The 113,722-nt window shown below is 64.6% G+C and carries 96 protein-coding genes, 2 tRNA genes, 2 rRNA genes, 9 pseudogenes and 1 riboswitch (2 of these 110 only partly in view); of the genes and pseudogenes, 57 read left to right on the forward strand and 52 right to left on the reverse strand.

Annotated elements, in window-relative coordinates; genetic code table 11:
- From LZ585_RS03955 to LZ585_RS03965, 3 genes are all read left to right on the forward strand, one after another.
- Window positions 1-2,205 (forward strand): 23S ribosomal RNA (locus LZ585_RS03955) (it extends 633 nt beyond the left edge of the window).
- Between the two features lie 129 nt (window positions 2,206-2,334).
- Window positions 2,335-2,449 (forward strand): 5S ribosomal RNA (gene rrf, locus LZ585_RS03960).
- Between the two features lie 61 nt (window positions 2,450-2,510).
- Window positions 2,511-2,587, forward strand: a tRNA-Met gene (locus LZ585_RS03965).
- 133 nt (window positions 2,588-2,720) lie between these two features.
- Here LZ585_RS03965 and LZ585_RS03970 read toward each other — a convergent pair.
- From LZ585_RS03970 to LZ585_RS03990, 6 genes and pseudogenes are all read right to left on the reverse strand, one after another.
- Window positions 2,721-3,037, reverse strand: a pseudogene (locus LZ585_RS03970) (IS30 family transposase); the annotation flags it as partial.
- A gap of 175 nt (window positions 3,038-3,212) precedes the next feature.
- Window positions 3,213-3,479, reverse strand: a pseudogene (locus LZ585_RS14985) (transposase); the annotation flags it as partial.
- Window positions 3,480-3,738: 259 nt separating this feature from the next.
- Window positions 3,739-4,377: pseudogene (locus LZ585_RS03975) on the reverse strand (integrase core domain-containing protein); the annotation flags it as partial.
- Entirely contained in the window at window positions 4,328-4,522 is a 195-nt protein-coding gene (locus tag LZ585_RS03980; RefSeq protein WP_234855144.1) for a hypothetical protein, read from the reverse strand. The gene LZ585_RS03980 and the pseudogene LZ585_RS03975, both read right to left, overlap by 50 nt.
- 180 nt (window positions 4,523-4,702) lie before the next feature.
- On the reverse strand, window positions 4,703-5,098 hold the full coding sequence (locus tag LZ585_RS03985) for a hypothetical protein (protein WP_234855145.1): 396 nt from the start codon (window positions 5,096-5,098) through the stop codon (window positions 4,703-4,705).
- A gap of 87 nt (window positions 5,099-5,185) precedes the next feature.
- Window positions 5,186-8,539 carry a M10 family metallopeptidase C-terminal domain-containing protein gene (locus LZ585_RS03990; RefSeq protein ID WP_234855146.1) on the reverse strand — a complete coding sequence of 1,118 codons (3,354 nt, stop codon included), beginning with the start codon at window positions 8,537-8,539 and terminating at the stop codon, window positions 5,186-5,188.
- 140 nt (window positions 8,540-8,679) lie between these two features.
- On the opposite strand from LZ585_RS03990, the gene LZ585_RS03995 reads away from it, so the two are divergent.
- The 7 genes from LZ585_RS03995 to LZ585_RS04025 all read left to right on the forward strand — a co-directional run bounded on the left by LZ585_RS03995 (window position 8,680) and on the right by LZ585_RS04025 (window position 15,565).
- A complete protein-coding gene (locus LZ585_RS03995) occupies window positions 8,680-8,931 on the forward strand; it encodes a hypothetical protein (RefSeq protein ID WP_234855147.1) in 252 nt (83 codons plus the stop codon).
- Window positions 8,928-10,124, forward strand: coding sequence for a M24 family metallopeptidase (locus tag LZ585_RS04000; RefSeq protein WP_234855148.1), 1,197 nt, complete (start codon window positions 8,928-8,930; stop codon window positions 10,122-10,124). The genes LZ585_RS03995 and LZ585_RS04000 overlap by 4 nt, the downstream gene beginning before the upstream one ends.
- A 174-nt stretch (window positions 10,125-10,298) precedes the next feature.
- Window positions 10,299-11,900 carry an ABC transporter substrate-binding protein gene (locus tag LZ585_RS04005; RefSeq protein WP_234855149.1) on the forward strand — a complete coding sequence of 534 codons (1,602 nt, stop codon included), beginning with the start codon at window positions 10,299-10,301 and terminating at the stop codon, window positions 11,898-11,900.
- Window positions 11,901-11,974: 74 nt separating this feature from the next.
- Window positions 11,975-12,982, forward strand: a complete 1,008-nt coding sequence (locus tag LZ585_RS04010; protein ID WP_234855150.1) for an ABC transporter permease subunit — start codon at window positions 11,975-11,977, stop codon at window positions 12,980-12,982.
- Window positions 12,979-13,878 (forward strand): ABC transporter permease subunit, encoded by a 900-nt coding sequence (locus LZ585_RS04015; protein WP_234855151.1) that lies wholly within the window; start codon window positions 12,979-12,981, stop codon window positions 13,876-13,878. Before LZ585_RS04010 ends, LZ585_RS04015 begins: the two co-directional genes overlap by 4 nt.
- Before the next feature lie 5 nt (window positions 13,879-13,883).
- Complete coding sequence (locus tag LZ585_RS04020) at window positions 13,884-14,723, forward strand: ABC transporter ATP-binding protein (RefSeq protein WP_234855152.1); 840 nt, start codon at window positions 13,884-13,886, stop codon at window positions 14,721-14,723.
- On the forward strand, window positions 14,720-15,565 hold the full coding sequence (locus LZ585_RS04025) for an ATP-binding cassette domain-containing protein (RefSeq protein WP_315857632.1): 846 nt from the start codon (window positions 14,720-14,722) through the stop codon (window positions 15,563-15,565). Before LZ585_RS04020 ends, LZ585_RS04025 begins: the two co-directional genes overlap by 4 nt.
- A gap of 129 nt (window positions 15,566-15,694) precedes the next feature.
- Here LZ585_RS04025 and LZ585_RS04030 read toward each other — a convergent pair whose 3' ends face one another.
- On the reverse strand, window positions 15,695-16,618 hold the full coding sequence (locus LZ585_RS04030) for a LysR family transcriptional regulator (protein WP_234855153.1): 924 nt from the start codon (window positions 16,616-16,618) through the stop codon (window positions 15,695-15,697).
- A gap of 150 nt (window positions 16,619-16,768) precedes the next feature.
- Between LZ585_RS04030 and LZ585_RS04035 the strand changes: the two genes are divergently transcribed.
- The 12 genes from LZ585_RS04035 (at window position 16,769) to LZ585_RS04090 (ending at window position 30,788) form a co-directional block, all read left to right on the forward strand.
- Complete coding sequence (locus LZ585_RS04035; protein WP_234855154.1) at window positions 16,769-20,158, forward strand: indolepyruvate ferredoxin oxidoreductase family protein; 3,390 nt, start codon at window positions 16,769-16,771, stop codon at window positions 20,156-20,158.
- A gap of 86 nt (window positions 20,159-20,244) precedes the next feature.
- Window positions 20,245-21,057 (forward strand): glutamate racemase, encoded by an 813-nt coding sequence (locus LZ585_RS04040; RefSeq protein ID WP_234855155.1) that lies wholly within the window; start codon window positions 20,245-20,247, stop codon window positions 21,055-21,057.
- 19 nt (window positions 21,058-21,076) lie between these two features.
- Window positions 21,077-21,526 (forward strand): cytochrome c maturation protein CcmE, encoded by a 450-nt coding sequence (ccmE, locus tag LZ585_RS04045; protein ID WP_234855752.1) that lies wholly within the window; start codon window positions 21,077-21,079, stop codon window positions 21,524-21,526.
- Between the two features lie 425 nt (window positions 21,527-21,951).
- Entirely contained in the window at window positions 21,952-24,132 is a 2,181-nt protein-coding gene (purL, locus tag LZ585_RS04050; protein WP_234855156.1) for a phosphoribosylformylglycinamidine synthase subunit PurL, read from the forward strand.
- Window positions 24,129-25,271 (forward strand): bifunctional 2-C-methyl-D-erythritol 4-phosphate cytidylyltransferase/2-C-methyl-D-erythritol 2,4-cyclodiphosphate synthase, encoded by a 1,143-nt coding sequence (locus LZ585_RS04055; protein ID WP_234855157.1) that lies wholly within the window; start codon window positions 24,129-24,131, stop codon window positions 25,269-25,271. Before purL ends, LZ585_RS04055 begins: the two co-directional genes overlap by 4 nt.
- A 4-nt stretch (window positions 25,272-25,275) precedes the next feature.
- A complete protein-coding gene (locus LZ585_RS04060; RefSeq protein WP_234855158.1) occupies window positions 25,276-25,773 on the forward strand; it encodes a phosphatidylglycerophosphatase A family protein in 498 nt (165 codons plus the stop codon).
- The gene (locus LZ585_RS04065; protein ID WP_234855159.1) at window positions 25,770-26,240 is read left to right on the forward strand and encodes a CinA family protein; all 471 of its coding nucleotides are present in this window, start codon (window positions 25,770-25,772) and stop codon (window positions 26,238-26,240) included. Before LZ585_RS04060 ends, LZ585_RS04065 begins: the two co-directional genes overlap by 4 nt.
- A gap of 75 nt (window positions 26,241-26,315) precedes the next feature.
- Window positions 26,316-26,927, forward strand: a complete 612-nt coding sequence (locus tag LZ585_RS04070; RefSeq protein ID WP_234855160.1) for a holin-associated N-acetylmuramidase — start codon at window positions 26,316-26,318, stop codon at window positions 26,925-26,927.
- Window positions 26,918-27,439, forward strand: coding sequence for a holin family protein (locus LZ585_RS04075; protein ID WP_234855161.1), 522 nt, complete (start codon window positions 26,918-26,920; stop codon window positions 27,437-27,439). Before LZ585_RS04070 ends, LZ585_RS04075 begins: the two co-directional genes overlap by 10 nt.
- 101 nt (window positions 27,440-27,540) lie before the next feature.
- A complete protein-coding gene (locus LZ585_RS04080; protein ID WP_234855162.1) occupies window positions 27,541-29,502 on the forward strand; it encodes a heme lyase CcmF/NrfE family subunit in 1,962 nt (653 codons plus the stop codon).
- Entirely contained in the window at window positions 29,499-29,954 is a 456-nt protein-coding gene (locus LZ585_RS04085; protein ID WP_234855163.1) for a cytochrome c-type biogenesis protein, read from the forward strand. Before LZ585_RS04080 ends, LZ585_RS04085 begins: the two co-directional genes overlap by 4 nt.
- Window positions 29,955-30,017: 63 nt before the next feature.
- On the forward strand, window positions 30,018-30,788 hold the full coding sequence (locus tag LZ585_RS04090) for an enoyl-CoA hydratase-related protein (RefSeq protein ID WP_234855164.1): 771 nt from the start codon (window positions 30,018-30,020) through the stop codon (window positions 30,786-30,788).
- On the opposite strand, the gene LZ585_RS04095 is transcribed toward LZ585_RS04090, so the two are convergent.
- The 3 genes from LZ585_RS04095 to LZ585_RS04105 all read right to left on the reverse strand — a co-directional run bounded on the left by LZ585_RS04095 (window position 30,789) and on the right by LZ585_RS04105 (window position 33,353).
- Window positions 30,789-31,523: an NUDIX hydrolase gene (locus LZ585_RS04095; RefSeq protein WP_390625095.1), complete on the reverse strand. Its 735-nt coding sequence runs from the start codon at window positions 31,521-31,523 to the stop codon at window positions 30,789-30,791. It lies immediately after the preceding gene.
- Entirely contained in the window at window positions 31,469-31,879 is a 411-nt protein-coding gene (locus LZ585_RS04100) for a DUF983 domain-containing protein (protein WP_234855166.1), read from the reverse strand. The genes LZ585_RS04095 and LZ585_RS04100 overlap by 55 nt, the downstream gene beginning before the upstream one ends.
- A gap of 88 nt (window positions 31,880-31,967) precedes the next feature.
- Entirely contained in the window at window positions 31,968-33,353 is a 1,386-nt protein-coding gene (locus LZ585_RS04105; RefSeq protein WP_234855167.1) for a diguanylate cyclase domain-containing protein, read from the reverse strand.
- Window positions 33,354-33,453: 100 nt separating this feature from the next.
- On the opposite strand from LZ585_RS04105, the gene LZ585_RS04110 reads away from it, so the two are divergent.
- From LZ585_RS04110 to hydA, 4 genes are all read left to right on the forward strand, one after another.
- Window positions 33,454-33,741 (forward strand): DUF3572 domain-containing protein, encoded by a 288-nt coding sequence (locus LZ585_RS04110; RefSeq protein ID WP_234855168.1) that lies wholly within the window; start codon window positions 33,454-33,456, stop codon window positions 33,739-33,741.
- A 52-nt stretch (window positions 33,742-33,793) separates the two neighbouring features.
- Entirely contained in the window at window positions 33,794-34,309 is a 516-nt protein-coding gene (locus LZ585_RS04115; RefSeq protein WP_234855169.1) for a heme NO-binding domain-containing protein, read from the forward strand.
- A complete protein-coding gene (locus LZ585_RS04120; protein ID WP_234855170.1) occupies window positions 34,306-35,316 on the forward strand; it encodes a GGDEF domain-containing protein in 1,011 nt (336 codons plus the stop codon). Before LZ585_RS04115 ends, LZ585_RS04120 begins: the two co-directional genes overlap by 4 nt.
- 205 nt (window positions 35,317-35,521) lie before the next feature.
- Complete coding sequence (hydA, locus tag LZ585_RS04125) at window positions 35,522-36,955, forward strand: dihydropyrimidinase (protein ID WP_234855171.1); 1,434 nt, start codon at window positions 35,522-35,524, stop codon at window positions 36,953-36,955.
- Window positions 36,956-36,958: 3 nt separating this feature from the next.
- Here the strand turns inward: hydA and LZ585_RS04130 are convergent, their stop codons facing one another.
- From LZ585_RS04130 to LZ585_RS04165, 8 genes are all read right to left on the reverse strand, one after another.
- The gene (locus tag LZ585_RS04130) at window positions 36,959-37,918 is read right to left on the reverse strand and encodes a CobW family GTP-binding protein (protein WP_234855172.1); all 960 of its coding nucleotides are present in this window, start codon (window positions 37,916-37,918) and stop codon (window positions 36,959-36,961) included.
- A complete protein-coding gene (locus LZ585_RS04135) occupies window positions 37,911-38,204 on the reverse strand; it encodes a hypothetical protein (protein WP_234855173.1) in 294 nt (97 codons plus the stop codon). Before LZ585_RS04135 ends, LZ585_RS04130 begins: the two co-directional genes overlap by 8 nt.
- 6 nt (window positions 38,205-38,210) lie before the next feature.
- Complete coding sequence (locus LZ585_RS04140) at window positions 38,211-39,113, reverse strand: polysaccharide deacetylase family protein (protein WP_234855174.1); 903 nt, start codon at window positions 39,111-39,113, stop codon at window positions 38,211-38,213.
- Entirely contained in the window at window positions 39,110-40,129 is a 1,020-nt protein-coding gene (locus tag LZ585_RS04145; RefSeq protein WP_234855175.1) for an asparaginase, read from the reverse strand. The genes LZ585_RS04140 and LZ585_RS04145 overlap by 4 nt, the downstream gene beginning before the upstream one ends.
- Complete coding sequence (locus LZ585_RS04150; protein WP_234855176.1) at window positions 40,130-41,245, reverse strand: ABC transporter ATP-binding protein; 1,116 nt, start codon at window positions 41,243-41,245, stop codon at window positions 40,130-40,132. It abuts the gene before it with no gap.
- On the reverse strand, window positions 41,242-42,081 hold the full coding sequence (locus LZ585_RS04155) for an ABC transporter permease (protein WP_234855177.1): 840 nt from the start codon (window positions 42,079-42,081) through the stop codon (window positions 41,242-41,244). The genes LZ585_RS04150 and LZ585_RS04155 overlap by 4 nt, the downstream gene beginning before the upstream one ends.
- A 9-nt stretch (window positions 42,082-42,090) precedes the next feature.
- Window positions 42,091-42,963: an ABC transporter permease gene (locus LZ585_RS04160; RefSeq protein WP_234855178.1), complete on the reverse strand. Its 873-nt coding sequence runs from the start codon at window positions 42,961-42,963 to the stop codon at window positions 42,091-42,093.
- Between the two features lie 63 nt (window positions 42,964-43,026).
- Window positions 43,027-44,325: an ABC transporter substrate-binding protein gene (locus tag LZ585_RS04165; protein WP_234855179.1), complete on the reverse strand. Its 1,299-nt coding sequence runs from the start codon at window positions 44,323-44,325 to the stop codon at window positions 43,027-43,029.
- Window positions 44,326-44,565: 240 nt separating this feature from the next.
- Here LZ585_RS04165 and LZ585_RS04170 point away from each other — a divergent pair, with 240 nt between their 5' ends.
- Together LZ585_RS04170 and LZ585_RS04175 are read left to right on the forward strand one after the other, a co-directional pair.
- Window positions 44,566-45,594: a GntR family transcriptional regulator gene (locus LZ585_RS04170; RefSeq protein WP_234855180.1), complete on the forward strand. Its 1,029-nt coding sequence runs from the start codon at window positions 44,566-44,568 to the stop codon at window positions 45,592-45,594.
- Complete coding sequence (locus LZ585_RS04175; protein ID WP_234855181.1) at window positions 45,587-46,744, forward strand: ABC transporter substrate-binding protein; 1,158 nt, start codon at window positions 45,587-45,589, stop codon at window positions 46,742-46,744. The genes LZ585_RS04170 and LZ585_RS04175 overlap by 8 nt, the downstream gene beginning before the upstream one ends.
- Before the next feature lie 50 nt (window positions 46,745-46,794).
- Here LZ585_RS04175 and LZ585_RS04180 read toward each other — a convergent pair whose 3' ends face one another.
- From LZ585_RS04180 to LZ585_RS04215, 8 genes are all read right to left on the reverse strand, one after another.
- A complete protein-coding gene (locus tag LZ585_RS04180; RefSeq protein ID WP_234855182.1) occupies window positions 46,795-47,523 on the reverse strand; it encodes an SDR family oxidoreductase in 729 nt (242 codons plus the stop codon).
- Window positions 47,524-47,585: 62 nt separating this feature from the next.
- Window positions 47,586-48,311 (reverse strand): SDR family oxidoreductase, encoded by a 726-nt coding sequence (locus LZ585_RS04185; protein WP_234855183.1) that lies wholly within the window; start codon window positions 48,309-48,311, stop codon window positions 47,586-47,588.
- An 8-nt stretch (window positions 48,312-48,319) separates the two neighbouring features.
- Window positions 48,320-50,011: an FGGY-family carbohydrate kinase gene (locus tag LZ585_RS04190; RefSeq protein ID WP_234855184.1), complete on the reverse strand. Its 1,692-nt coding sequence runs from the start codon at window positions 50,009-50,011 to the stop codon at window positions 48,320-48,322.
- Window positions 50,002-50,985: an ABC transporter permease gene (locus LZ585_RS04195; protein WP_234855185.1), complete on the reverse strand. Its 984-nt coding sequence runs from the start codon at window positions 50,983-50,985 to the stop codon at window positions 50,002-50,004. The genes LZ585_RS04190 and LZ585_RS04195 overlap by 10 nt, the downstream gene beginning before the upstream one ends.
- Window positions 50,975-52,477, reverse strand: a complete 1,503-nt coding sequence (locus LZ585_RS04200; protein ID WP_234855186.1) for a sugar ABC transporter ATP-binding protein — start codon at window positions 52,475-52,477, stop codon at window positions 50,975-50,977. The genes LZ585_RS04195 and LZ585_RS04200 overlap by 11 nt, the downstream gene beginning before the upstream one ends.
- Window positions 52,478-52,545: 68 nt before the next feature.
- On the reverse strand, window positions 52,546-53,460 hold the full coding sequence (locus LZ585_RS04205; protein WP_234855187.1) for an ABC transporter substrate-binding protein: 915 nt from the start codon (window positions 53,458-53,460) through the stop codon (window positions 52,546-52,548).
- A gap of 96 nt (window positions 53,461-53,556) precedes the next feature.
- Window positions 53,557-54,441 carry an AraC family transcriptional regulator gene (locus tag LZ585_RS04210; protein ID WP_234855188.1) on the reverse strand — a complete coding sequence of 295 codons (885 nt, stop codon included), beginning with the start codon at window positions 54,439-54,441 and terminating at the stop codon, window positions 53,557-53,559.
- 360 nt (window positions 54,442-54,801) lie between these two features.
- Entirely contained in the window at window positions 54,802-55,845 is a 1,044-nt protein-coding gene (locus LZ585_RS04215) for an NAD(P)-dependent alcohol dehydrogenase (protein ID WP_234855189.1), read from the reverse strand.
- Between the two features lie 273 nt (window positions 55,846-56,118).
- On the opposite strand from LZ585_RS04215, the gene LZ585_RS04220 reads away from it, so the two are divergent.
- Both LZ585_RS04220 and LZ585_RS04225 read left to right on the forward strand, forming a co-directional pair.
- A complete protein-coding gene (locus tag LZ585_RS04220; RefSeq protein ID WP_234855190.1) occupies window positions 56,119-56,823 on the forward strand; it encodes a cytochrome c oxidase assembly protein in 705 nt (234 codons plus the stop codon).
- Window positions 56,820-57,320, forward strand: coding sequence for a CopD family protein (locus tag LZ585_RS04225; RefSeq protein WP_234855191.1), 501 nt, complete (start codon window positions 56,820-56,822; stop codon window positions 57,318-57,320). The genes LZ585_RS04220 and LZ585_RS04225 overlap by 4 nt, the downstream gene beginning before the upstream one ends.
- On the opposite strand, the gene LZ585_RS04230 is transcribed toward LZ585_RS04225, so the two are convergent.
- Window positions 57,308-57,829 carry a DUF2231 domain-containing protein gene (locus LZ585_RS04230; protein ID WP_234855192.1) on the reverse strand — a complete coding sequence of 174 codons (522 nt, stop codon included), beginning with the start codon at window positions 57,827-57,829 and terminating at the stop codon, window positions 57,308-57,310. The genes LZ585_RS04225 and LZ585_RS04230 overlap by 13 nt on opposite strands.
- Window positions 57,830-57,886: 57 nt before the next feature.
- Here LZ585_RS04230 and LZ585_RS04235 point away from each other — a divergent pair, with 57 nt between their 5' ends.
- The 9 genes from LZ585_RS04235 (at window position 57,887) to LZ585_RS04275 (ending at window position 65,533) form a co-directional block, all read left to right on the forward strand.
- The gene (locus tag LZ585_RS04235; protein WP_234855193.1) at window positions 57,887-58,519 is read left to right on the forward strand and encodes a cytochrome c oxidase subunit II; all 633 of its coding nucleotides are present in this window, start codon (window positions 57,887-57,889) and stop codon (window positions 58,517-58,519) included.
- On the forward strand, window positions 58,516-61,023 hold the full coding sequence (gene ctaD / locus LZ585_RS04240; protein WP_234855194.1) for a cytochrome c oxidase subunit I: 2,508 nt from the start codon (window positions 58,516-58,518) through the stop codon (window positions 61,021-61,023). The genes LZ585_RS04235 and ctaD overlap by 4 nt, the downstream gene beginning before the upstream one ends.
- Entirely contained in the window at window positions 61,023-61,334 is a 312-nt protein-coding gene (locus LZ585_RS04245; protein WP_234855195.1) for a hypothetical protein, read from the forward strand. The genes ctaD and LZ585_RS04245 overlap by 1 nt, the downstream gene beginning before the upstream one ends.
- 46 nt (window positions 61,335-61,380) lie before the next feature.
- Window positions 61,381-62,322 carry a 2-hydroxyacid dehydrogenase gene (locus LZ585_RS04250; RefSeq protein ID WP_234855196.1) on the forward strand — a complete coding sequence of 314 codons (942 nt, stop codon included), beginning with the start codon at window positions 61,381-61,383 and terminating at the stop codon, window positions 62,320-62,322.
- Between the two features lie 182 nt (window positions 62,323-62,504).
- Entirely contained in the window at window positions 62,505-62,792 is a 288-nt protein-coding gene (gene gatC / locus LZ585_RS04255) for an Asp-tRNA(Asn)/Glu-tRNA(Gln) amidotransferase subunit GatC (protein WP_234855197.1), read from the forward strand.
- Window positions 62,789-64,270, forward strand: coding sequence for an Asp-tRNA(Asn)/Glu-tRNA(Gln) amidotransferase subunit GatA (gatA, locus tag LZ585_RS04260; protein ID WP_234855198.1), 1,482 nt, complete (start codon window positions 62,789-62,791; stop codon window positions 64,268-64,270). Before gatC ends, gatA begins: the two co-directional genes overlap by 4 nt.
- A gap of 28 nt (window positions 64,271-64,298) precedes the next feature.
- On the forward strand, window positions 64,299-64,661 hold the full coding sequence (locus tag LZ585_RS04265) for a hypothetical protein (RefSeq protein ID WP_234855199.1): 363 nt from the start codon (window positions 64,299-64,301) through the stop codon (window positions 64,659-64,661).
- Window positions 64,658-65,323, forward strand: a complete 666-nt coding sequence (locus tag LZ585_RS04270; protein ID WP_234855200.1) for an N-acetylmuramoyl-L-alanine amidase — start codon at window positions 64,658-64,660, stop codon at window positions 65,321-65,323. Before LZ585_RS04265 ends, LZ585_RS04270 begins: the two co-directional genes overlap by 4 nt.
- A gap of 135 nt (window positions 65,324-65,458) precedes the next feature.
- Window positions 65,459-65,533, forward strand: a tRNA-Glu gene (locus LZ585_RS04275).
- A gap of 150 nt (window positions 65,534-65,683) precedes the next feature.
- On the opposite strand, the pseudogene LZ585_RS14935 reads toward LZ585_RS04275, so the two are convergent.
- The 5 genes and pseudogenes from LZ585_RS14935 to istA (LZ585_RS04295) form a co-directional block, all read right to left on the reverse strand.
- A pseudogene (locus LZ585_RS14935) lies at window positions 65,684-66,160 on the reverse strand (tyrosine-type recombinase/integrase); the annotation flags it as partial.
- 160 nt (window positions 66,161-66,320) lie between these two features.
- Window positions 66,321-66,767: pseudogene (locus LZ585_RS04280) on the reverse strand (ATP-binding protein); the annotation flags it as partial.
- Between the two features lie 32 nt (window positions 66,768-66,799).
- Window positions 66,800-68,137 (reverse strand): IS110 family RNA-guided transposase, encoded by a 1,338-nt coding sequence (locus LZ585_RS04285; protein WP_234853177.1) that lies wholly within the window; start codon window positions 68,135-68,137, stop codon window positions 66,800-66,802.
- Window positions 68,138-68,446: 309 nt separating this feature from the next.
- Window positions 68,447-68,809: pseudogene (locus tag LZ585_RS04290) on the reverse strand (ATP-binding protein); the annotation flags it as partial.
- Window positions 68,799-70,331, reverse strand: coding sequence for an IS21 family transposase (gene istA / locus LZ585_RS04295; RefSeq protein ID WP_234855201.1), 1,533 nt, complete (start codon window positions 70,329-70,331; stop codon window positions 68,799-68,801). The gene istA (LZ585_RS04295) and the pseudogene LZ585_RS04290, both read right to left, overlap by 11 nt.
- Here istA (LZ585_RS04295) and LZ585_RS04300 point away from each other — a divergent pair.
- From LZ585_RS04300 to istB, 3 genes are all read left to right on the forward strand, one after another.
- A complete protein-coding gene (locus tag LZ585_RS04300) occupies window positions 70,330-72,390 on the forward strand; it encodes a type ISP restriction/modification enzyme (RefSeq protein ID WP_234855202.1) in 2,061 nt (686 codons plus the stop codon). The two genes, istA (LZ585_RS04295) and LZ585_RS04300, sit on opposite strands and share 2 nt — an antisense overlap.
- Window positions 72,391-72,487: 97 nt before the next feature.
- Window positions 72,488-73,984 (forward strand): IS21 family transposase, encoded by a 1,497-nt coding sequence (gene istA, locus LZ585_RS04305; protein ID WP_449301138.1) that lies wholly within the window; start codon window positions 72,488-72,490, stop codon window positions 73,982-73,984.
- A complete protein-coding gene (gene istB, locus LZ585_RS04310; RefSeq protein ID WP_234853208.1) occupies window positions 73,981-74,745 on the forward strand; it encodes an IS21-like element helper ATPase IstB in 765 nt (254 codons plus the stop codon). The genes istA (LZ585_RS04305) and istB overlap by 4 nt, the downstream gene beginning before the upstream one ends.
- A gap of 610 nt (window positions 74,746-75,355) precedes the next feature.
- Here the strand turns inward: istB and LZ585_RS04315 are convergent.
- A pseudogene (locus tag LZ585_RS04315) lies at window positions 75,356-76,599 on the reverse strand (IS3 family transposase); the annotation flags it as partial.
- A gap of 551 nt (window positions 76,600-77,150) precedes the next feature.
- The gene (locus LZ585_RS04320) at window positions 77,151-77,603 is read right to left on the reverse strand and encodes a hypothetical protein (protein ID WP_234855203.1); all 453 of its coding nucleotides are present in this window, start codon (window positions 77,601-77,603) and stop codon (window positions 77,151-77,153) included.
- A gap of 633 nt (window positions 77,604-78,236) precedes the next feature.
- Here LZ585_RS04320 and LZ585_RS04325 point away from each other — a divergent pair.
- A pseudogene (locus LZ585_RS04325) lies at window positions 78,237-79,362 on the forward strand (IS3 family transposase).
- A 3-nt stretch (window positions 79,363-79,365) separates the two neighbouring features.
- Here LZ585_RS04325 and LZ585_RS04330 read toward each other — a convergent pair.
- The 6 genes from LZ585_RS04330 to LZ585_RS04355 all read right to left on the reverse strand — a co-directional run bounded on the left by LZ585_RS04330 (window position 79,366) and on the right by LZ585_RS04355 (window position 87,162).
- The gene (locus LZ585_RS04330) at window positions 79,366-79,842 is read right to left on the reverse strand and encodes a hypothetical protein (RefSeq protein WP_234855204.1); all 477 of its coding nucleotides are present in this window, start codon (window positions 79,840-79,842) and stop codon (window positions 79,366-79,368) included.
- Window positions 79,843-79,911: 69 nt separating this feature from the next.
- Window positions 79,912-83,499 (reverse strand): vitamin B12-dependent ribonucleotide reductase, encoded by a 3,588-nt coding sequence (locus LZ585_RS04335; RefSeq protein WP_234855205.1) that lies wholly within the window; start codon window positions 83,497-83,499, stop codon window positions 79,912-79,914.
- A gap of 451 nt (window positions 83,500-83,950) precedes the next feature.
- Complete coding sequence (locus LZ585_RS04340) at window positions 83,951-84,487, reverse strand: 5-formyltetrahydrofolate cyclo-ligase (protein ID WP_234855753.1); 537 nt, start codon at window positions 84,485-84,487, stop codon at window positions 83,951-83,953.
- Between the two features lie 5 nt (window positions 84,488-84,492).
- A complete protein-coding gene (gene mgtE / locus LZ585_RS04345; protein ID WP_234855206.1) occupies window positions 84,493-85,884 on the reverse strand; it encodes a magnesium transporter in 1,392 nt (463 codons plus the stop codon).
- Window positions 85,881-86,669: an inositol monophosphatase family protein gene (locus tag LZ585_RS04350; RefSeq protein WP_234855207.1), complete on the reverse strand. Its 789-nt coding sequence runs from the start codon at window positions 86,667-86,669 to the stop codon at window positions 85,881-85,883. Before LZ585_RS04350 ends, mgtE begins: the two co-directional genes overlap by 4 nt.
- Before the next feature lie 133 nt (window positions 86,670-86,802).
- Window positions 86,803-87,162 (reverse strand): helix-turn-helix domain-containing protein, encoded by a 360-nt coding sequence (locus tag LZ585_RS04355; protein ID WP_234855208.1) that lies wholly within the window; start codon window positions 87,160-87,162, stop codon window positions 86,803-86,805.
- Between the two features lie 159 nt (window positions 87,163-87,321).
- Here LZ585_RS04355 and LZ585_RS04360 point away from each other — a divergent pair, with 159 nt between their 5' ends.
- From LZ585_RS04360 to LZ585_RS04370, 3 genes are all read left to right on the forward strand, one after another.
- On the forward strand, window positions 87,322-88,299 hold the full coding sequence (locus tag LZ585_RS04360; protein WP_234855209.1) for an NADPH:quinone oxidoreductase family protein: 978 nt from the start codon (window positions 87,322-87,324) through the stop codon (window positions 88,297-88,299).
- Between the two features lie 116 nt (window positions 88,300-88,415).
- Window positions 88,416-89,162, forward strand: a complete 747-nt coding sequence (locus LZ585_RS04365; RefSeq protein ID WP_234855210.1) for a Bax inhibitor-1/YccA family protein — start codon at window positions 88,416-88,418, stop codon at window positions 89,160-89,162.
- Between the two features lie 170 nt (window positions 89,163-89,332).
- Window positions 89,333-90,619, forward strand: coding sequence for a solute carrier family 23 protein (locus LZ585_RS04370; protein ID WP_234855211.1), 1,287 nt, complete (start codon window positions 89,333-89,335; stop codon window positions 90,617-90,619).
- A gap of 6 nt (window positions 90,620-90,625) precedes the next feature.
- Here LZ585_RS04370 and LZ585_RS04375 read toward each other — a convergent pair whose 3' ends face one another.
- Window positions 90,626-91,897 carry a hemolysin family protein gene (locus tag LZ585_RS04375; RefSeq protein ID WP_234855212.1) on the reverse strand — a complete coding sequence of 424 codons (1,272 nt, stop codon included), beginning with the start codon at window positions 91,895-91,897 and terminating at the stop codon, window positions 90,626-90,628.
- A 135-nt stretch (window positions 91,898-92,032) separates the two neighbouring features.
- Window positions 92,033-93,034, reverse strand: a complete 1,002-nt coding sequence (locus tag LZ585_RS04380; protein WP_234855213.1) for a TerC family protein — start codon at window positions 93,032-93,034, stop codon at window positions 92,033-92,035.
- A gap of 244 nt (window positions 93,035-93,278) precedes the next feature.
- Here LZ585_RS04380 and LZ585_RS04385 point away from each other — a divergent pair, with 244 nt between their 5' ends.
- Window positions 93,279-94,517, forward strand: coding sequence for an AGE family epimerase/isomerase (locus tag LZ585_RS04385; RefSeq protein WP_234855214.1), 1,239 nt, complete (start codon window positions 93,279-93,281; stop codon window positions 94,515-94,517).
- Between the two features lie 70 nt (window positions 94,518-94,587).
- Window positions 94,588-96,006, forward strand: a complete 1,419-nt coding sequence (locus LZ585_RS04390) for an alkaline phosphatase D family protein (protein ID WP_234855215.1) — start codon at window positions 94,588-94,590, stop codon at window positions 96,004-96,006.
- Here LZ585_RS04390 and LZ585_RS04395 read toward each other — a convergent pair.
- Both LZ585_RS04395 and LZ585_RS04400 read right to left on the reverse strand, forming a co-directional pair.
- Window positions 96,003-96,572: a retropepsin-like aspartic protease family protein gene (locus LZ585_RS04395; protein WP_234855216.1), complete on the reverse strand. Its 570-nt coding sequence runs from the start codon at window positions 96,570-96,572 to the stop codon at window positions 96,003-96,005. The genes LZ585_RS04390 and LZ585_RS04395 overlap by 4 nt on opposite strands.
- Window positions 96,569-97,189, reverse strand: coding sequence for a MarC family protein (locus LZ585_RS04400; RefSeq protein ID WP_234855217.1), 621 nt, complete (start codon window positions 97,187-97,189; stop codon window positions 96,569-96,571). The genes LZ585_RS04395 and LZ585_RS04400 overlap by 4 nt, the downstream gene beginning before the upstream one ends.
- A 203-nt stretch (window positions 97,190-97,392) precedes the next feature.
- On the opposite strand from LZ585_RS04400, the gene LZ585_RS04405 reads away from it, so the two are divergent.
- From LZ585_RS04405 to LZ585_RS04420, 4 genes are read left to right on the forward strand one after another with little or no spacing between them, the layout of a single operon-like run.
- The gene (locus tag LZ585_RS04405) at window positions 97,393-97,665 is read left to right on the forward strand and encodes a twin-arginine translocase TatA/TatE family subunit (RefSeq protein ID WP_234855218.1); all 273 of its coding nucleotides are present in this window, start codon (window positions 97,393-97,395) and stop codon (window positions 97,663-97,665) included.
- Between the two features lie 27 nt (window positions 97,666-97,692).
- Entirely contained in the window at window positions 97,693-98,178 is a 486-nt protein-coding gene (gene tatB / locus LZ585_RS04410) for a Sec-independent protein translocase protein TatB (RefSeq protein WP_234855219.1), read from the forward strand.
- Entirely contained in the window at window positions 98,179-99,027 is an 849-nt protein-coding gene (gene tatC / locus LZ585_RS04415) for a twin-arginine translocase subunit TatC (RefSeq protein WP_234855220.1), read from the forward strand.
- Window positions 99,027-99,866, forward strand: a complete 840-nt coding sequence (locus LZ585_RS04420; protein WP_390625096.1) for an ATP-binding protein — start codon at window positions 99,027-99,029, stop codon at window positions 99,864-99,866. Before tatC ends, LZ585_RS04420 begins: the two co-directional genes overlap by 1 nt.
- On the opposite strand, the gene LZ585_RS04425 is transcribed toward LZ585_RS04420, so the two are convergent.
- The 4 genes and pseudogenes from LZ585_RS04425 to LZ585_RS04440 form a co-directional block, all read right to left on the reverse strand.
- A complete protein-coding gene (locus LZ585_RS04425; protein ID WP_234855221.1) occupies window positions 99,863-101,527 on the reverse strand; it encodes a thiamine pyrophosphate-dependent enzyme in 1,665 nt (554 codons plus the stop codon). The genes LZ585_RS04420 and LZ585_RS04425 overlap by 4 nt on opposite strands.
- Window positions 101,528-101,551: 24 nt before the next feature.
- The gene (locus LZ585_RS04430) at window positions 101,552-102,907 is read right to left on the reverse strand and encodes a sensor histidine kinase (RefSeq protein WP_234855222.1); all 1,356 of its coding nucleotides are present in this window, start codon (window positions 102,905-102,907) and stop codon (window positions 101,552-101,554) included.
- 8 nt (window positions 102,908-102,915) lie between these two features.
- Window positions 102,916-103,569, reverse strand: a pseudogene (locus tag LZ585_RS04435) (response regulator transcription factor); the annotation flags it as partial.
- The gene (locus tag LZ585_RS04440) at window positions 103,569-103,880 is read right to left on the reverse strand and encodes a PepSY domain-containing protein (protein WP_234855223.1); all 312 of its coding nucleotides are present in this window, start codon (window positions 103,878-103,880) and stop codon (window positions 103,569-103,571) included. The gene LZ585_RS04440 and the pseudogene LZ585_RS04435, both read right to left, overlap by 1 nt.
- Before the next feature lie 140 nt (window positions 103,881-104,020).
- Here LZ585_RS04440 and LZ585_RS04445 point away from each other — a divergent pair, with 140 nt between their 5' ends.
- The 3 genes from LZ585_RS04445 (at window position 104,021) to LZ585_RS04455 (ending at window position 108,493) form a co-directional block, all read left to right on the forward strand.
- Window positions 104,021-104,683, forward strand: a complete 663-nt coding sequence (locus LZ585_RS04445; protein WP_234855224.1) for a calcium-binding protein — start codon at window positions 104,021-104,023, stop codon at window positions 104,681-104,683.
- Window positions 104,684-104,818: 135 nt separating this feature from the next.
- Entirely contained in the window at window positions 104,819-107,770 is a 2,952-nt protein-coding gene (locus LZ585_RS04450) for a hybrid sensor histidine kinase/response regulator (protein ID WP_234855225.1), read from the forward strand.
- Between the two features lie 40 nt (window positions 107,771-107,810).
- Window positions 107,811-107,944: riboswitch (FMN riboswitch) on the forward strand.
- 75 nt (window positions 107,945-108,019) lie between these two features.
- Window positions 108,020-108,493, forward strand: coding sequence for a 6,7-dimethyl-8-ribityllumazine synthase (locus LZ585_RS04455; protein ID WP_234855226.1), 474 nt, complete (start codon window positions 108,020-108,022; stop codon window positions 108,491-108,493).
- Between the two features lie 38 nt (window positions 108,494-108,531).
- Here LZ585_RS04455 and glmS read toward each other — a convergent pair whose 3' ends face one another.
- A complete protein-coding gene (gene glmS / locus LZ585_RS04460; protein WP_234855227.1) occupies window positions 108,532-110,349 on the reverse strand; it encodes a glutamine--fructose-6-phosphate transaminase (isomerizing) in 1,818 nt (605 codons plus the stop codon).
- Entirely contained in the window at window positions 110,349-111,692 is a 1,344-nt protein-coding gene (gene glmU / locus LZ585_RS04465) for a bifunctional UDP-N-acetylglucosamine diphosphorylase/glucosamine-1-phosphate N-acetyltransferase GlmU (protein ID WP_234855228.1), read from the reverse strand. Before glmU ends, glmS begins: the two co-directional genes overlap by 1 nt.
- Window positions 111,693-111,806: 114 nt before the next feature.
- Between glmU and LZ585_RS04470 the strand changes: the two genes are divergently transcribed.
- On the forward strand, window positions 111,807-112,481 hold the full coding sequence (locus LZ585_RS04470) for an HAD hydrolase-like protein (protein WP_234855229.1): 675 nt from the start codon (window positions 111,807-111,809) through the stop codon (window positions 112,479-112,481).
- A 174-nt stretch (window positions 112,482-112,655) separates the two neighbouring features.
- Here the strand turns inward: LZ585_RS04470 and bfr are convergent, their stop codons facing one another.
- A complete protein-coding gene (gene bfr, locus LZ585_RS04475; RefSeq protein ID WP_234855230.1) occupies window positions 112,656-113,141 on the reverse strand; it encodes a bacterioferritin in 486 nt (161 codons plus the stop codon).
- Window positions 113,089-113,382 carry a (2Fe-2S)-binding protein gene (locus LZ585_RS04480; RefSeq protein ID WP_234855755.1) on the reverse strand — a complete coding sequence of 98 codons (294 nt, stop codon included), beginning with the start codon at window positions 113,380-113,382 and terminating at the stop codon, window positions 113,089-113,091. Before LZ585_RS04480 ends, bfr begins: the two co-directional genes overlap by 53 nt.
- 119 nt (window positions 113,383-113,501) lie before the next feature.
- Here LZ585_RS04480 and queA point away from each other — a divergent pair, with 119 nt between their 5' ends.
- Window positions 113,502-113,722: the beginning of a tRNA preQ1(34) S-adenosylmethionine ribosyltransferase-isomerase QueA gene (gene queA, locus LZ585_RS04485; protein WP_234855231.1), read on the forward strand. It continues 826 nt past the right edge of the window; 221 of the gene's 1,047 nt are visible here — the first part of the coding sequence; it begins with the start codon at window positions 113,502-113,504; its stop codon lies off the right edge, out of view.

Consider the following 113,722-nt stretch of genomic DNA (forward strand, 5'->3'; position numbering starts at 1 on the left):
AAGCCGTTAGGTGTAGGCGCAGCGAAAGCGAGTCTTAAATGGGCGCATGAGTTAGATGGATCAGACCCGAAACCGAGTGATCTAGGCATGAGCAGGATGAAGGTTGGGTAACACCAACTGGAGGTCCGAACCCACACCTGTTGAAAAAGGTCGGGATGACTTGTGCCTAGGGGTGAAAGGCCAATCAAACTCGGAGATAGCTGGTTCTCCGCGAAAGCTATTTAGGTAGCGCCTCGGACGTATCCCTCGGGGGGTAGAGCACTGCATGGATGATGGGGGCCCACAGCCTTACTGAGTCTAAGCAAACTCCGAATACCCGAGAGGACTATCCGGGAGACACACGGCGGGTGCTAACGTCCGTCGTGGAGAGGGAAACAACCCTGACCAACAGCTAAGGCCCCCAATTCGTGGCTAAGTGGGAAAGCATGTGAGACTTCCAAAACAACCAGGAGGTTGGCTTAGAAGCAGCCATCCTTTAAAGATAGCGTAACAGCTCACTGGTCTAATCAAGAGGTCTTGCGGCGAAGATGTAACGGGGCTCAAGCCACGAGCCGAAGCTTTGGATGTGCATTTATGCACGTGGTAGCGGAGCGTTCTGTGATATAGGACGCTGCCTCTTCTGACCCTTCGGGGGCAGCGGAGGCAATGTTCTGACTGTGAAGCTGGGCCGTGAGGCATCCGGTGGAGTGATCAGAAGTGAGAATGTTGACATGAGTAGCGACAAACAGGGTGAGAGACCCTGTCGCCGAAAGTCCAAGGGTTCCTGCTTAAAGCTAATCTGAGCAGGGTAAGCCGGCCCCTAAGGCGAGGCCGAAAGGCGTAGTCGATGGGAACCAGGTTAATATTCCTGGGCCAGGAGATGGTGACGGATCCCGAGGGTAGTTCGATCTTAACGGATTGATCGGGCTGCTTAGGGGTTCCTGGAAATAGCCCTCCACAAGACCGTACCCTAAACCGACACAGGTGGACTGGTAGAGAATACCAAGGCGCTTGAGAGAACCACATTTAAGGAACTCGGCAAAATACCTCCGTAAGTTCGCGAGAAGGAGGCCCGATTGGTGCGCAAGCATCGGTCGGGGGCACAAACCAGGGGGTGGCGACTGTTTACTAAAAACACAGGGCTCTGCGAAGCCGCAAGGCGACGTATAGGGTCTGACGCCTGCCCGGTGCCGGAAGGTTAAAAGGAGATGTGCAAGCATTGAATTGAAGCCCCGGTAAACGGCGGCCGTAACTATAACGGTCCTAAGGTAGCGAAATTCCTTGTCGGGTAAGTTCCGACCTGCACGAATGGCGTAACGACTTCCCCGCTGTCTCAAATGTGGACTCAGCGAAATTGAATTGTCTGTGAAGATGCAGACTTCCCGCGGTTAGACGGAAAGACCCCATGCACCTTTACTACAACTTCGCACTGGCATCAGGATTGCGATGTGCAGGATAGGCGGTAGACTTTGAAGCGGGGACGCTAGTCCTCGTGGAGTCATCCTTGAGATACCGCCCTTCGCACTCTTGATGTCTAACCGCGGCCCGTTATCCGGGTCCGGGACCCTGCGTGGTGGGTAGTTTGACTGGGGCGGTCGCCTCCCAAACAGTAACGGAGGCGCGCGAAGGTTGGCTCAGAGCGGTCGGAAATCGCTCGTTGAGTGCAATGGCAGAAGCCAGCCTGACTGCAAGACTGACAAGTCGAGCAGAGACGAAAGTCGGCCATAGTGATCCGGTGGTCCCGAGTGGAAGGGCCATCGCTCAACGGATAAAAGGTACGCTGGGGATAACAGGCTGATGATGCCCAAGAGTCCATATCGACGGCATCGTTTGGCACCTCGATGTCGGCTCATCTCATCCTGGGGCTGGAGCAGGTCCCAAGGGTATGGCTGTTCGCCATTTAAAGAGGTACGTGAGCTGGGTTTAGAACGTCGTGAGACAGTTCGGTCCCTATCTGCCGTGGGTGTTGGAGACTTGAGAGGAGTTGCCCCTAGTACGAGAGGACCGGGGTGAACGTTCCACTGGTGGACCTGTTGTCGTGCCAACGGCAGTGCAGGGTAGCTATGAACGGACAGGATAAACGCTGAAGGCATCTAAGCGTGAAGCCCCCCTCAAAACAAGGTCTCCCTTGAGAGCCGTGGAAGACCACCACGTCGATAGGCCGGAGATGTACGTGCAGCAATGCATTCAGTTGACCGGTACTAATGGCTCGATAGGCTTGATTTGATCCGGAAGAAGACAGACTTCCGTGTGCGCAGGCACACAGAACTGAAATCTTCCAACGCATCCTTGGACAACATCGTCCCGCAATCCCCCAAAAGGATCGCGGGACAACGCTGATCGCCTCTTTCCCGGTCTGGTGGCCCTAGCGCGAGCAAAACACCCGATCCCATCCCGAACTCGGCCGTTAAGTGCCGCTGCGCCGATGGTACTGCGTCTCAAGACGTGGGAGAGTAGGTCACCGCCAGACCTGGAAAGACGCGATAAAATCTCCCTGAAAACGATGAAAAAACCGACACCGACAACCCTGCCGCGGGGTAGAGCAGCCCGGTAGCTCGTCAGGCTCATAACCTGAAGGCCGCAGGTTCAAATCCTGCCCCCGCAACCAAACCAAGCCTAAAATGACACAAGCCCCGGATAAACGCCGGGGCTTTGGCATGTCCGCGTCTTGCAGGAATGCGAGGTTTGCTTTGCGCTGCACTCTCCATTCTGAATGCACCAGTCCTGTAGAGCGGGGTTCGTCATGGTGCCTCCCATCGTATCAGTTCGTCTCGGAACGCTTCGGTGGGTGTTCGATAGCCCAGACACTTTCGGGGGCGTGGCGTTCAACCGCTGACACATCATCCTCATCGAACGAGGTGTCAGCTGCGACACAGCAGCGTCCCGGGGCAGGCAGCGACGGAGCCGCTTGTTCCTGTTCTCGACTGAGCCCCTTTGCCACGGCTTGCGCGTCGCAGAACCACGCCTTCGTGCCAAGGCCGGTTTCCAGCTCGCGCCAGGCCACGAACTCCAGGCCGCGGTCAAAGGTGATCGAGTGCCGCGCGTCGGCGGGCAGAGGGCGACATAGGCCCGCAGGGAGATCTTTCGTATTTGATAGTCGTGGCTGGGTGAGGCTACAGTGTCGGGACGCGACATGCAGGTGCACGGCAGCAAAGCGTGATGTCAGATCGACGTTGCTGTCCTCGCGCCATGGGAAGGTCTTCCACATATCGGCGTTTGTGCAGCGGGTGCGGCGCGGCGCGGATCTGATCGATCGCCATCTCAGGCTCGGTTTGGACAACAATCTCGTCTGGCATCTTTGCTTTTTGTCGATGTTACGGATCATCCAACCAGATCTCTGGAAGCCAAAGCTGCCACGCAGTCGGCAAGCCCGACCTCATTGCCAATGGAAAGACTGACTGCTATCTGGCAATAGTCCTGCTTGCCGAGATGTCCGCAATGTTGACGGGCGACAACCCCGGGATGGTTGCTCTTTGGGGAAAGCCCGTGTCACCGATAATCCGGGCCGTGACCGAGCCACCGCCTTTCATGCGGGAGCAAGACTCGATAGCAAACGCGCCCCATCAGCGCTTCGTCTGACCAAGAGGCTTGTCCCAGAAAGAATAAAAGGAACTGGTGCCTGGTGCAAACATGCGACGGCGCCGTCACCGCGGCCAGTGGCGCCACGCTTTTGCACCGCGCCGGCATCATCAACCCCGTGCAATCCATCAAGGCTCCGCACGATCCACCTGGTCTTGCCCCCGTTTCACCGGACACTCCTCAGGCGGTTGCTGTTTGAGCTGCGATAAACTTGCGTGGCGAGCGCATCTTCAGCCCTGAATGCGGGTGGTTGTTGTTGTAATCCTTGATCCAGCTTCCGATCAATCCAAGGACTGTCTGGGCATCCGGCAGCGGTGTCACCTGGGCGTAATCGCGCTTCAGCGTCTTTACGAAAGGCGAGCCATTGTTCGCCACTGGTCCGAGGACATGGCGAGCGAGACACCGTTGCTTTGTGGGCTCTGCACCGGTGTGAAGCAGGGTTTCAGCCCCAGCTGGCGCGCGGAGATCTGCGTTTCCTTCGCAATGGAAGGGGAGCCCTTGTCGGACAGCATCTCAATGACCGAAGGTGCGCGACATGTGCCGAAGCGACGTTCGACGGCTTCGAGCATGATGTCGCGAATGTCGGACCCGCTGATGCCGGCATTGACCACAGCCCTCCAGGCGATGATCTGCGGTCATGGGCATTGATGATAAAAGCGTCCCGGACGATGTCGCCGTTCCGAGCCGGGTAAACTCAAAGCCGTCACTGCACCAGCGGAGGTTCGAGCGCATCACGTTGATCCTGCCGTCATGGATGTGCTCCGGCCGCTCAGAATATTTCCGCGCCAGCAGCAAGTTGTGTGCTGTCATGATCCTGTAGGTGCTTGAGTTGATACCGCTTCAGGCCGCCATACTTCTTGCGCCCGCGATAATACATCGGCTCGGTCACGCCGATCTGCCGCACCGCGTCGGAAATCGCCATTCCTTGTCCATGAAGCACTTCAATCTGCCGAAGTTTCAGCACGATATCTTCTGGTTCGTCTCGCTTGCATGCCACCTGCTGTCCTCCTGAAGGGGATAATTCTGTCCGAGTGGGGGACCAGTTCAGGGGGGCACTCCAGCGGCGGGCCAAAGTTATCTAAGGTTAACTATGCGTCAGGGCGAAACGGGATGCCAGCAAAGCTTGGGTGCGCCACGCGCGTCCTCAGTACATAACGGTATGCAGGGTGATGGTGGCGGGTGCGCCTGCCTGAACCTGCGTGCTGCCCCGCGCGATCAGCCAGCCATCCGCCCGCTGCAACCGTGCAACGACCTGCCGGGGCAGGGGACCGCCCGTTGCGGATGGGGGCAGGGCTATCAACACATTCATCTGTCTTGATCCGCCATCGCTCTGGGCATTTATCCGTGCACCGCCGGATGGCCGGCTGGCTGCTCCGTCAAGATATACGACCAATTCACCCTTCGGGATCGTCCCGCCGCCTTCGTAGGCGACGGCAACTTCGATCTGGGTCGGATGGGGCGCATCGGCCCCGGCGGTTGCCGCAATCGCCGCAGTCGCGGCGGCCAACAATATCGTCCGGCGATGGGCAAGCCGCTTCATCTTGCGTTCCTCATTGCTTTCGCCCTGCCGAATTTTCCCACGGCGTGGCAGAAGGGGGCGCGGTGCCGCGCGCCCGTTCGGGTTGCTTCAGACAACATAGAAATCTTCGGCCGAAAGGCCAAGATTCGTGCCCAGCCTCGCGAACCTGACGGCAGCCGTCTGGCCCGATCCATCTGCGTCATAGGACAGAAAGCCGCTGTCGCTGTCATAAAGGATCCGGTCGTCCGCATCCTGGGCTGCACCGCCCGGACCGCTGCGGAACGCCCCGAAGGCAAGGGCGCCAAGCGCGCCGATCCCGTCGAAGATGTCACCTGCAAGCAGGATCAGGTCGTCGGCCACGTTGAAGTCCGAAATGCGGTCGATGTTTCCATCCCCAAGCGCGGTCGAGAAGCGGAACGAATCCTCGCCCGTGCCGCCGATCAGAAAGTCCGCGGCCAACCCGCCATCCAGCAGGTCGCTGCCCGATCCGCCTCGAAGCGTATCCTTGCCGGAAATCCCGGGCTGGACCGGTTCGGGCGGGAACTCCACCGACACGTTCAGTTCATATGTCGAACCTTCGGGAACCGACGGCGACCAGCCGTTCCCGGGCGCGTCGGGCGACCAGCTTCCCTCGACGATATAATATGTTCCGGTTTCCTCGACGGTGAAGACGGTGCTTGAATCGCGGTTGGTGGTCGATCCGGGATCGCCGCCGCCATCGTCGTTCTCAGTGACGATGTTGCCGTCGCTGTCCAGCAGCCTGACCCAGCTGTCATGGACATCGGGATCGGCAATGCCGTCGATGTCGATGGTGATCAGCGTGCCCGCCGCCAACTCGATGCTGTAGTAACCGGCCTTGCCGGTCCCGGTGGCATTGACGGTGGTATGCAGGACCGTGGTGGAATCGAAGATGTCGGGATCGGCGGTCAGCGAGAAGTTGTCGGAAATGTCGAGGGCCGTCGCGATCGAACCGTTGGTCGCGTCCGGCCCAAGGGTGACATAGCCGCTGCCCAGGCCGGGGCGCGGCAGGGGTTCGCCCTGGGGGGTGAAATCGCCCAGCAGGGTGTCATCGCCGTTCCCGGCGCGCAGGTCGTCGGCGCCCCCTTGGCCGGTCAGCATATTAGCGCCGCCGTTCCCGCTGATCCGGTCGTTGAACCCCGAGCCAGCGCCGTTTTCGATCGAGACATAGACATCACCGTCAGGCCCGCCGCGTGCCAGGTCGATGCGGACCCCGGCCGCAGCATCGGCATAATCCGCCGTGTCGCGCCCCGCGCCGCCCAGCAGGGTATCGGCGCCCGCCCCGCCTGCCAGGGTGTCGTCGCCCGAACCGCCGGACAGTTCGTTGGCCACGTCGTTGCCGGTGATGTGGTCGTCATGGAACGAGCCGACCGCGTTTTCGAAACCGGCCAGGATGTCGTGGCGGATGACCGTGCCGCGCCCGACGATCTGCACGGGACCGTCGGCATCGCCGCCCCGGGCAGATCCGTCGGCCAGGTCAATCCTGACGGCGGCCGAGCTTCCTGCATAGACGACCGTGTCGATTCCTGCGCCGCCGTCCAGGTAATCCTGGCCCGCCCCGCCGATGATCGTGTCGTCGCCGCCTTCGCCATACAGGATGTCGCCGTCGTTGCCGCCATCCAGCAGGTCGTTGCCATCACGGCCGTTGAAATAATCGCCGCCGCCCTGGCCCCGGAAATGGTTGGCCGCCGAACTGCCGACAAAGCGGTCGATCCGGTCATCGGATCCGATCAGGTTCTCGATGCTGTCGAAGGTATCGCCTGATGCGGTGCCGCCGCTGGCGACGTTGGTTTCCAGGTTGACCAGCAACTGGAACGGGCTTTCCCGGCTGAAATCCACCGTATCGCTGCCCGAGCCGCCCCGGAAGACATCGACGCCCGCCTGGCCCAGCAGCAGGTCGTCGCCATTGCCCCCGTCCAGCGTATCGTCGCCCGCGCCGCCAAAGATGGTATCGTTGCCATCCCCGCCATACAGCGCGTCGTCGCCGTCGTCGCCGTCGTCGCTTTCGGTCTGGTCCGCCAGGTCCGCGACGTCGATCGTGTTGTTGATGTCGCGGCTGGCCAGGGAATCGCGCCCGCCTGTGATCAGGTCGTCACCGCCCAGGCCGAGGATCGTATTGCCGCCCGCTCCACCGTCCAGGGTGTTGTTGCCTCCATCGCCCACAAGGATGCTGGAAAGGGGCGGGCCGCCGTTGCCTGCGGGATCCCCGCCGTCATTCCGGGGGTCCGGGACGGTTCCGCCTGCATAGATGATGGTTTCCACATTGGCGACGGTGCCGATGTCCAGGCCATCGGCAATCACGATGATCGTGTCGCTGCCGCCATCCGCGTCCTCGCGGACAATGTCGTCGGCGGAATCGACGAAATAGGTGTCATTGCCGCCGTTGCCCGCCATGCGGTCGGCCCCGCCGCGCCCGTCCAGCACGTTATCCCCATCATTGCCGATCAGGATGTCGGCGAACCCGCTGCCGATTCCCTTCTCGATATGGTATTCGGTCTGGTCGGCATTGTGGCCGGCAAAGATCGATACGTTGTTGCTGTGGCCGTTCACGCTGGAAAACTGGCCCGCGCGCAGGTCAAGGATCGTTCCCGCCGTTGACCCGGAAAAGTTGATGGTGTCGTCGCCGCCCGTGTCATGGATGACAAAGCCGATATCGCGCTGCGTCCCCGTCGGTGTCAGCAGATAGCCGTATTCGGTGCTGTTGAAGCCGTAAACGTTGCTGCCGGTGTTCAGGGCGATCGTCTGATAGGTGCGCTGCCCGTCCGCATCCACGGTCGAGAAGAACCGGCGGATCACGGCCTCGATGTCAGCCGTCAAGGGCGTCGCGGCCGACCAGCGGCTTTCCTCGCCCACGTCGATGCCGTCGAAATAGGACATGACGCTGTATTGCTGCCGGTCATAGATCCAGGTCGCATTGTTCAGATAGTTGATCTGCACGCCCCCAGGACCGCTGTAATTGTACAGGCCGGGGTGGTTCAGGCCGAATTCATGCCCGAATTCGTGAACAAAAGAATCAAAGACATAGCCGCCGATGTCGGTCAGGTCCGGTTCGGTGTCGTGGAACCTTTGGCCGATGCTGACATACTGGTCGGCGGAATAGGCGCTGCCATCGTCCAACTCGCCCAGTTCGGGGCTGACAACCTCCATCCAGTCGGTCGTTGCGTCGAACGGCGCATCATCGACGATCTCGAACCGCAGGGGCGTGACCGACGACCACAGCGTAAGGGCGCCGACGGCGGCGGCCTTGTACTCGGGATGGTCGTTCAGTTCGTGGACGTTGATCCGCAGCGGTTCGGACGCAGTGGCGGGCGTCAGGTCGCGTCTCAATGCGCCCAGGTGATCCAGGAACGCGTCGTAGTCTTCGCTTTTCCCATAAGGATTGTCGGGCGTTTGGTCATTGATCCACCATTCTTCGGTATTCTGGATCGAGGTCGTGGCCGGCATGATCTGGATCTCCCTGTGCAGCAACCTTGGGTGGTCCGTGCTGGATGGCTTGACGCCTTGGAGTTCGGGCACGCGCTGCGTGTATTACGTGCAGAACCTATTACCAGGGTTGATGATGATCGCGGTGCGAAAATCTGTCCATGCTTGCACAACCCCGCATTGACGATATTATAAGCATTGCCAATCAATACTTTGTTCAGCCCATTTCGCAGGATAGGCGAAGTTCGGCCGAGATGGTCGCGGGATTGGGCGCTGTTTTGCATGCCAATCTGAAGGCGATTTTTTCGCGGAACAAAACGCAAATGGCCTTGGCATGGATCGTCAACCGCTGGGCGACTTGCTGCGAGACTGGGGAAACGGATAGAACGTCGATGGAAAAGGACGTTGCATGACTGTCAGAACCACCCAAGCCGCGCCAACCGATCTTGACCACGCGCTGGCATCCTTTCACCCGGTATCTGCCACGCCCATCGGCGTTGCTGCATACAAGGCGCGGCTTGCCGCCCTTCGGGCCGAAATTCGCGTGGCGGGGCTGGCGGCGGTCTGGCTGGACGGATCCTCGTCGCTGACCTATTTCACCGGGCTGCGGCTGGGCCAGTCCGAACGGATCCACGGCGCCCTGGTGGCCGCCGAAGGACCGCCGGCCTATCTGACACCGGCTTTCGAGGCGCCAAAGCTGGATGCCTTGCGGCAAATCCCCGGCCCGATGCTGATGTGGGAAGAAGACGAAGATCCGTTTGCGCTTGTCGCGCGATACTTGGGCGATCTGCCCGGCAGGGGGCTGGGTCTGGACCCGGCAACGCCCTTTGGCTTTGCATCGCGAATGATGGCGGCCCTGGACGGGCAGGGTTGTTCCGCGGCAGGGATCATCGCCGGATTGCGGCAGATCAAGTCCGCCGAGGAAATCGCCATCATCCAGACCGCGATGGATGCAAGCTGGCACATCCAGCGGGCGGTCCATTCCGGCCTGCGCGCCGGGATCACCACAACCGAGATCGGCCAGTTCATCGACGCGGCGCACCAGGCGTCGGGGATGAAACCGCTGTTCCACGCCGTCCAGTTCGGCCAGGCAACGGCCTTTCCGCATGGCGTGCCGGATCCCCAGATCCTGGAACGTGGCGACATGGTGCTGGTTGACATGGGGGGCACGCTGCACGGGTATCGGTCCGACATCACCCGCAGCTATGTGTTTGGCGCGCCCACCGCGCGGCAGCGGCACCTGTGGGGGATCGAACGCGCGGCCCAGGCGGCAGCCTTTGCCGCCGCGCAGGTCGGCACGCCGTGCGAGGCGGTGGACGCCGCCGCCCGCACGGTGATCGCCGCCGCCGGGTTCGGGCCGGGTTACGCGGTGCCCGGCCTGCCGCATCGCACCGGCCACGGCTTGGGGCTGGATATCCACGAGGACCCCTGGATCGTGAAGGGGAACCAGACGCCCCTGCAGCCCGGAATGTGCTTTTCAATCGAGCCGATGCTGTGCCTTTATGGCGAATGCGGCATCCGGCTGGAGGATATCGTCCACATGACCGGAGACGGGCCGCGCTGGTTCAATCCGCCCGCCGATGACCTGGACCGGCCGTTTGGGTAAGCAAGATTGACCTTGAATCCGGCTTGTGGTTTTAAGAACAGACGTATCGTCATAGCCGTTGCTGGTGGAACAATCATCCTGTCCAGGTGTATGCCTGCATAATATGCACCGCGAATCCCCGTCTGGCGACAACGCGGTCACAAGTTCAACAGAGAGCGTAAAGGATCAATCCGCATGAACCACCTGTCCCGCAGCCTTCTGGCCGTATCGGCCCTGGCGATGATGACCGCCGTGGCCGAGGCCAAGACCTTTGTCTATTGCTCGGAAGCCTCGCCCGAGGGCTTCGATCCGTCGCCCTATACCGCAGGCACCACCTTCGACGCGTCTGCCCACCCGATCTATAACCGCCTGACCGAGTTCAAGAAGGGCACGACCGAGGTCGAACCGGGCTTGGCCGAAAGCTGGGAAGTGTCCGAGGACGGCACGGAATACACCTTCAAGCTGCGCCAGGGCGTCAAATGGCAGTCGAACGACCGCTTCACCCCGACCCGCGATTTCAACGCCGATGACGTGATCTTCTCGTTCCAGCGGCAGGGCGATTCCGCCCATCCCTGGCACCAGTACATCCCGGGCATCACCTATGAATACTATACCTCCATGGATATGCCGAACCTGGTGAAGTCCATCGAGAAGGTCGACGACCATACCCTCAAGATCACGCTGAACCAGCCAGAGGCGCCGTTCCTGGCAAACATCGCGATGCCTTTCGCGTCGATCGTGTCCAAGGAATATGCCGACACGCTGGAGGCCGCGGGCGCCCAGGAAGACCTGAACAACCTGCCGATCGGCACCGGGCCGTTCAAGTTCGTGGCCTATCAGAAGGACGCCGTGATCCGGTATCAGAAGAACCCCGATTACTGGGGCACGGCGCCCAAGATCGACGACCTGATCTTTGCGATCACGCCCGATTCCTCGGTCCGTCTGCAAAAGCTGAAGGCCGGCGAATGCCACCTGATGCCCTATCCCTCGCCCGCCGACCTGGACTCGATCCGGGCCGACGACAGCCTGAAGCTGGATGAACAGCCGGGCCTGAACGTGGGATATCTGGCCTATAACACCACGGTTGCGCCCTTTGACAATCCGAAGGTCCGCAAGGCGTTGAACATGGCCATCAACAAAGAGGCCATCATCGACGGGGTTTTCCAGGGCGCGGCCGAACCCGCCAAGAACCCGATCCCGCCGACCATGTGGTCCTATAACGACAGCATCGAGGATGATCCCTACGATCCCGAAGCCGCCAAGGCGATGCTGGAGGCCGAAGGCGTCACCGGCCTGTCCATGAACATCTGGGCGATGCCGGTCCAGCGGCCCTATATGCCCAACGCCCGCCGCACGGCCGAACTGATGCAAGAAGACCTGTCCAAGGTCGGCGTGAACGCGCAGATCGTATCCTATGAATGGGGCGAATACCTGTCCAAGTCGATGGAAGCCGGCCGCGACGGCGCGGTGATCCTGGGCTGGACCGGCGACAACGGCGATCCCGACAACTTCCTGTCGGTGCTGCTGTCTTGCGATTCCGCCAAGGAAGGCGGCGCGAACCGCGCGTTCTGGTGCAACGAGGAGTTCTCGGATCTGCTGCGTCAGGCCAAGGTGACGGCTAATGCGGCGGAGCGCACGAAGCTTTACGAACAGGCACAGGTCGTCTTCAAGGACCAGGCGCCCTGGCTGACCATCGCGCATTCGACCCAATACGTGCCGATGTCGACCAAGGTGTCGGGCTTCCAGATGAGCCCGCTTGGCGATTTCACCTTCGAGACCGTTGATCTGGCCGAATAGGCCCTTCGCGTCACACCTTCGACAAATGAACGCGCGGGCTCGAGTTCCCGCGCGTTCCTCAAGGAACAAGGCACATGGTCCGTTTCCTCCTTTCGAAGCTGCTGTATCTGGTCCCGACTTTCCTGGGGATCACGATCGTTGCCTTTGGCTTTGTCCGCATCCTGCCCGGCGATCCGGTGCTGTTGATGGCGGGCGAACGCGGCGTATCGCCTGAACGTCACGCCGAACTCAGCGCGCAACTGGGCTTCGACAAGCCGATCGTGATGCAGTACCTGGATTTTCTGGGACGCCTGCTGCAAGGCGACCTGGGCAATTCGCTGGTCACGAAAAAGCCCGTGCTGACCGAATTTCTGGCCCTGTTTCCGGCAACCGTCGAACTGGGCCTGTGCGCGATCATCATCGCGACGCTGGTGGGCGTCCCGGTGGGCGTGCTGGCGGCGATCAAGCGGGGCAGCTGGTTCGATCAGGTGTCCATGACATCGGCCCTGGTCGGCTTTTCGATGCCGATCTTCTGGTGGGGTTTGCTGCTGATCATCTTCTTTTCGGGTTTCCTGGGCTGGACGCCGGTGTCGGGCCGCATCAGCCTGATGTATTTCTTTCCCCAAGGCACCGGCTTCATGCTGATCGACAGCCTGATGTCGGGGCAGGACGGTGCGTTCCGGTCGGCGGTCAGCCACCTGATCCTGCCCTCGGTGGTGCTGGCCACGATCCCGCTGGCGGTGATCGCCCGGCAGACACGATCGGCCATGCTGGAGGTTCTGGGCGAGGATTACGTCCGCACCGCTCGCGCCAAGGGTATGCCGCGGCGCCGGGTGATCGGCGTCCATGCGCTGCGCAACGCGATGATCCCGGTCGTCACCACCATCGGCCTTCAGATCGGCGTGCTGATCGCAGGCGCGATCCTGACCGAGACGATCTTCAGTTGGCCGGGCATCGGCAAGTGGATGATCGATTCCATTTCGCGCCGCGACTATCCTGTCGTGCAGTCGGGGCTGCTGCTGATCGCGGGAATGGTGATGGTGGTGAACCTGCTGGTTGACCTGACCTATGGCCTTATCAACCCCAGGATCCGCGCGTCATGAGCAATACCGCCGAACTTTCTACCGCCGCGATCCGCCGCCAGATGCTGTCCGAGTTCTGGTTCTATTTCCGCCAGAACCGGGGCGCCGTGGCCGGGCTGGTGGTGTTCATCCTGCTTGTGCTGACCGCGCTGTTTGCGCCGGTCCTGGCGCCGCATGATCCGACCACCCAATATCGTGACGCATTTCTGACGCCGCCTTTCTGGCAAGAGGGTGGCCGGGCCGAGTTCCTGCTGGGCACCGATGCCGTCGGCCGGGATATGCTGTCGCGGCTGATCTTTGGCGCGCGCTATTCGCTTTTCATCGGCATCGTCGTGGTGTCGGTCGCCCTTGTCGGCGGCGTGATCATCGGCCTGATCGCGGGGTTTTTCCGTGGCTGGGTCGATGGGCTGATCATGCGCGTGATGGATGTGATCCTGGCATTCCCGTCGCTGTTGCTGGCACTGGTTCTTGTCGCCGTGCTGGGACCGGGGCTGACCAATGCGATGATCGCCATCGCCATCGTTTACCAGCCGCACTTCGCCCGCCTAACCCGCGCCGCCGTGATGGGCGAGATGCGGCGCGAATATGTCACCGCCGCGCGCGTCGCAGGCGCAGGCAACCTGCGGCTGATGTTCAAGACCATCCTGCCCAACTGCCTGGGACCACTGATCGTGCAGGCGACGCTGTCCTTTTCCTCGGCGGTGCTGGATTCGGCCGCACTGGGATTCCTGGGCATGGGGGCACAGCCCCCTGCGCCCGAATGGGGGACCATGCTGGCCGAGGCTCGCGAATTCATCCTGCGGGCATGGTGGGTGGTCACCCTGCCGGGGTTGGCCATCCTGGTCTCGGTCCTGGCGATCAACATGATGGGCGACGGGCTGCGCGACGCGCTTGACCCCAAACTGAAGCGGAGCTGATGCCCATGTCGTTGTTGACCATCCGCAACCTGACCGTCAGGTTCGCCACCGCGACCGGCAGCTTCACAGCCGTGGACGGGGTGGACCTGTCCGTGGACCGCAGCGAGGTTCTGGCCATCGTGGGCGAATCCGGGTCGGGCAAGTCGGTGTCGATGCTGGCGGTGATGGGCCTTCTGCCCGATACCGCCACCGTCACGGCCGATGAAATGACCTATGACGGCCAGAATATGCTGACGATGACCGATGCCGAGCGGCGCAAGCTGATCGGCCGGGAAATCACGATGATCTTCCAGGAACCCGTGGCGTCGCTGAACCCGTCCTTCACCGTAGGCTTCCAGATCGAGGAAGTCCTGCGCCTGAACCTGGGCCTGTCGGGCAAGGCTGCGCGCAACCGCGCCCTGGACCTGTTCCGTTCCGTGGGCATCCCGGAGCCGGAAGAAAAGCTGAAATCCTATCCGCACCAGATGTCGGGCGGGCAGTGCCAGCGGGTGATGATCGCCATCGCCATCGCATCGAACCCCAGGCTGCTGATCGCGGACGAGCCGACCACCGCCCTGGACGTGACCATCCAGAAACAGATCCTGGATCTGCTGATGAAGCTGCAGGAAGATTACGGCATGGGCCTGATCCTGATCACGCATGACATGGGCGTGGTGGCCGAAACCGCAGACCGCGTGGTGGTCCAGTACAAGGGCCGCAAGATGGAGGAGGCCGAGGTGCTGGACCTGTTCGAGAACCCGCAAAGCCCCTATACCCGTGCGCTTCTGTCGGCCCTGCCGGAACACGCGACCGGCGACCGCCTGCCCACCGTGTCCGACTTTTTCATCGAGGAGGCCGCGCGATGACACCTGTTGTCGAGGGACGCGCAATCGTCCGGGATTATCACGTTCCAGGCAATATGCTGCGCCGCGCCAAGTCCGTCCGCGCGGTCAAGGGCATCGATTTCAGCGTACACAAGGGCAAGACGCTGGCGATTGTCGGCGAATCCGGTTCCGGCAAGTCCACGCTGGCCCGCATCATCGCGCTGATCGACGCGCCCTCGCAGGGGGAATTGCTGATCGAGGGACAGCGCGTCGACATCAACGCCAGCCGCCCCGGTCCCGAATTGCGGTCCAAGGTGCAGATGGTGTTCCAGAACCCTTATGGCAGCCTGAACCCGCGCCAGAAGATCGGCGATGTGCTGACGGAACCCTTGGTCATCAACACCGATGTGCCCGCCGCCGAACGGCGCGACCGGGCCCGGGCGATGCTGAAAAAGGTCGGCCTGATGCCCGAGCATTACAACCGCTATCCGCATATGTTCTCGGGCGGGCAACGGCAGCGGATCGCGATTGCGCGTGCGCTGATGCTGAACCCGTCGCTGCTGGTCCTGGACGAACCGGTCTCGGCGTTGGATCTGTCGGTGCAGGCGCAGGTTCTGAACCTGCTGGCCGATTTGCAGGACGAACTGGGCCTGACCTATGTCTTCGTCAGCCACGACCTGTCGGTGGTCCGCTATATCGCCGACGACGTGATGGTGATTTCCGAAGGCGAGGCGGTGGAACAGGCGTCGCGCGATGCGATCTTTTCCGATCCGACCCATCCTTATACCCGGCAGCTGTTCGCCGCGACCCCGGTCACCGATACCCAGGCAATCCGGGCGCGGGTGGCCCGCCGCAAGGCCGCACGGCAAGCCGCAGCGGTCTGAGGGGCCATTGGCCGTCCCCAGTCCGCGCAGCGACAAGACCATGCGGCTTGGCAGGGGCCAGAAGCGTGGGATCGCCACCCTTGCCGCCCGGCGTGGGGCGCGCGGATCCGCAAATGGCGCGATGCTGGCCTAACTAGTGCCGATGGCCTCGGACAGCAGGGCTTCGCTTTGGCGGCGACGAAAGGCCTGGATTTCCTCCAGCACGAAGTCGCGGAACACGGCGACGCGGCGGGTTTGGCGCAGTTCCTCGGGATAGGCCAGGAAAACCGGCACCTCGCCGGATTCCGTATCGGGCAGCACGCGCACCAACCGCTTGTGATCGGCGGTCAGGTAATCGGGCAAGACCCCGATCCCCAGATTGGCCAACACCGCCTGCAACACGCCGAAGTAATTGTTCACCGTCAGGGTCGATCCGATGTTCTGGGCCATGATGTCCTGGACCAGCCGCGCGCCCGCCGCCACTTGCGGCTGGTCGGGCCGCTGGCAGATCAGGCGGTGGGGCGACAGATCCGCCATCGCCGCAGGCGCGCCCGCCTTGTCCAGGTATTCCTGGGTCGCGTAAAGGCGCATCCGCACCGACAGCAGACGCCGCCGGATCAGGTCGGACTGGCTGGGTTCCTTCATGCGGATGGCCACGTCGGCTTCGCGCATGGGCAGATCCAGTACCCGTTCCTCGAGCATCAGGTCGATCTTGAGGTCGGGATATTTTTCGTAAAGCTTGACCAGCTTCGGGGCCAGCCACAGCGTGCCGAAACCGACCGTGGCCGTGACCTTCAACTCGCCAAAGACGTGTTCCTCGCTGTCGCGGATCCGGGCAGATGCCGTGTCCAGCTTGCGCGCCATGGACGATGTGGCGTCGAACAGCAACTCGCCCTGTTCGGTCAGAATCAGTCCCCGCGCATGGCGGTGGAACAGGGTCGTTCCCAGGGCTTCTTCCAGCGCGCGAATCTGCCGGCTGACGGCGGATTGCGACAAATGCAGCGTGTCGCCAGCATGGGTCAGGCTGCCCGCATCGGCAACGGCGTGGAATATTCTAAGCTTGTCCCAGTCCATGCTGTTACAATCCTGCCGTGACTGCCATGCGTTTTTTGCAGACCTAACCTGAATGCTGCATTCCAGCAAGCAAAAGCCGCACACGCATTTTTTCCTTCGTCGGTCAGCAAAGCTGACCTATAATGCCCGCAAGGTGGAGGAGACGCCAAGATGAGCAAGCAGGAATTTTCGCTAGCCGACCGGTTCGACCTGACCAAGCCGCAAGTGCTGCTGAACGGCACGCAAGCCCTTGTCCGGCTGATGCTGATGCAGGCGGCGCGCGACAAGGCGGCGGGGTTGAACACGGCAGGCTTTGTCACGGGCTATCGCGGATCGCCGCTGGGCGGCGTCGATCTGCAGATGATGCGCGAAGGCAAGCGGCTGGGGGAGGCGAACATCCTGTTCCAGCCGGGCCTGAACGAGGATCTGGCCGCCACCGCCATCTGGGGCAGCCAGCAGGCGGAACTGCGCGGCGAGGGCAAATACGACGGCGTCTTTGCCCTGTGGTATGGCAAGGGTCCGGGCGTGGACCGGTCGGGCGACGTGATGCGGCACGCCAACATGGCCGGGTCGTCCCCGCATGGCGGCGTGGTGATGGCCATGGGCGACGACCATACCGGCGAAAGCAGTTCCGTGCTGCACCAGTCCGATTGGGCGATGATCGACCGCTATATCCCGGTGCTGTCGCCTGCGGGGGTGCAGGAAATCCTGGACTATGGCCTGTATGCCTTTGCGCTGTCGCGGTTCGCGGGCGTCTGGACCGGGCTGAAGACCATGAAGGACACGGTCGAGGCGACCTCGGTCGTGAACGGCGATCCGTTCCGGCTGTCCTTCGTCACCCCGGACTTCCAGATGCCGGAAGGCGGGCTGAACATCCGCCTGCATGACACGCCCGTCGCGTCCGAAGCGCGGATGATCGACTATAAACGCTGGGCGGCCGAGGCGTTTTCGCGCGCCAACAAGATCGACCACAAGGTCTGGGGCAAGCCCGGCGCCAAGATCGGCTTCGTCGCGGCGGGCAAGAACTGGCTGGATCTGGTCCACGCGCTGTCCCTGCTGGGCATCGACGAGGCCGAGGCCGAACGGCTGGGCCTGACCACCTACAAGGTCGGCCAGACCTGGCCCTTGGACATGAAGTCCTTCCAGGAATGGTCCGAGAACCTTGAACTGGTCGTCTGCGTCGAGGAAAAGCGCAAGCTGATCGAGGTGCAGTTGAAGGAAGCGATCTTCGACAACCGCCACGGCCGCCGCGTCCATGGCTGGAAGCACGACCGCACCGGTGCGGAACTGTTCCCCACCCGCTATGCGCTTGACCCGGTGATGATCGCCCAGACCATTGGCGAAATCCTGATCGAGGAAGGCCGCGGAACCGACCATATCAAGGCGGGCCTGACCCGGCTGGCCGAGGTGCGCCGCGCCGACAACGCGCCGGAAATCGCCACCCGGACCCCGTGGTTTTGTTCAGGCTGCCCGCACAACAGTTCGACCAAGGTGCCCGAAGGCAGCCGCGCCTATGCCGGGATCGGCTGTCACTACATGGTGCAGTGGATGGACCGGGAAACCACCGGCTTCACTCATATGGGCGGCGAAGGCGTGAACTGGGTGGGCGAGGCGCCGTTTTCCAAGACCAAGCACGTCTTCCAGAACCTGGGCGATGGAACCTACAACCATTCGGGATCGCTGGCGATCCGCGCGGCCATCGCGGCGGGCACAACGATCACCTACAAGATCCTGTTCAACGACGCGGTCGCCATGACCGGCGGGCAGCCCAACGAAGGCGGGTTGACCGCCCAGCAGATCGCCGAGGAACTGGTGGCGATGGGCGTGAAGCCCCTGGTCGTCGTCTATGACGAAAAGGAAGACATCGACCAAAAGCAGTTCCCTGCCGGGCTGCGGTTCGAGGAACGGGCCGAACTGATGGCCGTTCAGCGCGAGATGGCGGAAACGCCGGGCGTCAGCGCGATCCTTTACATCCAGACCTGCGCCGCCGAAAAGCGCCGCCGCCGCAAGCGCGGCAAGTTCCCCGATCCCGACCGCCGCGTCTGGATCAACCCCGAGGTCTGCGAGGGCTGCGGCGATTGCGGGGTGCAGTCGAACTGCGTGTCGATCGTGCCACTGGACACGGAACTGGGCCGCAAGCGTCAGATCGACCAATCCAGCTGCAACAAGGATTATTCCTGCGTCAAGGGATTCTGCCCCAGCTTCGTCACCGTGGAAGGCGGCAAGCTGAGAAAGCCCAAGGCGGAATCCTTCGACATTCCCGACCTGCCCGCCCCCGCCTTGCCCGCGATCAGCGGCACCCATAACGTCGTCATCACCGGCGTGGGCGGCACCGGCGTGGTGACCATCGGTGCCGTGCTGGCCCAGGCCGCCCATATCGACGGCAAGGGCGCCGGCATGATGGAGATGGCGGGCCTCGCCCAGAAGGGCGGCGCGGTCCATATTCACCTGCGCCTGGCCAACCGCCCCGAGGACATCAGCGCCATCCGCGTCGCTGTGGGCGAGGCTGATTGCATCATCGGCGGCGATCTGGTCGTCACGGCAGGGGCCAAGACCATCGGCCTGATGACGACGAACCGCACCGGCGCGGTGGTCAACGACCACGAGATCATCACGGGCGATTTCACCCGCCTGCGCGATTTCCGCGTGCCGTCGGACCAGCTCAAGGTTTCGCTTCAGGCGCGGCTGCGCGACCGCGTGGCTTTCTTCGACGCCAATGACCTGGCGCTGCGGATGCTGGGGGATTCGATCTATTCCAACATGCTGGTGCTGGGCGCGGCCTGGCAGCAGGGGCTGTTGCCCTTGTCGCTGGACGCGATCATGCAGGCAATCGACCTGAACGGCGCCAAGGTCGCGGAAAACCAGCGCGCCTTCCAGATCGGCCGCTGGGCCATGGCCTTCCCCGACCAGACCCGCAAGCCGGCGCCTGTCACGCAACTGCCCCCCGATCCCATCGCCTATCGCGAAGCGCGGTTGGTCGGATACCAGAACAAGCGGCTGGCGAAGCGTTTCCGCAAGCTGGTCGATGCGGCCCCCGCGCCCCTGCGTGAAAGCGTCGCGCGCGGGTATTACAAGCTGCTGGCCTACAAGGACGAATACGAGGTCGCGCGGCTGCACCTGACAACGGCCGAACAGATCGCCCAGCAATGGGACGGCGACACCAGGCTGACCCTGCACATGGCCCCGCCGATCCTGTCCGGCAAGACTGCCGAAGGGCGTCCGAAGAAACGAGAGTTCGGTGCCTGGATGCTGACGGCCTTCAAGGTTCTGGCCCGGATGAAAGGCCTGCGCGGCACCCCCTTCGACCCCTTCGGCTATTCGGCTGAACGCCGCCACGAACGCGCCATGATCCGCGAATACGAGGCGGACCTGCGCGAGGTTCTGGCGGGGGTCACGGACGCCACCATGCCCGTCGCCATCGAGCTTGCCGAACTGCCCCTGACGGTGCGCGGCTTTGGCCCGGTCAAGGAACAGGCGGCGGCGCTTGCGGCCACACGACGCGCGGAATTGCTGGCCCAGTTCCGCAGCGGCCAAGCCCCCTTGCAGCAGGCGGCCGAATGACACTTTGGTGGGCAACCTGATCTAAGTCATTTCCAAGACCCGCGATGCGCCGTAAAAAGCGCCTCGCGACAGGCAAGGATGACAGCATGGCAGTGGGCGTTTTCGATTCGGGACTGGGCGGGTTGACGGTTCACCAGGCCATCGCCGCGCGCCTGCCTGACCTGCCGCTGATCTATCTGGGCGACAACAAGCACACGCCTTATGGCACCCGCACTGCCGACGATATCTTTGACCTGACCTGCGCAGGCGTGGAACGACTGTGGGCCGAAGGCTGCGACTTGGTGATCCTGGCCTGCAATACCGCAAGCGCCGCCGCGCTGAAGCGGATGCAGGAAACCTGGCTGCCCGCCGACAAGCGCGTCCTTGGCGTCTTCGTCCCCCTAATCGAGGCGCTGACCGAACGCCGCTGGGGCGACAATTCGCCACCCCGCGAGGTCGCCGTGAAGCACGTCGCCCTGTTCGCCACCCCGGCCACCGTCGCCAGCCGCGCCTTCCAACGGGAACTGGCGTTCCGCGCCGTGGGCGTCGATGTCGAAGCGCAGCCTTGCGGCGGCGTCGTCGATGCCATTGAAATGGGCGACGAAATCCTGGCCGAGGCGCTTGTGTCCTCTCATGTGGAGGCGCTGCTGCGCCGGATGCCCCATCCCCAGGCCGCCGTGCTTGGCTGCACGCATTATCCGCTGGTGGAAGCCGCCTTCCAGAAGGCACTTGGTCCCCATGTCAAGGTTTTCAGCCAGGCGGGGCTGGTTGCGGAAAGTCTGGCTGATTATCTGCAGCGCAGGCCTGAATTCCTGGGATCGGGCACGGAATCCAAGAACCTGACGACCGGCGATCCGGTGCGGGTATCGGGCAAGGCCACCCAGTTCCTGCGCCGCCCGATCCAGTTCGAGGCAGCATGAGGGTATCGACATGGCTGGCATGAAATCCCTGAAGAAACGCCGCCGCATCCAGGTGATCGTCGCGGCCGCCGTGGCCTTGCTGATTGCGGTCGGCCTGATCGGTTATGGTTTCCGCCACGGGATCAACCTGTATCGCTCGCCCGCCCAGGTGGCCCAAGCCGCGCCCGAACCTGACGAATATTTCCAGTTGGGCGGCTTGGTGAAGGAAGGCTCGATCGTCAATCGCGATGGGGTGGAATTCGATTTCGTGATCACCGATGGCGCGGTGGAAATCCCGGTCAGCTATGTCGGGCGCGACCCGCGGCCCGACCTGTTCACCGAAGGGCAGGGCACCATCGCCAAGGGATATTACCGCGATGGCCGGTTCGAGGCCCGCGACCTGCTGGCCAAGCACGACGAAACCTATATGCCGAAAGAGGTTGTCGATACGCTGAAGGAAAGCGGCGTGTATCAGGATCCGAACAGCTAGGGTCAGGGCTGACAGCCAGATCGTCATCGTTGCGGGCATGATCTGACTGGGCAGGTCGGGTGTTAAAATCCTGACCTTCTCAACCTCGGCGTTCCTACCCGGTGCTACCGGACATCCTTTTGACCAGGACAAGGAAACAGCGGCATATCTGCAACTTTCGCGTGCAGCCATTCCGCGACTGCATGGCCGCTATGTTGTCCCGATGGGTTCATTGGTCTTGAACCGTTAATAACCTGCCCATAAATCAAGCGTAGAAGGCGATGGACCGCGTAATCGCGCATCACCTTCTACCTCCCTGTTGGACTTAGGCCGGGCCTTGTGCCCGGCTTTTTTTTGGCCCGGCCCCGGGACGGGTTAGGGCGGGCCTTCCCATGCAGGGCGTCTGTGCCTAAAAGGCGCCAGACCCTTGGCAGGAAGGCACCACGATGCAGGAACCGACGATCACCCCCGACCTGATCGCCGCGCACGGGCTGAAGCCCGACGAATACGACCGGATCCTGGACATCATCGGTCGCGAACCGACCTTTACCGAACTGGGCATCTTCAGCGCCATGTGGAACGAGCATTGTTCCTATAAATCGTCGAAGAAATGGCTGCGCACCCTGCCCACCACCGGCCCCCAGGTGATCTGCGGGCCGGGCGAGAATGCGGGCGTGGTGGATATCGGCGACGGGCAGGCCGTGGTCTTCAAGATGGAAAGCCACAACCACCCCAGCTATATCGAGCCGCATCAGGGCGCCGCGACCGGCGTGGGCGGCATCCTGCGCGACGTCTTCACCATGGGCGCGCGCCCGATTGCCGCCATGGACGCGCTCTCCTTTGGCCGCCCCGAACATCCCAAGACCCTGCATCTGGTCAAGGGCGTGGTCGAGGGCATTGGCGCCTATGGGAATGCCTTCGGCGTCCCGAACGTGGGCGGAGAGGTCCGTTTCCACCGCAGCTATGACGGCAACTGCCTGGTCAACGCCTTCGCGGCGGGCCTAGCTGATGCGGACAAGATCTTCTATTCCGCCGCTTCCGGCATCGGGATGCCGGTGGTTTATCTGGGCGCCAAGACCGGCCGTGATGGTGTCGGCGGCGCGACGATGGCCAGCGCCGAATTCGACGACAGCATCGAGGAAAAGCGCCCCACGGTTCAGGTGGGCGATCCCTTCACCGAAAAATGCCTGCTGGAAGCCTGCCTTGAACTGATGCAGACGGATTCCGTCATTTCCATCCAGGACATGGGCGCGGCTGGCCTGACCTGTTCGGCGGTCGAGATGGGCGACAAGGGCGGGCTTGGCATCAAGCTGATCCTGGACAACGTCCCGCAGCGCGAAACCAACATGACCGCATACGAGATGATGCTGTCTGAATCCCAGGAACGGATGCTGATGGTCCTCAAGCCCGAGAAGGAGGCCGAGGCTCGCGCCATCTTCGAGAAATGGGACCTGGACTTCGCCATCGTGGGCGAGACGATCGCCGAGGACCGTTTCCTGATCCTGCATGGCAATCAGGTCATGGCCGACTTGCCGCTGTCCAAGCTGTCCTCCTCGGCGCCGGAATACGACCGCCCCTGGGTGGAAACGCCCGCCGCCGGGGCTGCGCCGAAGCTGCCCGCGATCACGCCCATCAAGGCGCTGCGGGCGCTGATCGGCAGTCCCTCCTATGCCCACAAGGGCTGGGTCTGGGAACAATACGATACCCAGGTCGGGGCCGACACGATCCGCCGCCCCGGCATGGGCGCGGGCGTGGTCCGCGTGCACGGCACGAACAAGGCGCTGGCCTTTACCAGCGACGTGACGCCCCGCTATGTCAAGGCCAACCCCTATCAAGGCGGCAAGCAGGCCGTGGCCGAGGCTTATCGCAACCTCTCCGCCGTCGGCGCGCTGCCCTTGGCCACGACCGACAACCTGAACTTCGGCAATCCCGAAAAGCCCGAGATCATGGGCCAGCTTGTCGGCGCCATCAAGGGCATCGGAGAAGCCTGCGCGGCGCTGGATTTCCCGATCGTGTCGGGGAACGTGTCGCTGTATAACGAAACCGACGGCAAGGGCATCCTGCCCACCCCCACCATCGGCGGCGTGGGCCTGATCGACGACCTCTCGAACCTGATCGCTGGCCTGCCCGTGGAGGGCGACGTGGCCATCGTAATCGGCCGGACCCAAGGCCATCTTGGCCAGTCGGCCTTGGCCGCCGAGGCCTTCGGGATCGAGGAGGGCGACGCCCCCTTTGTGGACCTTGCCGCCGAACGCAAGCATGGCGAGTTCCTGCGTGCCAACCGCGCCCATGTGAAATCCGCCACCGACCTGTCCGATGGCGGCCTTGCCCTTGCCGCCTTCGAGATGGCCGAGGCTGCCGGCATCGGCATCCGCCTGGACAGTGGCGACATCGCGCAACTGTTCGGCGAAGACCAAGCCCGCTATCTGGTCGCCTGTGACGCGGCGGGTGCTGACACCCTTCTGAAGGCGGCCGAGGCTGCGGGCGTTCCTGCCGCGCAGGTCGGCGTCTTCGGCGGCCTGGCCGTGCAGATGGGCGAGGATGCAGGCGATCTGGCCGAACTGTCGGACCTGTATCGCACCGCCTTTGCCCAGGCGATCCGGGGCGATATGCCCGACCACGCATGACGGTCAAGGCGCCCTCGGGCTATGCCGCCATTGTCACCGCCGCCGGTCGCGGCACCCGCGCGGGCGGCGAGCCGAAGCAATGGCGCGACCTTCGCGGGCGCAGCATCCTTGCGCGCTCGCTTGATGCGTTTGCGGGTTTCGACCGCGTGGTGCTGGTGGTTCATCCCGACGACATGGTCCGCGCGATCCGCGACTTTGCGGGCGGCGTCACCATTGTCACCGGCGGCGGAACCCGCGCGGCCAGCGTCATGGCGGGGCTTGAGGCTCTGGAAGGGCAAGCGACACACGTCCTGATTCACGACGGCGCGCGGCCTTTGGTCAGCGACGCGGTGATCCAGGGGGTGATCGACGCGTTGCAAGGCGGTGCGCAGGCCGCAGCCCCGGCGCTGCCCGTCAGCGACGCCCTGTGGAAGGGCGCTGATGGGGCGGTGATTGGCACGACCCCCCGCGTGGGCCTGTTCCGCGCGCAGACGCCGCAGGGTTTCACCTTGGATCAGATAACCAAGGCGCACCGCCTGTACCCGGACGACGCTGCCGACGATGTGGAACTGGCGTTGAAGGCTGGGATCCCGGTTGCGATCACGCCGGGGTCCGAGGACAATCTGAAGATCACCTTTCCCGCCGATTTCGCGCGGGCCGAACGGATATTGGGGACCGCGATGGATATTCGCCTGGGCAATGGCTATGACGTTCACGCCTTCGGGCCGGGCGACCATGTCTGGCTGTGCGGCGTGCAGATCGCGCACGAGGCCGGTCTGATCGGCCATTCCGACGCCGATGTAGGAATGCATGCGCTGACCGACGCGATCTATGGCGCGCTGGCCGAAGGCGACATCGGACGCCATTTTCCGCCCTCTGACCCACAATGGAAGGGCGCAGACAGCGCGATCTTCCTGGCGCATGCGGCGGATCTGGCGCGCGAACGGGGGTTCAGCTTCGGCAATGCCGACGTGACGCTCATCTGCGAGGTGCCGAAGATCGGCCCCCATGCGCAGGCCATGCAGGCCCGCCTGGCCGAGATCATGGGCGTTGACGCCACCCGCATCAGCGTCAAGGCCACCACCTCGGAACGGCTGGGCTTCACCGGGCGGCGCGAGGGCATCGCGGCAATCGCCACCGCCGCGCTGATCAAGGCGTGACGCGATGATCAGCATCATCACGACCTTCTTCGGCATCGGCAGGCTGAGGCCCGCGCCCGGCACCTGGGGATCGGCGGCGGCCGTCCTGCTGGCGGTGCTGGTCTATCAGGCAGGCGGCGCGCTGCTGATCCCGCTGGGCGCGGTCCTTGCCGCGTTGATCGGCTTCTGGGCCGTGCCGCAGGCATTGCGCATGACCACGGACGAAGACCCGTCGGAAATCGTCATCGACGAGGTCGCGGGCCAGTGGCTGGCCATGTCCTTTACCGTGATCCCGCTGTGGCGGCACGGAATTTCGATCCTGGATGCCTGGCCCGGATTTGTCGTGCCCTTCCTGCTGTTCCGCCTGTTCGACATCTGGAAGCCCTGGCTCGTGGGCCGCGCCGACCGGCAGGGCGGCGCCGTGGGGGTGATGATGGACGACCTGTGGGCCGGGCTGTTCGCAGGCATCGGGTCCGTCGCGCTGGCGGGCCTTTACCACGCCCTGCTGGAGCCGATGCTGTGAGCCTTGCCGCCGATATCCTGGATGCCGCCCGTGCGCGCGGCGTGATGATCGCCACCGCCGAAAGCTGCACGGGCGGCCTGATCGCGGGCGCCCTGACCGAGGTTCCGGGATCGTCCGACGCCGTGGACCGGGGCTTCGTCACCTATTCCAACGCCGCCAAGCAGCAGATGCTGGGCGTGCGCGCCGACACGCTGGAGGACCATGGCGCCGTCAGCGAACAGGTCGCTGCCGAAATGGCCACTGGCGCCCTGCGCTTGTCTGACGCGGGCATCGCCGTTTCCGTCACCGGCATCGCAGGCCCCGGCGGGTCCGAACACAAGCCCGAGGGCCGCGTCTGCTTTGGCATCGCCCAGCCGTTCGGCACCCGCACCGAAACCGTCGAATTCGGCGCTATCGGCCGCCGCCAGGTCCGCGCCGCGACCGTGGACCATGCGCTGCAGATGCTGCTGGACGCGCTTCGCAGCTAGCAACGCGCGGCTGGTTAACAGCCCGTTAACGCAGGCCCGCCACCCTTGTGCCTCATTTGCAGGACGGGGGTATCCATGCCAAGCGTTGAGGAAGTCGCGGCCCAGATCGTTGCGCGAGAAGGCGGATATGTAAACGATTCCGACGATCCGGGCGGGGCCACCAACTATGGCGTCACCATCGGGACGATGAAATCGCTGGGCCTGGACCTGAACAAGGACGGGCTGGTCGATGCGAACGACGTCAAGATGCTGACCCGTGCCCAGGCGCAGCAGATTTTCGTCGAACATTATTTCCGCCGCCCGCGCCTGGCCGAACTGCCGCCTGCGGTGCAGGCCAGCGTCTTTGACATGTATGTGAACGCCGGCGCCAATGCGGTGAAGATCCTGCAACGCCTGGTCGCGCGGATGGGGTTTGCCGCGTCCGCTGACGGCGTGATCGGCCCCCGGACCCTCGCCGCGGCCCATGATGCCGCCGCCGCCGCGCCCGATCATTTCGCGGATGCCTATGGGATCGCGCGGCGCAATTACTACTATTCGCTGGCCGATCAGCGCCCCGCCAGCCGCAAATATGCGCGCAGCAAGTCGGGCGGGAAGGGCGGCTGGATCACCCGGGCCGAGGAGTTCATCCAGCCCCGCTATCACCTGACCGAGGCCGAGCATCGCGAAAGGACCGCCAAATGGGCATGATCGACCGCTTCATCGGCCTGGGCCAGGGCGTCACCGCCCTGGGCAGCGCCGCCACCGGCATGGCCGAGGTGTTCACCCAGAACGCCACCCGCAAGATGGAGCTTGAGGAGGAAGCCTATGCCCGCGCCATCAACCAGCTGGGCCAGGAATTCCAGTCCGTCCGGCCGGGGTTTTTCGACGGCTTCGTCAATGGCTTGAACCGTCTTCCCCGGCCGCTTCTGGCGCTGGGGACGATGGCCTTGTTCATCTATGCCATGGTGGAGCCGCAAGGGTTCAGCCTGCGCATGGTGGGCCTGCAGCAGGTGCCCGAACCCTTGTGGTGGCTGCTGGGCGCTATTGTCGGCTTTTACTTCGGCGCGCGCGAGGCACATCATTTCCGCCACCGCGTCTGGCCCGCCAACGAGGTCAAGACCAGCGTCACCACGACGCAGCAGGTCGCGATCAAGCGTCCCGACGAGGATTTCGCCGACAATGCGGCGCTGCGCGACTGGGTGGCCACCCTGCGCGAATAGGCCGCAGCCCGGCGCACGCAAAACTGATGGCGGCGACCAAGGGGGGACTTTTCCCCCCTTTTGCATGGGCCTATGCTGTGCAGGCACCAAAGGATCGCGCCATGACAGCAGAATTCGGCCATTTCGCCCTGATCCTCGCCTTTGCGGTATCACTGTTCCAGATGGTGGTGCCGATGGTTGGGGCGTCCAAGGGCTGGGAACCCTGGATGGACAGCGCCCGTCCCGCCGCCGTGGCGCAGTTCCTGCTGGTGGGCTTGTCCTTCGCGGCGCTGACAATGGCGTTCGTCACCTCTGACTTCTCGCTGAAGCTGGTTTATGAAAACTCGCATACCGCCAAGCCGATGCTCTACAAGATCAGCGGCGTCTGGGGGAACCACGAAGGCTCGATGCTGCTGTGGGTGCTGATCCTGGCGCTGTTCGGCGCGGCGGCGGCGGTGTTCGGCGACAACTTGCCCCCGGCCTTGCGGGCGCGGGTGCTGGCGGTGCAGGCGGCCATCGGGGCTGCCTTTTATGCCTTCATCATCTTCACCTCGAACCCGTTTCTGCGGCTGGCAAGCCCGCCCTTTGACGGGCGCGACCTGAACCCGCTGTTGCAGGACCCGGGCTTGGCCTTTCATCCGCCGTTCCTCTATCTGGGCTATGTCGGCCTTTCGATGGCGTTCTCCTTTGCCGTCGCCGCCCTCATCGAGGGTCGTGTGGACGCCGCCTGGGCCCGCTGGGTCCGGCCCTGGACGCTGGCCGCCTGGATGTTTTTGACCATCGGCATCGCACTGGGATCCTGGTGGGCCTATTACGAACTGGGTTGGGGCGGCTTCTGGTTCTGGGATCCGGTGGAAAACGCCAGCTTCATGCCCTGGCTTCTGGCCGCCGCCCTGCTGCATTCCGCCATTGTCGTGGAAAAGCGCGAGGCGCTGAAAAGCTGGACGATCCTGCTGGCGATCATGGCATTCGGATTTTCCATGATCGGGACGTTTATCGTCCGGTCGGGGGTGATCACATCCGTCCACAGCTTTGCCAGCGATCCGGCGCGCGGCGTCTTCATCCTGGGGATCCTGGTCGTGTTCACCGGCGGCGCGCTGACACTTTATGCCGCGCGGGCCACGCAGATGACGGCCAAGGGCGTTTTTGCGCCCGTGTCGAGAGAGGGCGCCCTGATCCTGAACAACGTCCTGCTGGCGGTCGCGGCATTCGTGGTCTTTATCGGCACGATGTGGCCGCTGATCGCGGAAATGCTGTGGGACCGCAAGCTGTCGGTCGGCGCGCCGTTCTTCAACCAGGCCTTCACCCCCTTCATGATCGCCCTGGCCATCGCGCTGCCCCTTGGGTCGATCCTGCCCTGGAAGCGCGCAACCCTGGGCCGCGTGATGCGGCCCTTGTGGCCTGCCCTGACCCTGGCGGGGGCGGTCATGGCGCTTGTCTTCGCCGTTTCCACGGGGCGGTCCGCCATTGCCGTGATCGGTGCGGGCCTGGGCGCCTGGATTATCTTTGGCGCGGTGGCCGAGCTGGTCCACCGCACCGGCCAGTCGGGCCTGTCGCGGTTGCTGCGCCTGCCGCGCGCCGATTGGGGCAAGGCCACGGCGCATGGCGGCCTGGGCGTCACCTTTATCGGCATCGCCCTGCTGACGGCCTGGCAGGTCGAGGATATCCGCGTGGCCCAAGTGGGCCAGCCGTTCCGGGTGGCCGATTACGACATCACGATTGCCAGCGTGGACGAGGTCGAGGGGCCGAACTACATCTCGACCACCGCCACGATGGAGGTGGCGCGCGACGGACGGCTGGTCGCCACGCTTCACCCCGAAAAGCGCGTTTATCCCGTCCAGGCCATGCCCACCACCGAGGCGGCCATCGACAATGGCATCTTCCGCGACATCTATCTGGTGATCGGGGACGCGCAAGCGGATGGGGGATGGGCGATCCGCACCTATATCAAGCCTTTCGCCAACTGGATTTGGGCAGGTTCGCTGTTGATGGCGCTTGGCGGGATCATCAGCCTGTCCGACCGCCGGTATCGCGTGGCGGCAGGCGCGCGCCGTTCGCCAGCCAAGACGGTGGCTGCGGAATGAGGCGTCTTCTGATCCTTTTGGCCCTGCTGCTGCCTGTCGCGGCCTTTGCCGTCCAGCCCGACGAAGTCCTGCCCGACGCCGGGCAGGAGGCGCGGGCGCGAGAGATCTCGCAAAAGCTGCGCTGCCCGGTTTGCCAGGGCGAAAACATCGACGAATCGAACGCGCCCATCAGCCGCGATCTGCGGCTGTATGTGCGCGAACGGATCGTGGCAGGCGACAGCAACGATCAGGTGATCGAGGCTGTGGTGGACCGTTTCGGCGAATTCGTGCTGTTCGAGCCGCGCGCGCGGGGCGGCAACCTGGTCCTGTGGCTGGCAGGTCCGGTCATGGCGCTGCTGGCCCTGCTGGGCGCCTGGCGGTTCCTGCGCGCCCGTGCGACCGCCCGCCCCGAACCTGCCGAGGCGCTGAGCCAGGCCGAACGCGACCGCCTGGACCAGATCATGCGCGACTGACGCCGGGTGGGGCTTTCCCCTTTGGCGTTTTGCGTCATGATGCGCCCCAAAAGGGGGACCGCCATGACCTATGAAACCATCCAGTTCACCATCAGCGACGGGGTTGCCGCCCTGACGCTGAACCGCCCGCAGGTAATGAATGCGCTGAGCAGCCGAATGCGGGCCGAGATCACGGATGCCGTTCAGACCCTGCCCGCCGATGCGCGATGCCTGGTCATCACTGGCGCTGGCCGCGGCTTTTGTTCCGGCCAGGATCTGACCGACCGGGCGGCAGCCGCCGATCTGGAAGGCACGCTGAGGGATGAATACGAACCCATGCTGCGCGCGATCCGCGCCTGTCGCGCGCCGGTGATCGCAGCGGTGAACGGCGTGGCGGCGGGGGCGGGGGCGAACCTGGCCCTGGCCGCCGATGTGGTGATCGCGGCGGAAAGCGCCAGTTTCATCCAGGCCTTTGCGCGCATCGGGCTGGTCCCGGATGCGGGCGGCACCTTTGTCATCCCCCGCGCCGTGGGCATGGCGCGGGCCATGGGCATGATGCTGTTCGCCGAACCCGTCGGTGCCCGTCAGGCTGCGGATTGGGGCCTGATCTGGGAGGCCTTGCCGGACGAGGGTTTCGCCGCAGGCATCGCCGCCCGCGCGCGGCAACTGGCCCAGGGTCCGACCGCCGCCTTTCTGGCGATCCGCGAGGCCGTGCAGGCATCCACCCAGAACGACATGGATGCCCAGCTTGCCCTGGAAGCGCGGCTGCAAGGGGCGGCGGGCCGGACGGCGGATTTCGTCGAGGGGGTGACGGCCTTCCTGGAAAAGCGCCCCGCGCGCTTCACCGGGCGCTGATCAGGCGATCTGCGCGAAACGCGGGGCCGGGCTGCGGTTGTCGAAGAACGGCACCGTGTCCGGCACGGGCAGGGGCGCGTCATGGGGCAGGTCCGCGATCAGGTCGGCCAGTTCGGCCAGCACCACCTCGGTGATGAAGGGCAGATCCAGGGCGCGCGCCTGGGCCAGGGGCACCCAGTGCAAATGCGAAAGCTCGTCGCAGGCGCGGCTGAAATCGTCGGGATCGGTCGCCAGGCAAGCGGCATCGGCCAGAAAGAATCGTGCATCGAACCGGCGCGGACGCCCCGGCGGCGTGATCGCGCGGAACAGATAGGTCAGGGGGACGGCATCGGGGGCCAGGCCCGCCTCGGCAAAGCCCGGCCAGTCACAGCGGCCGGGGCGTCCGATCAGCTGGCCTGTTTCCTCGGCCAGTTCGCGCAGGGCGGCGGCGGCGATGGCATGGGGATCGGTCGCGGTCCCGGGCCGGGGTTCCCGGGCCAGTCGGCTGCGATGGGGATCGGACAAGGGCGCGGCCAGCGTCGCCGCGGCGTCGGCTGCATCGACCGCCCCGCCCGGAAAGACGTATTTCGACGGCATGAAGACCGCCGCCGCCCCGCGCATCCCCATCAGGACCGAGGCGGCACCGGCCTGCCTGCGCAGCAGGATGATCGTTGCCGCATCGCGGATGGGGGCGGGGTCGGTCACGATGCCAGGGGCCTTGGTTCCGCGCCGAATCCGTGCATCCGCCGCGCCCATTGCAGGCCCACGAAAGCCCCCTTGATGCGCGGCAGAAGCAGCATCGACAGGATCACCGCCCCCAGGCTGAAGGTCCAGATCATCGTCATCGCCGACGGCCGCCACGCCACATAGCAGGCCAACAGCAGGGGCGCGCCCAGATGTGAGACCAGCAGGATCGTCAGATAGGCAGGCCCGTCGTCGGCGCGCTGGTGGTGCAGCGCCTCGTTGCAGGCGGGGCAGTGATCGGCGACCTTCAGGAAGGACCGGAACAGCTTTCCTTCGCCGCAGTTGGGGCAACGGCCCATGGCGCCCCGCAGCATCGCCTGGCCCGTCGGGCGCTCGGACGAATCGATGGGGGCTGCGTGGGACGACATGGCAATCTCCGGGGTCAGGGTGGGGCGATGCCAATGTAGGGGCTGCGCCGTCCCGATGCCAGTCCCAAGCCTTGCCCCTTTTGTCGCATCACCAGACGGGCTGGGTGGGCGCCATCAGCACGCGGTTCCGCCCCAGCGACTTGGCCGCCATCATCGCGCGGTCGGCCCGTTCCAAGGCGATTTCGGCCAGGATATCGGGGCGGCTGATGCAGAAGGGGGCCTGCTCGAAGGCGACGCCGATGGACAGGGTTGCCTGAACCTCGCCCCCGCCCGAGATGGGGGGCAGCAGCGTGGGCTGGGTTTCGACCCTGCGGCGGATCTGTTCGGCCATGTGGAAGGCTTCGGTCTCGGTGGCATGGGGCAGCACGACCAGAAATTCCTCGCCGCCCAGGCGGGCGGTCAGGCCGTGGTTCGACACGATGGCTTCGACCCGGTGCGCGATGTCGCACAGGACCGCATCGCCCGCGGCATGGCCGAAGTTGTCGTTGATCGTCTTGAAGCGATCCAGATCCAGCGCCATCACAGCGAAACCGCCCTGCCGCTTCATGGCGCTGCGGGCGATTTCGGCCAACCGGGGCAGGGCATAGCGGCGGTTGTGCAGCCCCGTCAGCGGGTCGGACATGGCCCAAGCGATGTTGCGCTTCATTTCCTCGCGCCGGCCATCGGCACGGCGCTTGCGATCCAACTGGTTGCGCAGCGCAAGGGCCGCGATTTCGGCGTTGTTATCCTCGGCCGGGTCCAGGGGCAGAACCTCGCCCGCGCCGAGGTCCAGGGCGATGGCGCAAAGCTCCTCCCGCTCGGGCGCGACAAGAACGGCGAAGCCGGCTTCCTTCGACCCGTTGCGCGACCGCAGTTCGGACAGCAGGCGCAATCCGTCGCCCTTCCGGTCGATGTCGGCGGCGATGATGTACAAATCCGCGCCATCGCCCTGGGCCGCCGCGCTGAGCGTTTCGTCCGGGCTGGAAATTGCAAAGCGGCAATTCAGGCGCGGTTGCAGGATATGGCGCCAGCGTTGCGCACGCCCCGGCTGGTCGGCCACCAATACGACATTGCCCGACGGCGCATGGCCGAACGCTCCTGCATCCTCGGCCAGGGCGAAATCGGGTGCATCCTCGGCCTCGGCATCGCGCAGCAATCCCCGCACCCGGGCCAGAAGCATCTGTTCCGCCACGCGGGGGTCCAGGACAGCCGCCGCGCCGGCCTCCAGCGCCTCGACCCGGCGGTGGCCATCGGCCAGCACAAGGACCGGCGCACGGGGCCGTTCTACAGATACCATCTGGAACACGTCGGCCAGCGGCAGCCCCGTAAAACCTGGTCCCAGTAGGATCAGGTCCGGGCGGCCCTGGCGCAGTTGCGACTGCAAGTCCTCGGCCGCAGCCGCTGTCAGAACGTCATAACAGGCGCCCGACAACCTGACCTTCAGGCTGATCCGGCTTGTCGCACTGCCTTCCGCGATAAGGATACGCGCAGTCACGGATAACGCCCCCCTTTCGACGATGTTCGAACAATGGCATTGATTCCTTAACAAAGGGTTTCCACACAGGCGGCTGATCCGCCGGATCAAAGGACAGGCGATGACATATACGCGAGAATCCGCACAGGACCTGGCCGTGACCATCCTGCTGTACATAGCGGAACGGCCTGACCTGATCGGGAGATTCCTGGAATCCTCGGGGCTTCAGCCGCAGGATTTGCGACAGGCCGCGGGCAATCCCGACATCGCGCTGCACGTCCTGGACTATCTGCTGGAAGACGACGCGCGGGTGCTGGACGCGGCCGCCGACCTGAACATAAAGCCCGGCGACCTGATGGCGGCCCGCACCGCCCTTGCCGGGCCGGGCAGCTATGGCTGGGAGGTCTGACATTTGCGATTTGTTCACCTGTTGCGCCTATCAAGGGCAGCGGAGGTGACATATGCACGATCTTGTCAGCCGCGCGGTCGAGAAGTTCTTGGCCGAGGAATCGGTCCCCATTCAGGCTGGACCAGGCATCCTGCCCCCCGGGCAGATGCTGCGCGATGCGGCGCTGCACCTGGACAAGCCCGTCGATGAACTGGTCGAGGATCTGGGCGCCTGGCTGGTCCGGCAGGACGAAATCTGGCGTCTGCTGCGCTTTTGCGGGCGCGATTTCCTGGATTTCCTGCTGCGGATCGAAGAACTGCCCGATCGGATCCGCCTGATCACCGACGATCTTGATGTTCCCGAGATTGCCCTGTCACGCAGCGAGGACGGGTTGCTGTGGATCGCGCTGTCTGGCGGCCCGCCCGTCTGGACGGCCCTGCTGGGCGGGCTGTTGCGTGCCATGGCCGATGACTATGGGGCGCTGTGCGTGATTACCCCACAGGCAGGGGGGCTGTGCATCGACGTGTCGGACTCTGCCTTTGCGGCCGCGCGCACCTTTCATCTGTCGTCCAGGGTCCAGGCCCGATGACCCATGCCCTGACCCTGGGACAGGATGCGCTTGACCGGTTGATGCCGATGCATCTGTGCATCAGCCGTTGCGGCCTGATCCATTTCGCCGGACCCACCATGCGCAAGCTGATCCCCCCCGGCGCGCAGCGGGTCGAGGATGTCTTTGTCGAAGGGCGGGGCGCCGCCCTGGGCCATGTCATCGGCGCGATCCGCGCGGTGGCGCCGGGGGACCGTCTGGCCCTGCGCCTGCGCCATCACCGCCAACTGACGTTGAGGGGCCACGTGGTGACGCCCGGGTTCGGAGGGCTTTTGCTGGATTTCGGCTTTGGCGTGTCTTTGTCCGATGCGGTTGCGGTCTTTGGCCTGACCGAATCGGACTTTGCCCCCACGGAATTGGCTCTGGAACTGATGTTCCTGCAAGAAGCCAACCGGGCGATCCAGCAGGAACTGGCCCGCTTCAACCGGCACCTGATGCTGGCCCGCCAGGATGCCGAACGCGACGCGCATACGGATGCCCTGACCGGCCTGCTGAACCGCCGGGGATTGCAGGTCGCAATGCGCGCGGCCCTGGATCCGCAGGACAAGATGCAGGGCTTTGCGCTGGTGCATCTGGATCTGGACAACTTCAAGCAGGTGAACGACCGGCTGGGCCACGCGGCCGGCGACAGGCTGCTGGGCGATGTCGCGCGGGTGCTGGGCCGGGCGGTGCGGGCGCGGGACCATGTGGCGCGGATCGGCGGCGACGAATTCGTGCTGATCCTTGGCGGAGCATGGACCAGCCAGGCGCTGACCGCCATCGGTACGCGGATCATCCAGGGGATCGAGGAGGCCTCGCCCGAAGAATGCGGGATCTCGGCCAGCCTGGGGGTGGTCTTGTCGGCGGGCTATGGCCGGAATGACATCGACCGGATGCTGGAGGACGCCGACGCGGCATTGTATCAATCCAAGCGGGCGGGCAAGGGCCGCGTCTCGGTCGCGCCCATTCCCGTCGGGAACCGCCCGGAACCGCTGCCGGGATTGCGCTGATCGTGCTGGCGTTGACGCGGGTGAGCCACCTTCGGGCACCAGTGGTCCGCCAATGTTCATCATCGCCGGCCTGCCTGGCAATCAAGGGGCAGAGGCACGCTCTCTTGTCCCCTGCTGCTTGCCTTGGGAATGATAGGGGCGTTCTATTCGGGACATACGCTTCGCCGGATGGCGACGATGTGATGATGCAGGGAAAGGGAACGTCATGCAGGACTTTGACCTGGTGATCCGGGGCGGCACGGTCGTGACTGCGGCGGATACCGCGCGGGCGGATGTGGGCATCCGCGACGGCAAGATCGTGACCGTCGGGCTGGACCTGGGCAAGGGCCGGCAGGACATCGACGCGACCGGGATGCGCGTGATGCCCGGTGGCATCGACAGCCATGTGCATCTGGCCCAGCCGGCCTTTGGCGGCCCCGCCATGGCTGACGGGTTCGAAACCGGCACCCGGTCCGCCATCGCCGGCGGCAATACCACCGTGATCCCCTTTGCCCTGCAGGCGCGCGGCGCGTCCCTGCGCCAGGCGGTCGAGGATTACCATAAGGAGGCCGAGGGCCAGTCCTATTGCGATTACGGGTTCCACCTGATCCTGACCGATCCGACGCCCGCCGTGCTGGGCCAGGAACTGCCCGCCCTTGTCGCGGCGGGCTATACCTCGCTCAAGGTGTTCATGACCTATGACGATCTGGTCCTGAACGACCGCGAACTGCTCGAGGTCTTTGACGCGGCGGGTGAGCAGGGCGCCCTGGTCATGGTTCATTGCGAGGGCTATGACGCGATCCGCTTCATGACCGAAAAGCTGGAAAAGGCGGGCAAGGTCGCGCCTTATTTTCATGCGGTGTCCCGCCCCCAGTCGGTCGAGCGTGAAGCCGCCCACCGGGCCATCAGCCATGCCGAACTGACCGGCGTGCCGATCATGATCGTCCATGTGTCTGGCCGGGAGGCGATGGAGCAGATCCGCTGGGCGCGGAGCCGGGGCCTGAGGATCCTGGGCGAAACCTGCACCCAATACGTGTCGCTGACGGCCGAGGATCTGAAAGGCCTGAACATGGACGAGACGGGCGGCAAATATGTCTGTTCGCCCCCGCCGCGCGACCGGGAAAGCTGGGACGCCATCTGGAACGGCATCCAGACCGGGGTGTTCCAGACCTTTTCGTCCGACCATTGCCCGTTCTTCTTCGAAGGCGAGATGGGCAAGAAGAACCCCAAGGCCCGCACCGCCTTCAAATGGGTGCCGAACGGCATTCCAGGGGTCGAGGTCCGGATGCCGATCCTGTGGTCCGAGGGCGTGGTCAAGGGGCGCATCACCGAAAATGAATTCGTGGCCCTGTCATCGACCAATCATGCCCGGATCTATGGGCTGACCACCAAGGGATCCATCGCGCCCGGATTTGACGCGGATATCGTGCTGTGGGATCCTTCCCGGCGGGTGACGATCAGCCAGTCGCTGATGCATCACGGGTCGGATTACACCCCTTGGGAGGGCTACGAGGTCACGGGCTGGCCCCATGCGACGATCCTGCGGGGCGAGGTGGTGATGCTGGAGGGCGAGATCCTGGGCAGCAAGCAGGGCGGCAGGTTCCTGCCCCGCGCGCTGTCGCCCATGGCCGGTCGCGGCGCAGGCGCGCCGATGCAGTGACGTTCAGCCGCCAAAGCGGCGCCAGGACTGGGCGATCCGGTCGCCGTCCATGCCGCGTCCGATCAGCACGATCACGTCCTCCTCGGGGGGCGGGCCTGCAAGGGCGTCGTTGTCGGGCAGGATCTCGGGCGGCTGGACGACCCGGCGCACCGATTGCAGCAGCAGGCGACCGGCAGGGGTGCGAACCACGCCCTTGATGCGCACGATGTCGTCGCCCCTGGCGTGGATCAGGGCAGACAGCCAGGTGGACAAGGCCACCCATCCGCCCTGCCCGACATCCAGGCGATAGGGCAGGATCGGCTGGACCGCGGACAGGGCGGGCAGGGCGAACGGCGTCATTCCGTCTTGCACCGGCGGCAGGGGGACCGCGACGCCCTGTTCGGCCGCCGACAGCACGGCGGCGGGATTGATCTGGTGCAGCGTCAGCGCCAGACGCCCCAGCGTTGCGGGATCGGCCCCTGCGGGCTTGGTCAGGATCAGGTCGTCGGCTGACTCGATCTGGGCGCGTGCAAGGGTTTCGCCCGCCAGTTGGCTGGCGCCGTGCAGGCTGTCCACCAACACCAGTGTTTGCGCCACCGACAGGCGGCGCGTCAGCACGGGGTCGGCCGCGATCGCCGCCGCGATCCGGCCGGGGTCGGCCAGGCCGCTGGTTTCCAGCAGGATCCCCGCAATCCGGCCTGCATCCCTGCCGCTGGCCGCATCACAGATCCGGCGCAGGGCGGCAAGCAGGGCAGGCAGCCCGGTGCAGCAGGCGCAGCCGCCTGCCAGCACGTCGATTCGATTGGCCCCCGCCAGCAGAAGGTTGTCCACCGGTGTTTCGGCTGCCTCGTTGACAAGGACATGGTGCCTTCCGAACCGGCCCATGTGCAACTGGTGGCGCAGCCAGGTGCTTTTCCCGGCACCCAGGAAACCGCCCAGGATTGTCAGCGGCAGGCGGCCGTCCAAACGCGGCAGGTCAACCATCCGCCAGGGCCAGGTCGGACAGCGGATCCACGGGTCGTCCGGCCATCCGTTCGGCGGCCGCCCACAGCGCGGCCAGATCGGACACCAGTTCGCGCTGTCCGCCCGGCGCGAACAGCTGCAAGCCGGGGGTCGCGCCGTCGTCCCATGCCTTCAGCCCATAGGGCGCCAGAAGGCGGTTCACCGTCCCCAGCCGGGCAAAGCGCAGGCGCAGCCGGTCGCCCGGGGTCTGCGCGCCCGCATCCGTCCAATGGCCGGGGGCTGCCGGAAAGCCGCAGGCGCTGCACATGGCGTTCTAGATCACCTCGGGCCGCTTGCCGGATGCGAAGGGATAGCGTGCGCGGAAATCGTCGGCGATCTCCTCGAAGGTGGCCCATTCCACGCCGTCATGGCTGTTGATATGGTCGATCAGCCGTTCCAGCATCAGCAGCACCTGGGGACGGCCCGCGACGTCGGGATGGATGGTAAAGGCGAACACGCCGTAATCCATCTCGCGATACACCCAGTCGAACTGGTCGCGCCACATTTCCTCGATATGGCGCGGATTGACAAAGCCGTGGCTATTGGGCGCCTTTTTCATGAACATCATCGGCGGCAGGTCGTCCACATACCAGTTGGCTGCGATATCGACGAGGTCGATCTCTTTCCCGTGCTTCAGCGGGTGCATCCATTCCTTGGCTTGCTTGGTATAGTCGATGGTGTTCCATTCGTCGCCCACGCGGGCGTAGAAGGGCTGGAAATCGCGATAGCCCTGCGAATGGTCATAGCTGAAATTGTATTTTTGCAGCAACGCGGCGGTGGAATTCGACATCTCCCACCAGGGCGCGACATAGCCGCGCGGGGCGCGGCCCGTCAGCCCCTCAATCAGTTCGATGGACTTGACCAGCACGTCTTCTTCCTGCTGGGGGGTCATGGCAATGGGATTTTCGTGCAGATAGCCATGCGCGCCGACCTCGTGACCGCCGTCCACGATCATCCGCATCTGGTCGGGAAAGGTTTCCAGGGAATGACCGGGGATGAAGAAGCTGGTGCGCAGGTCGTATTTCTTGAACAGCCGCAACAGGCGCGGGATGCCAACCTCGGTCGCAAAGATGCCCCGCTGGATGTCGGACGGGCTGTCGCCGCCGCCATAGGATCCGATCCATCCGGCGACGGAATCGATGTCGGTGCCGAAGGCGCAGTAGATTTTCTTGGTCATCGTGATCTCCGTGGAAAGGGGATTTCGGGATCTTCGGCCCGCCAGGACAGGTCGGTGAAATCGTCGAACCGGTCCGGGCCGCCAGTCATCAGCGACAGCATTAGCACCAGCCGGGCTTTCAGCGCGTCCAGATCGCCGCTGCCTTTCAGCCCCCGGTTCAGCAGGTCGATTTCCCCGCCCGCCTGGCCATAGGTCCGCGACAGCACGCGCCCGCCCCGCGTCCGGCTGGAAAAGACCACGGGGATGCGTTTGGCCGCAGCCGACAGCGGATCCAGCCAGGGGGACTGCACATGGCCGCCGCCCGCCAGATCCAAGACAAGCCCGGTGGCGCCTTCGTCAAGGCAAGCCTGGACCAGCAGGGGCGGATCGGACAGGCCGGGCTTCAGGATCGGCACAAAGGGCAGGGGCGCGTCGGGCGGCACGTCGAATCCAGGGCTGCGTGGCGGCCTTGCGTAAAGGATGGGCCGCCCTTCGGCCATCCATCCCAAGGGCGCGGGGGACCAGAAGGCCCCCGTGGACGAGGTGTCGCGTTTCTGCACCCAGGCCGCCTGATGGATCACGTCGTCAAAGGCGACAATGACGCCCAGGTTGCGGCAGCCGGGGTCCGCCGCGCAGGCCACGGCGGCCAGAAGGTTGGCGGGCCCGTCCGCACCGGGCAGCGAGGGGTTGCGCATGGCACCTGTGACCACGACCGGCACCGATCCCCGGTGCAGCAGGTTCAGCACGAACGCGGTTTCCTCGATGGTGTCGGTGCCCTGCGTGACCACGATTCCGGTCGTGCCCCCGTTCTCGTGCGCGCGGATCGCCGCCGCTAGGTCGAACAGTAGCGGCAACCCGATCTCGGTCGAGGGCAGGTTTGACAGGTTCCCCGCGTGGATCTGCGCCAAGGCGTCCAGTTGCGGGACGGCGGCGACCAGATCGGCACCCGTCAGGCCGGGCGCCACGCCGCCTGCGCCTGCATCGGGGGTGCAGGCGATGGTGCCGCCCAGGGCGATGATCTCGACCCGGGGCTTCATCTAATCCTCGTGCGGGGTGCCGGCCGAATCGTTCCGGCCCGGCAGGTAATGGTTCAGGGCCGCGTCCCAGGCGGCGTGGACGGTTTCTCCCACGCGGCGGGGATGGGCGAAGTAATCCTCGTCGTTCAGATAGATCATGAATTCCTCGTGCAGGCCGGTGTCCAGGGCGACCTTGACGAAGGTGCCCTGGTATTCGACGTTGACGACGGTGCCGGAAATGCCGTTGCGCGCCTGTGGGTCCGGTCGGATCGCGATGCGGTCCCGGCGCACGGAAAAGCGCAGATCCTGACCCGGTTCGACGCCCTTGGCGGCGGGCAGGTCATGGGAAACCCCGTTCGGTCCCGTCACAACGGCAACGGTTCCGTCGATGCGTTCGACCCTGCCGCCCAGCACGTTCTGCCCGCCCATGAAGCGCGCGACATAGGGGCTGTGCGGGCGATTATAAACGTCTCGCGGGCTGGCGGCCTGTTCGATCAGCCCGTGGTCCATCACCACGACCTGGTCGGCCAAGGCGATGGCCTCGGGCTGGGTATGGGTCACGTGGATGAAGGTGATGCCCAGGTCGTTCTGCAACCGCTTAAGTTCCACCCGCATCTTCAGCCGCAGGAACTCGTCCAGGGCCGAGAGCGGCTCGTCCAGCAGCAGGACCTTGGGGTTGGTGATCAGCGCGCGGGCCAGGGCCACGCGCTGCTGCTGGCCGCCGGACAGCTCCGACGGCACCCGGTCGGCCAGGTGCAGAAGCTGGACCCGGTCCAGCATCTCGCGCGCGGCGCGCCGGCGTTCGTCGGCCCGCACGCCCTTGACCCGCAGGCTGAAGGCCACGTTGTCGGTCAGCGACAGATGCGGGAACAGGGCATAGCTCTGGAACATCAGCGCCGTGCCCCGGCTGCCGGTGCGGGCCGTGGTCACATCGGTCCCCCCGATGAGGATGGTTCCCGATGTCGGCGTCTCGTGCCCGGCGATCATCCGCAGCAGGGTCGTCTTGCCGCAGCCCGACGGGCCGATCATGCAGCAATAGGCCCCGCCGTCGATGGCCAGATCGACGTTGTTGACCGCCTTCACCGGCCCGTAAAGCTTGGTGACGTTGCGGATGTCGATGCGGCTTTGTTCGGTCATTCAGTCTTTCCCTTGGCGCGCGACCGTTGTTTCTGGATGACGGCGATGGCCACAAAGGCCGCCGCGATCACCAGGAAGCTGACGGCCGAGGTCACCGTCCCAATGGCATAAAGCGCGGGCGTGGTGACATTGGTGGTCATGTTGGAAATCTCGATGGGCAGGGTGTTCCGGCCCCCCACGGTCAGAAGCGACCGCGGCATCTCGTCATAGGACAGGGTGAAGCCGAACAGGGCGACGGCAATCAGGCCGGGGAACAGGATCGGCACGGTGACAAGGCCCAGCACCTGCCAGGGCCGGGCGCCTGCGTCCCGCGCCGCTTCCTCCCACGATCCGTCAAAGCGGTTCAGCACGGCGAACATGATCAACAGCCCGAAGGGCAGGGTCCAGCTGAGATGCGCGCCAAGGCCCGACATCCACCAGGACAGCCGCAGGCCAAGCAGCTGGAAGAACTGGCTGATGCCCAGGCCCAGAAGGATGCCGGGAACGATCAGGCTGACGATCGACAGATAGAAGATCGGTCCCGCCCCCCAGAACCTGCGGCGGAACCCCAGTGCGGCGAACAGGCAGACCGTGGCCGTGATCGCCATCGCCATGACGCTCAGCATCAGCGACCGGCGGAACGCCCCGCCCAGATCGCCATAGCGGCTGGAGGTCCACAGGTCGTTGAACCAATGCGTCGAAACCCCCCGCATCGGGAATGTCAGCCCGCCGGTCGGCCCTTGGAAGCTGAGGATGAAGATCATCAGCATCGGTCCGTACAGGAACAGCACGAACAGCGCGAAGAACGCCGCCAGGACATAGAAATCGGCACCCCGCCGCGTGGATGTCTGTGACATGACCGCCCCCTACCGCGCCAGTTCGGCGCGGATATCCACAACCCGCAGGATCGCGGACACCATCAGCACCACCACCAGGATCAGCAGCACCGCCATGGCCGAGGCCTGGGGATAGAACAGCTGGTCGATCTCGTTCTTCATGGCCGAGACGACCGAGGCGCTTTGCCCACCGCTCATCACCCGGACGACGAAGAAATCGCCCATCACCAGCGTGACCACAAAGATCGAGCCAAGCGCGATGCCGGTCTTGGACAGGGGAATGATGACGCCAGTCAGGATCTGCCAGGAACTCGCGCCCGCGTCGCGCGCGGCCTCGATCAGGTTGGGGTTGATCTTGGCCATGCTGTTGAAGATCGGCACGATCATGAACAGCGTGAACAGGTGGATATAGGTCAGCACCACCGCGAAATCGGAATACAGCAGCACGTCCAGCGGCTGGCTGACCAGTCCCGCCCCGATCAGCATCTGGTTGAACAGCCCCTCGCGCCCCAGGAAGGGGATCCAGCTGACCATGCGGATCACGTTCGAGGTCCAGAAGGGGATCGTGCACAGCAGGAACAGCCCTATCTGCCATTTCAGGTTCCGCACGTGGAAGACCAGGAAATAGGAACAGGTAAAGCCGATCAGCACCGTGGCCACCAGGACGATGGCCGCGTATTTCAGCGTGTTGACAAACAGCGACAGCGTGACGCCAGCCGTCAGCACATCGCGGTAATTCTGCAAGGTGAAGGCGGGATAGACGGATATCCCGTCCGATTCCCAGAAGCTGAGCAGGACCACCGTGCCGATGGGAATGCCGACCATGGCCAGCATGATGATGGCAAGCGGCGCCACCTGAAGATAGGGGGTCAGGCGCGTTCCGCCCGTCGATTGCGCGGACATGACAGGATTCCTTGGCCAGATGCCGTTCCGGGATGGGGCGGCGGGTCGTGCCGCCCCGGGTCGTCAGGCCGAGATGAACTCGTTCCAGCGCTGGACCATATAGCGTTCCTCGTCCATCACGGTGTTCCAGCAGGCGACGTTGCCCATCCGGTCCTCGAACGATCCGCCGTCGCGCACGGCGCCGGCCTTATCCATCACGGCGCCATAGGGATCCAGGATATCCTCGGTCGCGGGCTTGCCTTCGTACCAATAGCCCACTTCGTTCGGGGACAGGTTGGCCTTGGCGGTTTCGGGCACCGACGAATAATATCCCTGGCGCGCGATGAACGCACCCTGCCAGCCGGTCAAATACCAGTTCATGTATTCATAGGCCGCTTCCAGCTTCAGCCCTTCCAGATGGCCCATCAGGCCCATCCCCAGGCCCCAGCCGCGATAGCCTTCCTTGAGGCCCTGATAGACGCAGCCGATGCCGCGCGACTTCACCGCGGTCACGGCGGGCGACCACATCGACTGGATCACCACCTCGCCCGCAGCCATCAGGTTGACGGATTCGTCGAAGGTGCTCCAGAAGGCGCGGAACTGGCCTGCCTTCTTCAGCTCGATCAACCGATTGATGGTGTGGTCGATCTCGTCCCGGGTCATGTTGCCCTTGTCGCCATAGGTGATCTCGCCCATCGCCTCGAGCGCCATGGCGGCGTCCATGATGCCGATCTGCGGGATGTTGACCAAGGCGGTCTTGCCCTTGAATTCCGGGTTGAACAGCTCGGCCCAGCTTTCGACGGGCCGCCCGATCAAGTCGGACCGGATGCCCACCGTGTCGGCGTTGTAGATGGTGGGCATGGTGGTGGCGAAATCGGTCGCCTGGGCCGCAAAGGACGTGTCGCCGGGGCCGCCCGTATACATCACCTCAAGGGGCATGGTGCCTTGGCGGGACAGGTCGGATCCGTCGAAGTTCTTGCCGTCCTTCATCAAGGGCGTCATCTTCGACCAGTTGGCGATCTTGGCGATTTCGACGGGCTGCAGCTTGCCCGATCGCCAGACCTTCTGCATGGCCCAGAATTCCAGGTCGGCGATGTCGATGGTTTCAGGCTGGCTGACCACCTTGGTCATCAGCGCGGTGCTGTCGGCGGTCTGCGGGACGATCGTGAAGCCCAGGTCGGCGCTGGCCTTCTCCGCGATATCCGCGATGACGGAATAGGACGGCCCGACCTGGTTCAGCGTCACGTCCCTGATGTTCTGCGCCCAGATCATCGGCGCGCCCAGGATACCCGTCCCGGCGGCCGCCCCCGTGGCCGCGGCCGTTGTTTTGAGGAACCGCCGCCGTGTCAGGCCCGCGCGATCCTTCCCGTGTGATTGTGTCATCTCGTCTCTCCCAGTTGGACGCCGTGCGGGTTGCACGGGTTTTCCCGGTCCGGGCCTGTTCTGCGGCCTTCTCGACTCGGAAAGCAGTACGGATACGGTAGCAAACTGTCCTTAGGATGCAATGCACATTCCATTTGCGAAGGGGGAAAGCGCGGCGCAAGATCGGGGTCAGGCATTCGCGGGAACGGGCGGCACCTGCCCGGGAAATCCGCCTGATCCTTGTGCAGGAAAAGAATTGGCATGGGCCTTGCCGGAACGGAAAAGCAGGGGGAGGGCGCGCCGCCGGGCAGCGCGTTCTTTTATGCCTCGGTCCGCGACCTGCTGGCAGGCAAGATCAGATCCGGCGAACTGCCTGCCGGCACGGTCCTGAAGGAAGCGCCGATCTCTGGCCAATTGGGGATGAGCAGGGCGCCCGTGCGCCGGGCGCTGATCCTGCTGGCCGAAGACGGCCTTATCACCCCGGCGGCGGGGCAGGGCTATGTGGTGGGCGGATCGCGCACCCCCCTGCGCCTGTCGTCCCGCCGCCTGCACGAGATCCTGACGGCCCAGGCCGACGACATCGGCCGCACCGCGTCGTGGGAACGGATCTTTTCCCAGGTGGCCGAGGCCGTGACCGCCTGCATGCCCTTTGGCACCTTTCGCATTCAGGAAAGCGAGCTTGGCGATTTCCACAATGTCAGCCGCACCGTCGCGCGCGAGGTGCTGTGGCGCCTGATGGACCGGCGCCTGATCGAGAAGAACCGGAAGTCCCACTGGATCGTCGGCCAGATGACCGCGCGGGATCTGCGCGACACGCTGCAGATGCGCCGCCTGCTGGAACCCGAGGCATTGTCCCAGGTCGCCCCCGACTGGGCCGAGGCCCGGTCGGACGCGCTGCTGGCCCGGGTCGAGGCCGCGATCGCCGCCTTTCCGGCCTGCGGGGCGGCGGTGGTCGATCACCTGGAGGCGGCGATGTTCGTGGATATGTATGACGGCGTGCGCAATTCGCGCCTGCTGGGGTCGATCCGGCGCAACCAGTTGTCCCTGCTGGTCCCGCGCCTGTTCCGGCGGCATTTTCCGATCATCGACGACCTGCCCGCCCTTCACGAATATGCCGGGATCCTGCGCTATCTTCGGCAAGGGGACGTGCCGCAGGCACGCGATGTCCTGCACCGCCACCTGGTCCGGGTCGAAGCCCTTGTGCTGGCGCGGCTGCGCGTCCTGTCGCTGCTGGAGCCGCCCGATATGCCCCCCTATATGACGCCCGTTTACAGGGACCGCGATGGCTAGGGCGTTGCGCGTAATCGGAACATCGGCCACCCTGACCGAGGCCTTGCGGCGCCAGGCCCATGCCGATCTGGAATTTCCCGTTGAATTCGAGGTGCTGGACGGCCTGTCCTGCCAAAGCCGGGGCGTGTTGTCGCCGGAAAGCTATGACGTTTACGACCAATGGTTTCATTCGCTGGACCTGTTGTGGACGGCAGGGTCGATCCAGGCCATCGACACAGGGCGCATCCGGCATTGGCCGCAGGTCCGGGCGTCGGGGGTCTTTGCGGATGGCGGGCAGGGGTTCGGGACGCGCCCGGCCGACATCCTGTTCGTCCAGCCCGATCGCAGCCTGTCGGCCGCGCCCGGCCGGGCGATCTCGATGCTGCCCACGACGTATAACGTGGACAGCTTCGCCTATGCGCCGGAACTGGCGGCACGCCGCCGTCCGGGCGAACCCGAAAGCTGGGCCTGGCTGCTGGACGACCGCTGGCACGGGCGCTGCGCCCTCAGCCTGGATCCGGCCGCCAGTGCCATGGAACTGGCGCTGGCCGTCCAGGCCGCCGGGCTGATGCGCGTCGGCGATCCGGGCTGCCTGGCCATCGAGGAGATCGACGAGATGTTCGGGCACCTGATGGCCCGCAAGCGCAGCGGCCATTTCAGCCGCTTCTGGACATCGGCCGAGGATTCGATGCGGCTTGTGTCCGCATCGGGCTGCGTCCTGTCCTCGCTGTGGTCCCCGGCCTATTACGGCATGAGGGCGCTTGGCCATGACCTGACCTATGCCGCCCCGGTCGAAGGCTATCGCGGCTGGCATTCCGGGATGTGCCTGTCGGCGGCCACGGAAGGTGAAGGGCTGGAGATGGCCTATCGTTACCTGAACTGGTGGCTGGACGGCGTGCCCGGGGCGATCATGGCGCGGCAGGGATATTATATCTCAGTCCCGGAACCGTTGCGCGACACACTGACGGACGGGGAATGGGATTACTGGTATGGTGGCCTGCCCGCCGCCCAAGACCTGACGGACAGGTCGGGCCGGATCGTTGTCCATGCGGGCGAAACCCGTGAAGGCGGCGGCTATCGCCAGCGTTTGTCCAAGGTCGCGGTCTGGAGCACGATCATGCCGGAACACAACTATCTGGTCCGGCGCTGGCACGAATTCCTTCAGGCGTAAGGGCGGGGGACGGGCAATCCGGTTCCCACCAGCCCCCCGCCAGCCCGGTGTCAGATGTCGAAGTTGCTGGGCAGCACGATCATGTCGCGGATCGTGACGTTGCGCGGGCGCGTCAGCATGAACATCAGCGCGTCCGACACCTCGGTCGGTTCAATCAGCGCGCCGGCGTCCTTCATGCGTTGCAGCCGTTCCGGTTCCCAGTCCGACAGCAAGGCCGAGATGACCGGCCCGGGCGATACCTGGCCCACGCGGATGCCGTGGCCCATCAGCTGCCGGCGCATGGTCTGGACAAAGCAGGTGACGGCCCATTTCGACGCGGAATAGACCGGCTCGACATGGATCGGTGCATGGCCCGCGATGGAGCAGGTCACAACGATGTCGCCGGTCTTGCGGCCGATCATGTGCGGGGCCACGGCGTGGACGTTCTTCATCACCGCATTGACATTCAGGTTTAGCATCCGGTCAATGGCGGCGGGATCCGTGTCGATCAGGTCGCCGCCGATATAGCTGCCGGCATTGCAGGCCATGATGTCGATATGGCTTACTTTTTCCAGGATTTCGGGCACCATCGCGTTGCAGCTGTCGGCATCCAGCAGGTCGGTCACCTGCGCCACCGCGTTTTCGCCCAACTGGCCTGTCAGGTCGGTCAGGGCGTCCTTGTTGCGGTCCACCATGACCACGCGCGCGCCTGCCGCCAGCAGGGCCTGGGTCGTGGCAAGGCCGATGCCCGAAGCGGCCCCGGTGACAACGGCGATCTTGCCGTGAAGTTCTGCGGACATGGAAAGCTCCTTCATCTTGCGGGGGTGGTCCCCGCGGGTCTTTTCGGTTTGGCAGGGTCGGGTCAGACGGCCAGGAAGCCGCCGTCCACGGCCAGGACGGCGCCGGTGACCATGGCGGCGTCTTCGGACAAGAGCAGGGCGATGGACCGGGCCACGTCCTCGGCCTCGGCAAAGCGGCCAAGGGGGTGGCGTGCCATCATGGGCGCGCTTTTGGCGGGGTCTGACCAGGCCTCGGCGGCCAGTTCAGTCATGGTCACGGTGGGCGCGACGGCCGCGACGCGGATGCCGTGGGGGCCAAGCTCTCGGGCCATGACGCGGGTGGCGCCCTCCAGCCCGGCCTTTGACGCGGCATAGCAGACGTGATCGGAAAACCCGCGATGGCCCGCGATGCTGGTCACGTTGACGATGGCGCCGCCGCCGCCCGCGGCAATGCGGGCGCGGGCGAATTCCTGGGCGCAGATCAGCGCGCTGCGCAGGTTGATGTCCATCACCGTGTCATACCCCGCATCGGTCATGTCCAGCAGGCTTTCCAGCACATTGGTGCCCGCGCAGTTCACCAGGAAATCGCAGGTGGCCGCCTGGGCCATCGCCGCGCGTGCGGCACCGGGGTCGGACAGGTCGGCCGCGATGCCCTGGCTGCCGGTATCCCTGGCCAGGCTGTCCAAGTCGGACCGGGTGCGGCTGATCGCCACGACCCGTGCGCCGCGCGCGGCCATCAGCAGGGCGGTGGCCCGGCCGATGCCCTTGCCGGCGCCGGTGATGATGACGGATTTGCCTTGGAACTGCATGGGACGCCTTACGAATGGGACGGGCCGGTCGCGGCCTGGTCGGGGGAAAAACGGTTCAGGCAGGCCTGAGTTTGCGCGCGGATGCTGCGGGCCACGTCCTGCAAGGTGGTAAAGGCCGCGTGGCGCGCATCGTGCAGGTGGCGGACCGGGCCGGTTGCGGGATGATGGGTGGCCGCAACCGACGACATGGCGGGCATCGCGGTGCCAATATCGGGGAAAGCCCCCGCCGCGACTGCGGCCAGGATCGCCGAACCCAGCAGCACCGGTTCGTCGCAGGCGGTGACATCCACCGGCAGGCCGGTCGCATCGGCCAGGATCTGGCGGATCAGGGGATGCCTGCCCGCGCCGCCGCTGATGGCGATGCGGTCCACGCCCGCGCCATGGGCCGCTTGCGTCTCGACGATCTGGCGCAGCCCGTGGCCCAGCCCGCAGACACCCGCGACATACAGCGCCACTAGGGACTGCACGTCGCTGTCCATCCCCAGGCCCAGGATCGCCGCGCGGGCATGAGGATCGGCAAAGGGTGCGCGGTTGCCCAGGAATTCGGGAACCACATGAAGATGGGCCGCCAGCCGCACCGCCTGGGACGCATCGCCCGCCTGGGCCAGGGCGGCGTCTGCCAGCCATTCGGGCAGGGATTTCCCGTCCGCCCCGGCAAGGGCCGTGGCGGCGTCATGGGCGGGATGCAGCGTCAGCAGATGGTCGATGGCTGCGCCTGCCGCCGATTGCCCGCCCTCGTTCAGCCAGGCCCCCGGCACCATGGCCGAGAAATACGGCCCCCAGACCCCCGGCACGAAGGCCGGATCCAGGGTCGTGGTCATCGTGCAGGACGAGGTGCCGAAGACATAGCCCAGGGTGCTGACCGGATTCTGAGGCCCGCCGCGCGCGGCGACCGTGCCGATGCCGCCCGCATGGGCGTCGATCAACCCCGCCGCCACCGCGATCCCGGCAGGCAGTCCCATGGCCCGTGCCGCGTCCGGCGTCAGCCCCCGGCCCAGCGGGGTGCCGGGCGGCACCACCTGGGTGCCGATGCGGACAAAGCCTTCCTCTGCCAGTTCCCCCAGCCCGATGCCGTGGAAATAAGCGGCGTCCCAGCGGCCTTCATGCGCCAGATAGGTCCATTTGCAGGTGACGGTGCAGGTGGACCGCGCCGTGCTGCCGCTGGCCTTCCAGGTCAGGAAATCGGTCAGGTCGAAGAAATGCCGGGCGGCGCCGAATATCTCGGGGCGGTGTTCCTTCAGCCACAGCAGCTTGGGCGTCTGCATTTCAGGAGAGATGCGCCCGCCCACGTATTTCAGGACGTCATGCCCCCCCGCATTGATCCGCGCCGCCTGGTCCACGGCCCGGTGATCCATCCAGACGATGATGTCGCGTTCGGGATGGTCGGCATCGCCCAGGCCCAACGGCCCGTCGCCCGCCACTACCAACGAACAGGTGGCGTCAAAGCCGATGCCCGTGACTCTGCCGGGATCGATCCCCGCGCGGCCCAGGGCTGTGCGCGTGGCCGCGCACACCGCATCCCAGACCTGGGCGCTGGATTGTTCGGCGATGTCCCCGCCGGGGCGGTGCATCGCGATATCGGCCTTGCCTGTTCCCAGCAGCGCGCCTTGCGCGTCGAACACCCCGGCCCTGGCGGATCCGGTGCCCACGTCGATGCCGATGAAATGCGTTCCCATGGCCTTGTCCCCGCCTAGCGCCATTCGCGGCCGATATAGATGGCCAGCAGGATGATCAGGCCCTTGATCACGTCCTGCATATAGGGGTTGATCCCCACCAGGTTCAGGCCGTTGTTCAGGATGCCCAGCAGCACCGCGCCGATCAGCGTGCCCAGGATCAGCCCGCGCCCGCCCGCAATGGCCGTGCCGCCCAGCACCACGGCGGCGATGGCGTCCAGTTCGAAGCCCACGCCCGCATTGGGCTGGCCGCTCATCAGCCGGCCGGTCAGCACGATCGCCGCCAAGGATGCCGTCACGCCCGAGATGGCAAAGACCGCCAGCTTGACCCGCCGCGTCCGCACGCCCGACAGGCGGGCCGCAGTCTCGTTCCCGCCGATGGCATAAACATGGCGGCCAAAGGGGGTGCGTTGCAGCAGAACCCAAGCCAGCGCATAGACAATCACCATGATCACCACCGGAACCGGGATGATGCCGATGCGGCCCACCCCGAACCACGACACCCAGCCGGGCAACCCGCTGATCGGATAGCCGCCGGAATAGATCAGCCCCAGGCCCCGCGCCATGCCCATGGTCGCCAGGGTCACGATGATCGCGGGCATCCGGCCCCAGGCGACCAGGGCGCCGTTGAACAGGCCCAGCCCCAGGCCCACCAGCAGGGCCGCGATCAGCCCCACCCCGCCCGGCAGGCCCATGTTGACCATCAGGCCCGCCGCGATGGTGCCCGACAGCGCCATGACCGCGCCCACCGACAGGTCGATGCCGCCGGTCAGGATGACAAAGGTCATGCCCACGGCCAGGATGGCCACCACCGACACCTGCCGCAGCACGTTCAGGATGTTGTTCAGGGTGAAGAAGTTGTCGCTGGCAAAGGCCATCAGGATCGACACCACGATCAGCCCGACCAGGGGCAGGGCCAGCGGCGAATGGAACAGCCAGTCCAGTGCGGCGCGGCGCCCCTTGCCGGGGGCCTCGGTTGCGGTGTTGGCGTCATGCGACATGATCGACCCTCCCGGTCGTTGCGTGGGTCATGATTTCCTCGGATGTGATGGCGGCGCCCTCGACGGTGGCCACGATGCCGCCCGACCGGAACACGCAAACCCGGTCGGACATGCCGATGATTTCGGGAAGCTCGGACGAGATCATGATGATGGCGCAGCCCCGCGCGGTGAAGTCGCGCATCAGCTGATAGATTTCGGCCTTGGCGCCCACGTCGATGCCGCGCGTCGGTTCGTCGAAGATCAGGATCTGCATGTCGTGGTTCAGCCAGCGGGCGATGACGACCTTTTGCTGGTTGCCGCCCGACAGCGTATCGACGCGCGCATCCGGTCCCTGGGCCTTGACGCGGACCTGGTCCATCGCCGTCCGGGTAAAGGCGCGTTCCTTCTTGAAGTCGATGAACCAGTGGCCCTGGCGGTATTTGCCGTAATTGTTCAACGACAGGTTCTGCAGGATCGAAAAGCTGGTGATCAGCCCCTGTTCCTTGCGGCTTTCGGGCAAAAGGCCGATGCCATGGGCCAGCCCGTCGGCGGGATCGTTCAGCCGGGTCCGGACGCCGTCCACCCTGACCTTGCAGCGCGCGGCGGGATAGGCGCCCAGGATCGACAGCACGGTTTCCGTCCGCCCCGATCCGACCAGCCCGGCAAAGCCCAGGATCTCTCCGGCGCGCAGCTGGAAGGACGATACCGGGCCGCCCCGTCGCAACTGAACCTCCTCGACCTCCAGCACGGTCTTGGCCGCGGGGGCGGGGGCAGGCTTGGGGGGAAAGCTGTTCTCGATCCGGCGGCCGACCATCATTTCGACCAGGCGGTCGGTGGTGATTCCCGCCACGTCGCAACTGGCGACATATTCGCCGTCGCGCAGAACGGTGATGCGGTCGCAAATCTGGAAGATTTCCTCCAGGTGATGCGAGATGAAGACAATGGCCACGCCCGCCGCGCGCAGTTCGCGCATGACCTTGAACAGATGCTCGACCTCGGTCGGGGTCAGGGTGGCGGTGGGTTCGTCCAGAACCAGGATGCGCGCGTCCAGCGACAGCGCCTTGGCAATTTCCACGAACTGCTGTTCGGCCACCGACAGGCGGGCGACCGGGACATCCAGCGGCAGGTCGACCTCCAGCTTGCGCAGGATCGCCTGGGCCCGGCTGCGCATCGCCTTGCGGTCCAGAAGGCCCAGGGGGGTCTTCAATTCGCGCGCCAGGAACATATTCTCGACGGCGGTCAGATAGGGGATCAGGCTGAATTCCTGAAAGACGATGCCAATGCCCGCCGCGATCGCCTCGTCGTAATTGGCGAACTTGCGGTCCTGGCCCTCGACGACGATGCGGCCCTCGCTGGGCTGGATGATGCCGCAGACGATCTTCATCAGGGTCGACTTGCCCGCGCCGTTTTCGCCCAGCAGGGCGTGAACCTCGCCCGCCTTCACGTGCAGGTCGACGCCGTGCAGAACCTCGATCCGGCCGAAGCTTTTTCGTATTCCCTTCAGTTCAAGCATGAAGGCCCCCTTGGCTGATCGAAGGGCCGCGCCCCCGGAACAGGGACGCGGCCAGGTTCACGGCTGGCTTACCAGCTGAAATCGGCGGCGTTCTCGCTGTCCACGGTGCGCACGTCGATCGGCACTTCCGCCGGGACCACGCGGGCGCCCCAGTATTGCGCCAGCGCCATGCCCAGGCCCACGCGGACCTGATCGCGGGGGAATTGCGCGGTGGTCTGGATGAAGGCGGTGCCGTCGGCGATGGCCTTGACGGCTTCCGGCGCGCCATCGACCGAGGTCAGCTTGATGTCGCGGCCCGATCCCTGGATCGCCGCCAGGGCGCCCATCGCGCCGCCGTCGTTGACCGAGAAGATGCCCGCAAGGTTCGGATGCGACTGGATCATGTTTTCCACCACGCCAAGCGCGACCGAACGGTCCTGACGGCCGTTCTGGGTGTCCACAAGCGTGATCCCCTCGCTTTCGGCCAGGGCGGCCTTGCAGCCTTCGACGCGTTCCAGGATCGGCACGACCGGGATGCCGTCCAGGATCGCGACCTCGCCCTGGCCGCCAAGCGCCTCGGCCAGGTATTTGCACGACTGATAGCCCGCGTCGCGGTTCTTCGACCCCACGAAGGTATCCACCGGGCCGCTGGCATTGGCGTCCACCGCCACCACGATCACGCCCTGGTCCTTGGCCATGCGCACGGCCGATTCCACGCCCGCGCTGTCGGTCGGGTTCAGCAGCAGGATGTCGATGCCCTGTTGCAGCATATCCTCCACGTCCGAGATCTGCTTGGCCACGTCATGGCCCGCGTCGGTGACGATCACCTCGGCCCCGATCTGGGCGGCGGCCTCGTTCAGGGCCTCCTGCATGGACACGAAGTAAGGGTTGTTCATTTCCTGGAACGTCATGCCGATCTTCAGCGCGTCGTCCTGTGCCGCGGCCAGGCTGGCCGAGGCGGCAAGAAGGGCCGCGGCGGATGCGGTCTTCAGCAGGGTCTTCATGGGTCGTCCTCCCGTTGATGGAACTGGCAGTCTTCCCCCCGGCACGTCCGGCGATGCGCGGGCCGTGTTCGGGGGGTATGGGTTTTGTGCGGCGGGTCAGCTGGCCATGCGGATCGTCTGGTTGGCCGCAAAGGTTGCGCGGAATTCCGACGGCGACATCTTCTTCAGCTTGAGGAAATGGCGATTGAAGTTCGACAGGTTCGAAAAGCCCACGTCATAGCAGATGTCGGCCACCCGGGCGTCCGGGTCGGACAGCAGCATATGGCAGGCCAGGTCGATGCGCAGCTGGTTGCGATAGCGCACCAGCGTCGTGCCGGTATGGCGCTTGAAGGACCGGGAAAAGGCGCTTTGGCTTTGTCCGGTCAGCCCCGCCAGTTCGGATTCGCTGACCGTTTCCAGCAGGTTTTCGCGCAAATGGCCGATGGCCCGGTTCATGGCCGATTCCTCGGCCCGCTCCATGTCCAGCACGAAGCTGAGGCTGGCCAGGGTCTGCGACTTCGGTGCGGTCGCCAGCAGGTCGAGGATCTGGAAGAACAGCCCCAGCCTGCGCACGCCCCGCGCCTCGATCAGGGCGCGCATCAGGGGGCGGACGGCGCGGCTGGTGTCTTCGCCGAACAACAGGCCCCGGCGGCTGCGCTCCAGAAGATGGCGCACCCCCTCCATTTCCGGGAAGGCGTCGCTTGCGGCGTCGATAAAGCTTTCGGGGAACTGGATCACCTCGGTCCGCTGGGGCACGATTTCGCCCGGGCGGATGGCGCTGATCCAGTTCTGCGGCAGGTTCGGACCGGTCATGATCAGCTGGCCGGGACCGAATTCGCCCACATGATCGCCGATATAGAACTTGCCCGTGGTCGCGACGACCAGGTGAATTTCGTATTCGGGATGGAAATGCCACCGCACCGTGCGGAACGGATAGCCGTGCTTCCAGGCGGCAAAGGATTCGCCCTTGCGGATATGGACCAGTTCCAGATCGGGTTGCATCGGTTCCTCCCCTCCGCGCCAGCACGGCTTGCCTTGGGCAATGCCGGCCCCTCCTTGGGCGCTGCATCATTGGTATCATGGCCGGGGCGCGACCCTCCACGACGCCACAGGAAATATTCCGATACTTTTTTGCCGTATCCTGCGGAAATATCATTAGCCGGGATTTGGCAGTGCGGCCCAAGGCGATGCTGCAATGCCGCATTATGCCGCAAAGCGGCGAAAAATGGGGCGAAATCCGGGGGCATAATGGGCGATCAGGGGCAGATAGCTGTTGCCTACAGCAGATAACGGCATCAGGGCGCCTTATACTTTCCCGCAGTCTTTGCTAGCAGGTTCGTATCAGGCGCCCTGCGCGGCGTTTCAGGCGTGAGGCATCTGGATCTGGATCTTCACGTCGGTTTCGCGTGCTTCGACGGCGCGGTCAAAGGCGGCGATGCTGTCGGCAAAGGGCAGGGTCGCGGAAATCAGCGGCTTCAGATCGACCTTGCCCGCCGCGATCAGCGAGATCGCCCGGTCATAGACATTGGCATAGCGGAACACGGTTTCCACCCGCAGTTCCTTGGCTTGAAGGCCGACGATGTCGAAGGGCACCGGATCGACCGGCATTCCCACCAGCACGATGGTTCCGCCCGGGCGGGCAAGCTGCGGCAGCCCCAGGATCGCGGGGGCCGCGCCCGAACATTCAAAGACCACATCCGCGCCCCAGCCGTCGGTCGCCTGGGCGATTGCCTGGGCCGCGGGGGTGGGGCGGATGTTGATCGTCTCGATTCCCGGATAGGCGCCGATGATGTCCAGCTTGGGTTGCGCCAGATCGGCCACGAAGACCTTGGCGCAGCCCCCTGCCAAGGCGGCCAGGGCGGTCATCATGCCGATGGGACCGGCCCCCAGGACCAGGCCGGTATCGCCGGGCTGGATGCGCGCCCGCATCGCGGCCTGCATCCCGATGGCAAAGGGTTCGACCATGGCGCCTTCTGCAAAGGACACGCTGTCCGGCAGGCGATAGGTGAAGGCGGCCGGATGCACGACCTGCGGCGTCAGGCAGCCATGGACCGGCGGCGTCGCCCAGAACCGCACGGCCGGATCGACGTTGTAGATCCCCAGCTTGGACGCGCGGGATGTCTGGTCGGGGATCCCCGGCTCCATGCAGACGCGGTCGCCGATCTTCAGGTGGGACACCTGGCTGCCCACCTCGACCACGGTGCCGGATGCCTCGTGGCCCAGGACCATGGGATCGGTGACCACAAAGGGGCCGATCTTGCCATGCGTATAGTAATGCACGTCCGATCCGCAGACGCCCACGGTATGCACGGCGATGCGCACATCGGTGGGCGACAGATCCTGATCCAGGTCGATGTCGCGCAACGACAGCTTGCCCTTGCGTTCCAGCACCAGTGATGTCGGCATATGGTTTCCCCCCAAAAAGACTGTGCCGCCACCATGGACGGTTTTGCGGCGCTTGACCCCCGTGAATGAAGGGCAGGCGCGCCTTGTGTAAATCCCCCGGCATGGGGAAAAGACGCAAAATTTCCGTTTTCGGAAAAAAACTACCGCTTGCCGCAAACCGGCTGGCAGCGGCTGTCTTGGCGCCCAGCCCGCGCATTGCACGAAACCCATGGGCGTGGTTCGGTATTGTCGTTGGATAGCCTGCGGCCTCCCGCCGGCGGAAAGCGAGGTTCAATGAGCCAACCCTATTGCGGACCGGGCGTTGCGCCTGACGGGTTGTGGGCGGCCTGGAATGTCGATCCGCCTCTGCTGGCCGGACTGGCGGTCCTTTCCGTGGTCTTGTGGCGGCAAGGAAACGGCAGGGCCGGGGGCATTGCCGTCCTGGCACTTGCGGTTGCCTTTGTGTCGCCGCTGTGCGCGCTGACCGTATCGCTGTTTTCGGCCCGCGCGCTGCATCATCTGGTTCTGGCGGGGGTGGCCGCGCCCGCACTGGCTCTGGCCTGGCCCTTGGCTGCGCGCGCGCCTGCGCAGGCCGGGGCTACGGGAATGGCCCTGGCGATGGGGGCCTGGCACCTGCCTGTGGTTTATGACGCGATCTGGCGGTCCGATGCGGTTTACTGGCTGATGCAGGCGGCGCTGTTCCTGCCTGCCTGGGCCTTCTGGTCGGCGGTGCTGACCGGCCCGCGTTCCTCGGTGCTGGGCCACAGTTTCCTGACAATGGGCCTGGCCGGGCTGATGGGCCTGCTGGGCGCGGTGCTGACCTTCGCGCCCGCTGTTCTTTACATCCAGCACGTCGATGGCGCCGCGCCTTGGGGCCTGACGGCGCTTGACGACCAGCGGCTGGCCGGGCTGATCCTGTGGGTGCCGGGCTTCCTGCCAATGGCCGCTTTTGCGGGCTGGATGCTGCGGCAAGGCTGGCAGCGGGGCTTTGCGGCATGATCGCGGCGCTGAAGGCCATTCACATCGCGGCGATGCTGTGCTGGTGCGCGGGTCTGGTCGCGCTGCCGCTGCTGTTGATGAGCTATGGCCACGCGCGGCGGCAGGTCCGCTATTCCGAATTTCGGCTGCTGACGCATTACGGCTATGTCGCCTTTGCCACCCCGGCGGCGGTGATCGCCGTTGTGGCGGGAACCGCGCTGATCTTCGCGGCCGGGGTGTTCGACCTGTGGCTGATCGCCAAGCTGGCCTTTGTCAGTTTCATGGCGCTGGCCCATGCCTGGCTGGGGCACCTGATCGAACAATCCGGCCTGCAGCGTTATGGCCGGGGAACCGATCCCACCAAGGGTTACGAGATGCCCTATCCCGGGATCGCGCTGGCCGTGATCCTGCCCGCCATCGGGGCGATCCTGTGGCTGGTTCTGGCCAAGCCCGACCTGTCATGGGTGGCGGACCTGCTGCCCGCCTTCATGCAGGAACCAAGGGGTCAGTTGCCGTGATCCTGTTGCGTCCCGATCTGATAGTCGAAGACCAGCTTGCCGCCGTGCCAGCCGGTGATCGTGGTCATCAGCAAGCCCAGGGCGGAAATCAGGATCCCAACCGGCAACACCGCCTGTTCGGGGTTGGGGAGGCGATAGCCCCAGTTGGCGCCCAGCACCGACAAAAGCGTGCAGGCCAGGATGAAATGCGTCCAACTGGGCGCGCGGATGCGGATGCCGGGGACGATCAGCAATTCGACCGTGCCGCTGATGCCTGCCAGGACGCCCATGACAAAGCCGATGCCTGCCGTCCAGACGGCGGCGCGCGGCCAGAATGCGTCGCCCGTCCACCAGAACATCGCGTCGGCGCCGAAGGTCAGGAACGCAAGCGCGATGGGATAGGTGATCAGCATCGCGTGCAGCGGATGGCCCGCGATCGCGAACCTGGATTCGGTGTCGTTGAAAGCGGAATGTTCCTCGATCGGGTCGGACAAACGGCGGCGTTGCCGCCAGGTTCGCTTTGGTCGCATCGGCATCATCCTTGGGCTTTGCGCAAGGGGAAGCTTTGCACGGCCCTTGCGGTTCCCGTGCTTGCCGGGTGCGGGGGCGGGGCAAGCACGCTGGCCCCCGCGGGACCGGCGGCGGCACAGATCGCGATGCTGTGGTGGGCCATGCTGGCCGGTGCCGCGGTGATCACGGCCCTGGTCCTGGCGCTGGCGGGCCTTGCGCTGTGGCGCGGCCCGCGCCCGACGGGAGAGCGCGGCTGGACGATCTGGTGGGGCCTGGGCTTTCCCATGTCGGTTCTTGCGGTCCTGCTGGGATTTGCCCTGTGGGCAGGCGAACGGATGATCGCGCGGAGTGACGGCGCCCTGCAGGTCGAGGCCGAGGCCTATAACTGGGGCTGGCGCTTTACCCAGCCCGGCCCGGACGGGCCGGTCGTCACCGAAGGGATCCTGTATGTCCCCGCAGGCCACCCCTTCGACATCGTGCTGACCAGCCCCGACGTGATCCATTCGTTCTGGGTGCCGCAGTTGGGCGGCAAGATGGACGCGATCCCCGGCCATCGCAACATCCACCGCCTGATGGCCGACGCCCCCGGCATCCACGAAGGGCTGTGCGCCGAATTCTGCGGCCTGGGCCACGCCGCCATGCGGTTCGAGGTGGTGGTCTATGATCCCGCCGCCCCGCCTCCCTTCCTTTCAGCCGAAAGCCGTCCATGACCGCAGATCTGCAGCCCGTCGCGCCGAACCCGCCCCAAAAGGCCCTGCGGCTGCACCGGCAGTTGGAGGGGGTCTGGTCCGACCTGCCGGGGTGGCGGGGCGCGCTTGCCTCGGTCAATCACACCACGATCGGGCTGCGGTTCATGGCGACCTCGTTCGTGTTCTTTGCCGTCGGCGGCGTGCTGGCGATGCTGATCCGGGCGCAGCTTGCCACGCGGGACGGGGCGTTCCTGGATACCGCGCTGTATAACCAGATCTTCACGATGCACGGCAGCATCATGATGTTCCTGTTTGCCATTCCCATGCTGGAAGGGCTGTCCATGTGGCTGCTGCCCAAGATCCTGGGCGCGCGCGACATGGCATTCCCCCGGTTAGGGGCGCTTGGATACTGGTGCTATCTGTTCGGCGGCACGATCATCCTGGCGTCCTTGCTGTTCGGCGTGGCGCCCGATGGCGGCTGGTTCATGTATGTGCCGCTATCGGGCAAGACCCATACCCCCGGCATCAGCGCCGATGTCTGGCTGCTGGGGGTGACATTCGTCGAGATTTCGGCCGTGGCGGCGGCGGTCGAGATCATCGTGACGATCCTGCGCCTGCGCGCGGCGGGGATGGCGCTGACCCGGATGCCGCTGATGGGCTGGTATATGCTGGGGACGGCCGCGATGATGCTGGTGGGCTTTCCGCCGCTGATCCTGGGGTCCATCCTTCTGGAACTGGAACGCGCTTTCGACTGGCCGTTCTTCGACGTGCTGCGCGGCGGCGACCCGCTGCTGTGGCAGCACCTGTTCTGGCTGTTTGGCCATCCCGAGGTTTACATCATCTTCCTGCCCGCCGCCGGTGTCCTCTCGACGATCATTCCAGTCTTCGCGCGCGTGCCGATCCTGGGTTACGGCGCCATCGTCGCGGCGATCGTCGGGCTGGTGTTCCTGTCATTCGGGCTGTGGGTGCATCATATGTTCACGGTGGGCATCCCGCATATGGCGCTTGCGTTCTTTTCCGCCGCCTCGGCCCTGGTGGCGGTGCCCACCTCGGTCCAGATTTTCTCCTGGATCGGGACCATGTGGGCGGGGCGGGTGGAACTGCGGCTGCCGATGCTGCACGTGATCGGCTTCTTCCTGACCTTTGTCATGGGCGGGCTGACCGGGGTGATGCTGGCCATGGTGCCCTTCAACTGGCAGGCCCATGACACCCACTTCGTCGTGGCGCACCTGCATTACGTCCTGGTGGGCGGCTTTGTCTTTCCGATGATGGCGGGCGTCACCTATTGGATGCCGATGATCAGCGGCCGGTTCCGGGTGCGCGCCCTGGGCGAGGCTGCGTTCTGGCTGATCCTGCTGGGCTTTCACGGCACCTTTTTCCTGATGCACCTGACCGGGCTGCTGGGGATGCCGCGCCGGATCGACCGTTACCCGGACAACCCGGAATGGGAATGGCTGAACCTGATATCCTCGGTGGGCGGAATGGTGATGGCGATGGGCTTTGCCCTGTTCGTCCTGGACATCGCGATGCAATGGCTTTTCGGGCGGCGCAGCTACCGCAATCCCTGGCGGGCCGATACGCTGGACTGGGCCATGGCGCTGCCCGCGCCGTCCTATAACTTTGCCTCGCTTCCCGGACCGGGGCGGTGCGACGCAGGCGCGGTCCTGCCACTGGCGCGGGGCGAGGGGCTGCTGCCCGGTGCGCCCCGCACCCGGCGAGAGGTTCTGGTGACCGACGGGGGAACGGGCCGCCCCGACCACGTTGCGGTGGTGCCGGGCAATACGATGCTGCCGATCTGGACCGCCGCCGCGCTTGGCAGTTTCTTCCTGCTGATGCTGGCGGGGCTTTACTGGCTGACGCCGCTGGCTGTTGCGGCGGTGCTGTGGGCCGGATGGCACTGGGGCGGGTTCATGGGCAGCCCGCGCGACGCCGCACCGATCCCGGTGGCGCCGGGATTGGCCCTGCCGGAACATTGGCAGGTCCGCCGGACCCTTGCCTACAGCGGCACGGTGACGCTGCTGGTCGCAGGCGGCACGCTTTATGCCTCGCTGTTGTTCGGCGTGGGGTTCCTGACCGTGATCGCCCCGAACTGGCCTGCCCCGGACAGCGGCCTGACCCTGGGCGCCCTGCTGACCGCCGGGGCCGCGCTGCTGGCCATGGCCGGGGCCACGCTTGCCGCCATCTTGGCCGAAACGCGCCGGGCTGATCCCCTTGGTGTCACGGTGGCCCTTGCCGGGGTGTTGGCCGCGGGACTGGCCGTGGCGCTGCTGGGCGTGCTGGCCTGGCAACTGGACGATCCCCGCCGCCATGCCCGCGACGCCCTGCGCGCGGTGCTGCTGGGCCATGCCGGGTTTTACGGGGTCGTCACGCTGATGCTGGCGCTGCGCAGCCTGTGCGATGCCCGGCAGGGGCGGACCAGCCGAATGCGCCGGGGTGCCGCGCCGGTCTGGCAGTTGTTCCAGGCGTTCTGGCTGGCCACGTCCGTCCTGTCGCTGGGCGTCGTGGCCTTGCAGGAGATCGGCTGATGGCCTGGGTCGCGCGCATGCTTGCCGGGCCGATGCTGTGGGGCGCGCTGTTTTCCGCGGTCTATGGGTTGCATGGCCTGGGATGCGCCCTGGAGTGGCCTGCGCGCGCAACCCCGTTCGGCCCCTTGCATCCGGTGGGCATGATCCTGCTGTGGCTGGCCGGGCTGGCCCTGCACGGGGGGCTGATCCTGTGGAACCGGATGCCGGGCACCGGCCGGCAGAACCTGCTGGTCCGGTCGGGCAACTGGGTGGGCGCAGTGGCCAGTGCGGTGACGCTGCTGCCGGTCATCTTCACCTCGACCTGCGGATGAAGATCCGCCAGATGGTAATGGGCGCCTGCTGCCCCCTGGAGAATGCATGAAACCCGACATCCTGATCGCCTATCCCCTGCAACCCCGCTTCATGGACGACCTTGGCGCACGCTATACCCTGCACTGGCTGGATCAGGCCGCCGACAGGGACGCCGTGCTGGCCCAGGCCGGGCCGGTCTGCACGGCCATGGTGGTGAACGGGCACGTGGCCGTCGATGCGGCATTGCTGGACCGGTTACCCGCCTTGCGGCTGGCCGCCTGTTCGTCGGCAGGCTTCGACATGATGGATCTGCCTGAAATGACGCGGCGGGGGATCACGCTGACCAACACATCCGTCGCGCTTGTGGATGATGTTGCCGATACGGCGATCCTGCTGATGCTGGCCGCGCGGCGGCGGCTGGTTGAGGGGGATGCCCATGTCCGTTCGGGCGACTGGGGACGGCAGGCGGCGTTTCCGCTGACCACCTCGACGGCGGGCAAGCGGGCAGGCATCCTGGGCCTGGGCAATATCGGCGCGGCCATAGCCCGGCGTTGCGAGGCGATGGGGCTGCGCATCGGCTATTCCGGCCGTAACGCCAAGCCGGGGGTGGATTACGCGTATTTCCCCGACCCCGTGGCCTTGGCGGACTGGGCCGACATCCTGATCGTCGCCACGCCGGGCGGGGCAGGGACCGCAGGGCTGGTATCGGCCGATGTGCTGCGCGCGCTTGGACGACGGGGCACGCTGGTCAATATCGCCCGCGGATCGGTCGTGGACGAGGCCGCGCTGATCGAGGCGTTGCGCGGCGGGGTGATCGCCCATGCGGGGCTGGACGTGTTCCTGAACGAACCCCATCCCGACCCGGCATTGACGGCGCTGCCAAATGTCACGCTGTATCCCCATCACGCCAGCGGGACCGAGGAGACGCGCGACCGCATGGCGCAACTGACGGTGGGCAACCTCGACGCGTTCTTCGCGGGCCGGCCGCTGCTGACCCCGGTGAACTGAACGTTCAGGGCGCCGCCCCGCCGGCGGCAGGTCGCGACCATCCTTGATCGTTTTCAGCACGATTGCAGGCTGGACGCGGTGCCGGTCTCGGTTAGGGGCGGAACGGTGGCGATCGGGAATGAGGCGCTTCTTGCGGGGGCGCGTCGGGGGCTGTAAACCCGCGCCGAACGAAAGGAAACCTCATGTCGATCACCGAGGATCAGGCCCGCAAGGTCGCCCATCTGGCGCGCATCGCCGTCGATGACGCCGCTTTGCCCGCGCTTGCGCGCGAGTTGAACGGCATCCTGCATTTCATGGAACAACTGTCCGAAGTCGATGTGACAGGCGTCGAACCCATGACCGGCGTCACACCCATGCGCCTGAAGCGGCGGCAGGATGCCGTGACGGCCGGCGGCATGGCCGACAAGATCCTGTCCAATGCCCCCGACGCGCGCGAGGGATTCTTTGCCGTTCCGAAGGTGGTGGAATGACTGACCTGAACACCCTGACCATTGCGGACGCGCGCGATGCGCTGCGCAAGGGCGACACCACCGCCGTCGAGTTGACCGAGGCCTGCCTTTCCGCCATTCAGGCCGCAGGCGCGTTGAACGCCTTTGTCCACGACACCCCCGACATGGCGCGCGACATGGCCCAGGCCGCCGATGCCCGCATCAAGGCGGGCGACGGCACCGCGCTGACCGGGATCCCGCTGGGCATCAAGGACGTGTTCTGCGTGAAAAGCGTGCCGTCGCAGGCCGCCAGCCGCATCCTGGAAGGGTTTCGCCCAGAATACGAATCCACCGTGACGCAGAACCTGTGGAACGCGGGCGCGGTGATGCTGGGCAAGCTGAACCAGGACGAATTCGCCATGGGTTCGGCCAACGAATCCAGCGTCTATGGCCCGGCGGTGAATCCGTGGAAGGTCGATGACCGGCAGTTGACGCCGGGCGGCAGTTCGGGCGGATCGGCGGCGGCGGTGGCCGCAGATCTGTGTCTGGCCGCGACCGGGACCGATACCGGCGGCTCCATCCGCCAGCCTGCGGCCTTTACCGGCATCGTGGGGCTGAAGCCTACCTATGGCCGGGTCAGCCGCTGGGGCGTGATCGCCTATGCGTCGTCCCTGGACCAGGCGGGACCGATGACCAAGACAGTGCGCGACGCGGCGATCATGCTGGGCGCGATGGCATCCGTCGATCCGCAGGATTCGACCAGTGCCGATCACCCGGTGCCCGATTACGAGGCCATGCTGACCGGCGACATCCGTGGCAAGCGGATCGGCATCCCGCGTGAATACCGCGTGGACGGGATGCCCCCCGAAATCGACGCGCTGTGGCACAAGGGTGCCGAGATGCTGCGGGACGCTGGCGCGGAAATCGTCGATATCAGCCTGCCGCACACGAAATACGCGCTGCCCGCCTATTACGTCATCGCGCCGGCCGAGGCGTCGTCGAACCTCGCCCGCTATGACGGGGTGCGCTATGGCCGCCGCGCCCGGCTGGGCCAGGGCGACGGCATTACCGATATGTATGAAAAGACCCGGGCCGAGGGTTTCGGCCCCGAGGTTCAGCGCCGCATCATGATCGGTACCTATGTTCTGTCGGCGGGCTTCTATGACGCCTATTACAACCGCGCCCGCAAGGTCCGCGCGCTGATCAAGCGCGACTTCGACATGGCCTTTGCCGATGGCATCGACGCGATCCTGGCGCCCACCACGCCCTCGGCCGCCTTTGGCCTTGGGGCCATGGACAGCAGCGATCCGGTGGCGATGTATCTCAACGACGTTTTCACCGTGACGCTGAACCTGGCCGGACTGCCGGGCATCGCGGTCCCCGTGGGTCTGGACAAGCAGGGCCTGCCCCTGGGCCTGCAGCTGTTCGGCCGCCCCTTCGAGGAAGGCGAGTTGCTGAACCACGCGCTTGTCCTGGAACGCGCCGCCGGATTTGTGGCCAAGCCCGGTCGCTGGTGGTAGGGTCGCGACAGTGGCATATTCAGGAGGCATGATGCGCGGCTGTCTGATCCTTTCGGTGCTGGCGCTTGCCGGCTGTGGCGAGCATCTGGGCTGGAACCCGAACTACAACTTCGGCCCGACCCGCTATGGCGAATACCGCGCCACACGAGAGGCGGCCCTGGTCACGGCCACGGAATCGCCCAAGACCATCCCGGTCGCCCGCCCCTTTTATGCGCCCACGGGGGCGGATATCGCGGGCCGCAGCCCGGTGCCGATCCCCGCGACCATGGGCGTGGACCGGGTACGGGTGGTCAAGCCTGCGATGGCCCCCGCCGCCCCCGTGCAAAGGCCCGACGCGCCGGTCGTGATCGTGCCCCCTTCCATGCGCACGGGCGACCAGCCGCCGCTGTGAGCGGAGGTTTCCCCAGTCCCAACCATGGCGACAGGCGCGGCCAGCGCCCCGAACTGATCGTGCTGCATTACACGGGCATGGCCGATGCCGCCGGCGCCCGCGCGCGCCTGTGCGATCCAGCAGCCCAGGTCAGCGCGCATTGGTTGATCCTGGAGGATGGCCGTGCCGAGGCCCTGGTCCCCGAGCATCGCCGCGCCTGGCACGCGGGCGCGGGATCCTGGCAAGGCCGGGACGACGTGAATTCCCGCTCGATCGGGATCGAGATCGCCAACCCCGGCGACCGCCCCTTTCCCCTGCGCCAGATGGACGGGGTTGCGTCGCTGTTGCGCGGCATCATGGACCGCTGGGGGATCGGACCCGATGGGGTGATCGGCCATTCCGACATGGCGCCGGGCCGCAAGATCGACCCTGGTCCCCGCTTTGACTGGCAGCGCCTGGCGTGCGAAGGCCTGGCCCTGCAAAGGGGCCGGGGACCGGACTTGCCTCTGGACGCCAGTCTGACCCGGATCGGCTATCCCCCCGTGGACGCCGCCGCCCGCCTTGCCGCCTTCCGCCTGCGCTTCCGCCCCTGGGGGCAGGGGGCGGAATGCGCCGCCGACCGCCGTTGCGCGACCTTTGTGGTGGCGTCCATGGGTGCTGCGAAGCGTGGCGCCGGGGTCTGAGATCACCGCTTGGAAAGCCTTTGGGGACCGCGCAAAAATTTTTGCACTGGCACCGAAATTTCCGCTTGCGCCCCTTTGCGGCTTTGCCTAAACACCGCCCCACGCCACCCGGCAAGACGGGCAGCGCAAGAAAGTGGCCCGTTCGTCTATCGGTTAGGACGTCAGGTTTTCAACCTGAAAAGAGGGGTTCGACTCCCCTACGGGCTGCCACTCACTATCCTTACATATTGATTTTATTGAACTTTTTAGAGGAAGTGTCCCACTGTTTTTGGGGTGTGGGACACTGCGCTTCTTTCGGGCCGCTTCTGCGCGCTCAAATCCCTGCGTCGCAAGCCGAGCGCGCTCAACGTTTTCTGTGTAGATGGCCGCGGTCCTTGGATCGCTGTGCGACAGACGGGACATGATTTCGTAAACAGAGCTTCCTGACAAGGCGAGCTCTTCTGCGACATACTTGCGGATACCGTGCTGGGACAGTCTTGCCTTACCCTCTTCATCAACCAGACCCGCTTCAATGATCCACTTTCGGATTCTATTCGCGAGTGAGTTCGCTGATGCGAATGGCCTGCCGTACTCCGTAAGCAGAAATGCGGAAGCTTCTGGATCAGCGTTTGCAAGTTCTTCGTCCAATGCGGTCATCACCGGAACTTTCACTGGTTTCGAACCTGCTTTGCCGGGCTGCCAGTACAGGAAGGATCGTCCATCTTCATCGACTTTGTTTTTTGGCCCTGTTCGGTGTGTATCGTCAGTTCGGGCGGCCATGTTTTGTGCGAGCAGGAACCAGCGACGTGCCATTGTCCCCGGACCGTGATGGCGGAGAAACTGCTCTTCCTCGACCATTTTCCAAGGCGTCGCTCCGCCGCGTGATCGGTGCGGACTCGGCACTCCATAAACTGGCGAGTTGGAGGGAAACCCTCGGTCCTCACCCTGTTAATTTCCACGCAGAACTGAGCCGGCATTTCCATCGAGAAGTGAGCCACCCCTGACTATGGATTTCCGGTCATGCAGTGGTCAAGGCATGTGTGGTCTCCTTTTTTTTCGCGGCAACTGCGGCTGAACTGGCCTTGAAGCGGAAGCTGTCGTTTCCGGTTTCCAGGATGTGGCAACGATGGGTGAGACGGTCGAGCAATGCAGTGGTCATCTTGGCATCGCCAAAGACCGTGGCCCATTCGCTGAAGCTGAGGTTGGTGGTGATGATGACGCTGGTGCGCTCATAGAGCTTGCTCAGCAGATGGAAGAGCAGCGCCCCGCCCGAGGCGCTGAACGGCAGGTATCCCAACTCATCGAGGATCACGAGATCGAGGCGGGTCAGGGTTTCGGCAAGCTGTCCGGCCTTTCCCTTGGCCTTCTCCTGTTCAAGGGTATTGACCAGTTCGATGGTGGAGAAGAAGCGGACCTTGCGGCGGTGATGCTCAATGGCCTGGACGCCGAGGGCGGTTGCGGCGTGATCTTGTACCGATAGCGCAAGGCTTTTTTCGGCTATGCCGCAATGGAAACTCGATTGACGCGCCGTGTGGCACGGATGCTTTCGGATACGGTGTAGCGCTCGGTGATCAGGGCCTTTGCCTCGGCAAGAGAGATCTCGCGCCCGTCTCGGTCACGCAAGATATATGGCTTCCCAGTTCGCAAAACGTGGAAGATGCGGCTGACGAGCCGATTGGCGACGGCGCAGAGGGCTTGCTTGTGGTGGTGGCTCCGGTGGGTCATCATCTTGCAGTAGACCTCGGCAAGATCAGGATCGATCTTTCGGGCGGCGTCGGCTGCCAGCATAAGAGCACGCTTGATCCGATCATTGCCGCCTTGGGTGATCTTCTGGCCTGGCCTTTCGGTGCCGCCGCTGTCCGAACGGCGCGGAAACAGACCGCAGAAGCCGCGAATGTGTCGCTCAGATTGGAAGCGGTCGGCACAATGGAGCACCCCCAGCAGCACGGGTGCCAGATGGCGACCGATGCCGGGGATGGTGCGCAGGACATCTTCGGGCTGCAATTCGCAGTAAATTGCCTCGATCTTGAGCGTCAACTGGTCCCGAGCGAGCATGTTGACCTTCATGACATCAATCTCGATGCAGATCTCGGCCTGCAGTTCAGTAAAGTCGAGATGATCGCGATGAAGGGCAAGGGCTTCCCGGGCGGCCTGGCGGAGCCCTTCGATAAGCGCATCAACAAAGGCACCGCTATGAGGATGATTTCCGCTGGCATGCAGGGCAATGAAGCGTGCGATCGTAGACCTTCGCGCCTTGAGGACTACCTCCGGATCGACCCAATGCTGCAGAAGCGCCATGGCGAGCCGGGTGCCGAAGTCTGGCAGCACGCGCTCGAGAAGCGGGGATGCCCATCGAACGAGATCGAGAAGCCGACGCTTGGCTGAGGCAACGGCATCCTGGAAGCGGCTGCGCTGCTTGGTAAGACGCTGCAAGGCATGGCTCTTCGGGGCTGGGATATGAACCGGATCGAGCCTCGGCCCTCCGAAGCTCGGAATGGCAGCCAAGACATGCGCATCCGCCAGATCGGTCTTGGCGTGTTCAGACAGGTAGCGGCGCAGGGCCTTCACCCGCTTGCCTTTGACGCGCGCGACTGCGACGCCGACATCGGCGAGCCGGTGGGCAACCGGAAACCAGCTCATGCCGGTGGGTTCCATGATCGCCTGCACGCAGTCATCCGGGCCTATATCGGAGATTGCGCGCGCAACGAAAGCGTCTAGGGAGCAAGGGTTGTGACGGAACCGTATGGGCCGGCCGACAGGCTGGCCATTGTCGTAGATCTGGGCGACATGATCACCTCGGATGGCGAGGTCTATTCCAATCGTTCTGTTGATCATTGCTAGGATCCTTGTTGGTGAAGAACCACGCGTCGCCAGCACAGTCAGGTATGTCATTCGTGGCCTATGCTTCCGGCGGGAAGCGACACCACAATCGTGTTACACTTGCCTCGTCGACGCGGCCGGATCGGGATTATGATTTCACGGTCACGAGACGATCTTCGGATCTCTCAGGGTCTTCGACCCGAACCGGCCCGGTTCGCGTCGACACATTGACCCGGTTCCAGAATATCGGGAACCGGATCTGATCCGCGATCACCTCGTCGAAGCAAGATCAGCACTGTCTTCCCCGTGGCATCAGACCCGGCCCGCTATGGATACCTGAGTCTTCCCTGTGCCAGGACCGCCGATCAGAACTACGTTCTGGGCCCCGTCCATGAACTCGCAGCGGTGCAGCTGGCGCACTGTGGCTTCGTTGATCTCGCTGGCGGCGAAGTCGAAGCCTGAGAGATCCTTGTAGGCTGGGAAGCGCGCCGCCTTCATGTGATAGGCGATGGATCGGACCTCACGCTCGGCTATCTCGGCCTTCAGCAGTTGGGACAGGATTGGCACAGCCGCTTCAAAGGCCGGTGCCCCTTGCTCGATCAGGTCCGTCACGGCCTGCGCCATGCCATGCATCTTGAGGCTGCGGAGCATGATGACGATGGCACCGCTGGCGGGATCATGACGCATGATGGCCCCCTGCAACGGGGGTGCGCAGGCCGTCATAGCGCTCGACATTGGCCTTGGGTTCGCGATGGAGAACCAGAGCCTGCGGGGTATCGAGGGGCGGCCCGCCGATGACCTTGCCGTCGACCAGCCGGTGCAACAGGTTCAGCACATGGGTCTTGGTTGCCACGCCCTCGGCCAGGGCCAGTTCCACGGCGGCGAGGACGGCCTGCTCGTCGTGCTGAAGAACCAGGGCAAGGATATCGACCATCTCGCGATCACCACCAGGCTTGCGCAGCATCTGGTCCTGCAGTTGCCGGAAGGCAGGCGGCAGTTCCGCGAATGGTGCTCCGTTCCTGAGAGCCCCGGGCTTGCGCTGGAGAACAGCCAGGTAATGCCGCCAATCGTAGATCGTCCGTGGCGGCACCTGGTGGTTGCGCTGGAACACGCGGCCATGCTCGCACAGGAGGTTGCCCTCGGCCGCCACGACCAGTCGATCCGGGTAAATCCGTAGACTGACAGGCCGGTTCGCAAAGGACGCGGGAACGCTGTAGCGATTGCGCTCGAAGCTGATCAGGCAGGTGGGCGAGACGCGCTTGCTCAACTCGATAAAGCCGTCAAAAGCCGGCGGCAACGGCATCAGCGCGGCCCGCTCCTCAGCCCAGACATCGGCGATCGTGCCGGGCAGCGTGCCATGCGGGGTCTCATGCCACAGCTCCAGGCAACGCTGCTCCAGCCAGGCGTTCATCGTGGCAAGGTCGGGAAAGCCCGGCATCCCCTGCAGGACCTGATGGCGGGAGTCCTGAACGTTCTTCTCGACCTGACCCTTCTCCCATCCTGCCGCCGGATTGCAGAACTCCGGCTCGAAGACATAGTGGTTGGCCATCGCGAGGAAGCGGATGTTGACCTGCCGCTCCTTGCCGCGACCGACACGGTCCACCGCTGTCTTCATGTTATCGTAGATGCCCCGTTCGGGCACGCCACCAAAGACACGGAAGCCATGCCAGTGGGCATCGAAGAGCATCTCGTGGGTCTGCAGTGGGTAGGCGCGCAACAGGAAGGCCCGGCTGTGGGACAGCTTGATATGCGCCATCTGAAGCTTGGTGCGCTCGTCACCCAGAAGCCCGTAGTCTTCGCTCCAGTCGAACTGGAAGGCCTCTCCCGGTCGGAAAGACAGCGGAACGAAGGTGCCGCGTCCTGTGGTCTGCTGTTCCCGCTGGCGATCTGTCCGCCAGTCCCGCGCAAAGGCCGCAACCCGGTTGTAGGAGCCGGTGAAGCCGAGCGTGACGAGATCGGCATGCATCTGCTTCAGCGTCCGCCGCTGCTTGCGCGACTTGCCGGCTTCCGTCTTCAACCAGCCAGCCAGCTTCTCGGAAAAAGGGTCAAGCTTGCTCGGCCGATCCGGCGTGGCAAACTTCGGCTCAATCGTGCCCTCCGCCAGATGCCTGGCAATCGTGTTGCGCGACAGTCCGGTGCGCCGCGCAATCTCGCGTATCGACAGCTTCTGCCGCACATGCATCCGTCGAATGATGTTCAAAAGTCCCATGTGGATCACTCCCGTTGCCCCCGCTGCTCACCGCTCTGGGGGAAGGTTCACATGGCTCAATTCTCAGTGGAAATTACCCGCCTATCCGGCTCAGTTCTGGGTGGAAATCAACAACCCCGTCTCACGCGCCATGCAGCAGGTGCTGGACGTGCTGGACGAGAACCGCATCGACAAGGAATCCCGCGACCTCGAGAAATTCTACGACAGCGTCCGCAATCGCGCCCACGGGATCAGCGATCCCGCCGCCAAACAGCGCCTGATCGTCGAGCTCTATGACAAGTTCTTCCGCAACGCCTTCCCCCGCACGACTGAGAAGCTGGGCATCGTCTACACCCCGGTCGAGATCGTCGATTTCATCCTGCACTCGGTCAATGAGATGTTGCAGGACCATTTCGGCCAGACCCTCGGCTCACGCGGCGTCCACATCATGGACCCCTTCACCGGCACGGGCACCTTCATCACCCGGCTGCTGCAATCTGGCCTGATCGCTCCGGAGGAGCTGGAGCACAAGTACCGCCACGAGATCCACGCCAACGAGATCGTCCTGCTTGCCTACTACATCGCCGCGATCAACATCGAAGCGGTCTACCAAGGCGAAGCCAAGAAGAACGATTACGTGCCCTTCGAGGGGATCTGCCTCACCGACACTTTCCAGATTTATGAGGGCAACGACGAGCTGGCGCTCTACATGCCCGACAACTCCGAACGCCGGACCCGGCAGAAGGAGCTTAATATTCGAGTGATCGTTGGTAATCCGCCGTATTCTAAGGGGCAGGAAAGCGCCAACGACAACAATGCCAACGTTCGCTACGAGGGACTGGATGCGCGCATCGGTGAGACCTATGCCGCGAGATCGACGGCGACGCTGAAGAATTCGCTCTATGACAGCTATGTTCGAGCGATCCGCTGGGCATCCGACCGAATTGGAGATGCGGGGATCGTAGCCTATGTCACCAACGCGGGATGGGTCGATGGCAACGCGGCGGACGGAATGCGAGCCTGCCTGGCAGAGGAGTTCACTGACCTCTATATCTTACATCTTCGTGGCAACGCCCGCACGAGCGGAGAGCGCCGCCGAAAGGAGAAGGGAAATGTCTTCGGTGAAGGTAGTCGTGCGCCGGTGGCAATCAGCCTCTTTGTGAAGAACCCGGATGCCCAGGAGCATGGACGCATCTTCTTCCACGACATCGGTGACTACCTCGACCAGAAACAGAAGCTCGCGATCATCCGTGACTTCGGCGCGGTAAATGGAGTCAGTAAGGTCAAGCGGTGGGAGCAAATCACACCCGATGACCAGAATGACTGGCTTGACCAGAGGGACGCCAGTTTCGACGCATTTCTTAAAATCGGCGACAAGAAGGATAAGAGGGCCCCAAAGGCATTCGAAACTTACTCTGCAGGGCTGAAGACGAACAGGGACTCTTGGTGTTTCAACTTCTCTCGGGAAGCGCTGGCGAAGAACATCACAAGAACCCTGGAATTCTACAATGCAGAAGTCCAACGCTATTCCAATGAGGCGAAAGCTGGCGAAGGTGCCAAGTCCTTTGTCAAGTCCGACGCAACAAACATAAGTTGGGACCAAGCACAGTTTGACGGCGTTGAGAAAGGCAGGGAGATCAAATTCATCTCCGAAGCGGTTGTCCCAAGCCTGTATCGTCCCTTCACAAAGCAATGGGCTTACTTCACCAGGACATTCAATAATCGCGTGTATCAACTTCCTCAGATATACCCAGAACGAGCGTGTCAGAACCGGGCCATCTCTGTATCCGGGCCCGGTAGCGTTTCTGGATTTACGGCTCTAATGACCGACAGCGTCGCCGAACTGTGCGTTGCAGCCATGAAGGGCGGCTCTCAGTATTTTCCCCTTTACCTCTACGACCAGCAGGACGAGAACCCCGGCGGACTCTTCGAAGGCCAGTCCTCCGGCATCCAGCGACGTGACGCGATCACCGACGCCGGGCTGGCCCATTTCCAAGCGGGCTATCCTGGCGAGGAGATCAAAAAGGAGGAAATCTTCTACTACGTTTACGGCCTGCTGAGAACGGCAGTGAGAAATTAGTCCACGGAAGCGGCGGCATGGAGCTGCTGCGGGCGGCGTAAAAGTCGTCCACCCTTTCCCTTTCTGCGACAGCAGGGAGGGTGCGAGGATTTTCAGCGTGGAACTATATCTCAGGGTTCGCCAGGCCTGCGCGGCGGGCATGAGCCAGCGTCAGGCGGCGAAGGCCTTCAACATCTCCCGTGATACGGTTGCGAAGATGATGACGTTCTCGGTGCCGCCGGGCTACCGGCGGACGGCCGAGGTCAGGCGGCCGAAGCTTGATCCTTTCGTCCCGATCATCGAGGGCTGGCTTGAGGCGGATCGCTCCATGCCACGCAAGCAGCGGCACACCGCGAAGCGGGTGTTCGACCGGCTGCGTGACGAATGCGAGTTCACCGGCGGCTACACGATCATCAAGGATTACATCCGGGAGCGGGAACGGCGGGGCCAGGAAGTGTTCGTGCCGCTGGCGCATCCTCCGGGCCATGCGCAGGCCGACTTCGGCGAGGCGATGGTCAGGATTGGCGGTGTCGAGCAAAAGGCGCATTTCTTCGTGCTGGACCTGCCGCATAGCGACGCCTGTTACGTCCGCGCCTATCCGGCGGCTGTGGCCGAGGCTTGGGTGGATGGCCATATCCACGCCTTTGCCTTCTTTGGGGCGGTCCCCCAGTCGATTGTCTATGACAATGACAGATGCCTGGTGGCGAAGATCCTGCCCGATGGCACCCGTAAGCGGGCCGTCCTGTTCAGCGGCTTTCTGTCGCATTACCTGATCCGGGACCGCTACGGCCGTCCTGGCAAAGGGAACGACAAGGGGAATGTCGAAGGGTTGGTGGGCTATTGCCGCCGCAACTTCATGGTGCCGCTCCCCGAGTTCCCGACGTGGGAGGCGTTCAACCTTTGGCTGGAAGAGCAATGCCGCAAGCGCCAGCAGGATGTCCTGCGCGGCGAAAGCGAAACAATCGGCGAGCGGTTGCAACGCGATCTGGCAGAGATGCGATCCTTGCCTGCGTCACCCTTTGACGCCTGCGACCAAGACACCGGCCGCGTCTCGTCCCAGTGTCTGGTGCGCTACAAGACCAACGACTACTCGGTGCCGGTTGCTTATGGTCATCAGGATGTCTGGATCCGGGCTTATGTCCACGACGTGGTGATCGGCTGTCGGGGCGAGGTCATTGCCCACCATCCCCGGTGCTGGGACCGCGAAGAATTCATCTTCGATCCGATCCACTACCTGCCGCTGCTGGAGCAAAAGATCAACGCACTCGACCAGGCCGCGCCGTTGCACGGCTGGGAGCTTCCCGAGGAATTCGCCACGTTGCGCCGTCTGATGGAAGCCCGCATGAACCGGCATGGCCGACGCGAATACGTCCAGGTCCTGCGGTTGCTGGAAACTTTCGACCTGGCTGATCTGCATGCCGCGGTGAAGCAGGCGCTTCAGATGGGCGCGATTGGCTTTGACGCCGTAAAGCACCTGCTGCTTTGTCGTGTAGAACGCCGTCCGGCCCGACTGGACCTGGACTGCTATCCCTATCTGCCCAAGGCCACGGTCGAGAAGACCAAGGCCGGTTCCTACATGCGGCTGTTGTCAGGCAATGCGGAGGACGCGGCATGAACGATGTCCCGGAAATCCTGCTCGCCCATCACCTCAAGGCGCTGAAGCTGCCGACGTTTCTGCGGGAACATCAGAAGCTGGCCCGGCAATGCGCGGCCGAAGGCATGGACCATGTCCGATACCTCGCCCGGCTTGTTGAGCTGGAGTTGATCGACCGGGAGCGGAGGATGGTCGAACGCCGCATCAAGGCCGCCAAATTCCCCACTGTCAAAAGCCTCGACAGCTTCGACTTCAGCGCCATACCGAAGCTCAACAAGATGCAGGTGCTGGAACTGGCGCGGTGTGAATGGATCGACCATCGCGAGAACGTCATTGCCCTCGGCCCAAGTGGCACGGGCAAGACGCACATTGCCCTTGGCCTCGGACTGGCAGCTTGCCAAAAGGGGCTCTCTGTTGGCTTCACCACCGCCGCGAGCCTGGTCAGTGAGATGATGGAGGCCCGCGACGAGCGCCGCCTGCTTCGCGTTCAGAAGCAAATGGCCGGTTACAAGCTGCTCATCATCGACGAGCTGGGCTTCGTGCCGCTGTCCAAGACCGGTGCCGAATTGCTGTTCGAACTGATCTCGCAACGCTACGAGCGCGGCTCGACCCTGATCACCAGCAATCTGCCCTTTGATGAATGGACCGAGACCTTCGGCTCCGAGCGCCTCACCGGCGCACTGCTCGACCGGCTGACACACCACGTCAGCATCCTCGAGATGAACGGCGAGAGCTATCGCCTCGCCAACAGCACTGCCCGAAAGCGGCAACAAAAGTCCTGAGATCAGATCGCTCGTTTTGGCCCAAAGAGGCCAATGCGCCATGGCACGCGCTAGCTATTGGTAAGCGCGCGCGCCATGGCGCCGGCCACCGCCACCTGACCTGGTCTTACGCCGCCGCGTGGCCGGATTTTACGCCGCCGTTGACAGATTATCCCGAATTTCGATCATACAGTGCGGAGATCACCATACACCCGGCCGTCTGGGGTGCTGACCATCCGAGCCGCATTGCAGTATCCAATGGATCGCGTGATGCGTTTTCGCAGCGTTGTAATGAAATGTTCTCGCTCGTTGATTCACCACCAGAAGACAGTGTTTGTTGGCTTCAGGAAGTAGCAAATCGTGCCCAAGCGGCGTTTTGCAACGCCCCCCTACGAGACATCCCACCAATGTGCCCCGGAACGCCCTGAAAGCAGCGCCACCTCCACGCAGCACCCGGCGAGATACCAAGTATCAATATCAATGGAAGCGAACAATGAGAGCGATTTTATTAACATGGTTGGTAACGATAAGCGCATCTCTGCCCACGGGGGTTGCGGCACAGGAAACCGTAACGTTGAACGAAGAAGACATATGTACCGCGGCCCGGTTTTGAGACAGCGCTTTGCGCCGGTCATGCCGCCAGTTTGAACCTTGTGGCGGCTTTGGTTTCAAGAGCCTTCTGCTCGGCACGGATCTGATCGGGCGTCTTGTGCCCGTGCCGTTCCCGTAGCCAGCTGGCGTTGTAGAGTGCGGCGAAGCTGGCCAGCGCCTGCCGCAGTTGCTCCACCGTGACGAAGTGCCGGACCCAGAGGAGTTGCTCTTTCAGCGTCCGGATCGCCCGCTCGGCCACGCCGTTGCCCTCGGGCTGGCGGACGAAGGCGGGCGAGCTGGCCACGCCGAGGAAGCGGATCTCGCGCTGGAAGTCTCCCGACATGTAGTTGGAACCATGGTCGTGCCGCAGGGTGAGACCCGTCGCCACTCCGGCCCTGTCAAGCGCACCGAAATGCTTCGCGATCCCCTGCTTGACCGGCTCCAGCGCTTCCCAACGGCTGGCGCCGGAGGCGGCGTGGATGCCGACGAACTCACCCGAGCAGTGATCCACGGCGACGAAGACATAGGCTCGACCCTCGGCGGTCGTGAAGGTCTCCGTCATATCCGTGCCCCAGACCTGATCCACGCGCTCGGTCACGATTGTTCCGTCATGCGGATGCGCCGCCCGAGGTGCCGGCCGGTGAGGCGCAAGCAGGCCGTGCTCCTTCATGATCCGCCGCACCCGACGTGCAGCAGTCCGCAAGCCCCGCAAGCGCAGCCGCGCCCAGATCTTGCGATAACCCTCGCCCGTGAAGGGGGAAGCCTCGATGATCCCCCGGATCGCCGCCAGAAGGTCGGCGTCGCTGGCGGCGCCTTGTGGGCCCCGGCGACGGCGGGGAGGGTGCGGCTCGTTCGCCGCCATCGCAAAGCGCCGCCGATACAGGCTCGCTCGTGACAGGCCCCAGAGCCGGCAGACGGTGGCCAGCGGGTAGCGGCGGCCAACGGAGGGCGAGAGGATGCCGGTCATCTCCTCGACCTCCGCCCGGCCAAAGGGCGGCCCGCCTCCAGCTTTTCGATCTTCGCATAAAGAAGTTCGTTCGCCATGGTGATGTCGCCCACCTTCGTCTTCAGCCGCGCGATCTCGTCATCGCGCGCGTCGCGCTCGCGCTCCTTCAGCGCGGTCTCGGCCGCAAAAAAGACGCGGTCGCGCCATTCCGACAACCGATGCGCCGGCACGTTCAACTCCCGCGACAATGTCTCGAGGCTCTCGCCCCGCATCAGCCGCTGCACCGCGACCAGCTTCCTCTTTGCGGAGAAGCGCTTGCCTCGACCGGCCTCGGCCCCGCCGCCGTCAGCGTGTGGAGCGCACGTCGTCGGGGCCGAGGCCTCCGTCGCGCCAGGCTTCAACTCGTTCTTGTCGTCCATGTTCTACCCCCCGTTCCTACGGAAAAGTAGCGCTCGACGCTGTCTCAAGAAACCGTGCCCCAGCCCAAACGAAGAAGACATAGCCCTTCTCCGTACGATCGCGAACCAAGAGAAAGCTGCTAACGTGACGGGCCACATTCTCGCCTGGTCCCCACTCGTCCAGCTGGCCACAGCCGGAAACCTGCCGGAGTTCTCGTTCACTTTCGTAAGTACTGATTTCGCGGCTCACGCACAGTCCATCGGGAATATCGAAAAGATCAAGGCATGCTCAATATTGCAGCAGATCTCCCTCCATCTTATTGGCCGGGAGCCCGGACCTACAAATGATTTCTTTACCGCCCTGGAGGAGAAGTATGAACCGCACTGTCAGTCCAACTAACACGTGAGAAGCAAGCCGAGTTGTCAGAAGTCGCGAAAATCGGCTGTGCCGGGGAGCGGTGATCCGATCGTCCTCCCATAGAGCCCGGCCTTTACTCGGCCGCGGTAGCGCGATGACCTCTCTCCCTTCCCCAAGACCAGCTGGGCATCCGCCTGCAGCAGGGCTTCAATGTCGGCGTCAAATGGAACAGGATGTCCGGAAACATCAAGGTAACCGGCCGCAGCCGTTTTGCATCCTGCTGCGACTGTTCGAAATCACTCACGGCCTGCTTTGTAGAACGCGCCTTCTTCCTGGCGGATGACTTGATCTGCTCCTTGTGAGGTTTGGCGCTTGCTTCTGCGATGGACATGCTGACCTTGGCTGCGTCCGTCGCCTTACCAGAAGCCACCGGTTGCGGCTCACGTCCAGGCCGCGCGAGTTCGAACAGGGTGTCAGCGCTTGGAGCGGCAAGCGGCTGCCGCAAGCAGAATTGAATCGGCGTTGGACCGAGTTGGATGCGCTGGCTGTGTTCGCGGCCAGAACTGCTGGCCGATCCGCTGAACAACAACTGTTCGGCCGCTGTCTGCGGCTTGACAGACGACCTGGCGGCGTCGGCTATGCGGAGGTCGACGGGCGCCGATATGCAGCGATGGTCGGTTTCCTACATAAACTATGCTTTATGTCGGAAAGCTTAGATTCCGGTTTGGCAGCAAATGCACCGAAGTGGATCAGCCCCGGCCATGGCGGGGATCTTTCTCGTGCTGATTCCCGTTAGTTCAGTTCAGAACCCGTGGGACACCGCAATTCTAACGCTTTGTTCTTGTTGGGCCCTATTCATCCCTTTCGTGGGACACTCAGCCATTGACTTCATTGGGTTTTTCTTGAGTCTGGCACTCCCCTACGGGCTGCCACTTCAGCTTACATGATCGATGATTGGCCCAGTCTTGCAACCGGCAAGAATCTCAGAGAAGACGCCACAGTAGTTGAGCGGCGGATATCACGCTAGGAACGGTAATCATGATGAGTCCGGTCCAATGCGACACTCCTGCGGCAAGCCGGCACCATGGACGACTGATGTCGAGGGCGTGCCACATGTAGTCCATAAGAAGGTGGGTTTGATGTTGGTTGGGTAATCCTCCCCATGGTTAAAGGGATGCTGAAGTAGAATTTTCTCGGCAAGTTGGACGAGGAGATTCAGATGAAGAAAACCCGTTTCACCGAGGCCCAGATCATGGGCGTGCTGCGTCAGGCCGAGGGTGGTTTGCCTGTGCCTGAACTGTGTCGCGAGCATGGGATCAGCAGCGCGACGTTTTACAAATGGCGTGCCAGGTATGGCGGCATGGATGCATCCATGATGGGCCAGATGAAGTTACTGGAGGACGAAAACCGGCGGCTGAAGCGCATGTTTGCCGATCTGAGCATGCAAGCCGATCTGCTCCGGGAGGCGCTTGGAAAAAAGTGACGCGGCCAGCTCAGCGTCGCGAGCTGGCCGCAAAGGCTGTGGCGACGAAGGGGATCAGCATTGCGCTGGCTTGCCGGGCATTCGGCGTCAGCGAGACCTGTTTCCGCTACAGCCCGAAGCGCGACAACGAGAACGAGCAGATCGCCGACCTGCTCATTGGGCTAACCAAGACCAGGAAGACTTGGGGCTTTGGCTTGTGTTTCCTGTATCTGCGCAACGTCCAGGGCCATGGTTGGAACCACAAACGCGTCTACCGGATCTATCGTGAGCTGGAACTGAACCTGAGGAGTGAGCCATGGAACGCCACTGGTCCGAGTGACCATGGCGAACGCCTCGCAAGCGGCTGAAGCGGGAGAAGTCCGAGGAACTGGCTGTGCCGGAAGCTCCCAACGCGGTCTGGTCCATGGACTTCATGGCAGATCGCCTTGGGGACGGGCGAGCCTTCCGTCTTCTGAACGTCCTGGACGACTTCAACCGCGAGGGCCTGGGCATCGAGGTGGACTTCTCGCTGCCGGCCGAGCGCGTCGTCCGGACCCTGAACCAAATCATCGAATGGCGGGGAGCACCAAAGGCGATCAGGGTTGATAACGGCCCGGAATATATCAGTGGCCGTCTGATGGAATGGGCCGAGGACAAGGGCATTACCCTGACCTATATCCAGCCCGGAAAGCCGCAGCAGAACGCTTACGTCGAGCGCTACAACCGGACAGTCCGGCACGAATGGCTGGACCTATACATCTTTGAAACCATCGAGGAGGTGCAGAACATCGCCACCGAGTGGCTCTGGACCTACAACAACGAACGCCCCAACATGGGCATCGGCGGGATCACCCCTGCCATGAAGCTGAGAATGGCCGCGTGAATTCTACGTCTGCGCCCCGTTAAAACGGGGAGGATTACCGTTGAGGCGCGCTTCACCGGCGAGTACCAGCTGAGGGCGCTCTGCCGCAAAGCGCCTGATCACTCCACTTTTTTCTTCACCTTCACTCAGTGCATCGACGCTTTTTCTGGTCATGCGACGCAGTAGAGCGCTCATGGCTTGGAAGTGCTCTCTTTCAGCGTTCGCAAAATCAATCGCGGTATCATATCTTTTGATCTGCCCAGGGCAGCTCGCATAGAAAATGAGAAGGCTGATTGAATACATCAGCATACCGAAAAAGACCCAACGAGCGAAGCCAGGGAGTGGGACTTCGAAGGTGGTGGCAACTTGTAGTAGTAGCGCAACAACCGGATAAAACAGGATGACTTGTGCAACACTCACGCGGCGACTGCGGTTGATCGTCGTCCAATAGAATTCGTTGCGGACGATTTGAGGCAGATTGAATAGTAGTTTCTGTATCACGCTGTTCTTCCAATAGCGCGCAGAGATGCTGCGGGGCGCGAAGCTGCAAATTCGCGCCCCACCCAAGTCTCAACTACACCCGCTCGTCCCGCCGCACGTATTGCACTTCATGCAGGTTCCGTTGCGCACCAGGGTATAGTTCCCGCATTCCCCGCACGGATCGCCCTCGTACCCCTGCATCTTGGCCTTCATGCGCAGGTCCATGGCCGCGGGTTCGGCCGACAGGATCGCCGTCGCCGACACCCCCGCCTGCAACACCATCAGATCCTGGGGCAAACGCTTGCGCAGGTATCCTGCGCTGCTGATCTGCTTCAGCATGGTCAGGGATTTCAGTTCCGACTGCTCGCTGACCGGGGCCATGTTCAGCCCTTCGCGCTCGCCGCCGCCCATGTCGTCGAAGCGGGCGCCTTCCGGCTTTACATGGGCCAGGTCGGTGCGATCCAGATAGGACACCGCCAGTTCGCGGAAGACATAATCCAGGATCGAGGTCGCGTTCTTGATGCTGTCGTTGCCCTGCACCATGCCCGCGGGCTCGAAGCGGGTGAAGGTGAAGGCGTCCACGAACTCCTCGAGCGGCACGCCATATTGCAGGCCCACGGACACCGCGATGGCAAAGTTGTTCATCATCGCCCGGAAGCCCGCGCCTTCCTTGTGCATGTCGATGAAGATTTCGCCCAAGCCGCCGTCATCATATTCGCCGGTCCGCAGATAGACCTTGTGCCCGCCCACGACGGCCTTTTGGGTATAGCCCTTGCGGCGCTGCGGCAGTTTCTCGCGGTGGCTGCGCACGGCTTCCTTGACGATGATCCGCTCGACGATCTTTTCGGCGATGACGGCCGCCTTTTCCTGCGCGCTGCCGTTCGTCAGGATCTCCTCGGCTTCCTCGTCATCCTCGACCAAGGCGGCGGCGAGGGGCTGGGACAGCTTGGAGCCGTCGCGATACAGCGCATTGGCCTTGATGCCCAGCGACCAGGACAGCTCGTATGCCGCAAGCGCATCGGCGATGGTTGCGGTGTTGGGCATGTTGATCGTCTTGGAAATCGCGCCCGAGATGAAGGACTGCGCTGCAGCCATCATGCGGATATGGCTTTCCACCGACAGGTAACGCTTGCCGGTCTTGCCGCAGGCATTGGCGCAATCGAAGACCGGCAGGTGTTCCGCCCGCAGATGCGGCGCGCCTTCCAGCGTCATCGTGCCGCAGACATGGTCGTTGGCGGCGTCGATCTGGGCCTTGGTGAACCCCAGGTGGCGCAGCAGGTCGAAGGTCGGGTCGGCCAGCTTGTCCGCTGGAATGCCCAGCGTGCCCTTGCAGAAATCCTCGCCCAGGGTCCACTGGTTGAAGACGAAGCGGATGTCGAAGGCGGTGGCCAGCGATGCCTCAATTTTCCCGATCTCGGCCTGGCCAAAGCCATGGCCTGTCAGCGCGGTGTGGTTGATGAAGGGCGCGTTGCCCAAGGAGGCATGGCCCACGGCGTAGGCCACGATCTCCTCGACCTGCGCGGGGGCATAGCCAAGCTTGGTCAGGGCCGCCGGGACCGACTGGTTGATGATCTTGAAGTAACCGCCGCCTGCCAGCTTCTTGAACTTGACCAGGGCAAAGTCAGGCTCGATCCCCGTGGTGTCGCAGTCCATGACCAGGCCGATGGTGCCGGTGGGCGCGATCACCGTGGTCTGGGCATTCCGATATCCGTGATCCTCGCCGAAGGCCAGGGCCTCGTCCCAGGCCTCGCGCGCGATGGCGACAAGGCGCGCGTCGGGACAGTTGTCGGCATCCAGGTCCACCGGAGCCACGTTCACCGCCTGATAGGCGCCGGTGCCATGGGCTGCGGCGCGATGGTTGCGGATCACCCGCAACATATGGCCCGCGTTCTTCGCATAACCGGGGAAGGCGCCCAGTTCGGCGGCCATCTGCGCGCTTGTCGCATAGGCGACGCCGGTCATGACGGCGGTCAGCGCACCACACAGCGCGCGGCCTCCGTCGCTGTCATATCCCAAGCCCATGTTCATCAACAGGCCGCCGATATTGGCGTAACCCAAGCCCAGCGTGCGGAAATCATAGCTGCGCTGCGCGATTTCCTTGCTGGGGAACTGCGCCATCAGCACGCTGATCTCCAGCGTGACGGTCCACAGACGCGTGGCGTGGACATAGGCATCGGCGTCAAACCGGCCGTCCGCGAAGAAGGTCAGCAGGTTCATCGAGGCCAGGTTGCAGGCCGTGTCGTCCAGGAACATGTATTCGCTGCACGGGTTGGATCCACGGATCGGCCCGTCCTCGGGGCAGGTGTGCCAGGCGTTCACCGTGTCATGGAACTGGATGCCGGGATCGGCGCAGGCCCAGGCTGCGTGGCCCACCTGGTCCCACAGTTCCCGCGCGCTGATGGTCTTGGCGACCTTGCCGTCAGTGCGCCGCAGCAATTCCCAAGGCGCGTCGTCGCGCACCGCTTGCAGGAAGGCATCCGTCACCCGGACCGAGTTGTTCGAGTTCTGGCCCGAGACGCTGACATAGGCCTCGGAATCCCAATCCGTGTCATAGGTCGGGAATTCGATGCTGTCGAAGCCTTGGCGCGCGTATTGCAGGACGCGGTTGATATAGGTTTCCGGGATCATCGCGCGCTTGGCGGCACGGATCGCGGATTTCAGGGCGTCGTTCTGTGCAGGGTCGGTTTCGCCGTCGCCTTCGCGGATGGCGGCGAAGATGTCGTTCAGCCGCGCCTCGTGCGCCTTGGACCCGGCGACCAGGGATGCGACCTTCTGTTCCTCGATGACCTTCCAGTTGATGAAGGCCTCGATATCGGGGTGATCCATGTCGCAGATCACCATCTTGGCCGCGCGGCGCGTGGTGCCGCCCGACTTGATCGCACCCGCCGCCCGGTCGCCGATCTTGAGGAAGCCCATCAGGCCCGATGACTTGCCGCCACCCGACAGCCGTTCCCCTTCGCCGCGCAGGGAGGAAAAGTTGGTGCCGGTGCCCGATCCGTATTTAAACAGCCGCGCCTCGCGGACCCACAGGTCCATGATGCCGCCTTCGTTCACCAGGTCGTCGCTGACCGACTGGATGAAGCAGGCGTGCGGCTGGGGATGTTCATAGGCGCTGTCGGATTTGACCAGCTTGCCGGTCTTGTAATCGACATAGAAATGCCCTTGGCTCGGGCCGTCGATGCCGTAAGCCCAGTGCAGCCCGGTGTTGAACCATTGCGGGCTGTTCGGCGCGGCCATCTGCCGGGCCAGCATGAAGCGCATCTCGTCGTGATAGGCGCGGGCGTCTTCCTCGGTGGTGAAATAGCCGCCCTTCCAGCCCCAATAGGCCCAAGCGCCCGCCAACCGGTCAAAGACCTGCCGCGCGCTTGTCTCGCCGCCGTGACGCTGGTCGGCGGGCAGGGTTGCCAAGGCTTCCTCATCGGCCACGCTGCGCCACAGGAATTCGGGCACGCCCTTTTCCTTGACGCGCTTCAGCCGCGCCGGGATGCCTGCCTTGCGGAAGTACTTCTGGGCGATCACGTCGCTGGCGACCTGGCTCCATCCCTTGGGGACCTGGACCTGGTCATTATGAAAGACGATGGTGCCGTCGGGGTTGCGGATTTCGCTGGTGGTCGTCGCAAAGACGATGTCGCCATAGGCGCCCCCAGCAGGGGTGGTGAAACGCCGTTCGATCTTCATGCCCATAGCCCTTTCATGTCGTCCCTCGTTCCGCGACTTGCGCCAGGCGACACGAGGCCGCCCCATCGCAAATGCGATGGGTCAGGGCAGGAGGCTGCCCGACAGGTCTGAAACCGCGAAGCGACGGGTCTTGGTGATTATGGCTCACCTTCCACCACATCTGGTGTGACCAACGCCGCAGACCACAAAACTGATCCTATTGAGCGATCAGCGCAACGTTTTTTATCTGTGGATAATGTGACGAGAACGGTTGACTCGACCCCCGCAACGGGTCGCAAGGATTCGTTCACAGCCAATGGCCGGGGCCGGTCGTCAACAAGGGCGGCGCGGCGATATTGGCTGCAGGGGCAGGGGGTTAGGCAGACCTGTCCCAAGGTTATCCACAGCCTTGTCCCGGGGTCGTCCGGCAGTTTTGCACAGCCGATGCAAACTTGTCACAATCGGCGGGCAATCATGGCTGTGGAAGAATGTGCCCCCTGTCGGTGACGACCAGATCCAGGGGCTGGTCAAAGGGATCGGCCGGGATATCGGGCAGTTCCTGGACGGCAAACGCCATGCCGATCGCGGTGACTTGTCCCGATTCCCGCAGCATTTGCAGGGTCCGGTCGTAATAGCCCCCGCCATAGCCAATGCGGTTTCCCCGCCGGTCGAACCCCGCAAGCGGCACGATCAACACCGTGGGCGACAGAACGGGCTGCGAATCAGGGGGATGAGAGGTGCCAAAGGGGCCGGGCACCAGCGGCTCGCCCTGCCAGCGGCGAAAGACCAGCGGCACGGCCTTGCCGGGCACGACCGGCAGGCAGACGGGGCCGTCATGGGCCGCCATGGCGGGGCGGGGGTCTGGTTCACCCCGCATCGGCCAGTATCCGGAAAGGATCTTGCCCCCGTGCGGGGCAAGGGCAGCGATCAGGTGCCGGGTCAGCGCGTCCCCATCGCCGCCCGCTGCGCGGGCGGCCAAGGCGCGGGCGCGCAAGGCGGATTTGTCCATGTCGGTCACAGCAGCATCACCGTTGCAAGGCCCAGAAAGGCGAAGAAGCCCACCACATCCGTCACCGTGGTCACAAAGGTGGGAGAGGCAAGCGCCGGATCCGCGCCCAGCCTTTCCAGCGTCAGCGGCACGAGGATCCCGGCCACGGCGGCAATCGTCAGGTTGATGATCATCGCCAGCCCGATCACCGCGCCCAGGCCAAAGCTGCCGAACCAGAAATAGGTGACGGACCCGATGGCCAGCCCGAAGATCGCGCCGTTCAGCAGGCCCACCACCGCTTCCCGCCGGATGACCCGGACCGAGTTGTCCTTGGTCAGATCCTTTGTCGCCAGGCCGCGCACCGCGACCGTCAGCGTCTGCGTTCCCGCATTGCCGCCCATGGAGGCCACGATGGGCATCAGCACGGCAAGCGCGACCAGTTGCGCGATGGAATTCTCGAACAGCCCGATCACGGATGCCGCGGCCACCGCCGTCAGGATGTTGGTGGCAAGCCAGGGCACCCGCCGCCGGGCGGTCTGCATCACGCTGTCGGTCAGGCTTGATTCGTCGCCCACCCCGGCCAGGCGCAGGATGTCTTCCTCGTGTTCCTCGTCCAGGACGGCCATGGCGTCGTCGATGGTGATGATGCCCACCAGCCGGTCGTCGCGGTCCACCACGGGGGCGGAAATCAGGTGATACTGGTTGAAGACATAGGCCACGTCCGCTTCCTCGGCAAAGGCGCCGATGGTGCGGAAGCTGTCTTCGGTGATGTCGCGCAAAAGGGTCGCGTGGCTGGATGCCAGCAACCGCCCCAGCGTGACATAGCCCAGCGGGTGACGGCGCGGATCGACCAGCACGATGTGATAGAACTGCTCGGGCAGCCAATCCTCGGATTGCAGAAAGGCCACGGCCTCGCCCACGGTCCAGTGTTCGGGCGCGGTCACGACCTCGGATTGCATCAGGCGGCCGGCGGAATATTCAGGATAGGCCAGCGACTGCTGGACCGCCGCCCGGTCGGTCGCGTCCAGGGCCGCCAGGATTTCCTGCCGCTCTGGTTCGTCCATGTCCTCGATCAGGTCGACGACATCGTCGCTGTCCATCTCGCGGACGGCATCGGCGATGACCTCGGGCGGCAGTTGCTCGATCACCTCGTCGCGGATCGCCTCGTCGATCTCGGACAGGATTTCGCCGTCGATCTCGCCTGAATACAGGGTCAGGAAGGCACGGCGCTCGGCCGGGGTCAGGCGTTCGATGATGTCGGCGATGTCGGCGCCGTGCATCGGTTCCAGCAATGTGTTCAGCAGGCCCGCGTCGCCCGCCCCGATGGCCGCGTCGATCCGGTCCAGCAAGTCGCGGCCCGGCATGAATTCGTCGCCGTCGGAGAACTGATCGTCGGGGATGGGCGTCTGGTCGGTCATGCGCCACCCCCGTTCAGCAAAAGAAGCGCCTCGCGGTGCAGGGCAGGCGAGGCGGCGGCGATCACCTGTCCCCCGTGATGCGCCGGTCCGCCCTGCCAGTCGGTGACAATGCCGCCCGCGGCCTGGACCACTGCCAGCGGCCCGGCGATGTCATAGGATTGCAGTCCGGCCTCGATCACCAGGTCCACCTGGCCCAGGGCCAGCAGGGCATAGGCATAGCAGTCCAGCCCGTATCGCGTCAGCCGCACCTGCCCCGCTACGCGGCGAAAGGCTGCGGCTTCGTCTGGCGTCCCGACCTCAGGATAGGTGGTCAGCAGCGTCGCCCCGGCCAGTTCGACCCTGCGCACCGCAAGGGGGCGTTCCCCGGCATCGCTGATCAGACGGGACTGGCCCAATCCGCCCTCGAACCGTTCGCGGATATAGGGCTGGTCGACTAGGCCATAGATGATGTCCCGCCCGTCCCAAACCCCGATCAGCACCCCCCAACTGGCCGCACCGCACAGAAAGGCGCGGGTGCCGTCGATGGGATCCAGGATCCAGGTGAGGCCGCTGGTCCCCGGGGTCGTGCCAAATTCCTCGCCCAGGATGGCGTCGTCGGGCCGCAGCCGGGCCAGCACGCCCCGCATGGCGCGTTCGGCAGCGCGGTCGGCCTCGGTCACGGGATCAAAGCCGGTCTGCCATTTGTTGTCAGCGGCCAGGTTGGTGCGAAAGAACGGCAGGATGGCCGTGCGGGCGGCATCGGCCATCCGGTGCGCCGTGTCGATGATGTGCTGCGCGTCCTGCATGGCTGCCCCCTAGTCCGATCCAAGGGCAGGACTAACCCGAACGGGGTTGTCCTGCCAGTGGCGGCGCAAGGGATTTGGCAGCGGAACCGGTGTCAGGCGCGTGACGGGAACTGGTCCCGCACCTGACCGGGGATCAGGCAGCGTCCGACAGGACGCGGGCCAGTTCGAAAATCTGGCGGCGCTGCGCGACCGGCATCGTGTAATAGGCGCGCACCAGTTGCAGCGCCTCCTTATCGGCCAGGATGTCGCCCGCGACTCCGTCGGGCATGTCGCCTTCGTGCAGCCCTTCGAAGAAGAAGCTGACCGGCACATCCACCGCGCGCGCGATGTCCCAAAGGCGCGACGCCGACACGCGGTTCATGCCGGTTTCGTATTTCTGGATTTGCTGGAACTTGATCCCGACCTTGTCGGCCAGCTGCTGTTGCGTCATCCCGATCATCCAGCGACGATGGCGAATCCGCTTGCCAACATGAACATCAACACCGTGTTTCATCGTTACCACCTCATGCAATCTAAGGAAGCACTATCTTAACCTTTCTCAATTTTCGAGTGTTAACCTGGTTAACGGCCCCGTTCCTGACCAAAAAGACAGGTCCGGCGCGCGGGCCGGCGGGCGGTAGATAAGGGGATGAAGGATTTGACGAAAACTTCCATGTCCGATGGTCCGGGGATGATTCGGGTCGCCCTGGTCGAACAACTAGGGGGTGAACCGGCGCTCAGGCTGCGGTCCGCGCCTCAGGCGGGGGCGGGGCAGGTGCTGGTGCGCCTGCGGGCGGCGGCGCTGAACTTTGCCGACCTGCTGAAGGCGCAGGGCGAATACCAGGAACGCCAGGATCCGCCCTTCGTCCCCGGCCTCGAAGGCGCGGGCGAGGTGATGGAAGCGCCCGGCGACAGTGGCTTGCGCCCGGGCGATCGGGTGGCCGTCCTGGCGCCGGGAACGCTGGCCGAACAGGTGGCGGTTCCCCTCGGCGCCTGCATCCCGATCCCCGCGGCCATGAGCTTTGAACAGGCCGCCGGGTTCCAGATCGCCTATGGCACCAGCCACCTGGCGCTTGCCGGTCGCGCGACGCTTCAGCCGGGCGAGGTTCTGGCCGTGCTGGGTGCGGCCGGCGGCGTGGGTTTGACGGCAGTCCAGATCGGGCGCGCCATGGGCGCCCGCGTGATTGGCGTGGCGCGCGGGCAGGACCGGCTGGACGTGGTGCGCGGGGCGGGGGCCAATACCGTCATCGACAGCGCCGACTGTCCCGATCTGAAAGCATCGCTGCGGGATCTGGGCGGGGCCGATGTGGTTTATGACGCCGTGGGCGACAGCGCCGGAGAGGCGGCGTTCCGCGCGATGAACCCCGGCGGGCGTTTCCTGGCCATCGGTTTCGCGGGGGGCAGGCCGCCGGTGCTGCCGCTGAACCATGCCCTGGTCAAGAACATCGCCATCCACGGGTTCTATTGGGGCGGCTATGCGAAACTGGACCCCCAGGCCGTGTCGGACAGCATGAAGGCCCTGTTCGGGATGTTCGGCGACAGCCTGCTGTCCCCCGTGCTGGGCGATGTGATGCCCCTAGACCGCATTGCGGATGCCTTTGACCTGCTGCGCAGCCGCAAGTCGGTCGGCAAGATCGTCGTCACCTTGTAACATCTGCGTAAAACTGTGCCGGTCAGGCCCCTTACCGGCATTGAATCAGGGGCGTTTCATGCCAATATGGTGGCCATACGCCGGCAATGCCCGGCCTGTCTCATAGGGAGAGATCGATGGCAGATTACAACACGTACCGCACCACGCAGAGCGTCGGCGCCCGCCAAGCGGTCGTTGACGAAGGGCTGCGGGCCTACATGAACAAGGTTTATGGGCTGATGGCGGTCGGCATGGGTGTAACCGCCGTCGCGGCCTATGGCGTCAGCACCGCTGCCGTCGATGCGTCGGGCCAACTGACGCAGCTTGGCTATGCGATCTATGCCTCGCCCCTGAAGTGGGTGATCATGTTCGCGCCGCTGCTGATGGTCTTCGCCTTCGGAGCGGCGTTGAACCGGCTGTCCACGCAGGCCGCGACCGTCATGTTCTATGCCTTTGCGGCGCTGATGGGCCTGTCGATCAGCTCGATCTTCCTGGTCTATACCGACATGTCGATCGTGCAGACCTTTGTGGTGACGGCCATTGCCTTTGCGGGCCTGTCGCTGTGGGGCTATACCACGAAAAAGAACCTGTCGGGCTGGGGCACCTTCCTGATCATGGGCGTGATCGGCCTGATCGTGGCGTCGATCGTGAACATCTTCCTGCAATCCTCGGCGATGCAGTTCGCGATCTCGGTCCTGGGCGTGCTGATCTTTGCGGGTCTGACCGCCTATGACACGCAGCGCATCAAGAACACCTATCTGGAACTGGCTGGTTCGGACCGGGACTTCATCGGCAAGACCGCCATCATGGGCGCGCTGAGCCTGTATCTGAACTTCCTGAACCTGTTCATGTTCCTGCTGCAGTTCATGGGCAATCGCGAGTGATCTTCGTAAACGCCTGACTGCATCGAACCCCCGCCCGACCGGCGGGGGTTTTTCGTTGCGCAAGTCCCGTCTTGCGTTCCGGTGCGTGGCCGGAACGGCAGGCCGCAGGCGGTTGGCCTGCCCACGGGGATGGGCTAAGCCCGCCGCCAGAATCATCACAAGAGAACACGATGGGCTATTTTCCAACCTGGCGCCCAGCCACAGGCGCGACGGTTCTTCCCGACGAAAAGCTGCCATGGGCCGCAGCCGTCCCGATGAGCGTGCAGCATCTGCTGGCCATGTCGGGATCGACGATCCTGGCGCCGCTGATCATGGGATTCGATCCGAACGTGGCCGTGTTCTTTTCCGGCATCGGCACGCTGCTGTTCTTTTTCATCACAGGGGGGCGGGTGCCCAGTTACCTGGGATCGTCCTTCGCCTTCATCGCCGTGGTCATGGCCGCGACGGGCTTTGCGGGCGGCGGGACAAACCCGAACATCGGCGTGGCCCTGGGCGGGATCATCGCGGCAGGGCTGGTCTATGCGGTGATCGGCCTGATCGTGATGGCGGCAGGCACCGGATGGGTGGAACGGCTGATGCCGCCCGCCGTTACCGGGGCGATCGGGGTGTCCATCGGGCTGAACCTGGCGCCCGTTGCCGTAGGGCAGTTGAAGGGCAGCATGGCGCATCTGGGCATCGCGCTTGCCACCGTGCTGTGCATGGCGATGGTGTCGGCCTATGGCACGCGCACGACGCGACGGATCGCGGTGCTGATCGCGCTGGCCTTTGGATATGGGCTGGTGCTGGTCGTGGGCAACGGCGCGGGCATCGTGCCGGGCATCGACTTTGCGCGGGTGGGACAGGTGCCCTGGTTCGGGATGCCCAATTTCACCGCGCCGCAGTTCGACTGGACCGCGATCAGCATGATCGCCCCCGTGGCAGTTGTCCTGGTGGCCGAGAACCTGGGCCATATCAAGGCGCTTGGCGCGATCACCGGGCAGAACATGGACCGTTACATCGGGCGCGGCTTCTTGGGCGACGGGCTTGCCACGATGATCGCCGGGGCAGGGGGCGGGACCGGGGTCACGACCTATGCCGAAAACATCGGCGTGATGGCGATGACCCGCGTTTATTCGACGCTGATCTTTCCAATAGCGGCCGTGGCCGCGATCATCCTGGGCCTGTCGCCCAAGTTCGGCGCGATCCTGCAGACCATCCCCGCGCCGGTGCTGGCGGGGCTGGCCGTGTCGGTGTTTGGCCTGATTGCCAGCGCCATGGCGCGCATCTGGGTCGATAACCGGGTGGATTTCTCGGACCCGCGCAACCTGTTCACGGTGGGCGTGGCGCTGATCCTGGGGGCGGGGGATTTCACCGTCACCATCGGCGGCTTTGCCCTGGGCGGCATCGGCACGTCGACGCTGGCCGCCCTGGTGATCTATCAGCTTCTGGGCATCGGCCGCGACCGGCGCGCGGCCTGATCCCCCTCAGGCTTCGGCAAGCTGCGACACCAGCAGCTTGTCGATCCGGCGGCCGTCAAGGTCCACCACCTCGATCTGCCAGCCCGATACGGTGATGCGCGCGCCCACGTCGGGCAGAACGCCCGCCCGGTCCAAGACCAGGCCCGCGACGGATTCATAGCTGCGATCCTCGGGCAGGCTGATGCCGATCATCTCGGCGAACTCGTCCGCAGGCATCCAGCCCGCCACCAGCCAACTGCCGTCGTCGCGCTGCACGGCCTTGGGTTCGTCGTCGCCGGGTTCGGGAAAATCGCCCGCGATTGCCTCCAGCAGGTCCATCGCCGTCACGACGCCTTCGAAATGCCCGTATTCATCATAGACTAGCAGCATATGGGCAGGGCTGGCCTTCAATTCCTCGATCACGTTCAGGGCGGGCAACCCTTCGCGGATCACCGGCACCTCCTGCACCAGGGGGCGCAGGTCGGTCACATCCTCGGACAAGAGATCGCGCAGGGTGATCACGCCGATGATGTTGTCGTCGGATCCGTCGCGCACCAGCAGGCGCGACCGGCGGCTGTCGCGGAACCGTTGCAGAACCTCGGTCGCGGGATCGGCCACATCGACCGTCTCGACCTCGTGGCGGGGCGTCATCAGGCCACGGGCGGACCGGTCGGCGATGCGCATGACGCCTGCGATCATCTCGGTCTCGGCGGGTTCGATCACGCCTGCGGTGCGCGCCTCGGACAGCATGACGCGGATTTCCTCGTCCGAGATGCCGCGGTCGGATTCGCCGGATTGCCCCAGCAGGCGCAGAACGACATTGCCCGACTTGTCCAGGATCCAGACGATCGGCGCGGCGATGCGCGAAATGAACAGGATCAGCGGCGAAATGCGGCTGGCGACCCCTTCGGGCGACCGCAGGGCGATCTGCTTGGGGACCAGTTCGCCGATGATCAGCGACAGATAGGTGATCAGCACGACCACGCCGCCGACCCCCAAGGCCTGGGACAGCGCAGGCGAAAGCCCGTTGGCGATCAGCAGCGCCGACAATCGCGCGCCAAGCGTCGCCCCCGAGATCGCGCCCGACAGCACCCCCACCAGGGTGATGCCGATCTGCACGCTGGACAGGAAACGGCCCGGTTCGGTTCCCAGATCCAGGGCGATTTCGGCCCCCCGGCTGCCTTCGGCGGCCATGACCTTCAACCGCGCGGGGCGGGCGGACACGATGGCCAGTTCCGACATGGCCAGGACGCCGTTGAACATCGTCAAAAGCAGGACGATGAGAATTTCCAGAAGCATCGGTTCACTTTATCCAACAGGTCAGGCTTTTCGCAATCTGCACGATGCGCGCGCCGGTGCAAAGGCATGAAGGCGCCTGCCGGACAGAATCAGCAGGCAAGGCGCCCCTGCAGACGCCTTGCCGGTGGTTTCGTGTTATTCCCCCGCGGGATGCGAGGAAATCGCTTCGGGATTGTTTCCGTTGGTTTTCCACAGGGAAAACACGACGCCCGCGCCCAGGATCGCAAACGTGATGCCCAGCGACCAGGTCGGCGGGAATTTTTCCCAGCCCATCAGGTCGGCGATGAAGATCTTGGACCCGATGAACACCAGCAGCAGCGACAATGCGTATTTCAGATAGGCAAAGCGGTGCAGGATCGCGGCAAGCGCGAAATACAGCGCCCGCAAGCCCAGGATCGCGAAGATGTTCGAGGTATAGACGATATAGGGATCGGTCGTGATCGTGAACACGGCAGGCACCGAGTCCACGGCAAAGACCAGATCCGCGATCTCGATCATCACCAGGGCCAGCAGAAGGGGGGTGGCAAAGCGGACAAGCTTGCCGGTCCTGGGATCGGGCTGCTTGACGATGAAGCTGTTGCCATGCAGCTCGTCGGTCACGCGAAAGCGTTTGCGCATGAACTGGACCAGCTTGTTGCCGCTGAGGTCATGGGATGCCTCGTCGACGAACAGCATCTTGATGCCGGTAAAGATCAGGAAGACCGCGAACACATACAGCACCCAGCTGTAATGTTCGACAAGGGTCGCGCCCAGGCCGATCATGATGCCGCGCAGCACGATCACGCCCAGGATACCCCAGAACAGCACGCGGTGCTGGTATTCGCGAGGAATGGCGAAAAAGCCGAAGATCAGCGCGATGACAAAGATGTTGTCCATCGCCAGGGTCTTTTCGACCACAAAAGCCGTCAGGTACTGGGCGGCGGGTTCGGTCCCCATCTGCCAATACACGAAGCCCGCGAATGACAGGCCCAGGATGATATACATGGCCGACATCCGCAGGCTTTCCGCCACGCCGATCTGGTGGTCGTCCTTGTGCAGCACGCCCAGGTCAAAGGCCAGAAGCGCGATCACCACGCCAATGAACAGCAGCCACATCCACAGCGGCTTGCCCAGGACCATCAATAACAGAAATTCCATCTTGCCCTCATCGTTGCTGGTTGTGCTTCGATGCCAAGGACTTCGTGAAACAGGGCCAATTGCATCGAGCACGCTCGATGCGGTTCCGACATCACGACATTGCCTGTCGCCAGAGGGGCCCGGTTCCGCTGCGTGCAGAAGTGGCGCGGCGCGGCGCGGATTGCAAGAGGGATATCACGAAATCGTTTGCAAGCCGGCGGGGGCAGAGGCAATTTCCGCCCAAGTCAGGGACAGAGGGCCGCACATGGAACGGGCAGAACTGGCATCCGGGGGCGACGGCACATGGCTGCATGATCCGCGGCATCGCGCCTATCTGGTCCGCGATGCCGCGCGGTTGCTGGATTTCTTCGACGCAAGCGCCGGGCCGGATGGTGGTTTCGTCATGCTGGACCACGCGGGGCAGCCCATGCCGGGCAGCGTGCAGGAATTGCACGCGACGACGCGGCTGGTCCATTCCCACGCCCTGGGCCACCTGGCCGGGCGCCCGGACCGGGCGGGCATCATCGACCGGGGGATGGACAGCCTTTGGCGCGCGCATCGCGACGACCGGCACGGTGGTTATGTCTGGTCACTGCACGGCGGGGCGGTGGCGGACGGGACCAAGCTGGCCTATGGCCATGTCTTCGTGCTGCTGGCCGCATCCAGCGCGAAACTGGCAGGCCACCCGGACGCCGACCGCCTGCTGGCCGACATTTCGCAAGTGCTGGACGATCGGTTCTGGGACGCCCGGGCGGGGCTGTTCCGCGACGAATTCACCCGCGACTGGCAGGTCTTTTCAACCTATCGCGGCATGAACGCCAATATGCACGGGGTCGAGGCATTGCTGGCCGCCCACGAAGCCACGGGCGAGGGGGAATACCTGCGTCGCGCGGGCGGGAGCCTGGATTTCTTCATCAGCGGGCAGGCCGCCGCGCATGGCTGGCGCATCCCAGAACATTACGATGCCAACTGGCGGCCCGATCCCACATACGAGGGCAACCCGATGTTCCGCCCGGCCGGCACCACGCCTGGCCATTCCTTTGAAATGGCGCGGTTGCTGCTGCAATACTGGGATCTGGCAGGGCGGCCGGATACGGAGGCCACCGAACAGGCGCGGCTGCTGGTGGACAGGGCGCTGCGCGACGCCTGGCTGCCGGGGGGCGGGCTGGCCTATACGCTCGACGCAAGCGGCGGCGTGGCCCGGGCCGATCGTTACTGGTGGCCCGTGACCGAAGCGATCGGGGCGCTTGCGGCGCTGATCAAGCTGGACCCGCGCCCCGAGGACGAGGACTGGTATCGCCGGCTGTGGCGCTTTGCCGATGCGCATCTGATCGACCATGACCGGGGCGGCTGGTTCCCGGAACCGGACGGACCGGCAGCAGGCGGGCAGTTCGCAGGCAAGCCCGACATCTATCACGCCTTGCAGGCGGACCTGTTTCCCCTGGTTCCCGGCCTGTCGCGCCTTTCCGCCGCCCTGGCACAGGCCAAGCCCATGAAATCCTGATCCGGGGGTGCAATTCCTGTCCGGGGTCTTATTTACGCCCTGAACGGACAGGCAAGGACAAGACGACCGGATGCTTCAGCAAAGTGGTTTCGCAGGCCCGATCCTGCATTTTCGGGGCTGCGATGCCGATGGGGTCCATCTTGCGGCGATCACCGTCCGGCCCGAGGCCGCGCCCCCGCCCGGCGCGGTCACGACAGGGGGCGGGGCGGTGCAGCCCGTGCTGCTGGCCCAGGTTGCCGGGTTGTCGGTCTGGCGGCATGATTTCACCTTGGCCGAGGCGGAGGGGGGATATGCCCTGGACGGGCGCGATCATCCCGTCGCTACACGGCTGGATGGCGATATCCGCATCGCCTTCGTATCCTGCAACGGCGAGGAAAACGGCGATCTGGACCGCGAGGGGGCGGAGCGCAACCTGATGTGGGCGCGGCTGCGGGCCGATCATGCCCGCGCGCCCTTTGCCCTGCTGCTGCAAGGGGGCGACCAGATCTATGCCGACGAGGCGACGCACGGCCACTCCCTGTCCGACGGCTGGCCCGACCGGATCCCCGACGATCCCGCGCCCGCTGATCTGGACGGCCTGACGCGCCATCTGGAACGCCGGTTCGTCCAGCGTTACCTGATGGTGCTGGCGGCGGAGGGCTGCGCCGACCTGTTCGCCAGTGTGCCGTCCTTGTCCGTCTGGGACGATCACGACATCTGCGACGGCTGGGGTTCGCTGCCGGAAAGCCGCACGGGTTCTGCGGTGGGGCAGGCGCTGTTCTCGGTGGCGCGGCGGATGTATCTGCTGTTCCAGCATGGTGCGACCGATGCCGATGTGCCCGCGCTGTTCATGGATCCGACCGGCCGGAACCTTTGCTGGCGGCGCGACCTGCCGGGGGTCACGCTGTTCGCCCCCGACCTGCGGTCGGAACGCCACCGCCACCGGGTGATGGGGGATGCGGGCTGGCAGGCGGTCGAATCGCTGCGGCCTGCGGGCGATCATGTCTTCATGCTGTCCAGCGTGCCGTTGCTGGGACCGCGCCTGTCGCTGGCCGAGACGGTGCTGATGGCGATCCCCCGGATGCAGCATTACGAGGACGACCTGCGCGACCAGTGGCAAAGCCATGCCCATCGCGACGAATGGCGCCGGATGCTGTCCCAAGTCCTGCGGATGCGCAAGCAGGCGCCGGTCACGATCCTGTCGGGCGAGATCCACCTGGCCACCCGGGCCGAGATGGGACCAGAGGAAACCCTGATCCACCAGCTTGTTGCGTCAGGCATTTCGCACCGCGCGCCGCCCAGGGGCTATGCCAGGGCACTGGGATTGTTCGCGGGCCTGGGGGACGCGCCCTTGCAGGGCCACCCGATCCGCATCAAGCCGCTGCCGGGCCAGAAGCATCGCTATGTCGCGGAACGCAACTATTTGGTGCTGGACCGCAGGGCAGGGCGGTGGCAGGCGGTCTGGCATCTGGAAGACAGCGGCCTGACCCCGCCGCTGGCGCTGGACTAGCGTTCCAGGATCAGCAGGTCGCCCTCGAAGCTGACGCGGGCAAAAGTGCGCAGATAGGACATCCCCAGCAGCGACCCGTCCAGGTCGGCGCCGATCACCCAGGCCCGGACATTGCGGTCCAGGATGTCGCTGATGGCGATTTCGTCGATGGTGACGGGGGCCGTCTGGACCCGGCCGTTCGCGGTCATGGCGGTGCCGACATAGGCCAGGCCGTCCGGGTCAAGCCCCACGCGCCGCGCATCCGCCGGGCCAAGCGCGATCGAGGATGCGCCGGTATCGACCATGAACCGCACGGGTTCCCCGTTCACCTGCGCGGTCAGGTGGAAATGGCCGTCGCGGCCCACCGGAATCTCGATCCGGCCGCCTTCAAGCACCTGCTGGCGGGGGGCGTTGCCTTCGATATACCAGTCCGCGGCCAGGGTGGCGCCGGCAAAGATGACCGCCCACAGCATGAGCTGGCGCAGCACCTGCCCGCCGCGCCCCGCAAGTTCAAAGATCATCGCCCCGCCGATCACCAGCAGCAGGACGCCATAGAAAACCAGTTGCATCGTGTCGTCGTCGGTCATGGAAACAACCCCGATCCCTTCAGCCCGTCGATCACGAACTGCACCGAAAGCGCGGCCAGCAGCATCCCCAGCAACCGCGTGACGACCATCACCCCCGTGCGGCCAAGCGCATGGGCTAGGGGCGTGGCGACGACAAACAGCACCATCGCGATGCCCAGAACCGACAGCATCACCAGGTTCACCATGACCAAGTGGCCGATCCCCGGCGCCTCGCCCATCAGAAGGATCATCGTGGCAAGCGCCCCCGGTCCCGCCAGCAGCGGCATGGCCAGCGGAAAGACCGACGGGTCGTGGTGCAGCGGATCGCCGTCGCCCTGGTTCTCGCGCCGCTCGGTCCTGCGCTCGAACAGCATGTCAAGCGCCGTCAGGAACAGCAGCAATCCCCCCGCGATGCGAAAGGCGGAAATCGAGATGCCGATAGCCCCCAGGATCGATTCGCCCGCCAGCCCGAAGATCGTCATCAGCACCGCCGCGATCACCAGGGCGCGAAACCCGATGCGGCGGCGCTGCGCCGCACCCATTCCGGGCGTCAGCGCGATAAAGACCGGCGCCAGCCCCACGGGGTCGATCACCACGAACAGCGTGACAAAGGCGGTCAGATACAACGACAGATCCATGACCGCCTTATCGCCCGCACGCCCGGCCCTGCCAAGCCAGGCGGCCGGGGGCAGGCTCCTCAAAATAACGTCACTTTGTTCCAGATTAATGACGAAGGCGCCGAATCATGGCAGGTGGGGTTTCGCTGCGGGGGCGAAGGTCCTATATTCCGCAGATTGGTTGAACCCAGGTCATTGGCCTGACTCTGGAACGGAGAACTGAAATGCATATGCCGTCCCCCATGGCACTGCTCGTCATCGCCATCGTGGTCCTGGTCCTGTTCGGCCGCGGCAAGGTTTCCTCGCTGATGGGTGAATTCGGCAAGGGCATCACCGCCTTCAAGAAGGGCATCAACGACGGCAATGCCGAAGTGAATGCCGAGCGCCCCGTGGTTGTGGAGAAGACCGTCCAGCCGGTCCAGCCGGTGCAATCGGTCCAGCCCGTCCCCGGCACCGAGGCCCGCGACGTGACCCCGCACAACGAACCCCGCGTCTGATCCCGAAACCGGGACAAGGGTTCCAGAATGCTTGATGTCGGGTGGAGCGAACTGCTGCTGATCGGTGTCGTCGCACTGATCGTCATTGGTCCCGAGGATTTGCCGAAGCTGTTTCATACCCTGGGCCGCATCACGGCCCGGGCCAGGTCCATGGCGCGCGAGTTCACAAGCGCGATGGAGGATGCGGCCAAGGGCAGCGGCATCAGTGACATGACCAAGGATGTCAGGGACTTGAAGAACCTGACGTCGAAAAAATCCCTGGGCCTGGATGCCTTGGACCGGGCCGCATCGCGGTTCGAACAATGGGATCCCAAGACCGCCTTGGACAAGGCCGCACGGCCCACGCCCGATCCGGCGGCCCCTGTGGCGCCCGATACCCGTCCCATGGACGCGCCCCCGGCCCCTGCCGCGTTGCAGGCCGCGAACGAACCCGCCCCCGCCCCGATGCCGGTCGCGCAGCCCAGCCCGCGCCGCATCGCCGGTGTCCGCCGGTCGGACATGAAGGACCAATAAGTGGCATCGCAAAACGTCGATGAGCTGGACGACAGCTCGGCCCCGCTGATCGAGCATCTCAAGGAATTGCGCACCCGCCTGGTCTGGTCCGCCCTGGCCTTCGTGGTGGCGATGGTCCTGTGCTACCTGATCTGGAACCCGATCTACAATTTCCTGACCCTGCCGATCTGCGCCGCGCTTGAAGATCGCGGACAGGAATGCGGGCTGATCCTGTTGAAGCTGCAAGAAGGCTTTACGGTCGCCCTGCGCATTTCCTTTTTCGGCGGCTTTGTGCTGGCATTCCCGATCATCGCCTATCAGTTGTGGCGCTTCGTGGCGCCGGGGCTGTATCGCAGCGAAAAGCGGGCCTTCCTGCCGTTCCTGGCCGCATCGCCGCTGATGTTCGCCCTTGGCGCGGCATTCGCCTATTACGTCATCCTGCCGATGGTGTTTTCCTTTTTCCTGGGCTTCCAGCAGGGACCGCTGGCGCTGCCCGACGATCCGGCTGGGGCTGCGCCGAACACCAACCTGGCGGGCATCGTTTTCCAGGGGTCGGTCAGCGAATACCTGAACCTGACCACGCGCTTCATCCTGGCCTTCGGGCTGTCGTTCCAATTGCCTGTGGCCTTGGCGCTGATGGGGCGGGCGGGGCTGGTGTCGGCCGATACCCTGGCCAGCACGCGCCGCTATGCGGTAATCGTGATCCTGACGCTGGCGGCCTGTCTGACGCCGCCCGACGTGGGAAGCCAGCTTGTGCTGTTCTCGGTTATCTATGGGCTTTACGAGATCTCGATCCAGATCGTCCGCCGCATCGAGAAGGTGCGGGAAAAGGATCTGCGCGCCCAAGGGCTGTGGGACGAAGACGCCTGATGCCTGATGCCCTGACCCGCATCGCCGAGGCGTTGGAGCGTCTGGCCCCGCCGCCCATCCCCGCGCCGTCCTTTACCGAGGCCACGGCCTATGTCTGGCACCCCGATCCTGACCGGCTCGAGGCAGTGCAGACTGTCGCCCGCGTCGATCTGGTGCAACTGATCGGCATCGACCGGGCCAAGGCGATCCTGCTGGACAACACCCTGAAATTCGCGCGCGGCTTTGGTGCGAACAACGCCCTTTTGTGGGGCGCGCGGGGAATGGGCAAGTCGTCCCTGGTCAAGGCCGTCCATGCCAGTGCCGTGGCCCAGGGCTTGCCGCTGGTGCTGGTTGAAATCGCCCGCGACGACCTGGGATCCGTGGGGCGGCTGCTGGCGATCCTGGGCCAGGCCCGCGACAAGCGGTTCCTGTTGTTTTCGGACGACCTGTCCTTCAGCCATGACGACACGCAATACAAATCGCTCAAGGCGGTTCTGGACGGCGGGATCAGCGGCCGGCCCGCGAACGTGATCCTGTATGCCACATCGAACCGCCGCCACCTGATGCCGCGCGACATGATCGACAACGAACGCGCGACCGCCATCCATCCGGGCGAGGCGGTCGAGGAAAAGGTGTCGCTGTCCGACCGCTTTGGCCTGTGGCTGGGCTTTCACCCCTGTTCGCAGGACGAATACTTGGCGATGGTGCGGGCTTATTGCGATGCCTATGACCTGACGATCGACGACGGCACCCTGCGGGCCGAGGCGATCGAATGGCAGGCCACGCGCGGCGGGCGGTCCGGCCGCGTGGCCTGGCAGTTCTTTACCGACTTGGCCGGGCGGCACGGAGTCGCGGTCTAGCCCGGCTGCTTGGCCAAGGCCGCTTCGCGCATCTGGGTCAGGGTTTGGCGCGGTGTCAGCGCCTCGGGCGAGATGTCCAGATCCAGCAGGGCACCGGTTTTCGATCCCATGGCCCGCTGGAACGCGGCAGCGAAATCGGCGGTCGCGGGCACCTTTTCGGCGTGGAAGCCATAGGCTTTCGCCAGCATGACGAAATCGGGGTTGTGCATGGTCGTGCCCGACACACGGGCCGGATAGTTCCGTTCCTGATGGGCACGGATCGTCCCGTAGATGCCGTTGTTCAGCACCAGCACGATGGGCTGCGCCCCGGCCTGCGCCGCCGTCGCCAGTTCGGCGCAGGTCATCTGGAAATCGCCGTCGCCTGCGAAGCACACCACGGTGCGCGCCGGATGGGCGATCTTGGCGGCAATCGCGGCGGGCAGGCCATAGCCCATGGCGCCCGATTGCGGGGCCAGCAGCCGCGCCCGGGGACCGAAGGCAAAGAACTTGTTGGGCCAGACCGCAAAGTTTCCCGCGCCGTTCGTCAGGATCGCATCGTCGGGCAGGGTGTTGCGCAGGTGGTCCATCACCGCGACCATATCGACGGGCGAGGGCTGGGCGGGCGCCTGCATCGACGCCAGGTATCCCGATCGCGCCGCCTTGCGCCAATCCGACCACGGCCCGGTCACTGGACGCAGCCCTGCGGCAAGCGCATTCGGTCCCGACTGGATCCCCAGGCGCGGCTGATAGATCTTGCCGATTTCTGCCTCTGACGCATGGACGTGGATCAGCACCTGTTCCGGCTGCGGCACCCGCAGCAGGGTATAGGCGTCGGTCGTCATTTCCCCAAAGCGCACGTTGATCGCCAGCATCACGTCGCATTCGGCGATCAGGCGGCGCACATGGGGCGGCATCCCGACCCCCGCTTCGCCCGCATAAACGGGCGAGGTGTTGTCGAAGCTGTCCTGGAACCGGAAGGCGGCAAGGACGGGAATGTCGGACGCTTCGGCAAAGCGTTGCAGCGCGGCCTTGCCTCCGGGCGTCCAGGTGCAGCCGCCGGTCAGGATCAGTGGGCGTCTGGCCCCGGCCAGCATGGCCAAGCCCTTGTCCAGGGCAGCGGGCAGAGGGGCGGGTTCCGCGATCTCGGACGCGCCGGACAGGGGGGGCGTGTCCGAAAGGGTGGTAAGCATATCCTCGGGCAATGCGATGACGACGGGGCCGGGGCGGCCGGTGGTGGCGGTCTTCCAGGCGCGGGCCAGGATTTCAGGGATGCGGTCCACCCGGTCGATCTGGACCGCCCATTTCGCCATGCTGCCGAAGACGGCCGGATAGTCGATTTCCTGGAACGCCTCGCGTCCGATCATGTCGGTGCCCACCTGGCCCACCAGGACCAGCATGGGTGCGCTGTCCTGCATCGCGGTGTGGATGCCGATGGCGGCGTTGGTGACGCCCGGCCCGCGCGTGACCAGGCAGATCCCGGGCTGGCCGGTCAGCTTGCCCCAGGCAGCCGCCATGAAGGCCGCGCCCCCTTCGTGGCGGCACAGCACGAAATCAAGCCGTCCCCGTGTGTCGTGCAGCGCGTCCAGCACCGCCAGGTAACTTTCGCCCGGAATGCCAAAGGCCTTGGTCGCGCCAAGCGCCATCAGGCAATCCACCAGCAATGCCCCGCCGTTTCGTGTCATGTGGCCCCCTTTGTTCGCGCCAGCCTATCGGCGCGGCGCGGCGACTGCCAGCGTCAGTTCCACGCGCAGGCCGGGGCGGGTGTTGGTCAATGACAACTGCCCTCCGGCGGCCTCGGCGATGTCGCTGACAATGGCAAGGCCGATGCCCTGGCCTTCGCCGGATTCGTCCAGGCGCATTCCGCGTTGCGGCAGGCAAGCCAGGGCGCCGTCCGGCACGCCCGGTCCGTCGTCGCAGATGGCGATGGTCACGCGGTCGCCGTTTTGGCCAATGACCGCCTCGACAGCCGCATCGGCGTGCTGCATGGCGTTTTCCAGCAGCGCGCCAAGCGCCTCGGTCAAGTCGTCGGGGTCGATGCGGGCGCGGGGGGCGGGGTCGGCAAGGCGGGTCTGCCAGTCGATTTCCCCACCCTTGGGGGTGCGACGCAGAACCTTGATCAGGCGGGCCAGGATGACCGCCGGGTCGGCCTCGGCCGTGTGGCGGTCGGACTGGATGCGGGCGCGGGCCAGTTCGCGGTCCACCAGCCGACGCATGGCCGTGACAACGGTTTCGATGCTGCCGGCGATTTCAAGCTCTCCCCTGTGGCGCAGGGTGCCCGCATCGCCCAGCAGCGCCTGGAGCGGCGTCTTGAAGCCATGCGCCAGGTCGCCTGCCCGGTGCCGCGCGCGAAGCAGTTCGGCGTCACGCGCGTCCAGAAGGGCGTCCAACTGGCGGGACAAGGGCAACATCTCGTCGGGCAGGTCGGTGCCGATACGCGAACGCTGCCCTTCGGTCAGGGCCTGCACGCGGTCCGCAACCTCGGCCAGGGGGGACAGGCCAATCCGGATCTGAAGCCAGGAACCGGCCATCAGCAGCAAGGCCAGAAAGGCCAGATAAGGCAGCAGGTCGCCCAGGAATTCCTGCCGCGCGGCCGTCAGCACCGCCCGGTCCGATGCGACGACGATCCGCAGGGTCAGGGATTCCGGCCCCCGCCCGACCAGCAGGCTTTGTTCCACCGCCAGCAGGCGTTCACCCCGGGGACCGGGCAGGGACAGCACGTCGGATCGGCCGGGTGCGGGCGCGGGGCGGTCCATGGGCAGGGTATAGTCCCACAAGGATCGCGACCGTTGCACCTGATCCCGCAGGGCAACCTGCCAGTAATGCCCCGAGAAGGGTTGTTGATACAGCCGGTCCGCCGGGGGCGCGGCCAAGCGCGGCACGCCCGTCGCGTCATGTTCGACGATCCCCGCCAGGGTAAGGGCGCGGGCTTCCAGGTCATTCACCGCCACCCGTTCGACATGGCGTTCGAACAACAGCGCCAGCCCAAGCGAGGCAGCCCCCAGTGTCGCCACGATGGCAAAGGCGCCCACAACCAGCAGCCGCAGCCGCAGCGACCGGCGCACCAGCCGGGCGCCCCCAGGTCATAGCCAAAGCCGCGCCGCGTATGGATCACCCCCGGTCCCACCTTGCGGCGCAGACGGGCGATCACGGCCTCCAGGGCGTTGGCATCGCGGGCGTCGTCGTCGCCATACAGGTGCTCCAGCAGTTCGGACGGCGAAACCGTGCGATCGCGGTGCAGCGTCAGATAGGACAGAAGCCGGTATTCCAACGGCGTCACCGCCACCGGCACGCCTGCCACGGAAACCGACATCCGGTTCAGATCGACCGACAGCGCGCCCACCTGCTGGACGGAGGCCGCCCGCCCGCCCGAACGGCGCACCAGGGCGCGGGCGCGGGCGATCAGTTCCTCCATCCGAAAGGGCTTGGGCAGGTAATCGTCGGCGCCCGCGTCGATGCCTTCGACCCGTTCGGTCCAGGCGCCGCGCGCGGTCAGGATCAGGACCGGGCATTCGCACCCCTCGGCCCGCCAGCGTTTCAGGACCGTCAGCCCGTCCAGGCGCGGCAGGCCCAGATCCAGAACGATCAGGTCATAGCTTTCCGTGCCGCCGCGAAACCATGCAGTCTCGCCATCCTCGAGATGTTCGACGCGGAACCCGGCCGAACCAAGCGCCCGGGTCAGATCGGCGGCAATACGACGGTCATCCTCGACCACAAGGGCGCGCATCAGTCGTCGTGTTCCTCCTCGACCTGCAGGATCTTGCCGGTAGCGGCGTCCAGGTCCACCTCGATCAGCCGGCCGTCGCGGGTGATCAGCTCGACCTCATAGACGCGGATTCCATAGGCATATTCAAGCTCGACCTCGACCACGGTGCCGGGATGGTCGGTGTCCAGCTGCCGCAGGATCTGCGCCAGGGGCAAGATTTCCCCGCGTTCGACGGCCTCTTGGGCCAGTTCGAAATCGGGCAGGGTGTCTGGCTGCCCCCCTACGGTCGAGGGGACAATCAGGGCAAGGATGATGGCAAGCAGGTGTTTCATGCAGCACAGATTACCGCAGCGGTCCTGACAAATCGCTGACAGGGGCGGTCAGCCGCCTGTCAGCCCGCATGGGGTAGAACGATTCGCATCACCGGGTCGCCGCCCTTGCAGCGCGACCCCCTCAGGAAAGGATAACGCATATGGCACGCAAGACAGGCACCAACCTTGCAGACAATTTCGGCGGCACTTCGTTGGCGGACTGGCTGGCAGGGCTGCGCGGCAACGACACGATCAACGGCTTTCGCGGCAATGACGACATTTATGGCGGCGCCGGAAACGACCGCCTGTTTGGCGGCGATGGCCATGACGAGATCGAGGGCGGCGCCGGCAACGACCGCTTGTGGGGCCAGAACGGCAATGACGAACTGGAGGGTGGCGACGGCGATGACGGCATCGCCGGAGGAGCAGGCCGGGACGAACTGGAAGGCGGACGCGGCAACGACCGTCTGTCGGGCGGCGACGACAGGGACGATCTGGAAGGCGGCAGCGGCAATGACACGCTGTCGGGGGGCGCGGGACAGGACAGCTTGGAAGGCGGTTCGGGCAATGACATCCTGACCGGCGGATCGGGCGTCGATTTCTTTGAATTCGAACGCGGCGACGGGCGCGACCGCATCACCGATTTCCAGAATGGCACCGATCGGATCGAGCTGGACGATTTCAGCCGCGCCCAGGTCAGCCAGGTCATCGGCAATGCCCGCCAACAGGGCGCGGATGTTGTGCTGGTGCTGGACGCCAACACCTCTGTCATCATCGAGGATATGCAGCGCGGCCAGCTGGATCTGAGCGACTTCACGTTCTGACACGGCCTTGCGGGGCGGCCCGGCAGGACCGCCCCGATTGATTTAGGTTCACCGGCTCCCCTGCCGCATCGTCGCAGCTTGCGGCCTGCACGATCCAAGCCTAGGTTCCGGCGCTGAATCTGGATTCTGCGGTGCATGATGACGACAGACCTGCCTTTCCGTTCCTGGCCTGTCGGCGGCGGCGCCTGCGGCGAACTGGTGCGGAAATTCGACTGGTCGCGCACCTCGCTGGGACCAATCGAGCAATGGCCCCGGCATCTGCGGATCAAGGTCAATTCGCTGGTCAATTCGCCCATCCCGCAGGTGCTGATCTGGGGGCCGGATCATGTGATGATCTATAACGACGGTTATGCCGAGATCGCGGGCAATTGCCACCCGCGCGCCCTGGGCGGCACGTTCCAGGCCATCTGGCCCGAGATCTGGGATTTCAACCGCACCACGCTGGAACGCGGGTTCCAGGGCCAGGTGCAGGCGTTCCGCGAACAGCCGATGGTGCTGAACCGCAACGGCGTCCCCGAGGATGTGATCTTTGATCTGTTCTATACGCCGATCTATGACGAAACCGGCGCGGGCGTGGACGGCGTCCTGTGCACCGTCCTGGAAATCACCGAAACGGTTCGCGCCCGCGACGCCCTGGCCGAAAGCCGGGCCGAGCTTTACCATTTGTCCGACGCCCTGCCGATCTTGGTGGGCTTTCTGGACCGGTCGCTGGTCTTTCGTTTTGCCAACCAGTGCTTTCTTCAGGTGTTCGGCGTCACCCACGCCCAGGTGATCGGCCAGCGGATCGGGGACATCCTGGGCGCCAGCCAGGCCGCCCTGACCGAGGGGATGCTGGACCGCGCCCTTGCGGGCGAGACGGTGAATGTCGATGCCGCCGTGTGCCTGCCCGGCGACCGCCCGCGCACCTTTGAGATGCGCTGCCTGCCCCGGATATCGCGCGACGACCGGATCGACGGCGTCTATATCATCCTGATCGACGTCGAGGACCGCAAGCAGACCGAAACCCGGCTGCGCGACAGCAACGACCGTTTCCGTGCCGCGGTCGAGGCGATCCACGGCGTCCTGTGGACCAACACCGCCGACGGGCGGATGATCGGTGAACAGCGTGGCTGGGCGGCGCTGACCGGGCAGGCCTTCGACGATTACCAGGAATTCGGCTGGACGGACGCCGTGCATCCCGACGACCGCGCGGGCACCGTCGAAAGCTGGCTTCGCGCCGTTGCGGCGCAATCAACCTTTGACTGGGAACACCGGCTGCGCTGCGCGGATGGCGCATACCGCATCTTCATGGTGCGCGCGGTGCCGACGCTGAACGAGGCGGGCGAGATTAGGGAATGGGTCGGCGTTCATACCGACATCACCGAACAGCGCCTGACCGAGGCGCAGCTGCAAGCCCAGGCCGAGGATCTGCAACGCCAGATCGCCCACCGGCAGTGCGCCGAGGATCAGCTTCGCCGCCTGAACGAGACGCTGGAAGAACGCGTCGCGGACGAGATCGCGCAGCACCGCAAGACCGAGACCGCCCTGCATCGGTCGCAAAAGATGGAATCCATGGGCCAGCTGACCGGCGGCGTGGCCCATGATTTCAACAACCTGCTGCAAGTGATCGCAGGCAATCTTCAGATGCTGGCCAAGGATGTCGAAGCCGATCCCCGCGCCGGCCAAAGGGTTGAAAATGCCCTGTCCGCCGTTGCCCGCGGGGCCAAGCTTGCCAGCCAGCTTCTGGCCTTCGGACGCCGCCAGCCGCTGGAGCCGCGGGTGATCCAGCCCAACCGCCTGGTGGGGGAAATGGACGAATTGCTGCGCCGGTCCCTGGGCGAGGCGATCGAAATCCAGGTGATCGTCCCGGGCGATCTGTGGAACATCTGCGTGGACCGCGCCCAACTGGAAAGCGCGCTTTTGAACCTGGCGATCAATGCCCGCGATGCGATGGACGGCGCCGGGCGCCTGACCATCGAGATGGGCAATACGCGGCTGGACGACGCCTATGCCCTTGTCGCAGGCGATGTCGTGGCGGGCGATTATGTGATGCTGGCCGTGACCGACACCGGCTGCGGCATGACGGCCGAGGTGCTTGAGCGGATCTTCGATCCGTTTTATTCCACCAAGCCGGAAGGGCGGGGAACGGGCCTTGGGATGTCCATGGTTTACGGCTTTGTCAAGCAATCAGGGGGCCATGTGGCCGTTTACAGCGAACCGAACGAAGGAACGACCGTGCGCATCTATCTGCCGCGATCCGACAGTGACGAAGATACCGATGCGCCGGTCCATGACGGCCCCGTGGTCGGCGGCACGGAAACCATCCTGGTGGTCGAGGACGACGAGGCTGTGCGCGCCACCGTGGTCGATCTGCTGGGATCGCTTGGCTATAATGTGCTGACGGCCCGTGATGCGCAGGCGGGGCTGGCGGTTGTGGAAAGCGGGCTTCACATCGATGTGCTGTTCACCGACGTGGTGATGCCTGGCGGTCTTTCCAGCCGAGACATGGCGCGTCGTGCGCAGGACATCCTGCCGGGGCTGGGGGTTCTGTTCACCTCGGGCTATACCGAAAATTCCATCGTGCATGGCGGCCGTCTGGATCCGGGGGTGGAACTCTTGTCGAAGCCCTATCCGCGAGAAGCCTTGGCCCGCCGGTTGCGCCATGTCATCGCCAACGCGCAGCAAGACCGCCTTGCGGTCGATGCCGAACGCACGTCCCGGCCCTCTGCCGAACCCGTACCGGTCACCGGCCGCGCCGTGTCAATCCTGCTGGTCGAGGACAACGCCCTGATCCGCGCCGACACCGCCATCATGCTGGAGGAGATGGGCCACACGGTCGTGCAGGCGGGCAAGGCGGCGCCTGCGCTGGCCCATCTGGAAGGCCAGGCCTTTGACCTGCTGCTGACCGACCTCGGCTTGCCCGACATGAACGGCAACGACCTGGCGCAGCGGGCGGTGGGCCTTCAGCCGGGGCTGGCCGTGGTTTATGCCACGGGCGACAGCCACCTGCCTGCGGGCTGCCCGCAGCAGGCGGTTCTGCTGTGCAAGCCCTATGGCGAGGATGACCTGCGCGGCGCGGTCGAGGAAGCCCTGGCCCGGATCGCCTGATCCAGGCTCTTGGCGGGTGGCGTTTTGCGTGCTATGCAATGTCCGTTCTCAGGGCGGGGTGCAATTCCCCACCGGCGGTTACAGCCCGCGAGCGCCCTTCGCTTTGCGAAGGGGTCAGCAGATCCGGTGAAACTCCGGGGCCGACAGTTACAGTCTGGATGAAAGAGAACCGTGACCGCGTCCTTCCCAAGGGACGGTCATGGCTCGATGTCCTGGGACCATACGCAAGCAACGTAAGGTTCCTGAAAGATGACCCACAAGACCCCTCGTATCGCCTTTATCAAGGCCCGCTGGCATTCCGATGTCGTGGACCGCGCGCATGAAGGATTCCTGGCCGAACAGCGCCGCCTGATCCCCGGCGCCCAAGTCGTGGCCTTTGACGTGCCCGGCGCCTTCGAAATGCCCCTTCTGGCCAAGAAACTGGCGCAGACCGGCAAGTATGACGCCGTGGTCGCCGCTGCCCTGGTGGTGGATGGCGGCATCTATCGCCACGATTTCGTGGCCGCCGCCGTCGTCAACGGCCTGATGACGGCGGGCCTGGACACCGGCGTGCCGTGCTTTTCGGTGTCGCTGACGCCGCATAACTATCAGGAAACCGAATTGCTGACCGGCTTTTACCGCGACCACTTCGTCCAAAAGGGCGCCGAGGCCGCGCGGGCCGTCCACCAGGTTCTGGAACTGGACGCCCGGATCGCCGCCGAGGGCCGCGCCGAGGTCGCCTGACCAGCGTGGCGCGCGGGTCCGGCCCGCGCGCCTTGTCGTCATTCAACCGTGACGGATTTCGCCAGGTTGCGGGGCTGGTCCACGTCGGTGCCCTTGGCGACCGCCGTGTGATAGGCCAGATACTGCATCGGGATCGCATAAAGGATCGGCTGGAACGCCCCCCCGCCCGACGGCATCTGCAGGCTTGCCTGAACCCCGTGGCTGGCCGAGGCCAGCCCTTCGTCATCCGACAACAGCAGGATCGGGCCATGGCGGGCCATGACTTCCTGCATATTGGACACGGTCTTTTCGAACAGCGCATCATGCGGGGCCAGCACGATCACCGGCACGTCGCGGTCGATCAGCGCGATCGGCCCGTGCTTGAGTTCCCCCGAAGCATATCCCTCGGCGTGGATATAGCTGAGCTCCTTCAGCTTCAGCGCCCCTTCAAGGGCCACGGGATACAGCGCGCCCCGTCCCAGGAACAGCACATCGCGGGCCTGGGACAGCCATTCGGCCTGATCGCGGCAGGCGTCCGACATGGACAGGGTTTGCTGCATCAGGCCGGGGACGCTGCGCAGGTCGGCCAGATGCGCGGCCAAGGCGTCCTCGTCGATGCGGCCCCGGTCATGCGCGGCCTTCAAGGCCAGGATCGCCAGCACCGTCAATTGACAGGTGAAGGCCTTGGAGGATGCGACGCTGACCTCGATCCCCGCAAGCGTCGGCAGGGCAATGTCCGCGTCCCGCGCGATTGCCGAGGTGCCGACATTGACTAGGCCCACCGTGCGGGCCACATGAGCGCCCGCATAATGCAGCGCGGCCAGCGTGTCGGCGGTTTCGCCCGACTGGCTGACGGCGATGAACCAGCTTTTGGGAGACAAGGGCGGTTCGCGATAGCGGAACTCGGACGCCACGTCGATGTCGCAGGGCAGGCCCGCCAATTGCTCGAACCAGTATTTCGCCACGTGGCCCGCCAGATGCGCGGTGCCGCAGCCGACCAGGCTGATGCGGTCAACATCGTGGAAATTCATTCCATCAGGCAGCACGATCCGGTCGCCCTTGACGTAATGGTTCAGCACATCGCCGATCACCACCGGCTGTTCGGCGATTTCCTTGGCCATGAAGTGACGGTATCCGCCCTTGTCGATGGCCGTCGCGCCGGTGTCGATACGGGCCTCAACCCTGTGGGTCTGGTTGCCTGCCGCATCGAAAATCTGGACGCCCGCGCGGGTCAGGACGGCATGGTCGCCGTCCTCCAGATAGGTGATGCGGTCGGTAAAGGGCGCCAACGCCACGGCGTCGGAGCCCAGGAACATTTCCTTGTCGCCATGGCCGATGGCCAGTGGGCTGCCCTTGCGGGCCGCGATCATCAGGTCATCCTCGCCATCGAAGATGAAGGCCAGGGCGAACGCGCCGCGCAGCCGTGCTAGGGTGCTGCGTGCGGCCTGGATCGGGGATTGGCCTTGATCCATGTAATGCGCCGTCCACAGCGCCACGGTTTCCGTGTCGGTCTGCGATTGCGGCTGGATGCCCAGCGCGCCCAGTTCCTCGCGCAGGTCGCGGAAATTCTCGATGATGCCGTTATGGACAACGGCCACGGGACCGGACTGGTGGGGATGGGCGTTCACCTCGGTCGCAGCGCCGTGGGTGGCCCAGCGGGTATGGCCGATGCCGATATGGCCGGGCAGGGGCTCGTGGACCAAACGGTCCGACAGGTTCATCAGCTTGCCCACGGCGCGCCGCCGCTCCAGCCGCCCGGTGGCGTCCACCGTTGCGACGCCCGCGCTGTCATAGCCGCGATATTCCAGCCGCCGCAGCGCATCGACCAGTTGCGGGGACACCTCGTGCGACCCCAGGATGCCGATAATACCGCACATCAGCGGGCCTCCTTCTTCGCGCGCAGGGCTGCCATCAGGCGGGTGGCAAGGCCGGGCTTGGTTGCCTGGCGCGCCCGGCCAATGGCCAGGGCACCGTCGGGCACGTCTTCGGTGATCACGGACCCCGATCCGGTCATGGCGTCGTCGCCTACCCGCACCGGGGCCACCAGCATCGTGTCGCTGCCGACAAAGGCGCGTGCGCCGATCTGGGTGCGGTGCTTCATCACCCCGTCGTAATTGCAGGTGATGGTGCCCGCGCCGATATTGGTGTGTTCGCCCACATGGGCATCGCCCAGATAGGTCAGGTGGCCGACCTTGACACCTTCGTCCAGGACCGCGTTCTTGATTTCGACGAAGTTGCCGACATGAACGTCGCCGCCCAGTTCGGCGCCGGGGCGCAGCCGGGCAAAAGGCCCGACGGTTGCGCCCGAGGACACATGGCAGCCTTCCAGATGGCAGAAGGGCAGGATTTCCGCCCCCGATTCCACCGTCACGCCGGGCCCGAAGACGACATTCTGGCCGACCACCGCATCCCGTCCGATCACGGTGTCTAGGGCGAACCAGACCGAGGACGGGTCGCACAGCGTCACCCCGTTCTCAAGCGCCCGAAGACGCGCGCGGTCCTGAAAGGCGGCTTCGGCCGCGGCCAGCTCGGCGCGAGTGTTGATGCCCAGCGTTTCCCCTTCGTCGCAGGTGACGACATCGGTGCTGCGCCCCTCGGCCCGCGCCAGGGCTACCAGGTCGGTCAGGTAATATTCCCCCGAAGCGTTCTGGTTCGTCAGCCGCACGATCAGTTGGCGCAGCAGGGAAGCGTCAAGCGCCATGACCCCGGAATTGCACAGCGCGATGTCGCGCGTCGCCGCATCCGCGTCCTTGTATTCGACGATCTGTTCCAGGCCCCGCCCCGTCACGATCAGGCGGCCATAGCGGCCCGGATCCTCGGCCTCGAACCCCAGGACGACCAGATCGGACGGGTGCGCGGCAAGGACGGCCAGCGTTTCTTCGCCGATGAATGGGGTGTCGCCGTAAAGAACGACCACCTTGCCCTCGAACCCTTCCAGCTCGGGCAGGGCCTGGCGGACGGCGTGGCCGGTGCCAAGCTGTTCGGACTGCAACACGATCCGGGCTTCGGGGTCGATCCTGCCGGCAGCCTTCGTCACCTGGTCGGCGCCATGGCCCGCGACAACGATCACCTGTTCGGGTTCCAGCGTCCGGGCCACGGACAGGGCATGGCCGATCAGCGGCGCGCCTGCCAGCCGGTGCAGCACCTTGGGCAGATCGGACTGCATCCGGCTGCCTTGTCCGGCCGCCAGAACCACGATCGCCACGGGTTTGTCCGCCATGCTGTCTCCAATGCCTGTTCAAATTCTTTGCCCGGCGTTCTAATCGGGGCCGCGCGCCTGCGAAAGCCCTGCGCGTTCACCTTTGGTGTCGAATCGTTGCGGGAAGGATTGCGCATGGCGGGAACGGTGGTCTTTGATCTGGACGGCACGCTGGCCGATACATCGGCCGACCTGATCGCGGCGGCGAATGCCTGCTTTGCGGCGCGCGGCATCGACGTGATGCTGGACCCGGTGGCGGATGCGCTGACCGCGTTCCACGGCGGCCGGGCAATGCTGCGGGCGGGATACGGGCGGATGGGTGCCGACCTGCTGCTGCCCCCAGGGGCCGAGGAGGAGGATTATCCTCGCCTGCTGGACCATTACGGGCAGAACATCGCGGTCCATACGAAGCTGTATCCGGGGGTCGAGGCAACCTTGGACCGCTTGCAGGCCGACGGACATATTCTGTCAGTCTGCACCAACAAGCCCGGCGCCCTGGCGGAAACCCTGCTGGATGCGCTTGGGGTGCGGGGGCGGTTCGCGTCCATGGTCGCGGCGGATACGCTACCGGTCAGAAAGCCCGATCCGCGTCCCTATCGCGCGGCGGTGGAACGGGCGGGGGGCAGCGTGGCCGCATCATTTCTGGTGGGCGATACCGAAACCGACCGCAAGACGGCCACGGCGGCGGGCGTCAGGGTTGCGCTTGTGTCCTTTGGCCCGGAAGGCGAAGCGATTTCCCGCCTCGCGCCGGACGCCCTGATAGGACATTTTGACGAATTGCCCGATCTGGCACGGTCCTGGCTAGGTTAAGGGCACCCGCGCCGGGTCCAAGGCTGGCCATCAAGATATATCCCCCATCCTACAGATGGTCGGTTCCTCTGCCCGACGCAGTGCCATTGCCGATTGCATCGCTGCTGGCTTTTGCAGTGCTTCGTCGCGCCGGACGACAGGGTCGCCGTCCCCTCTCAGGGGACGGCGCCGGGATCACTTCGCCTCGTCTGCAGGATTCGCGTTCAGCTGGCCATAGTTCTGGGCGCCGATGGTGTCGAACAGCTGCAACTGCGTTTCGAGGAAGTCGATATGGCCTTCCTCATCCTCGATCAGGTCGTCGAACAGCGACTTGGACACCTGGTCGTTGACGCTGGAACAGTATTCGCGCGCCTCAAGATACAGGGTGCGGGCGTCGTGTTCGGCCGCCAGGTCGGATTCCAGCGTTTCGCGCAGGGTCTGGCCGATCCGCAGCGAGTCCAGCTTTTGCAGGTTCGGATGGCCTTCCAGGAAAATGATTCGCTCGATCAGGCGATCGGCATGGTGCATTTCCTCGATGGATTCCTCGCGCGACTTCCTGGCGATGCGGCCAAAGCCCCAGTCTTCCTGCAAGCGATAGTGCAGCCAATACTGGCTGACCGCGGTCAGTTCAGACCGCAACGCCGCGTTGAGATATTCGATGACCTTTGCGTCGCCCTTCATGATGGCTGTCCTTTGCAATCTCTGATTTTGCCCGCAAAATCGGCGGGGCTATGCCCAGATTATCGCAGTGACGCATGGTGTCCAGAAAGAGCGGCATACATCCCCCGCAATCGGCGCGTTTGCCGAGCGCGTGGTATATCTTTCCCGGTGTGATGATCGTCTGAGGGTCTGCCATTCGCATCCAATCGATGGCTGCCTTGATCTCATGATCCGAGATTTGCGTGCAATGGCAGACAATCATCGCGAAGGCTCCTGTTTGGCGAAGAAATAGCGATTCTGTCGGAATTGTAAAGGTGACTTTTTTGGTTGGTGATCCCGTCATTCTTGACCCTAGGGCGGGGCGGGCGCAAAAGCGCGGCCATGAAGCTGTCCGATTTCGATTTCGACCTGCCCCCGTCCCTGATCGCCACGCGTCCGGCACGGCCGCGCACATCCGCGCGACTGCTGCTGGCGGAAGGCGCCGGGATCCAGGACCGCCGGGTCAGCGACCTGCCGGACATCTTGCGGACGGGCGACGTTCTGGTGCTGAACGACACCAAGGTCATTCCTGCGCGTCTGACGGGCACGCGGACCCGCCAGAC

Source organism: Paracoccus everestensis (genome assembly GCF_021491915.1).
In the GTDB taxonomy this organism is placed as follows: Bacteria; Pseudomonadota; Alphaproteobacteria; order Rhodobacterales; family Rhodobacteraceae; genus Paracoccus; species Paracoccus everestensis.

Bases quoted from the DNA above. Each gene is read 5' to 3' on its own strand.
- LZ585_RS04150 (WP_234855176.1), bottom strand. From the start codon at position 41,245: ATGACCGAACAAAGCCGCATCGACATCCGCAACGTCACCAAGCTTTAC.
- LZ585_RS04145 (WP_234855175.1), bottom strand. From the start codon at position 40,129: ATGAAGCCCCGGGTCGAGATCATCGCCCTGGGCGGCACCATCGCCTGC.
- LZ585_RS04470 (WP_234855229.1), top strand. From the start codon at position 111,807: ATGGCGGGAACGGTGGTCTTTGATCTGGACGGCACGCTGGCCGATACA.
- LZ585_RS04095 (WP_390625095.1), bottom strand. From the start codon at position 31,523: ATGGGCGCGGCGGATGCACGGATTCGGCGCGGAACCAAGGCCCCTGGC.
- tatB (WP_234855219.1), top strand. From the start codon at position 97,693: ATGCTTGATGTCGGGTGGAGCGAACTGCTGCTGATCGGTGTCGTCGCA.
- LZ585_RS04390 (WP_234855215.1), top strand. From the start codon at position 94,588: ATGCTTCAGCAAAGTGGTTTCGCAGGCCCGATCCTGCATTTTCGGGGC.
- gatC (WP_234855197.1), top strand. From the start codon at position 62,505: ATGTCGATCACCGAGGATCAGGCCCGCAAGGTCGCCCATCTGGCGCGC.
- LZ585_RS04030 (WP_234855153.1), bottom strand. From the start codon at position 16,618: ATGGACTGGGACAAGCTTAGAATATTCCACGCCGTTGCCGATGCGGGC.
- LZ585_RS04335 (WP_234855205.1), bottom strand. From the start codon at position 83,499: ATGAAGATCGAACGGCGTTTCACCACCCCTGCTGGGGGCGCCTATGGC.
- ctaD (WP_234855194.1), top strand. From the start codon at position 58,516: ATGACCGCAGATCTGCAGCCCGTCGCGCCGAACCCGCCCCAAAAGGCC.
- LZ585_RS04365 (WP_234855210.1), top strand. From the start codon at position 88,416: ATGGCAGATTACAACACGTACCGCACCACGCAGAGCGTCGGCGCCCGC.
- LZ585_RS04225 (WP_234855191.1), top strand. From the start codon at position 56,820: ATGATCGCGGCGCTGAAGGCCATTCACATCGCGGCGATGCTGTGCTGG.
- LZ585_RS04250 (WP_234855196.1), top strand. From the start codon at position 61,381: ATGAAACCCGACATCCTGATCGCCTATCCCCTGCAACCCCGCTTCATG.
- LZ585_RS04000 (WP_234855148.1), top strand. From the start codon at position 8,928: ATGACTGTCAGAACCACCCAAGCCGCGCCAACCGATCTTGACCACGCG.
- LZ585_RS04420 (WP_390625096.1), top strand. From the start codon at position 99,027: ATGCCTGATGCCCTGACCCGCATCGCCGAGGCGTTGGAGCGTCTGGCC.
- LZ585_RS04135 (WP_234855173.1), bottom strand. From the start codon at position 38,204: ATGTGCAGCGCCTGCGGCTTTCCGGCAGCCCCCGGCCATTGGACGGAT.
- hydA (WP_234855171.1), top strand. From the start codon at position 35,522: ATGCAGGACTTTGACCTGGTGATCCGGGGCGGCACGGTCGTGACTGCG.
- LZ585_RS04175 (WP_234855181.1), top strand. From the start codon at position 45,587: ATGGCTAGGGCGTTGCGCGTAATCGGAACATCGGCCACCCTGACCGAG.
- LZ585_RS04070 (WP_234855160.1), top strand. From the start codon at position 26,316: ATGCCAAGCGTTGAGGAAGTCGCGGCCCAGATCGTTGCGCGAGAAGGC.
- LZ585_RS04005 (WP_234855149.1), top strand. From the start codon at position 10,299: ATGAACCACCTGTCCCGCAGCCTTCTGGCCGTATCGGCCCTGGCGATG.
- LZ585_RS04185 (WP_234855183.1), bottom strand. From the start codon at position 48,311: ATGCAGTTCCAAGGCAAATCCGTCATCATCACCGGCGCCGGCAAGGGC.
- purL (WP_234855156.1), top strand. From the start codon at position 21,952: ATGCAGGAACCGACGATCACCCCCGACCTGATCGCCGCGCACGGGCTG.
- LZ585_RS04230 (WP_234855192.1), bottom strand. From the start codon at position 57,829: ATGCGACCAAAGCGAACCTGGCGGCAACGCCGCCGTTTGTCCGACCCG.
- LZ585_RS04180 (WP_234855182.1), bottom strand. From the start codon at position 47,523: ATGTCCGCAGAACTTCACGGCAAGATCGCCGTTGTCACCGGGGCCGCT.
- LZ585_RS04120 (WP_234855170.1), top strand. From the start codon at position 34,306: ATGACCCATGCCCTGACCCTGGGACAGGATGCGCTTGACCGGTTGATG.
- LZ585_RS04445 (WP_234855224.1), top strand. From the start codon at position 104,021: ATGGCACGCAAGACAGGCACCAACCTTGCAGACAATTTCGGCGGCACT.
- LZ585_RS04200 (WP_234855186.1), bottom strand. From the start codon at position 52,477: ATGCTTGAACTGAAGGGAATACGAAAAAGCTTCGGCCGGATCGAGGTT.
- LZ585_RS03990 (WP_234855146.1), bottom strand. From the start codon at position 8,539: ATGCCGGCCACGACCTCGATCCAGAATACCGAAGAATGGTGGATCAAT.
- mgtE (WP_234855206.1), bottom strand. From the start codon at position 85,884: ATGACCGACCAGACGCCCATCCCCGACGATCAGTTCTCCGACGGCGAC.
- LZ585_RS04215 (WP_234855189.1), bottom strand. From the start codon at position 55,845: ATGCCGACATCACTGGTGCTGGAACGCAAGGGCAAGCTGTCGTTGCGC.
- LZ585_RS04190 (WP_234855184.1), bottom strand. From the start codon at position 50,011: ATGGCGCTAGGCGGGGACAAGGCCATGGGAACGCATTTCATCGGCATC.
- LZ585_RS04395 (WP_234855216.1), bottom strand. From the start codon at position 96,572: ATGACCGACGACGACACGATGCAACTGGTTTTCTATGGCGTCCTGCTG.
- LZ585_RS04210 (WP_234855188.1), bottom strand. From the start codon at position 54,441: ATGCAACCCGATCTGGAACTGGTCCATATCCGCAAGGGCGAATCCTTT.
- LZ585_RS04400 (WP_234855217.1), bottom strand. From the start codon at position 97,189: ATGGATCTGTCGTTGTATCTGACCGCCTTTGTCACGCTGTTCGTGGTG.
- LZ585_RS04055 (WP_234855157.1), top strand. From the start codon at position 24,129: ATGACGGTCAAGGCGCCCTCGGGCTATGCCGCCATTGTCACCGCCGCC.
- LZ585_RS04025 (WP_315857632.1), top strand. From the start codon at position 14,720: ATGACACCTGTTGTCGAGGGACGCGCAATCGTCCGGGATTATCACGTT.
- LZ585_RS03985 (WP_234855145.1), bottom strand. From the start codon at position 5,098: ATGAAGCGGCTTGCCCATCGCCGGACGATATTGTTGGCCGCCGCGACT.
- LZ585_RS04130 (WP_234855172.1), bottom strand. From the start codon at position 37,918: ATGGTTGACCTGCCGCGTTTGGACGGCCGCCTGCCGCTGACAATCCTG.
- LZ585_RS04165 (WP_234855179.1), bottom strand. From the start codon at position 44,325: ATGACACAATCACACGGGAAGGATCGCGCGGGCCTGACACGGCGGCGG.
- LZ585_RS04425 (WP_234855221.1), bottom strand. From the start codon at position 101,527: ATGACACGAAACGGCGGGGCATTGCTGGTGGATTGCCTGATGGCGCTT.
- LZ585_RS04205 (WP_234855187.1), bottom strand. From the start codon at position 53,460: ATGAAGACCCTGCTGAAGACCGCATCCGCCGCGGCCCTTCTTGCCGCC.
- gatA (WP_234855198.1), top strand. From the start codon at position 62,789: ATGACTGACCTGAACACCCTGACCATTGCGGACGCGCGCGATGCGCTG.
- LZ585_RS04455 (WP_234855226.1), top strand. From the start codon at position 108,020: ATGACCCACAAGACCCCTCGTATCGCCTTTATCAAGGCCCGCTGGCAT.
- LZ585_RS04245 (WP_234855195.1), top strand. From the start codon at position 61,023: ATGGCCTGGGTCGCGCGCATGCTTGCCGGGCCGATGCTGTGGGGCGCG.
- LZ585_RS04155 (WP_234855177.1), bottom strand. From the start codon at position 42,081: ATGTCACAGACATCCACGCGGCGGGGTGCCGATTTCTATGTCCTGGCG.
- LZ585_RS04405 (WP_234855218.1), top strand. From the start codon at position 97,393: ATGCATATGCCGTCCCCCATGGCACTGCTCGTCATCGCCATCGTGGTC.
- LZ585_RS04090 (WP_234855164.1), top strand. From the start codon at position 30,018: ATGACCTATGAAACCATCCAGTTCACCATCAGCGACGGGGTTGCCGCC.
- LZ585_RS04300 (WP_234855202.1), top strand. From the start codon at position 70,330: ATGTGGATCACTCCCGTTGCCCCCGCTGCTCACCGCTCTGGGGGAAGG.
- LZ585_RS04100 (WP_234855166.1), bottom strand. From the start codon at position 31,879: ATGTCGTCCCACGCAGCCCCCATCGATTCGTCCGAGCGCCCGACGGGC.
- LZ585_RS04015 (WP_234855151.1), top strand. From the start codon at position 12,979: ATGAGCAATACCGCCGAACTTTCTACCGCCGCGATCCGCCGCCAGATG.
- LZ585_RS04075 (WP_234855161.1), top strand. From the start codon at position 26,918: ATGGGCATGATCGACCGCTTCATCGGCCTGGGCCAGGGCGTCACCGCC.
- LZ585_RS04285 (WP_234853177.1), bottom strand. From the start codon at position 68,137: ATGATCAACAGAACGATTGGAATAGACCTCGCCATCCGAGGTGATCAT.
- bfr (WP_234855230.1), bottom strand. From the start codon at position 113,141: ATGAAGGGCGACGCAAAGGTCATCGAATATCTCAACGCGGCGTTGCGG.
- LZ585_RS04450 (WP_234855225.1), top strand. From the start codon at position 104,819: ATGATGACGACAGACCTGCCTTTCCGTTCCTGGCCTGTCGGCGGCGGC.
- LZ585_RS04170 (WP_234855180.1), top strand. From the start codon at position 44,566: ATGGGCCTTGCCGGAACGGAAAAGCAGGGGGAGGGCGCGCCGCCGGGC.
- LZ585_RS04265 (WP_234855199.1), top strand. From the start codon at position 64,299: ATGATGCGCGGCTGTCTGATCCTTTCGGTGCTGGCGCTTGCCGGCTGT.
- LZ585_RS04440 (WP_234855223.1), bottom strand. From the start codon at position 103,880: ATGAAACACCTGCTTGCCATCATCCTTGCCCTGATTGTCCCCTCGACC.
- LZ585_RS04040 (WP_234855155.1), top strand. From the start codon at position 20,245: ATGGCAGTGGGCGTTTTCGATTCGGGACTGGGCGGGTTGACGGTTCAC.
- LZ585_RS04370 (WP_234855211.1), top strand. From the start codon at position 89,333: ATGGGCTATTTTCCAACCTGGCGCCCAGCCACAGGCGCGACGGTTCTT.
- LZ585_RS04375 (WP_234855212.1), bottom strand. From the start codon at position 91,897: ATGCTTCTGGAAATTCTCATCGTCCTGCTTTTGACGATGTTCAACGGC.
- LZ585_RS04110 (WP_234855168.1), top strand. From the start codon at position 33,454: ATGACATATACGCGAGAATCCGCACAGGACCTGGCCGTGACCATCCTG.
- LZ585_RS04060 (WP_234855158.1), top strand. From the start codon at position 25,276: ATGATCAGCATCATCACGACCTTCTTCGGCATCGGCAGGCTGAGGCCC.
- LZ585_RS04010 (WP_234855150.1), top strand. From the start codon at position 11,975: ATGGTCCGTTTCCTCCTTTCGAAGCTGCTGTATCTGGTCCCGACTTTC.
- LZ585_RS04480 (WP_234855755.1), bottom strand. From the start codon at position 113,382: ATGATTGTCTGCCATTGCACGCAAATCTCGGATCATGAGATCAAGGCA.
- LZ585_RS04020 (WP_234855152.1), top strand. From the start codon at position 13,884: ATGTCGTTGTTGACCATCCGCAACCTGACCGTCAGGTTCGCCACCGCG.
- LZ585_RS04115 (WP_234855169.1), top strand. From the start codon at position 33,794: ATGCACGATCTTGTCAGCCGCGCGGTCGAGAAGTTCTTGGCCGAGGAA.
- LZ585_RS04035 (WP_234855154.1), top strand. From the start codon at position 16,769: ATGAGCAAGCAGGAATTTTCGCTAGCCGACCGGTTCGACCTGACCAAG.
- LZ585_RS04160 (WP_234855178.1), bottom strand. From the start codon at position 42,963: ATGTCCGCGCAATCGACGGGCGGAACGCGCCTGACCCCCTATCTTCAG.
- LZ585_RS04380 (WP_234855213.1), bottom strand. From the start codon at position 93,034: ATGGAATTTCTGTTATTGATGGTCCTGGGCAAGCCGCTGTGGATGTGG.
- LZ585_RS04195 (WP_234855185.1), bottom strand. From the start codon at position 50,985: ATGTCGCATGACGCCAACACCGCAACCGAGGCCCCCGGCAAGGGGCGC.
- istB (WP_234853208.1), top strand. From the start codon at position 73,981: ATGAACGATGTCCCGGAAATCCTGCTCGCCCATCACCTCAAGGCGCTG.
- LZ585_RS04085 (WP_234855163.1), top strand. From the start codon at position 29,499: ATGAGGCGTCTTCTGATCCTTTTGGCCCTGCTGCTGCCTGTCGCGGCC.
- LZ585_RS04080 (WP_234855162.1), top strand. From the start codon at position 27,541: ATGACAGCAGAATTCGGCCATTTCGCCCTGATCCTCGCCTTTGCGGTA.
- LZ585_RS04140 (WP_234855174.1), bottom strand. From the start codon at position 39,113: ATGACCAAGAAAATCTACTGCGCCTTCGGCACCGACATCGATTCCGTC.
- glmS (WP_234855227.1), bottom strand. From the start codon at position 110,349: ATGTGCGGTATTATCGGCATCCTGGGGTCGCACGAGGTGTCCCCGCAA.
- LZ585_RS04350 (WP_234855207.1), bottom strand. From the start codon at position 86,669: ATGCAGGACGCGCAGCACATCATCGACACGGCGCACCGGATGGCCGAT.
- LZ585_RS04220 (WP_234855190.1), top strand. From the start codon at position 56,119: ATGAGCCAACCCTATTGCGGACCGGGCGTTGCGCCTGACGGGTTGTGG.
- LZ585_RS04340 (WP_234855753.1), bottom strand. From the start codon at position 84,487: ATGGACAAATCCGCCTTGCGCGCCCGCGCCTTGGCCGCCCGCGCAGCG.
- LZ585_RS04360 (WP_234855209.1), top strand. From the start codon at position 87,322: ATGTCCGATGGTCCGGGGATGATTCGGGTCGCCCTGGTCGAACAACTA.
- LZ585_RS03995 (WP_234855147.1), top strand. From the start codon at position 8,680: ATGCTTGCACAACCCCGCATTGACGATATTATAAGCATTGCCAATCAA.
- LZ585_RS04385 (WP_234855214.1), top strand. From the start codon at position 93,279: ATGGAACGGGCAGAACTGGCATCCGGGGGCGACGGCACATGGCTGCAT.
- ccmE (WP_234855752.1), top strand. From the start codon at position 21,077: ATGAAATCCCTGAAGAAACGCCGCCGCATCCAGGTGATCGTCGCGGCC.
- LZ585_RS04355 (WP_234855208.1), bottom strand. From the start codon at position 87,162: ATGAAACACGGTGTTGATGTTCATGTTGGCAAGCGGATTCGCCATCGT.
- glmU (WP_234855228.1), bottom strand. From the start codon at position 111,692: ATGGCGGACAAACCCGTGGCGATCGTGGTTCTGGCGGCCGGACAAGGC.
- istA (WP_234855201.1), bottom strand. From the start codon at position 70,331: ATGGGACTTTTGAACATCATTCGACGGATGCATGTGCGGCAGAAGCTG.